This is a genomic window from Flavobacterium sp. N1736, assembly GCF_025947065.1.
Taxonomy (GTDB): Bacteria; Bacteroidota; Bacteroidia; order Flavobacteriales; family Flavobacteriaceae; genus Flavobacterium.
Window position 1 is genome coordinate 1,557,126 of the sequence record NZ_CP109994.1, and the last position, 115,343, is coordinate 1,672,468.

Here is a 115,343-nt window from a genome sequence, read left to right on the forward strand (position 1 = left end):
GGATTGTAAACCGGAGCAAAACCACCGTTATTAATGACTGCATTAAATTCTAAAGATCCGTTTAATGCCGCTTCTTTTTTAACGCTCGAAGTTGCCAGCGCAAGTCTGTAACCCAACTTTCTTTCAAAATCTGTAAAACAATTATTGTTTCTCCATTCCTGCAAAACCGGACCGTAATAATCAAGATTTAAATACGTCCATTTTAGCATCGTCATTTCTTTTTCGGCAATACTGCAGCTTGCAACCGGAACATCTGTTGGCGGACATGTTTCTCCTCCTGTTGGGACAAAAAGGGCTTCATTGCTTATATATGTTTTATCGGCAGTTACATTTATATACGTTCCATAATCGTCAACACTTGCCATAAAACAATCGTTATGAAAACCCAAACGGGCTGTATTGGTGGTTCCGTAACCAACTGTGGCATCCATAGCGGTTGTAGTCGCAACAAAATCTTGTTTGATTTTTGGTGTTCTTACCTGAATTTTAACTTCTTTTGGAAAAGTTTCTAAAAGTTTATCTAAAATCAATTTTTTATTCGCTGGCGTAGTAAGTTGATTTGTTGTGTAATACCATTCTCCCCAAGCGCCAACAAAACCAGCCTGAACAAAAGCAATAACATCTTTATTTTCTTCCAATATTGGTTTTAACTGATCTAAATGTCCTGAAATAACCGCAACAGAAGCATCTGTACCATCCTGAGCGTCGGTATACGCAAAACGCAAAACACATTTTAAGCCCGATTCTCTTAGACGCGTAAAATCGGTTTTAATCAAATCTAATTGCGTTTGGCTTAAAGCCGTCGTTTTAAATTTTTCCAAATAATACAGACGCAAAATTAGGCTTACATTTTCTTTCTTTAAATTGGCTAAAGATGCGGCAGTCATTGCAGCGCCTTCAGAATTTACCTGCCAGCTGTGCATAAAACCACGCTCGGGATTGGTAAAAACTTCATTGGAAGCTGTGTAAGTAACTTTTTCAAGTCCGTTTGCTTCCTCTTTATTTTCACCGCCTCCATCGCTTTGACAACCGGAAGCAAGATTTAGAAAAAGGCAAAATATCATTACTATATTTTTCATGTTTTTTTAATTAAATTATCTGATTAATCATTTTAAAATCCTTCTGAAAAAGAAATTAATTATATTCCGGATTTTGGATAAACTTCCCTTTACCTTCACTGATTCTTTCTAATGAAAAAGGAAACAATGCTTTATATGGCGCGCTTTGACTTGCAGATCCGTTTAAGGCAATTGCGTGTTCCGTAAATTTTCCGTGACGGATTAAATCAGAACGGTATTGTCCGTTTTCACACCAATATTCATGTGATCTTTCTAACAGAATCATATCATTAAAACTGGCAAGCGTATTATAATCTGCAAGTTCAATTTTGCTTATTTTCGCTCTTTTTCTAACTACATTAACCAAATCAATCGCTTCTTGTGTAGGCGTTCCGGTTTTATTTACCAAGGCTTCTGCTTTTGATAATAATACATCAGGATAACGATATACAATAATATCTACGGTTGTTAAAGCAGTTGTTCTCGCTGCATCCGGATCAATTTTTAACGGAATTGGTCCTAATTGCATGTAATTTGCAGGATTTGCCCTGTTGTACGTAACGCCGTCTGTTCCTGTAAATTCAGCAATTAAGGCATCTTTACGAATATCAGTTGCTTCAAAAGAATCATAAAAAGTCCAGGAACTCTGAATCGTTCCGTAACCGCCGCGTCCCGGATAATTAGCAGGCAAAACCATTAATTGCCATTGGTTTTCGCTTGTTCCCGCATAATCTGCCGGAACTGCCCAAATCACTTCTTTACTGCTTACAGGCGCTTTTACATCCCATAAACCAACATAATTATCTTCTAATGCATAATAATTCATACCTATAATAGCGTTGGCTTGTTCTTCAACCTCTGCCCATCTTTTTTCATGAAGATATAAACGTATTAAAACCATTCTTGCCATACCGTTGCTAAATCTTCCGTATGGTGTTTCGGCAGGAGATTTTAAATCTGCGGCAGCATCTTTAAGGTCATTTTCGATAAAACTTACCATAGCAGCATTTGAAAGTCTTGCCAAAGGTTCTTCTTTCAATGGATTTTGAAGTACATCGAGCGGCGCAACCACAAGAGGTCCGTACATATCAAAAAGTTCATAAGCCAATAATCCGCGTGCGCATTTAATTTCGGCAATAGCCTGCTTTTTCACAAACTCGTTTACTTTTGATTTTTCGATTCGGTCAATACTCAAAGTCATACCGCTAATCTTATTGTAAAACACATCGTAAAAGCGTGTAAAAGCTGTAGATGTTGCTTTGTAACTATGATATGATGCTTCTTGCTGTACGCCGTAAGGTCCTTGCAGGATTTCGGTTGTCGCGTCAAGCATAAACATTAATCCGTTCTCTGAAGTAGAATGAATTCCGTTTCCGTAAGAACCTCTCAGCGGATAATAAGCCGAAGCGACTATCGCCTGAATATCAGCCTCTGAGCTAGGAAAAATACTTGGATTAATCTCGTCGTAATTAACAGATTCTAAATCTTCATTACATCCTGAGAAAACGAGTAATAGTAAAACTATTGTATAATTTTTTAAATTTTTCATGTCTTTTTTATTAAAACTTTAGATCAACTCCTACTGTGTATGTTTTTACATTTGGATACGCTGCTGCATAACCATCTGTTTCAGGATCGATACCATCATATTTTGTAATGGTAAAAAGGTTTTGTCCGTCTAATCTAATGGCGGCACCCTGCATGAATTTACCAAACCATTTTTTTGGAAAATTATACGTTAGCGATACACTTTGCAAACGAACAAACGAAGCTTCCTGCAAAAAGAAATCACCGGATCCGTATTGTGTGTAGCCAAAGTTTGAACCCGGACGTGTATTTGTTGGGTTATCCGGCGTCCATCTGTTATAGATATTTGTCGTGGCATTTCTTCCGTTTTGTGCTACACCAACGGCAGTAACGCCATAAGCAAAATCAGTTCTGTCGATGATTTCCCTACCAAACATTCCGTTAAACATAAAGTTCAATTGAAAGTTTTTCCAGATAATCGTATTGCTTAAACCGGCAACAAAATCAGGATCCTGTGATCCAAGTAAAACAGTATCTGCGTCATCAATTTTACCATCGGCAGCGCCTGTTCTTAAAAATACACCATTTGCATCCGTAACCGGATTTCCTGCATTATCTCTCACAAAACCATTAACATCTTTAATTTTTATTTGCCCCGGATATAAATCCGGCTGTGCAGGAACCACTTCTCCAATTTGCATAACTCCATCAGAAATTTGGTAGTAATTGGCACGAACAGGATCGTTGTAACCTTCATAAACTCTTGGTTTCCAGTCTGGAGCTCTTTTCTTCCAATTGGTTTTAAATTGAGAATATGTAAAAGTAGATCTCCATTTAAAATCCGGATGATCAATATTTACTGTGCTTACCGTAACTTCCACACCCCGGCTTCGTGTACTTCCCACGTTTGCCCAAACCTCATTTATTTCATTATAACTATTAATTGGTTTAAGCATTAACAGATCTGAAATTACTCTCTCGTAAACTTCAACTGATCCTGAAACTCTTCTGTTTAATATTTCAAAATCAAGACCTAAATTTTTCTCAGTTGTAGTTTCCCATTTCAAATCCGGATTTTCTAATCTCGTCGGGAAAACTCCTGTCCAAATTGATTCATCAGGATTTAAATAAGCCGGCTGCGCATAATAAGCCGCAAAAGCATTTCCGCCTGAATTACCTACCGCACCGTATCCAAATCTTAATTTAAATTGAGAAATATAATCAGAAATAGAAGTCATAAATTTTTCCTGAGATACATCCCATCCCGCAGAAATAGATGGAAATAAGGCGTATTTATTGTTTTTTGCATACATACTTGCTCCATCTCGACGTATCGTAGACGTTAGCATGTATTTATCTTTATAAGAATAGTTTAATCTTGAAAAATACGAGCGATACCCAAATTCACTGTTTGTAGAACCAACCACTTTTGTTCCCGCTCCCGCATTCATATTATTCCATAAAAAAGCATCGGTAATAAAATTACTGTTTCCTAATGTTGATCTTTCAGTTCTAAATGTTTGTTGTGAATATCCCACCATAAAAGTGAAGTTATTAACATCTCTGATTTTTGTATTATAAGTTAAAATCACATCCAGCAAATCATCATTCTTTTTTTCCGTATTGATAGATGCCTTACCATTTTCTAATGCTCCGTATAAAGTTGTTCTTGGCAAATAAGTGCTTCTGCTTGAATTTCCCTGATCAAAACCTGCCTGAACTCTTGCTGTAAAACCTCTAAACGGTTTTGCTTCAGCATAAAAATTCATAAGCGATCTGTCTACAACGCCTTCATCAGAAATAGTAAGCATCGAATATGGATTAGGTTCTAAGGCATTATCAGGATTTATTGGATAATTGCCCATCGCATCAATTGCCAAAACATCAGGACTTTGCTGTATTGCAGATCTGATAATTCCCGAATTTTCAAATTGAGATAATTCCTGACCTGTTACAGGATCAAATTTTCCACCTAATTGTGAGTTTTGATTGTTGACTCTACTTTTTGTCATGTTCATACCAACGGTTACAAAATCAACTAATTTTTGGTCGATACTAAAATGAACCGTACTTCTTTTTATCCCAGAATTTTTCACAATTCCCTGTTGGTCAAATAAATTTCCGGATAAAAAGTATTTAGTAGATTGCGTTCCGCCTCGTAATGACAAGTTATTTTGCTGCACTATTCCGTCTCTCGTAACCAATGATAACCAATCAGTTCCTGCGCCTGCGTTTCTTATTTGTTCATCAGAATATAATCTTTTGTACGGAATCCCGTTAACCGGAGCAGCATTTGCCTCGTCTAAAGTTTTTGGAGAATATGGATATACTTTATTGATAAACTCCCAGTTTTCTCTAGAAGCATCATTTCGTAATTGCATCCATTGTTTCAAATCCAGCACATCATAACCGTCATTGTATTTTTGATACGAATAAGAACCTGAATAATCAACCCGAACTTCGCCGTCTTTTCCTTTTTTAGTCGTAATCATGATGACACCATTTGCAGCTCTTGCACCATAAATGGCAGAAGCACTCGCATCTTTTAAAACATCAATAGATTCAATGTCATTTGGATTAAAAGAATTTAAAACACCTTGCGTTCCTCCATCATAACGATTTCCTGAACCCGGCTGTTCTAAATTGGTAATAGGAAATCCGTCAACCACAATTAAAGGATCATTACTTGCATTAATCGAACCCGCACCACGAATCTGGATATTAAATCCACCGCCCGGCTGAGCACTATTTTGCGTAATTTGTAAACCTGCAACTTTACCCTGAAGTGCTGTTAAAACAGATGGTGCAGACGATAAAGTCAAAGATTCTCCTTTTACGGAAGACATCGCACCCAGTACATTTTTCTTTTTCTGAGTTCCGTAACCTACAATAACTACCTCATTCAGGCTTTTTGATACCGGAACCATTGAAACTTTAAGATTAGTCTGGTTTGCAATCGCAACTTCTTTTGAGTCATATCCAACATACGAAAACAATAAAGCTTCTGTAGCAGAAGGAACGACAATCGTAAAAGTTCCGTCAAAATCTGTAGTTGTACCTCGTGATGAACCTTTTGGTACAATTGTAACGCCAATCATGGGCTGACCTAATTCGTCTAAAACAACTCCTTTGATGATAATATCAGCTTCTGAACTTTTGTTTACAATTTCTAATTTATTGCTGCCCGTGGAGGTGGCCGCGTTTACTTTAAAAACAGATACTATCAAAATTAAAACAGTAATTATAGTCTTTAAATTAAATTTTAATTCGTGATAGTTACTGTGTAGTAACTTGTTACTTTTTTTCATATTATTCTGGTTAGTTTAATGGTTAATGGAAAAAGCATGCTTTGCGTGAATAAAAAATGGTTAGGGATTTTAATAAACACAAAGCGAAAGGGTCATGTTATGTTTCTTTTGGTTTCATAATTTTTTCGGTTTTGTTTTTTGTCTTGTTTTTGTTTGGTTATTTTTTAATCTGTATGTTGGGTTTATGTCTCGCCTGATTTTTAACAGCTTAATTACCTTTTCGAAATGGTAATTTTAAAATTTAAACTTCTCTTTTTCGCCTGATTTTCAACTTAAAACGTTGCCGAAAAAAAGCTCTTTTTGCACTTACTTTTGGCTAAACTAAATAATATTTTTTAATAAACAATGGTAAAATCAAAAAAATGTGTTCGTGCACATAAAAAAAGTGTTTTCGAGCACATTTTTTAGAAAAAGTATTATTAAATTCTTACCGATTTTAAATTTTGACTGTGTAAGAATCTAAATAATTATCAAAAAAAATTAATTTACTTCTAAAAAAAACTGTTTTTTATTTGATATTCATTTAATTAAAAAACGTAGACAAAATTGACATTTGATGATATAAATCAGCGGTTTAATATTCTTTTGAAATAATATTCGTATTTGAAAAAGTACATTTCACAACGTTGATAATTATAGAAGGCTCTTGATTTCTCCGATGAATTTTTCTGCCAGTTCATCTGCTTTTTTTTGCGAAATACTTTCCGTATAAATTCGAATAATAGCTTCAGTATTTGACTTTCTTAAATGAACCCATTCTGTCGCGAAATCAATTTTAACACCATCGATGCAATTTGGTTTTTCACTACTGAATTTTTGAGCTATTTTTTCTAAAATTCCATCAACATCAATTTGCGGTGTTAATTCAATTTTACTCTTGCTCATATAATAATCGGGATAACTTTCTCTAAGGCTTTTGCAGGAAATTTTAGCATGTGCCAAATGCGATAAAAACAAAGCAACACCCACAAGAGAATCTCTGCCGTAATGCGCCTCCGGATAAATAATTCCTCCGTTGCCTTCTCCTCCAATAATCGCATTTGTGGTTTTCATTAATTCGACCACATTTACTTCGCCAACCGCGCTTGCCTGATATTTTCCGCCATGTTTTAAAGTAATATCCCGTAATGCCCTTGAAGAAGATAAATTAGAAACCGTATCTCCTTTTGTTCTTCCTAAAACATAATCGGCGCAGGCGACCAAAGTATATTCTTCGCCAAACATCGAACCGTCTTCGCAAATAATTGCCAATCGGTCGACATCAGGATCTACTACAATTCCAAAATCTGCTTTTTCCTGAACAACCAAAGCCGAAATATCTGTCAGATGTTCCTTTAATGGCTCAGGATTATGAGGAAAATGACCATTTGGTTCGCAATACAACTTGATGCATTGAACACCAAGTTTTTCCAATAAATCCGGAATCGCGATTCCTCCCGTAGAATTAACAGCATCAACTACCACTTTAAAATTGGCACCTTTAATGGCTTCAACATCGACTAAATTCAGTTTTAAAACTTCTTCAATATGTCGGTTTATATAGCCTTCCTTCTTTTCATATTTTCCCAAATCGTCTACTTCCGCAAATAAAAAAGATTCTTCCTCTGCTATTATCAGGATTTTTTCTCCTTCGACAGCGTTTAAAAACTCTCCTTTTTCATTTAATAATTTTAAGGCATTCCACTCTTTCGGGTTATGACTTGCCGTAATAATAATTCCGCCATCGGCATTATCCAGCATTACGGCAACTTCAACAGTTGGCGTTGTCGATAAACCAATATCGATTACATTAATTCCTAAACCCGTAAGCGTATTGGCAACCAGATTACTAATCATTTCTCCCGAAATTCTCGCATCCCGACCTAAAATAATACGTAGTGATCTATCCAAATTTTGTCCTTTTAGCCACATACCATAAGCCGCAGCAAATTTCACAGCATTCACCGGAGTCAAATTTTCATTTATAACACCCCCAATTGTACCTCGTATTCCTGAAATTGATTTTATTAAAGTCATTTTTTTAGTTTTTAGTTTACAGTCGCAGTAAAAACAGTCAAAACAGTCACAGTAAACAGTCACAGTAAAAACAGTCGCAGTAAACAGTGAGTTGTAAACTGCGACTGCGACTGAAAACTGTGACTGCAAACTGCGACTGAAAACTGTAAACTGTAAACTGTAAACTGCGACTTAAAAGTGCCATCTCACAAAAGCCTCCATAGCCGCGTAACTCGCTAATCCCATTTGTTGATAAACAACTGCCGTTTCTGCATTTCGGTCTTCGGCTCTTTGCCAAAATTCCCTTGCATCAATTCCCTGAAAAACAACGCCGTCTTTTTGAGATTGGTGTTTGAAGATTCCGTGGCGTTTTGCCAAAACCTGATCCGGACTCATTGGTACCGCCATTTCAACCTCGTCAATTCCCCATTCCTGCCATGCACCACGATACAGCCAAAGCCAGCAGTCATCCATAAAAGGCTTTGATTTTAATGCTTTTACAGCTTCAAAAATAGCGTCCAGACAAACTTTGTGTGTTCCGTGCGGATCTGCCAAATCTCCTGCAGCATAGATTTGATGTGGTTTTATTTTTTCTATTAAATCCATCGTCAGTTGAATATCTTCCTGCCCGATTGGTTTTTTCTCGATGGTTCCGGTTTCATAAAAAGGCAGTTCCATAAAATGAATCTGATCATCACTCAATCCGACAAAATGACTCGTTGCCCTCGCCTCGCCTTTTCTGATTAAGCCCTTGATGTAACGCACTTCGGGAATATCAATTTCACTGTTCTTTTTATTCTCTAAAAACGTTTGTGCTTTTTGGTAAATGTTATCCGCTTCTTCACTTTTTATTCCGAATTTCTCGTTGTAATCAATTACAAATCTTGCGAATCTTAGTGCTTCATCATCCGCAACAGCGATGTTTCCGGAGGTTTGATACGCAACATGAACTTCGTGTCCCTGTTCCTGCAAACGCATAAAAGTGCCGCCCATACTGATAATATCATCATCAGGATGCGGACTAAAAATCAATACACGTTTCTTGGCAGGTTCAGCTCTTTCGGGTCTGTTGGAATCCTCTGCATTTGGTTTTCCGCCCGGCCAGCCCGTAATAGTGTTTTGCAGTTTATTGAATATTTTGATGTTAATGTCGTACGCCGGGCCTGAATCTGCCAGTAAATCGCTCATTCCGTGTTCGATATAATCGGCATCTGTCAGCATTAAAATTGGTTTTTTAAGCTGAAGCGCCAATCCTAAAACCGCTTTACGGCTTAGTTTGTCTGTCCAGATTACTTTTTCTACCAGCCACGGTTTATTGATTCTCGTTAGTTTTGAAGATGCTTCTTTATCCAAAATAAAAACAGCATTATTGTGTTCCTGTAAAAACGAAGCGGGCACGCGATTGGTGACTTCATCTTCTACCGATTTTTTTACAATATTGGCTTTTCCTTCTCCCCAAGCGAGTAAAATAACCTGTTTGGCTTCCATGATTTTTTTTACTCCAAGGGTGATTGCGGTTCTTGGTGTATTGCTCAGTCCAAAGAAATCTTTGCTTGCTGCCACTCTTGTAATATGATCTAAAGCGACCAATCGTGTTTTTGAGTTTTGCAGCGAGCCCGATTCATTAAAACCGATATGTCCGTTTCCTCCAATTCCCAGAATCTGCAGATCGATTCCGCCCAAAGCTTCGATTTTTGTTTCATAATCATGGCAATAATCCGCGATTTGTTCTTTGGTTAAAAGTCCGTCGGGAACATGCGCATTTTCAGGTAAAATATCAACGTGATCAAACAAAAGTTCCTTCATAAAACGAACATAACTGTTGATCGAGTTGGGCTGCATTGGATAATATTCATCCAGATTAAAACTGATTACGTTTTTAAAACTCAACCCTTCTTCCTTATGCAGACGCACCAATTCGGCATACAAACCTTTTGGCGAAGAACCCGTTGCCAAACCTAAAACACAAGGTTTGTTCTCTTTTTGTTTTAACTGAATTAAAGCGGCAATTTCCTGAGCAACAGCTTTTGAAGCGTCAGACGAATTTTCAAAAACAACCGTATTGATGTTTTCGAATCGCTTCTCGAATCCCGTTGCTTTGTCTATATTACTTTTTATCATTTTGAAATATATTTTATTATGTTTTTCATTAATTTTAATACTGATGTGTGTCTTGATGTAATTAATTTTAACACATAGAAACATAGATTTTGTTATCTGAAAAAAGGCGTTTCACTTATTTAAACAAACATAACTCTGTGTGGAAACTTGTTTCTTTGGTATTCTTTTTATATACATTTAAACCTATGTTTCTATGTGTTAAAATACTTAGTTAAACTTCATTTTACTGATTTATTTTTTTTTATAAAAAGCATAAGTTGAGCCTGAACACTTTCAAATACGGGATTTGAGTGCTTAATTGTGATGTTAAATAAAATATTATATTTAGCCCAGTTTTGCCATCCTGACGGAGGAAGGATCACACGCGTAACTCCGCAAACAAAATCGCCAATCTTTGTAGAGTTTCTAGTGTGATTTCTCCTTTCAGTCGAAATGACAAACTTTGGGTTTACAACTTGAAACTTCAACTAAAGTTGCTAAAACCTGAAACTTGAAACTTAAAACCTGAAACCTTACCAACTCCTATATTTATGCCCTTTAAAAGCAAAAAAGAGAATCATAAAATAAGCCGGCAATAGTATCGAATAGGCTAATTGATTTCCGCTTTTTGATGTTGCTGCGGTTCCGGCTGCAATGTTTGCGGTATTGATATTGTCTGCCAAAAAACCATAAAATAGCGGAAAAACGGCACCGCCAATAATTCCCATAATCAGGATTGCGCCTCCAATTTTTGTAAATCCGCCTAAATCCTGAAGTGCCATTGGCCAAATCGCCGGCCAGCAAAGCGCATTTGCCAATCCTAAAAGGGCGACTAAAAGAACAATCAAAGGCAATTGTGGGATTCCAGGCAACTGAATCATAATTTTTGGAGAAAGCAATACGATTAATGAAACCAAAATAACGCCTAAAAAACCGGACGCTTTTAATGCAAAAACCTGCGAAACATATTTAGGAATAAGTGTGATTCCTAAAATATAACCCACAACCATTGCGGTCATTGTAAACGAAGTTAGTTTTAGATAAAACGATCCATTTTCTCCATAAACGCCCAATTGTTTTCCGAAACCTCCAATAGAATCTCCCGCCAAAACTTCGGCAGCGATGTAAACCATTAAAGTAATGACGCCGAAAACCAATTGCGGATGCTTGAAAGCTTCGTTTATTTGTTTGAAAATGCTTAAATGTTCTACTTGTCCTTCATTGTCTAAATTGATTTCCGGAAGCGGAGAAAATTTTACCAAAACCGCCAATACCAACATAATTCCCGCCATGTATATGTATGGCGTTTGTAATTGCAATGCCAATAAATCGAGTGCATTTTCTTTTTGAGCAGAAGTCATTACAGCAATTTTATCTGCAGAATAATCTCCAATATTTGACAATACTAATGACGTTAAAAGTAACGGCGCGAGAAATCCTGCCAGTTTATTGGCGATTCCTAAAACGCTGATTCTTGCTGCGGCGCTTTCGCGCGGACCAATTACAACAACATACGGATTTGCAGCGGTTTGCAAAACTGCCAAACCTGTTCCCATTACAAATAAAGCAATCAGGAAAAGCACAAAAGTTCGTGCTTCGGCAGCGGGATAAAACAATAAAGCGCCAACCGCAATAATCAATAATCCCAATGAAATTCCGTTTTTGTAGCCTACTTTTTCTATTAAAAATGAAGACGGAATTGCCATTACGAAATAAGCAATATAAAACGCAAATGTCACAAAATATGATTGTGATTCGGTTAGTTCACAAGCTAATTTAAAAAACGGAATTAGTGGTCCGTTTAGCCAGGTTACGAATCCAAAAATAAAAAATAAGGACGTTAAAATAACCATTGGAATCAAAGTACTGCTTTGTTCTTTCTTTAAAGTAATATCGATTTCTGACATGTTTTTTTTGGTTTGGATTAATTATTGGGTTTGGTTTAATTTATTTTTTAACACATAGAAACATAGATTTTTTTAGCTTAAAAAAGGCGTTTCACTTATTTAAACAATCATAGCTATCTGTGAGAAACCGGATTGTCTGGCTGAACGAAGTCGAAACCTTTCTATGTGTTAAATATTTTTTCACGCAGATTTAGCAGATTTGGCAGATTTTTTTCTAATCATTTTAATCTTTTAATCTGTGGCGTTGTTTTTTTCAACACATAGAAACATAGCTCTTGCAAATTAAAAAAAGGCGTTTCACTTGTTTAAACAAATCCCGACGCTTCGGGACTATGTGTGAGAAACTTGTTTCTTTTTATATTCTTTTTACAATCTATAAATCCTATGTTTCTATGTGTTAAATATTTTTTCACGCAGATTTAGCAGATTTGGCAGATTTTTTTCTAATCATTTTTAATCTTTTAATCTGTGGCGTTGTTTTTTTCAACACATAGAAACATAGCTCTTGCAACTTCAAAAAAGGCGTTTCACTTGTTTAAACAAATCCCGACGCTTCGGGACTATGTGTGAGAAACTTACTTCACTAATTCCTGATCGTAAAAAACGATAGTTTCTTCTAAGGCTTTATCTATTGTGTATTCCGGTTTGAAACCTAATTGGTTGAATTTTTCAGGATTGGCTTTCGAATGTTTGATATCGCCGGGTCTTTCTTCGAGGAATTTTATCTGTGATTTTGAGTTGGTAATTTTTATGATTTTTTCAGCCAGTTCTAAAACCGAAGTGCTGTGTCCCAGCGCCACATTATACGTTTCAGTTCCTTTTTGAGAAGCCAGAATATTCGCTTTCACGACATCTTTTACATAAATAAAATCTCTGGTTTGCAATCCGTCTCCATAAATTGTAATGGGTTCATTTTGAAGTGCTTTATTGATAAAAATAGGCACAGCCGCCGCATAAGCAGATTCCGGATTTTGGCGTGGACCAAAGACATTAAAATAACGCAAAGAAGCTGTAGGAACCTGATATTGATCGAGATACATTTTTAAATAATATTCTCCGTCAAGTTTTGTAATCGCATACGGCGTCATTGGTTCCGGAAACATCGTTTCTACTTTTGGCAAAACAGGATTATTTCCATAATTTGCTGCAGATGTTGAAAGTACCACTTTACAATTTGAATTGTTTTTTGCGGCTTCAAGAATATTTATGGTTCCAATGGTATTGATTTCAATGCATTCCCTGATTTTCAAAAGCGATTCGGGAACGCTTACCAAAGCTGCGAGATGAAAAATTCCTGCTGCTCCGCTTACTAATTCGTTAACTAAATCTTCGTCACGAATATCGCCTTTTACAAAATCAACATTCAGTCCGTTTAAGTTGTGCTCAAATCCCGTTCTAAGGCTATCAAGTATCGTAACTTTATGTCCTTCTTTTGATAAATGTTCGGCAATGTGGCTTCCTATAAAACCTGCACCGCCGGTAATTACATATTTTTTCATTCTTTTTATTTTAGTGACCCAATGAAATTCAAATTATAGTCCTGCATTTCATCAAATTGTTCTGAAAGGCTTTCAATTAACTTAAACTGATTTTTAGAACGATCCAGATTATGTTCCGGATATTCTGTTTTGTAATACACATCGTCGTTTAAAAAATCGGTCAAAAAACGTAATGCCATAATAAATACCATTGTTTTTGCGCCAAGCGGAAGGTATTTTATCTCTAATAATGAAAGTGATGAATTGGTTTTTTCGAGAAAACCTTTTACATACGCTTTATAATACTGAAGATTGAAATTTACAAGCTCTAGGTTTTTTTCATCTTCTGCCGCTGTATTGCAAATGGTTCGAATGGCGTCTCCAAAATCATAGTGAACAATTCCGGGCATAACAGTGTCAGTATCAATCACGCAAAGTCCTTTTTTATTAGCGTCAAAAAGTGCGTTGGAAATTTTGGTATCGTTATGCGTTACTCTTAGTTTTATTTTTTGGGCATCTTTTAAATTTTGTAAAACATGCATTTCTTCTTTAAGTTCATGAACCAGATCAATGCATTTTTTTGCCTGTTCAATTCGCTGTTCCGAAGCTTCTTTTAAAGCCCTGTCAAACTGTGCGTAACGAAAAATCATATTATGAAAATTCGGAATTACTTCTGTTAGTTTTCTGGCGTCAAAATCACTGGTAAGATTTAGAAATTCACCAAATAATTTTCCGCCTTCATACGCAATTTCCTCATTATTAACGGTTTCAAAAGTCAGGCTTCCTTCAATATAAACCATCATATTCCAGAAATTTCCTTCTTTATCATGATAATAAAAAATTCCTTTTTTGGTTCCGATAAAAGTTAAAACCCTTCGTTTGAGTTCTTCTTCAGATAAATGTTTTAATTTTTTAAGCAAATGTTTGCTTACACTTACTTTATTGGCAATAAGCCCCGGAACGTCTTTAAAAACGCCATCATTAATGCGCTGTAAAATAAACTGTTTACGGCTATCAGTTGTTATTAAATAGGTGTCGTTGATATGACCTGACGCCAATTCTTCAAAATTTTTAAAAACTTCTATATGGTCGAACTGGTCGAATATAAATTTTAAATGTTCTGCTACCATATTACCAGAGATTAGTTGGATAAACTTTTTGGGCTCTTAATTTTTCAATTTCTTTTTTTACAATTTCTTTGTCTTCTTTGTAGGTAACGCCAAACCATTTTGCATTTGACTGAAGTACTTCGAGCGATGCGTTTTCTGATTTCAGGATTTCGTTTACAACGGATGTAATAAAAAATTCGGCTTTTAAATCGTGTTCGTTTTCTTTGAGGAATTCTTCAAAAAGTGCGCCTCCAAACTCAAAACATTTTGGTGTAAATCCCCAAAAATTCATAGAAACGATCGTATTTTCATCTATCGGAATAAAATCACCGTTATCGTCTTTACGCATTAATTTGCCGTTTATTTTTTCGATATGCGTACGTTCGGTTACATCTGTAAGATAATTATTGGCGTCAACCTGACATTCTCCTCTTGATACAAAACCATGATCTGAGACGGTGTTTTTAAGCAAATATGCCATCATATTAAAATGATACGATTCTTTATCCATATCTGTCAAGGCTTTTGCCATGATTTCAAAAGCTTCTTTTCCGTAAAAATCATCGGCATTTATAATGGCAAAATTTTCGGTTACTTCATCTTTCGCCATCAATAAAGCATGTCCGGTTCCCCAGGGTTTTTTTCTCTCCGGATTTTGATATTTTACAGGAACATTATCTATTTCCTGAAAAACATAGCCAACTTCGGCTTTTCCTTCCAGTTTTTTATTGAAAATTTCTTTACACTCGTCCTCAATATTTTTGCTTATAATAAATACAAATTTTCCAAAGCCTGCCTGCAATGCATCATATATAGAAAAATCCATAATTGTATCTCCTTCGGGAGTAAATGTATCTAACTGTTTTAATCCTCCATATCGACTTCCAATACCTGCCGCCAAAATCACGAGAGTAGGTTTACTTTTGCTCATTTAAATAGTATATTAATTGGTTTATTATTTTTAAATTTTTGGTCATTTTTTTGTCTTTCAATTTTTCGAAATATGAAGTAAATTAAAAACCGATCAGATATTAACAACTTCTCTTATAAATTGAAAAATAAATATTAATCTGACAATATTTACGTTAATATCATAAAGTATATGATTAATATTCGGCTAAAATATATATTAATATTTTATAAAAAAAGAAAATAGTGTTAAAATGTGCTCGAACACAATTAAAATGTTTTCGAACACATTAAATTTAATATTTTTAGATATTTGAATTTTATATATATTTGTTATTATATGGAGAAAATTTACACAATTAAGGATATTGCAGAACTTGCAGGTGTTTCTAAAGGCACTGTAGATCGTGTTTTGCATAAAAGAGGAAAAGTCTCTCAGGATGCTCTTGACAGGGTAAATGAGGTTTTGGATAAGATTGATTATCAGCCTAATTTAATGGCAAGAAGTTTAAAGAAAACGCAAATTTATTCGATATGTGTTTTGCTGCCGGATTCTAAAAATGATCCGTATTGGCAGCCTTGCATTGATGGAATAAATGAAGCCAAAAAAGAGTTTAAATCTTTTAATGTTAAAGTAGAAATTTTCTTGTTTGATGCCACAAGCACGGCATCGTTTGTAGAAACCAACAAAGCTGTTTTAAAAGCGTCGCCGGATGCTGTTTTATTGGTTCCGTTGTTTCATAAAGAAGCGATTGATGCTATCGAAACCTACAATTCTAAAGGTATTATCTCCAGTATCTTTAACAATCAGCTTAAATCGAGCGTTATAAAAAGTTTTGTAGGTCAGGATTTATTTCAAAGCGGAAGAATTGCAGCTCGATTATTAGAATTGTTGATTCAAAAAGGAACAATCGCCATCGTTCATATCGATGAAGATTACGAGAATGCGATTCACATGCAGGAAAAAGAAAAAGGTTTCAGGGATTATTTTGATACTTTAGAAAACGGAAAATTTGAGATTAAAACCTTCAAAGTAAAACATCCGCAATTTAAAACGACGCTTAAAGAATTTTTAGAATCAAATCCTCAAATTCAGGGACTTTTTGTTACGACTTCAAAAGCGTATCAGGTGGCTAAAATTATTGCCAAAAATCCTGAACGAAAAATTGCGCTCGTAGGCTACGATTTACTCGAAGATAATCTTGAATATCTGAACAATAAAACCATTGATTTTTTAATTCATCAAAATCCAAAAAGGCAAGCTTATTTAGGAACTACAAGTTTAATTGAGCATTTTATTTTCGAAAAAGAAATTAGTGCGCAAAAGCTTTTGCCTATCGATATTATCAATACTGAAAACGCTAAGGATTATTTTTTGTAAACTTTCGGCTTAGATTTTAAACACATAGAAAGGCTTCCGATTTATATGTTTATTTTTTCTCGCAGATTTTGCAGATTGAGCAGATTTTATTATAATCATTTTAATCGCTCCATATAGTTTGTCATTTCGAGCGAAGGGAGAAATCGCACGCGTAACTCGACAAAGATTGACGATTTTGATTGCGGAGTTTCTTGTGCGATTTCTCCCTTCGGTCGAAATGACAAAAAGCGCGCAAAAAAAAATCTGCTCAATCTGCAAAATCTGCGAGAAAAAACATCACCACATGCATAAAAAACATGTTTCCACACATAACTATGTTTGTTTAAATAAGTGAAACGTCTTTTTAAGCGTACAGAATCTATGTTTCTATGTGTTTAAATTAAATCCCCAAAGTCAAAATACCAAACGAACTCGAAATATGAAAATTAGGTTTTTCGGTATCGGGATCAACCCATGAAATCCAAGTTGGTTCGAATAAATTATTGTCTTGTTTTTTATATTTTGCCCTGAAAAGTCCGGCTTCGATTGTATTGTTTTTAATCAGATTGAAGTTTCGTAAAGACTGAATACTGATGGCTATTTCTACAATAAAATGATCTTCTTTGATATGCGATTTTACCGTCAGATCATTTTTAGGCCAATTCCAGTCGTAGTCAAATTTTTTATTGGGATAAGCAATAAAATCCATTATTCGTGGTGTTGGATCAATTTCCAGACAATAATAAGGATTGAGAGTTTCATCTGTTCGAAAGAAAATTTCAACACGATCCGACTCTGCAATACTGTCTACAGAATCATCTTTTCTGTCAATATGAATATTGGTATCATAAACGGTATAAGAAAAATAGATATTTTCAAGATCCCATAAAGCCTTAAATTCAATTTTTTCAGGTTCTGCATAATCCCACGGAGAAATGAAATCGGTTAATATTTCTGCTTTCTTCCAAAACGGATTATCTCCCAAACCATTTATTTGCAAAATGTTTTTCTCAATGCGATGTACAGTATAATTTTTCATTCTAAAAAGGTACGCAATTTAAAAAAAAGAAAAAAGGGAGCAAAAAATAAAAATATCTTTTGCTCCCAAAAATTAAATATTATTTCAAATATACTTTATTGTTCGTAATTTCATTATCTGCATTTATCTGAAGAATAACCAATTGCGACGTTGTTTTTAAATCTGAAACATTAATTTTTACGGTATCAACCGTATTAAATTCTTTTTTAAGAAGCACTCTTCCACTCAAATCTAATATAGAAATACTGGCTGCATTCACATTTTTTCCAAAATTAATATTGATTTCTTCTGCTGCAGGATTAGGAAAAACAGCAAAGCTTGGGGCAATTTCTTCGGCTACATCAACTGTAGGCGCTTTTTTAGCTGTCGATCCTGTTTGCAATTCAGAACATCCAATATCGATTCGTCCGTTTCTTTTTCGAATATCATCATCAAAATCTAATGTTCCTGAATAGGTCGAATTGTAAGTTGGATCTCCTTTGTCTGTTGCAAAAGCACCTGTCGCCAGAGTAAAATCAAAAGTTGCTGCATTTACAAATCCCGGTGAACCTACAACGGAGTTTACATCTTGTCCGGTTGCGGTTGCAAACTGCGCCGGATTATAAGATCCTGTTGTAGAACTGCCGTTAAAACTAACTCCGGTTAAATCGATGATATAATCTGTTGTGCCCTCTCTGTAAAATAAATTATAGTTGGATACAAAACTCGAAACCGTATATCCGTAAGATGCCAAAAGCGCTTTTTTGCCATTTGTAGCATACAGAATATTATTTTTAAAGGTAATTCCTGAACTGTTTTGAAGATGAACTTCTCCCCCATAAATGTCAGCAACAGTTCCTACGGCAACTCCGGCAATAGTTGTAACGCCATTGATAACTGCTCCGGTTCTGTTTTTGTAGAAAGTATTATTGAAAATTTTGGTATTTCCAACGCTTGTTGTATAACCGCTTCCTATAACACCGCCAAAAATTGCTCCGGTAACCACGTTGTTGTAAACTGAATTGTTATTTACAATATGTCCCGTAGACTGACCTCCGTTTCCGGTTGCTGTATTTTGCTCAGATCCTACGGCAATTCCAACACCGCAATTATAAACTTCATTTCTTTCTACGGTACAATTCAAAGCGCCATCAACATAAATACCGGCACTATTGGCAACGGCACTCATACAATCAAAAACTTCGTTTGAGGCAATTACACCATTTCTCGCCTGATTATTACTCGCAGCTCCGGTTGATGTATAATTTCCTGCGGCAACAATTCCGATATTCGCAATATCATAAACGGTATTTCCTGAAACCGAAAAACCATTTACATTTCCGGTAACCGTTACAGCTTCTCCCCAGCCTGTGGCACAGTTGTTTACCTCGTTATTATCAATTTTTACGTTGGTAATAGCGTACGTTCCGTTTCCTCCGTCGACTTTGATAGCGTTGGCAACAATACCGCTATTTGCAGGAATTGACGACAGATTATTACTGATCCATCCAATGTTTTTAACAATACAATTTTTGACTGTAATGTTGTTTAAATTGGCCGTTGCACCGGAATTGGCTAAAATCCAGATTCCTTTACTTCCATTTCCAATCTTGTTAGAAATTGTCAAACCGTCGATCGTAACGCTGCTTGTATTTACGATTCCTAATACATAAGTATCTGTACTTGTCCAGCCGGATGCGTTGACAATTACTGCTCCCGAACCACTTTTTTGAATGGTAAGCGGTTTGCCAACAAAAATAGGTCCCGTTACCGGATATGTTCCTGACAAAACCAAAACAGTTCCGCCTGACGGTGCAGCCTGAACGCCTTTTACAATAGTTTTAAATGGTAAAGCCGCTGTACCTGTACCGGTTACATCATTTCCTGTGGTGGAAACATACGTCTGGGAAAATCCCTGGACAAAGCAAAATAAAATAATAAATGTAATTTTTTTGATTTTCATAATTTTGAGATTTTGGGTTAACAATTAAAAAAAATTTATGATTAAATATTGCAATATTTCGGAATGAGGAATAAGCTGAGATTGCGATTTTACACTTCTAAATCAAAATAAAACATTATGCTATTTAATGTTAAATTGTTGATTTAAAAACTAATACTATTGTGAAAAAACAAAATATAAAGTAGCTTATTTCAGACGAATGTAAATAATGTATTTTAATTAACAATAGAAAAACCAAAAAAATGTGTTCGAACACAAAAAATATTGCGTTTCTTAAAAAATTATAATATTATTCTTATATAAAAAACAGCGAAATATAGATAATCACAAATGTGCTTGAACACATATAAGTAAAGTAGTATAAAAACACCACGTAAATTTTAAGCTCTAAGAAAATAAAAAAAGTATTATGTAACTCGAAATATTAGAACTTTTTTCACTTTATATATAATTGTATCTGAGATTTTATCGCTAATTTGGTTACATGCAAACAAAACCTGATGTACTAATTATTGGAGGTGGTCTTGCCGGTTTGACGGCAGCAATACATCTTTCAAAAAAAGGAATGAAGGTAATCCTTATAGAAAAATCCGAATATCCGCGTCATAAAGTGTGTGGTGAATATATTTCGAATGAAATTCTGCCTTACCTACTCTGGCTTGGCGCAGATGTTTTGCAATTACAACCCACCAATATTTCTAAATTTGAGTTTTCGACACAAAATGGTAAAACGGCAAAAACAAAACTTCCATTGGGCGGTTTTGGCATAAGCCGATATACTCTTGATCATTTTTTATATCAAAAAGCAGTTGCGAACGGCTGTACAATTCTAAATGAAACGGTTAATGATGTTGCTTTCAGCAATGATGAATTTACGGTTACAACTCCCAATCAAATTTTATCAGCAAAAATTGTTTTAGGCGCATTTGGCAAACGCTCTAATATAGATCAGGTTTTATCCCGAAATTTTATCACTAAAAAATCACCCTGGCTGGCTGTAAAAGCACATTATACGGGAGATTTTCCTGATGATGTTGTGGCTTTGCATAATTTTAATGGCGGTTATTGCGGCGTATCTAAAGTAGAAAGCAATATTATAAACATTTGCTATCTGGCTGATTATGCAACATTTAAAAAATACAAGAACATAGAAGAATATCAGCAAAATGTTCTTTATAAAAACAAGCATCTAAAAACAGTTTTTGAAAATAATAAACCTGTTTTTGATAAACCGATCACGATTAGCCAAATCTCTTTTGATAAAAAACAGCCTGTCGAAAATCATATTTTAATGATTGGCGATACGGCAGGACTTATTCACCCCATGTGCGGCAATGGAATGGCGATGGCCATACACAGCGCAAAAATTGCATCAGAATTGATATTGGATTATCATAACGGTACAATCGAATCACGCGAATTCCTAGAGAAAAAATACACCAAAGAATGGCAGCATAATTTTGGAAAACGATTGTTAATGGGAAGAATTCTGGCCAGAACCTTAACAAATAAAACCATTACAAACACTTTCACAGGCATTGTAGCGTCGCTGCCTGCCCTGCTTTCCGGAATTATTAAACAAACTCACGGCAATCCAATTGCTATAAAAAAATGACTATAAACACTAAATACAGAACCCAGGAAGCGGAGATAATGGACGATTTTTTGCTTCAGAGCGACGAATTACTCGCAGCGCTTGATCAAATTGCACGTATTAATCAATTGCTTGGAGGCAATAATCTAACGCTTAACGGAACAAAAAGGTTATTAAAAAAAGCAGCAGTTTCTAAAACAATAATCATTGCGGATATTGGTTGTGGCAACGGAGACATGTTGCGTATGTTATCAGATTACGGTGAAAAAAACAATATCAATTTTAAATTAATTGGCGTTGATGCAAATGCTTTTACGATAAATTACGCCAAAAAATTATCGAGTGAATATTCTAATATCGAATATATATGTGTTGATATTTTTAGTGAAAATTTTGCTGACTTAAAATACGATATTCTTTTGTGTACACTGACGCTTCATCATTTTTCGAATGAGCAAATATTAAATATAATTACTACCTTTAATAACAATGCAGCTATTGGCATTGTCGTGAATGATTTGCACCGAAGCAAATTGGCTTACAGGCTTTTTCAATTAATTTGTGTTGTATTTGGCTTAAAAAAAATGTCGCGTGAAGATGGTTTGATTTCTATTTTAAGAGGTTTTAAAAGAAATGAACTGGAGGAATTCTCCCAAAAACTACATTTAAAAAACTATTCCATAAACTGGAAATGGGCTTTTAGATACCAATGGATAATAAGCAAAATATGAGTGTAAAAATAGTAACTGTTGCAAAACAACTACCGCAATATTCCAGAACAACAGCCGATATACTTCCGTTTTTAGATGTATGGCTTGACGGACAGGACGAACGTTTTATAAAAAAGGTAAAAAAGATTTTTGAAGGTGCAGCTGTAGACAAACGGTATTCGATAATGGATCCGGTTGAAGTTTTTACCGCATCATCTTTTGAAGAGAAAAATGATATTTACAGCCGTGAAGTTATTATTTTAGGCGAACAGGTTTTGGAAAAAGCATTGGCAAAAGCCGGCTGGGAACCGCAAACACTTGATTATATTATTACGGTAAGCTGCACCGGAATTATGATTCCGTCGCTGGATGCGTATCTTATTAATAAAATGAAATTAAAACAGGATATCGTACGTTTGCCTGTTACAGAAATGGGTTGCGCTGCGGGTATTTCGGGGATTATTTATGCCAAGAATTTCCTGAAAGCGAATCCCAATAAACGTGCTGCTGTAATTGCGGTCGAATCGCCAACTGCAACATTTCAGCTTGATGATTTTTCGATGCCAAATATTGTGAGTGCAGCGATTTTTGGTGACGGAGCCGCGTGTTGTCTATTATCATCGTACAATGACGATTATGGTCCTGAAATAGTAAATGAAGAAATGTATCACTTTTATGATGCAGAACATATGATGGGTTTTAAACTTACGAATGGCGGTTTGCAAATGGTTTTGGATATTGAAGTTCCGGATACTATTGCTTCGCATTTTGGCGATATTATTCATCCGTTTCTTAAAAAGAATAATCTGGAAATTAAAGATCTCGATCACATGATATTTCATCCCGGCGGCAAAAAAATAGTGACAACCGTAGAATCGCTTTTTGCAGGATTAGGAAAAAATATTGACGATACTAAAGAAGTGCTCAAACAATACGGTAATATGTCGAGTGCAACAGTATTGTATGTTTTAGAGCGTATTATGGATGCGAAACCGAAGGCCGGAGAAAAAGGTCTAATGCTTAGTTTTGGTCCCGGATTTTCGGCACAGCGCGTTTTATTGCAATGGTAAATATTAGAAAATCTATGTTTCTATGTGTTAAAATAATATACACAACGTGTTATAAAAAAACAAATTATGGAATTGAACGAAATTATAGCGCAGCTGCCTTACAGCGTACCGTTTTTATTTGTAGACGAATTGCTTCATGTTGATGAAAATGGTGCAAGAGGAACGTATACTTTTAGGGAAGATTTAGATTTTTATAAAGGTCATTTTAAAGATAATCCTGTAACGCCGGGTGTAATTTTAACCGAAACCATGGCTCAGATTGGTATGGTTTGCCTTGGCATTTTTTTGCTAAAGGATGACGTAAAGAAAGATACTGTAGTTGCTTTTACATCAGCCGATATTCAGTTTTTAAAACCTGTTTATCCAAATGAAAAAGTAACCGTAACTTCTCAAAAAACATTTTTCAGGTTTGGTAAACTAAAATGTGATGTTGTAATGAAAAACGAAGCCGGACAAGAGGTCTGCAAAGGAATTGTTGCCGGAATGATTACTACAAAATTATGAATAAACGTGTTGTGATAACAGGATTGGGTGTTGCTGCTCCAAACGGAGTTGGGATTCCTGCGTTTACTAATGCCTTAAAAAACGGATTATCGGGCATAAAACATGATACTCAATTGCAGGAATTACAATTTTCATGTCAAATAGCAGGAAAACCGGAAATATCCGAAGAACTTAAATCACAGTATTTTACAGATCTTGAATTACGCGGTTTTAATAGTACGGGTATTTTGTACGGTGTTATTGCCGGTATCGAAGCCTGGAAAAACGCCGGATTACCAATAGAAAACAATAACGAACCGGATTGGGATAACGGAACTATTTTTGGTTCGGGAACTTCGGGAATTGATAAATTTCGCGAAAGCATTTATAAAATAGACGAATTACAGGTTCGAAGATTGGGCAGTACCGTGGTGGCTCAAACCATGAACAGCGGTGTTAGTGCTTTTCTTTGCGGTAAATTGGGTCTTGGAAATCAGGTTACAACCAATTCATCGGCTTGTTCTACGGGTACAGAAGCTATTATAATGGCGTATGATCGTATTCAGTCCGGACAGGCAAAAAGAATTCTGGCAGGAAGTACCGGCGACAGCGGTCCATATATTTGGGGCGGTTTTGATGCTTTGCGCGTATGCAGTTCTAATTATAATGATAATCCGGAGCAAGGTTCGCGCCCAATGAGTGCTACTGCCGCAGGTTTTGTACCCGGAAGCGGCGCCGGAGCATTGGTTATTGAAGATTTAGAAAGTGCTCTGGAACGCGGTGCAACTATTTATGCCGAAATTTTAGGCGGTAACGTCAACTCTGGCGGACAGCGTGGCAGCGGAAGTATGACGGCACCAAACAGCGATGCTGTACAGCGATGTATTACTGCTGCAATTGCAAATGCAGGTATTTCGGCAAATGATATTGATGCTATAAACGGACATCTTACGGCTACAACAAAGGATGGTCTGGAAATCGAAAACTGGACAAAAGCGCTAAACAGAAACGGAAATAATTTTCCATACATCAATTCTCTAAAAAGTATGACGGGACATTGTCTGAGCGCTGCGGGAAGTATCGAAAGTGTCGCTTCGGTTTTACAGCTTCATGAAGGTTTTTTGTTTGGAAACACAAATTGCGAAGATCTTCATCCTGAAATTACCGCACTAATTGATACTTCAAAAGTGCCATTAAAAACCCTATATACAAATCCTAAAATAATCGCGAAGGCAAGTTTTGGTTTTGGTGATGTAAACGCTTGTATAGTATTTAAAAAATATGAAAACTAACCAATTAAAATATGAATAAAGAAGAACTTATTGCGAAACTAAAGGAAATTATAAAACCTTATACAACAAATACAGAGGCTTACGATAATCTTACGGAAGAAACTGATTTTATTAATGATCTTAGTATTAATTCAGCCAATTTGGTTGACATTGTGCTTGATATTGAAGAAGCTTTTGATGTGGTAATTGACAACACGGATATGGAACGTATGCTTGATGTAAAAACTGCGGTGGAAATTATAGAAACCAAACTCGCCGCAAAATGATAGGCAATGATGTGATCGATATTCTACAATCACGTCATGAAAGTAATTGGCAGCGAAAAGGTTTTATAGAAAAACTGTTTACAATTGATGAACAGTTACTTATAACAAATAGTGCTGAACCTGAAATGATGGTTTGGACGCTCTGGAGCATGAAAGAAGCTGCTTATAAAGTGCATAACAGGCAGACAAAAATCAGGGAATATATTCCTAAAAAACTGGTTTGCAATATAACTTCGCAATTCAGTAATTCTATTTCAGGTCAGGTAATTTGTGGTGAAAATGTCTATTTCACAAAAACAGTTATTTCTAAAGAAACAATTCATACGATTGCTGTTTGTAGTTTATCTGATTTACAGCATGTGATTGAAATTGAAAACAAAGGAATTATCAAAGACAAAAATGGTATTCCTTATTTATCGAATATGGTTTCAAACACCTTTCAGGATGTTTCGGTAAGTCATCACGGAAGATTTGAAAAAGTTGTTACGCTCCAATAAAGAGAGAATTAAGTATTATTTGTAAATATAAAAAGCCCATTCCTTTCGGTTTGGGCTTTATTTGTCTTACAACCTGATTTATTTTGTTTTTAATTACTTAGAACAGCTTTTAGTTCAATATACTTATCCAGATTTTTAAAATCATGTCCTTTTTCCTTCATCGATTTAATAAAGGCCGGCGTCGCTCCGGTTGCTTTTGCTCCAACAACATCATCGAGATTCAAATCATTAAAACCCAAATCTTTATATTGCTGAACTAAATCTGCCGTGATATTCTGTGATTTCATCGCCACCAAATCGTTTGCTTTTATATCCTTATATCCTGCTTTTATAAAATTGTTTACATATTCAGGTGTTACATTTAAGGATTTCATAGCAATCAAATCGTCTGTTTTGATATTTTTAAATCCTGCTTTTTGAAAATCTTCTATATATTCAGGAGTAACATTTAGAGATTTCATCGCGATCAAATCACTGTTTGAAATATTTGTATACCCTAATTTTTTAAAGGAATCAATAAATGCCTGATCAATATTCAAAGATTTAAACGCCATGATATCATCATCTGAATCATCATTTTTGGAGCCATCAGCATTAGTAGAATTTCGGACATCGGCGATATATTTTCCATCAATGCCCTGAGATTTTAATGCAATAATATTGTCCGGACTAACATTTTTATATCCTGACTTGCGAATTTCTTCAATAAAAGCGGCGTCAATTCCCAATGATCGAAAAGGAACCAAATTCTCTAAATCAATATCTTGCATAGCCTTTTTGATCGAAGTAATATAAGCTTCATTTACATCTAAAGCTGCAAGCGGAATAAGCTGGTCTTTGTCTAACTTATTGTAACCGTTTTTCTTGAGCATTTGTACATACGATTGTTTCAGGTTCACCATAAAGAAAACCATAACATCTGTATCTGTAATATCAACTCCTTCTTTGCGCATTGCGGCGCTGTAAGCTGTATTGCCGATAAATTTATAAGTTCCCATTCCTTTGTTGCCTTCAAATTTTCCGGTAAAATGTATTGTTCCGGCTTCGCGGGTTAACGTAAATGTTCCTTCCTTATCTTTTGGAAGATCACTAAAATCGCTCAGCTTAAAAGTGTTTGAAGAAACATTATCTTCATTGCTTTGAAATTGCATATTCACCGTATTGTCTTTGACTGTGGCAAACCAATTCCCTTCAGTTTTCATTCCATCCTGAATGTTTTGGTGTGTTTCCGATTTCTTTTCGGAAGTAAGATTCTGACTTTGCGCTGCCGGTTGATTAAAAAGGCAGGCAAATAACACCATTAGCGGTAATAGGAAAAAATATTTCCACGTGGTGTGAATGTTTGATTTTTTTGAGTTCATCATAACGATTCGTTTTTTTAATAATGATTGATTATAGTTAGTTGTAAGACTCAAAGGAAATTGTGGCGCTGCTACTTTAAGCAGGCTAAATTGGTAACTTTCTTTTTCAACAGTGTCGCGTTTCAGCATTTGATCATCCGTTAAAAATTCAAGATTAATTTCTAATGCTTTACGCCATTGCCAGGCAAAAGGATTAAACCACTGAAAAATAAGCACAATCTCTGCCAGCAAAAGATCAATAGTGTGTTTTTGCTCAATATGAATTTTTTCGTGCAGCAAAATCTGATTGTAGGTTTCCCATTCATATTTTTCAGGATTAATGAAAATATTATTTGCAAAAGAACAAGGCGCTTTATCGTCTGTTATTTCAACAATTCGGAATTTTCCATCCTGAATAACTGATTTTGAATACGCTCTGTAAAACAACAGTAACGCCTGCATTAAAAAGTTAAGTCCAAAAACAATTACGCCAAACCAATATAAATAAATCAGCCACTGTACAACTAATTCGATATTAATGGTTTGTTTAGTTTCTTCAACAAGCGTTGGTTTAGCAGGCTGTTCTTTTAGCAGCGTAGTTTCTATCTTTTCAACCGGAATTTTTACTACCGCAGTATGTTTTTCTGTTGAAACTTTTCTAAACGATAATTGCTGAGGAACCGGAACTAAGGGCAATGCAAAAGCCAATACCATACAAATCAACAATACATATCTGTTTAAATAGAAAAAAGTTTCTTTTTGCAACAGCAGTTTATAAAACACAAAACATGCTGAAAGAATAAGGGCTGTGTATAGAATATAAGGTATCATACTTTTCCTTTTTTAATGATGTCTACTATTTCATCCAAATCATTTTCTGTAAGCTTTTGTTCTTTTGCAAAAAAAGCAAGCATTCGGGGATACGAATTATCAAAATACTGGCTAACGATATCTTTTAATGCAAATTTCTGGTATTGTTCTCTACTGATAACCGGAAAAAAACAATGCATATTTCCGGCAGTTTCATGACTCAAAAATCCTTTTTCTTCTAATATCTTGACTATTGTTGCAACACTGTTATAGTGCGGTTTAGGATCTGGCAACAATGGAATTATATCCCTAATAAAGGCTTTGTTCAAATCCCAAAACACCTGCATGATCTGTTCTTCTCGTTTAGCTAATTTTATCATACTTAAAAATTTTGATGCAAGTTACTACTAATTTATTAGTAGACAAACTAATTCGTTAGTTAATTAACTAATTTCTTAGTAGGCGCGCATTTTTAGTGGGATTTCAAAAGAAAAAAACTTTTTAAAAACAGGTATTTTCACTCGTAACCAATTGATTGTAAATATATAATTTTGATTTAATGCTATAAAAGTGCTTCGCTTTAAAAAAGTAATCAGCACACATTGCAAGTGAATGACATCGTTTGTAAACTAATATAATTGTTAAATTTAAACATGTCCCCTTATGACAAAGCCTATACCAAAATTAACGTATCGTTATCTTCGGGGTTACACTTTAGATCCCGGATTTTCAAGTCAGCTTGATACAATGAATATCAATCAGACTACTTATCGCATTCCTTGGGAAAATCTTGAAAAACCACTTGATCCGGAAATTCCACCTTATATTAATGGTGAATATTTTGAAGTAATTGATATCGATCCATCCAGCAATTGCTATTATGAACATGTCGATTTGAACAGTGTCGAAGTATTGTCGCAAAATGGGTTGCAGCCCAGCGAAGGAAATCCTAAGTTTCATCAGCAGTTTGTGTATACAATTGCTATGAAAACCCTCGACAGTTTTGAAAAAGCGCTGGGAAGAAAAGTGATATGGAGTCCGCGAGTATTAGATCAGCAAAGAATATATGTACCAAAAATTAAAATATACCCACACGGAACTCGTGATGCAAATGCTTATTATGATCCTGATAAAAAAATATTAGTTTTTGGATATTTTAGGGCTTCACAAAAATTGAATGGAAAAAACTTTCCCGGCGGTTCTGTATTTACCTGTCTTTCACCGGATATTATTACCCATGAAGTAACACATGCTTTACTCGACAGCATACACCCACGATTTCTTGAAAGCACGAATCCTGATGTTGCGGCATTTCATGAAGCATTCTCTGATATAATTGCCCTTTTACATCGTTTTACCATGACCGAATTGGTAGAAAGCCAACTTAGAAACTCTAAGGGCGATCTAAACGAATTTAATATATTGGGTGATTTGGCTACTCAGTTTGGAAATTCCCTGCCACATGGCCACGGCGCTTTGAGAACTGCTATTGGTTCATTTAATGAAAAAGGTAAATGGGTGCGAAAAATACCTGATCCTTCACTTTATAAAAGTGTTTCTACGCCTCATGAACGCGGATCAATTTTGGTCGCCGCTTTTTTTGATGCTTTAATTAAGGTATATAGTTTTAAAACACAAGATCTTATACGAATTGCGTCAAATGGTACAGGACTTTTACCTTCTGGTCAGCTTTCTAATGATTTAACAAAACGACTTGCTCAGGAATTGTGTCAGATTTCGGGAAATTTACTGAACATAGCCATTCGGGCTTTAGATTATTGCCCTCCGGTCGATATCACTTTTGGAGATTATTTCAGGGCATTAATTACAGCCGATATCGATGCTGCTCCTGCTGATGATAATAATTACAGAGTGGCATTTATAGAATCGTTTCGTAATTGGGGAATTTTTCCGGAACGCATAAATACGCTTTCAGAAGAAAGCCTTAGATGGTCTTTACCAGAGGATTTAAATTTTAGTAAAGATGAACAAAGGGCGCTTGCCTTTATTGGTGCTAATGTAAAAAAAGATGTGCTCGAAATTTTATCGATGAGTATTAGAGAAGATATATTTAATAAATATAGTGATAGTCAGGGTAGTTTGCACGGTCTTCTTATGAGAAAACAAGAATTTCTTGGTCCGGATAAGTGGGACAAATTCATAGAAAAATTGGGGCTTTCAACTCAACATTCAACTTATACAGATGATACAGGTAAAGAAATGAAACCTAATAATAAATTAAATATTGAGGTACATAAAATACGCCCGGCTTATAGAATGGGAAGAGAAGGTAATATTTTGGAGCAGGTAATTGTTACGCTAACCCAAAAGGCGGAAATAGATTTAAACGAGACAAATAAAATCAAATTTAGAGGCGGCTGTACTTTAATTTTTAACCTCGCCAATAATTTTCATTTAGACTATATTATAACAAAAAAAATTAGCAGTAACCGAAGATTTCTCGAGCAGTTAAAGTTTCAACAAGGTCCCGGTATCGAGGAATCTCTTGGATTTAATGACTCCATGTATAAGGACGGTTGCAGTTGTAATCGTATCGATTTTGCAAAATTACATTTTAACGATAATCTATAAGTAAAATGAGTGATATAAACGTAACTGTCAGAATGTACCGCGTGGGTGAATTAGGCGATTGTTTTTTATTAAAATTTAAAGATGGAGAACAAAAAATCAGTTCTGTGTTAATTGATTGCGGTTCTTTTAGAAATGGTAAGGAATCGATTAATAGAATGAAAAAAATAGCCCAACATATTGCTAGTGACCAAAATGGAGAATCGTTAGATGTTGTTATAGGAACACATCAGCATAATGATCACCTTTCTGGATTTAAGCATGCCAAAGACATATTCCTGAAATTAAAAGCAAAAGAAAGCTGGCTTTCGTGGCTTGATGATCCTGAAGACGAGAGTGCGGAAAGAATTGGCAGAGAGGAAAAAGACTTAACTCAAACACTCCAAAATATCAAAAAAGCATTGGTAAAAAACAACAAGGAGCTGAAAAAAAACGAAAAAATCAAACTTTCTTTAGATGAGACTACAGATAGAATAAAAGATGTATTAGGTTTTTATCTTGATCAGGCAGATGCTCCCTCTATACCGGCAGAAGGGCTGGAAGTTTTAAGAAAAATGAGCGATAATAATGTCAAATATCTTGAACCCGGAAATCAATTTAACTTGCCGGGAATTGATGGCGGAAAAGTCAAAGTATATGCTCTTGGACCTCCACGCAATACAAAACTATTGTTTGATATTCATGCCGGAAAAGGTGATTCGTATGATCCTAAACTTAATATTGTAAATGAAGAAGCAAAAAGTTTTTTGCAAGCCTTAACCAATTTTGATGAAAAACGCCATACTAATCCTGATCCTGATGAAGAATGTTTTCCTTTTGGAAAAGGATATCAAAAGGAATTAAATGATCCGGCATTTTTGAAAAGCAGTTACAATGATAAAAAAAATGATTGGCAAAAAATTGATTCAGACTGGTTAAATCAAGCTGAAAGAATGGCGTTATATTTAGATACTTACACCAACAACACCAGTTTGGTTTTGGCATTTGAACTGGTCGAATCAGGCAAGGTTCTTTTATTTGTTGGCGATGCACAAACAGGAAACTGGCTTTCATGGAAAGATATTGAATGGAAAGGTCTTTCGAATAATTTTAACGCCGATAGTTTACTTTCAAAAACCGTTCTTTATAAAGTAGGACATCACTGCAGTCACAATGCAACGCTTAAAGCAGGCCTTGAAGCGATGAATCATAATGAATTGGTAGCAATGATTCCTGTAGATAAGTCAGATCCTAATATCACCAAAGCAAAAGGCTGGAAAATGCCTGCGGCAAATCTGTATCTTCGTTTAAAAGAAAAGACAAAAAACCGAATACTTTTAATGGATGATGTATATGATAAAGATTGTAATCCTTCGAATAAACCTGAAATTAAAAAATCATGGAACGAACTTTCGGGCAAAGTCGAAGCGAATGAGCTATATATTGAGTATACCGTATATGACTCAAATAAAAAAAGCACCTGACATAAAAAATTACGCCAGATGCCATTACAAATCAATATTAAAACTCTTTATTTAACCACATAAGAAACTTTATCAGCCTCACAAAGTCTGAAATAACCAAACGCATAATTATTAGCGTCGCTTGTATTTACAATATTTCCCCTGATATTTCCGGGAGGAATCGAAAACGGGCTTCCGCCATATACCTCTAAAAGTAAATTCATATAATTATAGAAGTTTTTAGAAATACCGCGGTTTGTAATATCAACAATAACTCCCGCTGTATTTTATCTTCATCAGAAAATCGCGTGTTTATTTCATTTCCGTTATATAATTCATCCTTTGTAAGTTCATATTCAGGAAAAATCAAAAAGTCACTTTTATAATCCGTAAGATAATAATTGGTTTCATCAACCGGATCTTTATAATAAAAAGTAAGTTCGATCACATCTTCACCTCCAAAATCAGGAACAACCTTTTGCTCTACTCTATCAATTGGCGTTACCGAAGTCAGTTTTTCTACAGCCGTAAAACTTTGTCCTTCTGCAGTTACAAACAGTTTATAATCCATGTTTATGACCGGAACAAAATTGGTACAAACATAAGAACCCGGTTCTGTTTCATTAAAAGTAAAAACATCGCCATTACTATTTTCAATTCTTACCTGCGCTCCCGAAACTTTTGGCGTTGTATTATTGTAATAAGGAGCTGTTTTACTAATTTTTATAGTCTGTACCTCGCCTGTTGTTCCTTTTTGCCAGATAATTTCAGCATCAACCACTAATCTGGTTTCTCCGGTTTCTAAATCAAGCGTTACGACATCTTCACAAGACGAAAAAAACAATACCAAAAGAAGGCTAAATAAAGTCAGCGCTTTATGTTTAAAATTATATTTTACAAACCTTTGCATATTCATTAAAATTTAAAATTATAAGAAATACCAGGAACTATTCCAAAAATAGAAAGTCTTCTGGTTTCATTTGCTCCCGTATCTTCGTTTGTTGCAAACGTCATAGAAGCGGCATTTTTTCTGTTGTAGATATTATAAATGCTAAATACCCAATAGCTTTGCCAGCCTTTCTTTTTGTCTGGTTTTGGCGTATAAGTTGCCGCCACATCCAGGTGATGAAAAAGCGGTAATCTGTTTTCATTTCTCAGGGAAAAATTAGGAATATTGATTCCTCCAAACTCATAATAACTATTTGCGTACGTTACCGGCTGACCTGACTGTAATGAAAAATTAGCATTAAAAGACCATTTTGGATTGTATACATAACTTCCCACAATATTTAAATTGTGCAATTTATCATATCCCGACAAATACCAGTCACCATTTGCAACTCCCGGTTCTTCGGGCGTTCTTCCGGGCGTTTTTTGTTCAGCTCTCGAAAGCGTATAAGAAACCCAACCTGTAAAATTGCCAGTATTTTTTCTGAATAATAACTCCAAACCATACGATCTGGCTTTACCGTTTAAAATAACTTTCTCAATATTATTATTGGCCAAAATATCTGCACCGTCTATATAATCAATTCGGTTTTTGATATTCTTATAAAACATTTCACCTTCAAAAGAATAATCACCATCTTTAAAATTCTTAAAATATCCGACCGCATATTGATCCAGAAGCTGTGGTTTTGTAAAAGGACCGCTTGGTGTCCAGATACTCATTGGCAATGGCGACTGCGTATTCGATAAAATATGAATATATTGCGCCATTCTGTTATAACTTGCCTTTACAGATGTGTCATCATTAAAAGCATACGACAATGCGGCACGCGGCTCCAGATTATTAAATTTACTGATCGTTTCGCCGCTTTTATACGATATCGTTCCTGTTGCCGTTCCTTCTTCATAAATATCATACAACGGATTGTATACCACAGCCTGTCCGTTTTCGTAAGTACTAATTTCCTCGCCTCCTAAACGATAAAACATACTATAACGAAGTCCGTAACGAAGATTTAGTTTCTCTGTAATCTGATGTTCAAAATCAAGATAAGCAGACGTTTCAAAAGCATGTTTTTTATCTAACTGTTTGTAATTAAACTGCGAATCTGAACTTGTTGGCTGTACCGTTCCCGGATTAAAATCATAATACTGACCGTCGATTCCGTAGTTTAGTTTTAGCTTTTCAGATACCGTGTGATTCCATCCATATTTAAAACCATAACTTTTTATCGTATTATTCCACTCGAAACTTTCTGCAGAAATGCCAAGATTAAATTTATAATCACTGTAGAAAACCGCTAAATTCGTATTTACCTTACCAGAAAATGCATGTTTCCAGTTTAAAATTCCCATAGTATTTCCGTACGTACTCGAAAAACGATCGTTTATATCAAAAACATCATTTCCTAAATAACCCGAAAAAGTAAGTGTATTATTGGCATTGAAACGATAATTCAGTTTGGTATTAATATCATAAAACATAGCCGAATTACTATTGTCTGCCAGTTTTAAAAATAAATGCGCATAAGAAGTCCGCCCCGCAATAAGAAACGAACCTTTTCCTTTCTCAAACGGTCCCTGCACTAATAAACGACTGGATATTAAGCCAATACCACCGTTTACTTTATAATTTTCAAAGTCTCCCGTTTGCTGGCTAACGTCAAGAACAGAAGAAACTCTCCCGCCAAATTTAGAAGGAATACCACCTTTATATAAATCCAGCCCGTTAATCACATCAGCATTAAAAACAGAGAAAAAACCAAACATATGAGAATCTCCATAAACCGGCGCTCCGTCTAAAAGAATCAAATTCTGATCTGCAGCACCACCACGAACATTAAAACCAGAAGAAAGTTCTCCCGCATTTGTAACTCCCGGCAAAGTCAAAATCGATTTTAAAGGATCCGGCTCTCCCATTGCCGACGGAATTTTTTTAATTTCTTCCATCGTAAGTTTATTAACGCTCATTTGCGTATTTCTTACATCGACTGCTTTCGTGTTTGTTACAATAACCTGCTCTAATTGCTGGCTATCGGCATCCATGTTAAAATTTATCCTTTCATCATCAGAAACCGTAATTTGTTTTTCTTTGTTTTTATAACCAACATAACTCGTTACAACCGTATACGTTCCCTTGTCTACTTCTATCAAAAACATTCCGTTTCTGTCAGTCGTAGCGCCCGTTTGTAGTTCTTTAATAAAAACATTGGCACCAATAACAGGCTCTTTATTTTCATCAAGAACCTGTCCGGTTAACTTACTTTTTTTTTTAGTCGCAGCAGCTTTAGACGCTTTTTGCTTTACGAAAATATTATTGCCAACAATCGAAAACTGAATCGCCGTATTCTTATTAAGTTCATTAATAAGTGCTGTGATTTCGATATTTTTATACGTATTGGTTTGAGAAAAATACTTTTGACCTGTATTAATCTGATCTGTAAAAGCAAATTTAAAATCAGATTGATTTTCTATTTGTTTAAAGAATTCTTTTAGGGTTACCGTTTTATCTACAGTTACAGTGACGTTTTGAGAAAACATACACCAACTGAATAAAAAAAAGCATGCCGAAATTATCTGCTTCATGAAATTTTGTATTTTTGAATAATTATTAAATGGAATAGTTTTCTACTATTCTGACTATGAGGAGGATGTTTAGTTTCGCGGCTAGTGCATCCTTTTCTTTTCTATTGAAAAGTAACTTCTTTTAATTCATCGTTTATTTCAAAGTTTAGGTTATACATTTCTGATATTAATTGTACAATAGTTTTTAAATCTTCTTTTTTATTGATTCGAACCGTAATTCGCTGATTAATATATTCCTGCGGAATTGTCATTTTGTAACCGTAATTCGTCTCAATGTAGTCGCTAAAATTGGTTAGTTTCTCGTTATCAAAATCAATAAACCTGTTAAAATCAGCAACTAAAGCAGTATTATGGCCATACGTGAATTTTTCTCCGGGTTCAGTATCCATTTTTTCTGTTGATCTTTTACACTCATCTGAACACTTCCTTCAAAAAGTTCAACAATCACCCCTTTTTTAGTAAATTCTTTCACCGTAAAAGAAGTTCCTAAAACCGTTGTTGTCGTTTCATTGCAAAAAACCTGAAAAGGATGTTTTTTATCTTTTTTTACTTTGAAATAGGCTTCTCCATAAACTTGAATTTTTCGGTTACTTTCAAAATTATTGGCATATACAATTTTAGAATTCGGACTTAATTCTACCTTAGAACTATCCGGCAGAAAAACAGTTTTTATCTTTAAAGTCGTATTTTCAATTACATTTGAAGCCAGATAAATACTATCCTGCAACGGACTTCTGTTTAAATAAATTCCAGTTCCAACAAGTGCAGAAATTAGTACGGCGGCAGCTGCTGCATAACGCCAGACTTTAAAATTTTTCTTTTTTGGAACAAAGGCTTTAGATTGAAAATCTTCCCATGAAGCCTCTTTTGTACTATCAGAATGTGAAACAGGAGTTTCGTCCCATATTTTTTTCAATTCTTCTTCTATCTTTTTCTCATTCATGTTTTGGAGCGTTAAAGTATCTGACAATAAAATCCCTGCTTATTAAAAACACCATACACCATTTCTTTAATGTCTCTGTTGGTTTCGATTCGTAAAACACGATTTGAATCTTCTAAATCAAAATTCATGATACAATCAGAAATAACAAATTGAAGAAGCGCCACAATAAACCTTGCATCTTCCTTAGTTGTAACATCTGTTTTATAAGCTTCAATATTCATTTCTGTGTTTCCGTTTTATAGATAACAAACGAAAACAGAAAAGTTCCTAATGATCTTCTATTTTTTTTCGAATAAATTTACTGGCAAGATAAATATGATTGGCAATTGTTTTTTCAGAAAGGTCTGTCATTGCTGCAATCTCCTTATAGCTAAGGTTTTCCAGTTTATGTAAAGTAAATATTTTTTGCTGCTGCTCAGGAAGCTGATTTATGAAATTATATAATTTTTGACTTCTTTCTTCAAAAATTCCCGTATCTGTTTCCTCCTCCTCCATTACAACATGCGAAGAATCAAGCTGTATTATTTTATTTTCGCGGTTAACGTGATTAATGATGATATTCTTGCAGATCACAAACAATTGTTTATCAAACAAAACATCCTCATTAAGCAATTCTCTTTTATTATATAATCTTAAAAACGTTTCCTGCACAAAGTCCTGCGGAGTGAGAACTGAAAAATTAAATCGTTTGGCAATGTTTATCAGTTTATCATAGTAATTTAGATACGCTTCCTTGAAAGTAGCCTCATTACCTTTCTTTAAACTCAATATAAACTTTTTGTTGTCCATAACGTAAATATGATAATTAATCTAAACTCAATCTTCAAAATAATATTGCATTTTAAAGTTGATAGTTTAAGACCGCCTTAATCATTTCTTAAATAAATATTAAGCTGCAAAGAACAGGATTTTTTCTTCTAAAATTAATTTCATGACAAGAAAAAACCGTTCTGTGACATATTTTCTTTTTAAAAGTAATTGATTCTGTAATTTTAAAACACCTTAAAAAACAATACAACCACGACAAGAAATATTGCCCGCAAAAATGTTCGAGAAAAAAACTATATTGATTGGATGTGATAATACTATGGCACTTACCAGCGTACTAAATTCCTTGTCTGCCATTTCTGATTTTACGTTTTCGACCGTATCCGTTACAAGGGCAATTGATCTTAACAGAGCCATAAACTCGTTAAAGCCGGATTTAATCATACTTTGCTTTAAAAAAAACCAGCCCATTATAAATGATAATCCATTCAATTCAAACAGAATAGACATTCCTATCTTATGTTTAACTCAAAGTTATGAATGCGAATCATTATGCTGGTCGAAAAACTGTATTGTTTTTACGTATCCTTTCAATCAAATCAGTAATGCCGATTTTTTACTGTCCCGAATTCGTTCTATTTTTCTTCTCAAAAAAACAGAATCAAAACCTGCCGTTCCCTCTTTTGCAGAAGCTGCTTATCAAAAAAATGATCTCAGTTATACCAAACAGCTAAGTCATTATGTGATGGAACTTGATCAAAAGGTTGAAGTACTTCGAAAAGTAAAAGAACGCATTTCTTACCTGTATCCAAACGTTGATGATTCGATTAGAAGAGAATTAATGTCGATCGCAAATTCTATAAAAGCAGTTGCAAATGACAAGAAACTCTGGGACGATTTTAAAATTTATTTTGAGCAGTCAAATCCTGACTTTTTATTGTCACTCGCAAAAAAACACCCTTCGCTAAGCTCCAAAGACCTGAAATATTGCTGTTATATCAAAATGAATATGAGCAATAACGATATTACCAATCTTTTGGGAATCAATCAGGAAAGCGTTCGAACTCACAAATACCGCCTAAAAAAGAAACTAACGCTGGAGAAAGAACAAGATATTATCTCGTATTTAAGAACTGTATCTTAAATAGTTCGCCTACTCATCCTGTTAAACCCGACAGGTTTTAAAAACCTGTCGGGTTTCTGAATTTTACTAATTTTCACTAATTATTTTTTTGCCACAGATGGCACAGATTAAATTGATTTTTTTTCTAATCTTTTTAATCCTTTAATCTGTGGCAAAAAACATTCCTACTATACGTCTTATTAAACCCGACAGGTTTTAAAAACCTGTCGGGTTTCTAGACACAAGCAAAATGAGAAAAATCTGCTCAATCTGCTGAATCTGCGAGAAACAAAAATCTTTTTAATCATTTAATCTGTGGCAAAAAAACCTTTCTCATATTAATATACAAATTAAAAAACTCCATTTTAAGTCGTGTACGAAATTGTATACATTTTGTCTACAAAAAATAAAACATTTCAAACTAATGTATACGAAAAGTACATACACAAATTCTTACACAAACTGATTTCTAAAGTAATTTTACCATCGCAGTAAAACTAAACTTTCACTGGTTAGTTTGAACAAATAAGAATTAGGTAAAATGATACACAAGTCTTTACAATTTACGAATAAACTGCTTGAACAGTTTTTAAAGAACCGTTTTGGGCTCGACGAAGACAAAACTGTCCTGAACTATCTTATTGATACCAACGGAAATTTCCCAAAAGTAAACCAGAATAAAGTCGTATTATCCTTAATTAATGTCGAAAAAGATACCAATCAGCCTTTTTATGTACAAAACAAAAGACTTGAAAACGGAAATTATTCCAGTTTTAATCCTGCCGAAAGATATAATATAGATTTGCTGATCAGCAGCAATTTTGACGATTATAACGAATCCCTAAAATTTCTGGATGCCGTTGTTTACTTTTTTCAGATAAACAACTATCTTGATGCTTCCACATCTTCCTCAATTCCGGATGGTTTAACCAGACTCGAATTTGAATATGAAAAAATTTCCTATCACCAAATGCATAGTTTATGGACCGCAATGGGAGCAAAATATCAGCCTTCGATCATGTACAAAATGAAACTCGTAAAAGCCCAGGCTCACGAAACTACAGAGATTATTGCAGGAATTACCAAAATCACTAACGATGTAACGATATGATACACAGTAATTTCATAAAGACATTTAGTGTTATGGTGTATCATTCTTATTTTGATAACCACAAATGCAATTGTATACACCTTATTCCCACCAATAAAACACAGCAATTACTGGATAAATTTGGCTTCAAAATAAATAAAGTTTCAAACGGATTCGATTTATTCTGCAATACAACTTCCTCAATAACAACATTATTAGATTATATTTCAAAAACAGCTTCACAGGATTATTTTGAGTTTGATATAAAAACGTCCAATTCAAATTTTATATTTTTTACTGCATTACCTATTAATTGGCTCGGACAAATTATGTATTCAAGTCAAAATTCTAAAAACCAAAATAGCAAAGGCACAATAACACTCAGCCAAACCCTCGAAACAAATACAAGACCTGTTTTCTTAGGAAATTTGAAAGTGTATCTTGAAGACATTAAACAGAATCTCAGCAATAACACTTCCCTCCTTTTCGAAATAAATTTTGAAGCCAGAGCAACCCAATGGCAATATTATATCATTAATAAAAATTCAGTTCCGCTAAATAACCCAACAATTTCAGGCAAAGAATCCATAGAATTTAACGGTCCCAAAAATGTAACATTGCCAACAGGCGAAAAGTCCCTTTTGTTTACTTCGGGCGAAACCAATATTCTGCTAAGCGAAAAACCCAAATACAAATTCGATTTACTGAATAAAAGTGCGTCATCAGCAACAAAGCAAAAAAATTCAAATGGCAAAATACTGATTAAAGGACTTCCCGTTCCGGATGTTTCCCGAATAGGAATAATCGAAAATAACCAACAAAATCAAGTTACATCACCAATGTATATCTATTTATAAAAAGAATTAAAAATGAACATTAAAAACTAAGAATCAATGAATTTATCTACCATCCAAACACCTGGTGTGTATATTCAGGAATTAAATGCTTTTCCAAATTCGGTTGTGGCAGTTGCTACAGCGGTACCGGCATTTATTGGATACACACCACAAGCCTCCTACGAGGGAAAATCGTACACGAACGTACCGGTACGAATCACATCGTTCTCTGATTTTCAGGCATTCTTTTGTTTACCGGATCCTCCAGCACCTGCGAGCCCAAGTAAACAATATACGCCTGAATATTATTTAGTACAGCAAAAAAGTCAGCCCCTAAAAGGCGATTATATGCTGATCAACGGATCATTTTACTCGATTGTGCCAGATCCAAACACCGTTTATTATTTGTACAATAGTGTGAGGCTTTTTTACGAAAATGGCGGCGGCGACGCTTACATTGTATCTGTTGGAAGTTATGGTGCCGCATCAAAAAAACCAATGACACCGGGAACTCCGCTTGTAAATCCAAACGTGCAGTTAAACGACTTATCGAATGGTCTTAGTTTATTGCTAAATGAGCCGGAACCAACCATGTACATCTGTCCTGAAGCTACTTTGCTAAGCTTAGAAAACAACGGAACACTTATGCAGGAAATGCTGTTACAGTCAACAAAAATGCAAACAGCAATGTGTTTATTTGATATTATTGGCGGCGACGATCCTGACCCAATTTTGTATACACAGGATATTGCCAACTTTAGAATGAACACAGGTTCTGTTGGATTAAACTACGGAATGGCGTATTATCCATTTATTGGAACTACGATCATGCAAAATTCGGATATCGATTATACGAACCTGTTTGGCGGAGACATCAAACAATTAGAACCAATCATTAATCCGCCAAGTGCACCAAATGCAGCTGTTGCCTCGATACTTGCCAGTATTCAAAATCCTGACAGTACTTTGACCGTAACGCAAAATAACAACGCTTTAATGATTGCAAGTCCAATTTACGGGCTCATTTTAAAACATATATTGAGCGACGCTAATATTTTGCCTCCAAGCGGTGCAATGGCGGGAGTTATTACCACTGTCGATAACGCTGTAGGACCTTGGCAAGCGCCGGCAAATACCTCTATTGTTGGAGCAGGTTCATTGCCAATTAGTATTTCTGAAAGCCAGCAGGCTAATTTAAATGTCGATGCCGTTTCGGGTAAATCCATAAACGCAATTCGATTATTTAACGGACTTGGAATTTTAATCTGGGGATCAAGAACTCTGGACGGAAACAGTCAGGACTGGAGATATATTCCGGTAAGAAGAACCATGATTTTTCTGGAACAATCTTGTAAACTGGCAGCTCAGGCTTATGTTTTTCAACCAAATGACAAAAATACGTGGGAAGCCGTAATTGCCATGATCAGCAGTTTTCTTACTTCGATCTGGAAACAAGGCGGTTTACAGGGAGCAAGTGCTTCAGACGCTTTTTCTGTAGCCTGCGGATTGGGTTCGACCATGACGGGAGACGATATTTTGAATGGTTTTATGAATGTTACCGTAAAAGTAGCCGTTGTACATCCTGCCGAATTTATCGTACTGACATTTCAACAGCAAATGGCAACTTCTAGTTAGTCAAATAAATACTCTAGTAAATCAAGTAAATTTTTAATTTAAAATAAAATATTATGCCACCACCAGATGACGGAAGCGCACAAGGCGCAACATGGCCGATGCCAAAGTTTAGGTTCGAAGTAGACCTTGGAACAGAATTGACAAAAGTAGCTTTTCAGGAAGTTACAGGAATGGATGTCGAAAATCAAATTATAGAATATCGTAAAAGTAACAGCCCGCTTTTTTCTGTAGAAAAAATGCCCGGTATTACCAAATACGGAAATATTACTATGAAACGAGGGATTTTTGTAAATGATAATACTTTTTGGGACTGGCATCAGCAAGTCGTAATGAATACGATTAAAAGAAGAACAGTTATTATCAAATTATTAGACGAAAAAGGCGGCGTTACCATGCAATGGACACTTAATAATGCATGGCCAACTAAAATTACCAGTACCGATTTAAAATCAGATGGAAATGAAGTTGCGGTCGATACCATAGAAATTGCACACGAACAACTCATCATAAAAAATGGTGGCAAATAGTGATTATCCGGTTAGCTTTTATTTTACACTTTCGTTTGCAGGTGTAGATGCGGCTTTCAAAGAGGTATCTGGAATTTCTAAAGAATTAAGTATAGAAGAAATTGTTTGTGGAGGCGAAAACAGGTTTAAATACCGCCTCCCAACTGTTTCTAACAGCCAGAACTTAGTACTAAAAAGAGCCATTGTACCCGTTGGATCGTTGTTGATAAACTGGTGTTCGAGTTGTATCGATCAGGGATTATCAAACGCAATTCAGCCGCATAATGTCATACTAAAACTGCTTAACGCAAATGGTATTGTATGTATGCAATGGACTTTTAATAATGCTTATCCGGTAAAATATGCCGTTTCTGACTTAAACTCTCAGGAAAGCAATATTGCAATTGAAACGATTGAACTTGCTTACACGTATTTTGATATTTCGTCAAAAACAGATTTTGATAAACTTTTTATTTAAAAATAATTATGCCAATAGAAATACGAGAATTAATTATTAAAACAGAAATCGTAACAACAAATACGAAGAATTCTTCTGTGGTGAAAGAAAAAGAATTATCGCTTTTAAGAAAACAGGTTCTGGAAGAATGCAAAAGATTAATCGCCGAAAAAAATCAAATAAATAGCTATAAACGTTAGCAACAAAAAAAATCAGTTTTTATCCGCGTTTCACTTTAGTGATCCGTCTCATCAGCGTAATTAATTACCCCATTAATAAAAAATAAAAAAAAATGGCAAGTCTGGAACCAATGAAAATAACAGGATACACAGATGAGGATTTTCAAAATAAATTCTCAGGAGATCCGTATGCCTTCATGATAAACCCTGACACCATCAAAATGCAAAAAAGCATTGAATACAATGAACAGCAGGCTCCAGCAACAAGCTCGGCATCACAAAAATATAAAAGTACCCCAAGTGATAAACTAACTTTTGAAATGGTTATTGACTGTACCGGCGTCGTAGATTCGAAACGTATCGATATGAACAAAGAAATAACCGCTTTAGAAACGATTATTTACACATATAACGGTAAAATTCACCGTCCGAATTTTGTAAAAATACAATGGGGACAGAATATTACATTTAATGGAGTTCTGGAATCTATCGATGTCTCTTACACCCTGTTTAAACCAGACGGAAGCCCTTTACGAGCCAAAATATCATTGTCATTCAGCCAGTATATTTCTCCAAAAACAGTGACCATGCAAGACGCTCCGGAATCGCCGGATCTTACGCATATTGTCACTGTTTCTGAAGGAATGTCCCTGCCTCAGCTTTGCTTACAAACCTGGAACGACGATTCTCTATACATACAAGTGGCAGAATTTAACGGCTTAAACAAATTCAGAAACCTAAACGGTATCAGCAAACTAATATTTCCTCCTGTAAATACAGCAAATTAATGAGCACTTCAACCGAAATAAAAAGTGGCGGAGTTGTCACCTATTCAATCCTCGTTGATGGAAATGCGATAGAAGATACCTATCCTGTTTACTCTATTCATGTCGAAAAAAAAGTAAACCGAATTTCGATTGCAAAAATTATAATTCTCGACGGAGAAGCCAATACAGGCAAGTTTGTTGCAAGTTCCTCGGCTACTTTTGTTCCCGGCGCCACCGTAAATATAAAAGCAGGTTATGATGCTGTAAACGTGACTATTTTTCAGGGAATTATTATGAGTCAGGAAATTAGAATTGACTCCATATTAGGCTCTGCCTTAGAAATTGAATGCCGTGATGCAGCCGTAAAAATGATTGTAGGACGCAAAAGCCTTACATATTCCAATAAAAAAGACAGCGATATTATTACATCAATTATAGGAACGTATTCCGGATTAACATCAGATGTTGCCGCAACAACAACACAATGGCCGGAACAAGTACAATATTATGTAACCGATTGGGATTATATTTTGTCTCTTGCCGAAGCAAACGGCTTAATCGTAACCACCATAAACGGAAAAGTTACCGTACAAGCGCCCGATAAAAGCACAACTTCTGTACTTACCGTATTATACGGCGATAATCTGCTTGAATTTAATGCCAGACTTAATGCCACAACGCAATTAGGCAACGTAACATCAAATACCTGGGATTATAAAACGCAGGCTTTGGTCAATAGTTCTGCAACGCCAAATGTAGCCGGAGCAGGAAATTTATCATCTAAAAAACTTTCTGATGTAATCGGGCTTTCGGCATTTGAGTTACAAACTTCGGCACCTTTAGAAACCGCCGATTTAACCAATTGGTCAAAAGCACAAATCATTAAAAGTGAATATTCTAAAATTACAGGCGAAGCAAAATTTCAGGGAACAAGCTTAGTCGATCCTGGAAAATACATGACATTTAATGGTGTTGGCGATCGCTTTAACGGAGATTATTTAATAGGCGGAGTTGTGCACGATTTATCGCTGGGAAACTGGGTTTCAGAAGTGACATTAGGACTTTCGCCTTTTTGGTTTACCGAAGAACCCGATGTGATGTCGCCGCCCGCTTCAGGATTAATTCCCGGGGCAAGAGGACTTTTTAACGGAACTGTAAAACAAATGTACAACGATCCTGATTCGCAATACCGAATTCTGGTCGAAGTTCCTTTATTTGATGCCAATGGCGCAGGAATCTGGGCAAGACTTTCTAATTTTTATTCGACCAGCGGAGCAGGTTGCTTTTTTTTACCCGAAGTTGGAGACGAAGTTATTTTGGGATTTCTAAATGAAGATCCGCGTTTTCCGGTAATACTTGGAAGTTTGTACAGCTCATCAAAAATAAAACCATTTACAGGATTAGATCCAAACGAAAAAAATACCATAAAAGCGATCGTTTCAAAATCCGGAATCTCCGTTCAGTTTGATGATGAAAATAAAATCTGGACCGTTGCAACGCCAGGTAAAAACACCATCATTATAAGCGATAAAGACAAACAAATTACCATAAAAGATGAAAATCAAAATAGTATCGTCATGTCACAAAGCGGAATTGATATGTCAAGCCAAAAAAGTATCACGATTTCGGCACAGGAAACAGTCACAATAAAAGGAACACAAGGCGTTTCGATTGAGGCAAGCGCCGGCGATGTCGGAATAAAAGGAATGAACATCAAAGAAAATGCAGATATGCAATATTCTGCACAAGGCGGACAAATGGCGCAAGTTTCCGGCGGAATGGAATTAACGCTGAAAGGCGCAATGGTAATGATTAATTAAAAATTAAAAAATATGCCTCCAGCAGCAAGACTAACAGATTTTCACGAATGTCCAATGGTAACTCCCGCAGTACCGCCCATTCCGCATGTTGGCGGACCAATAGTGGGTGCCGGAGAACCAACGGTTATAATAGCAGGATTACCGGCAGCCAGAGTTGGCGATATGCTGGTTTGTGTAGGCCCGCCGGATTCTATAATAAAAGGATCGGCAACGGTTATGATAGGCGGAGTTCCCGCCGCAAGAATGGGAGATCAAACCGCTCACGGAGGCTCAATACTTCTGGGAGCATTTAATGTTATGATAGGTGGATAAAAAAGCAAACAATAAAGAAAACGCCTTTTTAGGTTCAGGATGGTCATTTCCTGTGTCATTTTCTGCGGGAAATTCACAGCTTAATATGTCGGCAAATGCGAGTAATATAAACGAATCCATACATATTATTCTCAATACCCGCAAAGGCGAACGTACACTTGAATCCAATTTTGGTTCTGGTTTACAACAGTTTATGTTTAAAAAAATTGACAATACACTAAAAGGCGAAATTATAGAAACCATTAAGTTCTCGCTCTTACGCTACGAACCCAGAATACTGGTTCAGGATGTAAAAGTGATAGCAACAGATACGCAAAACGGCGTAATACAAATCATGATTTCTTATATCTATTCGCAAACAAACACAAGACATAATTATGTATATCCTTTTCATTTAAAAGAAGGAACCAATTTACCCCGAAAATAATGATTGTAATTGATCAAAATAGTGCCATAAACTCACTCAACGAGTCACTCGTTCCTTCTGCTCATTTAATTGACGGAAGAAAAGAGCTCGACTGGCTGTACTTTTTGACGGAGTTTAGCAAACTGATCAATTTTTACAACGATAAAAATACTATTGAAGGAAACTGGAATCCGTTTTTGCTAAAAGATCCCGTTTTTTTAATGGCTTCCATATCCAAAACAAATTATAAAAACCTGCACGCCACTTATAAAACCAGCTGTGCCGAAATTCAAAAACTTTCGCAACAGCCGGACACCGCAAACCTAAGTGCCAATGCCTTAGATAAATTGTTTGATCACCTTACTGCTATCTATAAAATTATAGAACGCTGGACGCATTATATGCAGATTGACAACGAAATGTATGATCTTAAAAATTATATCATTCACGAAGTAAAAACAAAATTAAGCATCGATTTCTGGGCGATTCAGGCGTTTCGACAATACTTATACAATTTGTCAGCAAAAGGATTATTTATGGCAGGCATTTCGTATCATGAAATTCTTTCTTTTGATAATCTTCTTTGGAGCATTAATAAAGACAAAAGACCTTTTTGGCAAATTTTTGGTTTCGAAACCGAACAGGATATTTTTACTGCAATAAACAAATCAACCACTGTTTGTCTAAATATTTTAACCACAATTGGCGATCGATTGTTTAATTTTTTAGAAATAATAATTCACCACGCCGTAAATGAGTTTAAAAAACTAAGTCATAAAAAAAGTAAATTTCCGGATACAACGCTTTTGCGCTCCTTTGTTCATGCGCTAAAAGCACAGCAAGAACAGTTAAACGGTATTTCGCAAAAACACCTTGATTTTTATTATACCGAAATCTTAAAACAAACAGAATTACCTGCCTTTGCAGACACTGTTTTTCTGTGCTCGACACTGGCAAAAAATGATACCGTCTTCACTTTGCCCCAAGGCACCTTATTTAATGCCGGGGTCGATGCACAAAAAAATCCAATATTATTTGCATCTCAGCAAAACGTCAATTTAAATCCGGCGGTTATTAAAAGCGTGCAAACACTTTCCTATCAAAATCAGTTTAATACGCCGTCATTTAGTCTGCAAACAATTGCAAAACCAACCACGATTCAAAAAGATCCTAATAATAAAATAATGGGCTGGTCTACTTTTGGAGAATTAAATCCTGATGTAAATCTTCCTGTAAATCCAGAAAAAAATGTTACCCAAATCGGGATTTCGTTTGCATCGCCAATTTTGCTGCTGCGCGAAGGAAAACGTACTATTACCTTACGTCTTGAATTTAATACTACGGTAGATATAAGCCTGTTACAAAGCGCAACTTATTATTTAAGTACACAAAAAAGCTGGCTTAATCTCCAGCCAAATCAGTTAAAAATTCAGACAAATAATTCTTCGGCGAATACAACTGCAACGATTACAATTACTCTTGCGCCAACTGATATTGCGATCGAGCCTTTTTTGATTAATCCGGATGGATTAAAATGTGATTTTCCAATGTTTAAAATTATGTTTCAAACCATTGCAAATCCTGTTAATCCGCCTAAAATAACATCGATAACCATTGACGTAAAAGTATTAGATGTCAAAACTTTTCAGTTGTATAATGATTTTGGAGAACTTAATACCAAGAATCCCTTTCCTCCTTTTGGACCAATTCCGTTAGTAAATTCCAATTTTATAATCGGAAACAATGAAATATTCAGTAAACCGCTCGACAGTTTTTGTGTAGAAATTAACTGGGATAAACGCCCTTCAGATTTTGAAACATATTATGCCGCATACAACGCGTATTTAAAAATTCTAAATACGCCAACAGATACCAAACAACGAAAAAGTCTGGCGAGATTGCTTAGCAGTATAAGACATAAAAAACCAGATTTACCAGATTCGAAAGTACCGTTTAGCAATGCGAGTTTTACCATTAATTTTAATTTGCTTCAAAATAAAAAATGGCAGGATTTAAAAATGTGCAAAACAGAAATCGAATTATCAGAGATTGTTTTTGTTCCGAAAGAAGACAATTGCAATCCGATATTTTTATTTGATCCCGAAAAAGGAGATCCAAAAGTGCCTTTTACAAGCACAAGTGTGAGCTCGTATATTTCCATTTCAAATCTTAAAATTGCAGATGACGCAACCACGCCCGGACCAATTCCGGGAATGCAACCAGATCCAAATATTCAGAATCAGCCTTTAAAATTTACCGATACCAGTTCATCTGGTTTTGTAAAAATGAGTTTGACAGGTCCTGAATACGGTTTTGGTTCAGAATTATATCCTAATATTGTGGCAGATATTGCGCTGCAAAACGGAAACCTTATTAGTATGGCAAAAGGTGGAAAAGTAGACAAATTTGTAGCCGCTGCCAATTTGCCTTTTGCACCCAAAATCAAAACTTTTACAGCAGATTATGACGCAAGTGTAACCTATAAACTCGATAACTCGGCTACCGATTATCCGTTTCAATATTTTATTTATTCGCCCTTTATAACCTATAAAACATTTGACAGCAGCGAACTCAGTCAAACAACATTAAACTCTGCAATTACCGGATTTTCTAAAGAAAATGCCAGCGGAGGTTTCTTGCTTTATCCGTCTTTTGACTATTCAGGAGCCTTGTTTATCGAACTCGATTCATTGATTTGCAATAGTATATTAAGCCTTTATTTTCAGCTTGCAAGAAATTCGACAGCCATAACAGACGGCGAAAGTGTTACTTATTTTTATCTCAACAATAACGGCTGGAACAAAATTGAACCTTTATCAGACGGGACAAATCAATTTAAATGTTCGGGAATTATCGAACTTCCTATTCCGACAGATTACAGTAACAATAAAAATTTCATGCCCGGAGAAAGCAACTGGATTTCTATTGCAGTTTCCGGCGATCCTGAATCGTATTCGAAAACCACTTTTTTACAAACCAACGGCTTTACGGCTCAGCGAACCGGAATTTCCTTTTTAGCAAGCACACAAAGTCCGCAAATTGATGGTAATGTTATTAGCAAACCACAAATTACGATACCGCAGATAGCGTCAATTATACAGCCATTTCCATCTTTTGGAGGGAAAGCTGCAGAAAACGAAACCAATAGAAACCAGCGTGTCAGCAACACCATAAAAACAAAAAACAGATCAGTTACACCCGAGGATTATTACAAACTAATACTCGAAAATTTTAATGAAATCTATTATTTAAAAATCGTAAACAAACAATATCAAAATACCTGCAATGTGTATTTGACAAAAAAAGTTCCGGCAGAAAGCGAAACAGATGCTTTTAATCCGTTGGTTACCAATTGTCTTGAAAATGAAATCCAACTTTTTTTACAGCAAAATGCATCGCCTTTTACCACCATAAATGTTTCCAATTTTAATTTGGAATATGTCATTGTGACGGCTCAGATCGAAATTGAAAGCGGTTATCAGGAAGAACTTATCCGAAAAAATGTAAATCAGGCTTTAAAAATTCATTTATCGCCCTGGATTAGCAGTTCATCGCCTCAAATTGAAATCGATCAGCCCTTAACTGATGCCAAAATAAGCACTTTTTTACAAACTATTGAAGGCGTAAGTGCAGTGAATAATGTATCGTTTTCGACCTATTTTTTTAATTCAGTAAGCAAATTGCAAACCGATTGCAAAACCAATAAAACAATGCTTAAAGCATACGGACAAGCAACACTTTTGGTAACAGCACCAAATCATAACATCAATTTCTAGCGTTTAAAATGGATACAATCAATCAAATAACAAAAAAGCAACTTCCTTTACATCAGGATTTTACTTCCCTAAAAACGGAAGCGATTGCTTATATCCAAAAACATATAGGAAGCGAATGGACAAACTTTAACCCAAGTGATCCCGGAATGACCATTCTGGATCAGTTTTGTTATGCGCTTACAGAATTGGGTTATTGTACTGATTTTAGTATTCCTGACATTTTAACCAATATTGATGGAGAAATTGAAATTGAAAATCAGTTTTATCTGCCAAATGAAATCCTGACTACTTCGCCATATACGATCAACGATTATAAAAAATATGTAATCGACGGAATAGAAAATATAAACAATGTTGTTATTGTGCCGCAAGCCAGCAATATTTTTCCTTTTAATAAAATATATCAGGTTTATGTATACATAAATCCAAATATTGAGGATACACTTGATCGCATAAACATTTGTAAATCGGCATTTTATTATTTAAATAAAAGCCGAAATATTGGTGAAACTTTTAATGTTCCGATAGCGCTTGCAACCATAAACTGCACAATAAGCGGTAAAATAGAAATTGAAAAAGAAACCAATCAATACGCTGTTTTATTAGCCTTGCAAGACAGTATTCGCAATTTTGTATTTCCGAAAATAACACAAAAAGGGTTCGAAAACTTACAACAATCGGGATATTCTGCTGCTGAAATTTTTGATGGTCCGGCGTTGAAAAACGGCTGGATTTTGACCGAAGATTTAATCGATAAAAACGACGCTGTACAAACCATAGATTTAATTCCCGTAATCGAATCTGTAAACAATGTTGTTTCTATAACCGGATTACAGCTTTTTCAGGAACAAAAAAATGTTTCAGTTCTTACGGCAGCGCCAGATCAGATGTTGTTTATCGATATTCTGACATCATACAAAAATAAAACGCTGATATTGAGCTGTAACGGCAAAGATGTGCCATTTGATGCTTTTGGTCCGTTAAATATCAACACTGATAATTTTGAAGAAACGACTGCGGTTTTAAACAAAAAAGACAATTCGAAACTCCCAAAAAGCAAATTCAGGGATATAAATACGTATTTCTCGATTCAAAACACATTTCCGCAGCAATACGGAATTGGTTTTGATACGTTAGAAGATCACTCAAAACCCGTACAAGTTGGGCAATCACGACAATTAAAAGGTTATTTAACCTTGTTTGATCAAATATTAGCCAATCAGTTTTCGCAATTGGCTAATATTTCTAAACTATTTTCTTTTAAAAATTCGCTTTGCGGTGCTCCTTCAGATGAGGAAACTTTTTTTGCTTTAAAAGATAAATACGAGCAAACGCATTTAGAATATCCCGTTCCGTACAAAATGTTTGCGCCAAGTTATTTTTATCAGTCCTTATATACTGTGCCGCATATTCAGCCATTATTAAAAAACAGTACGACATTCGATTATACGTATGGCAACGAATCTGCGGCAGAATTAAAAGAAAAAAGCTGGCAGGAATATCAGCAAGATCCGTACAATCCGTACATATTTGGTTTGATGAAACTCATGGATGAGGAAAATACAAACCTGAAACGACGAAATAAAATACTCAATCATTTGCTTGCCAGACACGGCGAATCGCCAAATGTGGTCGATGCGCTTATTGACGACACGGTTTATACGGGCGATAAACGAAAAGATCAGATTATATTAAAAAGTTTGTATTTGCAAAATCTGGGCTTGTTGTCGTACAACAGACAAAAAGGATATAATTTTTTAAGCGCCTCAAAAATGACTGCCGATGGAAATTGGGATTTACCGGAAATAAAAGAAAAACATTATCTGGAAATCAACGAAAATACCACCGATTTTATATTCAAATCAGAAAAAATAAACAAGAAAGAAAAACTAAGAAAAAAGGATTTTAATGATTTTTCAGGCTTTGAACTAAAACTGAATTTGATTTTTGGGTTACGCAATTTATACACCAATTTTATAAGTGAACAGTTAGATTCGATCAAAGATAATCCTCAGGATTTGTCAAATGCAGCAACGTATAAAACCATTCAAAAAGCATTATGGTTTAAAGAAAAAAGAAACGGTATTGTTTTTCTGGAAACGGTTTTATTGCTCAATCAGCTCAAATTTGAATTGGAAATAATAAAAGAAAATCAGGTAAATCACGCTGTATACAGCATTCAAAACATAAGTTTTCAGGCGGTATCCAATATAAATTACACCTTAAATACGGTTGACGAAACCACATTAGACGCACAATTACAGCAAGGATTTTTGCAGGTTTCAGACATTAAATATGTTTTTAAAACAGAAACTGTTCCTATAGAAAATCAAAACAATTATGTAAAAACAGCTCATTCTAATTATGCGTTTAAAATCACAATTCCGTCAGAAAATCAGGCAACAACCATAAACGATTTGGTTTTTACAAAAAGTGTTTTGCTCTTATTTCCGGACTTTATTCCGGTTTTTAAAACACCTGAATTTAAAAAACGTTTAAAACAGTTTCTTAAAATCAGTATTCCGGCAAATGTAAGTTACGAATGCCTGTTTTTAAGCAGTGACGAATTAGATACTTTCATTCCAAATTTTATGCAATGGCATGAAAGTCTGCGATATAAAGACGTAACAAATAACACGGCTGAAACCGATTTTAAAATAAATCCGGTTCAGTCAGCGATGAATCTCATTAGTAATTTAACCACAATTTTAGCCACAAAAAATGGAAGAAATAAATAGCCATATTGTATCGCGCCTAAAGTGGAATACTACTTTTGACCAGAAAAACGAGGCTTACAGACTTCAGGAACGCCTGAGTTCGTGGAGCAAAATTTCGTTGCCCGGAGAAGTCGCTTCGATATTTAATGAGCTTTGCCCGACGGAACAAAGCTGGAGAATTCAGTCTTTAGAATTAGATCTGGGTTTGTGTGATTACAACGATCTTGAATTTGATCTGAGTGCCAAGATTCGCCATTTACTGCGCGAAAAAATCGCCGAACTTATTATTTATCAAAACAGTCAGAAACAAAATCTGATTACGGTTTATAACAAAGAAAAATCGACTCTGGAAAACCTGACCGTTTTTTTACTGAAAGGTTATTTCCCTTGGAATTATCAAAATAAAGAGGTCTCTGTAAATCAAATTATGTCTGAATTACTCCAAAATAATGTGGCTGAAATTCTTGCCGTTATTAAAAAAGAAGGAATTGCACATCAGGAAGTTCGCAAGAGAATTTCGTGGCAGTTTGACGAAAAAAATATCACGAAAATAATTGCAGCTCTTGAACCCAATAACAGCGCTTCGATCATTGAATTTAGTTCGATTATGGTGAATTTGCAGGTTAAAGAAACAATTATTCAAACGAGTGCATCGAGTTTCAAAAAGAATCTATGGTTTTTTATTCTGAACTTTTTGCTTTTAGAACGCGGCACGCTTTTCAATAAACTTGCTTTTATGAAAAGCAGTATTCTGCAAATGGCAAATCACTATAACATTGCTTATTTTGATTTGATTTTGCTGATCGAAAATACGATTGTAAAGCTGTCTGATAAAACAACTCAGAATAATAATTTTATTGAGTCGCTAAAAATACTGACGCACGAATACGAAGCGCAGAAAAAGCAAAATTTTAAAACGGAATCAAAACCGGATTACTGGACTGTTTTTGAGGAATTATTGACAAACGCAAAAGAGAGAAAATCTAAAATTGCAAAAGACAATTTAAACGAATTGATTATTGCGCTGAATAATGAGAATAAAACCAAGTTTAATCGCATTGTAAACCGCATTTTAACATCAGAAAATGCGTGTATTTCCCTGATTCAGGATTTAGATGAAACGGCTATAAAAATCCTTTTTTCTAAGCTGGACAAAACGTCTTCTTCGCTGAATATGGAAACGATTACGTACCTGAATAAGCTGAGCAGTTCGTTTAAACTAAGAACAAATAACAAGGTTTTATGGGAAATTGGGATTACTTTTTTAATCAGAAATAAAAATGCGGATAATGCCGCGCTGCTTTTGTTTTGTATCAAAGAATTAAGCAAAAGAAACAACTTAAATCCTGAATATTTATTGGAATTGTTTACGAGTGCCAAAATTCCGGCGTCGATAAAAAACAATAATTCGATTGTGGTTTATACGAATTTGAATGCAGTTTACCGAAGTGAAATAAACCGAAACAGTTCAAATTATCCTGCCGTTCACTTTAAAAATCTGGTTGTAAAACTAGAAACCGAATTGCAAAAAAATGGGGCGAAAAGTGTCTTTTTTGTCGATTTGCAAAGATCGCTAATCAAAAATATTTACCAGCATCCTAAAATGGCTTTTGAAGTGATGCTTTCGTATGGAAATAAGGAATTTTTAAAGAAAATGATTCCGCTTGTTCTAAATCGCGAATTGCTGCAATTGCTTATAAAAACAACGAATTACAAGAAAACAAAACTGGTTGAAACGATTCAGATTGTGTATGAAATTTTAAATGCAAAGGAGAAATTTGATTTGCCGGATGAACTTCTTACGGATGATTTATTGCTGTTTGGAATTGAGGAAATTCTGCTGCATCCAAAACACAATTCGTCGTTGTTTCTTGAAACTGTAATTCTTCGTTTATCGGGAAAAGTAACGAATACAAAACGCAGCGATTATTTTCATTTTATAACAAAATTATTGCAGTCGAAAAAGATCAAATCATTTGGAGTTTCGGTTAAAAAGAATTTTCTCGTTCAGCTTAAAAATAACAATTCTATTGATATTGTTGAGCTCGCTTTATTGATTGAAAGTACGTCGCAGCAAGCGCAAACCGAATTATCATATTTATTGGTCAACAATTTTAATGATTCGAGATTTATTGCGCTTCGAAAAGAAGACAAAAAACAAAGCGAAATCATTTTGCATTATTTTTTGAAGAATGGAATTACGATCAAAAATAATTGGATTAAAAAACAAATAAGCAGTATTGAAAAACAATTTAAATCAATTTCAAAAACCAAAATAACAACTGATTTAAATGTAATTTTCTGGAAAACAATTTTAAACTACAACGCTTATAAAGGAAACGAAATACTGCTTGAGAAACTGATTGAAAAAGCGTTTTCTGTTTATCTAAAAAACAATTATAACATTCAAAATCAAAGCAATATCAACGAAAAATATTTTAATGCTATGGAATATAATTCTGAAATTAAAACTGATTTTGATGATGAAGACGCAAACGATTTTGAAATTGAAGATGAAATAATTCTCGAAAAAAGTGTAGAAACAAGTCAGATTGAGCTGCTGTTTTCGGGACAAAATTTATCTGAACAGGAAAAATACGATTGGTGTTTGCGCATTGTATGCCAGAAACAAATTCCGACTGGTTTTGCGGTTTCGGGAGCTTTTGAAATTGAAGTTCTGGTGAATGAAATCATCATAAAATTTCCGGAAATGTTCTCTGAAATTATCCGAAAAGAATTTATTCCCGAAGCACAAATAGACTGGTTAAGCCGCAATATCAGGTTTAATAATTTGTGCGCGGCAATTGGTCATTTGGATAAAAACAGGGAATCGTATTTAAAAATCCTGGAGCGTTTTCATCATACACTCGGATTGATTTCGATACGCGGAATTGCTCCAAAAGATATGCAGAGTCTGTTATTACGAAAATTGCTCAGAGCGGCAATAAATGATAATTGGAGACTTATTTCGATTGATAAAATCTGGAATGAACTGATTTGGGAAGTGGTGACGAAAAAAGGGGTTCTGAAAAAGAATTTCATCGCAGATATTGAGAAATATATGTATCAGCTTCCGCCCTCTTTACAGCTTAGTTTTAAGGAAGTCCTGAATAGTGAAAAGCAAATTATTCAAAAGACGATAGAAACGGAACTGATTTCGAAAATTGAATTGATTAAAACAAATTCAACTTCTAAAAAGCCTCTTACAGAAGGAATTGCAGTGCGAAATGCCGGAATCGTGATTTTAAACAGTTACGTAGTTATGCTTTTTGAGCGGTTAAATTTAGTGGTGGAAAATGAATTTAAAACTATTGAAAACCAAATTAGCGCTGCTCAATATCTGCAATATGTTGTAACCGGATTAACAAAAACGGAAGAGCATTTTTTGCCTCTGAATAAAGTTTTATGCGGTTTGTCGCTTATGCATACCATTCCTGATGAAATAGAAATTTCGGCAGAAAATAAGATCCTGATAAACGGTTTGATACAGGCGGCTATTTCGTTTTGGACAGATATTGGCGATTGTTCTGTTGATGGTTTTAGAGGTAACTGGCTCGTTAGAGACGGTTTACTGGTAGAACTGGAAGATCGCTGGGAATTAACGGTCGACAAAAAAGCGTATGATGTTTTGATTAACAGATCGCCTTTTGCTTTCTCGATCATCAAATATCCGTGGATGGAGAAACCGTTGCACGTAAACTGGCCTTATTAAAGTTTTAAATATCAAAAATCAATGTCAAAATTCAATAGCAAAATTCAATAGCAAAATTCAATAGTAAAAATCAATATCAGTATCAATGGCAATATCAATCATAAAAAAAATCTGCTTAATCTGCGAGAAAAAACATTTAACACAACAATAAAATACTAAGTCTTTAAAATAAAAATTAATCAATAAAAAGAACCATTATGAACAGCTACAGTGAAAATTTACATTCCAGTGTATTGGCTTCATTAGAAAGCCAGGAAATGAGTAAGAAAAAATTGGATTCCCAATTAAATTCTTCCATGTTTACACTTTATTATGCCGAAGGCGCAGAGATTATTGCCAACGACAAACTTGCTTCTGCAACAAAAAAATACAACAAATCGCAGAAGGTTAAAGAACAGGCGGTTAAAACTAAAAATATTTCGACCAATATTGTGATGTCGTCTACACAGCAAAATAGTTATACCTCACAATCGGTATCAAATCTTGCTGTTAGTGCGTCAAATATTCAAATTGCTACAAACGCGATCGTAAGATTGGCGAGCGATATGGGAAGTATTTTTAGTATTATTAATGCTGCCGATTACGGAACTCAAATTTATCAGCAAAGTATTGAGGCTTATAATTTGATGAACAGAACTGCTTATCTTGCCGAAGTAGCTTCGCAACACGCGATGGAAGCTTCTGCCTGTATTGCCGAAGTAGCCTCGTCTACGGTTGAGGATAAAGCAAAAGCAACTGATACTTCTATCGATAACCTGCTTAAAATTGCGAACACTGATTTTACCAATATGTCGGCAGTTGTAGCTACAGAAAATGATGCCAAAGCTGCTGCAAGCGTAAATACAAAGGCTGCACAAGGTGTAATTGAATCGAATAAGGTTGAACTTGAAGCTGCAAAAGTGGCTTATAATCTTAATAATAAAAGGCTTAATTACAATTTAAGAGTCAGGGTTCCTAAAAACGTGACGAGTTCTTATGATGTTGCTTTTGATTATTACAAAGCTCCTTTTGGTACTGATGAAAAAGGTACTAATACACCGGAACTTGGTTTGCAGAATCCGGTAAAAAGCTACAATCTGTTTTTGGTAAAGGATAGTAAAAAGTCTATCTTTTCGACTTCTGCAGCTGAGGATTTGATGGGCAATGTGCTTCAGCATGTGCAGATTATTGCGCCGGCAAACAGTTCATCTCAACCTGATTTGTCTTCGGGCAATGACATTGCTTCTAATTACAATACGTATTTTGAAGCTGTTGCCGCCGAAAAATTATCTAAAGAAAAACTGGCTTTGGCCAAAGAAAATCTTCGTCAGGTAAATGCGGCGCTTTCATTGGCTACAAAAGAAAAAAACGATGCCGATGAGCATATTGTGAGCATTAAAAGTGAGATCACAAAATTAACAAAAGAAGTTGCTTCGGCTAAAGAAAAAGCAACGGCAGCAACAGAAGCTTTTAAAAAAGAGCCAAAAAATAAAGAACTTGAAAAAGCGGAAGCTGAAGCTAAAGACCTTCAAAAATCATTAGAGCAGGAACTTGAAAGTGCGAAACAGAATGAGACAAAAGCAATAGATTCTGCAAAAGTAGCGGCAGACAGTTTGAAAATTGCAACTACAAATGTTAGCAATGCAAAAACTGAGGTTACAAGTGCCGAAACTAAACTGGCAACTGATACTAAAGCTGTTGAAGATGCAACTGCAGCATCTGATAAATTAAAAAGAGAAGGTTTTGCCTCTATTGGCCTTTTAGATTTAATGGATTCTGATAATGAAATGGTTGTTTTGGGAGAAAAATATGTGATTTTTCTTTTTACTGTTTTTACAGATGAATACAAAAAAGGAATTAATACGTATGATGATTATTTATCGGCTCCGTCAGAAACTTTCAGCCTTCAAAAAACATTAAAAGCGGTTAAGGATATTACTGTTCAGGAAGATCCTGAAAGAAGAGATCATGTTAATCCTGATTTGCCAACTTTAAAACCGTTTTCAATTTCTTTTCCTGTTGACGAAGACGATGCTGCAATTACAGAATACAGATGTATGTTTCTTTCTCACAGCGAAGATACATTTACCAACAATCAGCTTGAGAATCTTGAAGAAAGCATAGAAGTTTCGGTTGTACAAAAAGAAATGCAGACTATAAAAAATGAAATTATTCAGTATACAAATGAATTAGTTTCTATAAATGAGAAAACTGCTCAGCTGAAAAAAGCTTTTAATGAGGAAATAGGCAAACTTGATCCTGTAAAAGATAAAGATAAAATTGCTGCTGAAACTTCCAGATTCAAAAATGTTGAAAACAATTATAATGCAGTTATCAATGAAACTGATTTGCGTTTGAATATTGCAAAAAACAAAGAGGGTCAATTAAATATGGCTTTGGAAAGAATATTGGCTAAAAAAGTGCCTGAAATTAAAAACAAACATGCGTTTTTCTTCAACTTAAAACTGGCAGAAAATATTCCTTCAGGCAATTATAGCGTTGCTGTTCCGTCTACAAGAGATGGTTTGGTTTATGAGGTAAAAATTGATCCTACAACTACTGATAATTTTGGTAATGCGCTGATCGATTCTAAACCTTATATCCCGGTTGTTGTGTCTATTTATAAAGGTGCTGAAACGAATAAAAAGCAGTATATCAGCAATATCTCAGATTGGGAAAACGAAGATCATTTCACTTTTTCAATAATTAATAACAAATAATGCTAACGAGCTAAATCGCAAAATATGGAAACTACATTATTAAATTCAAGTCCAAAGAGATACGGAATTACAGAAAAGAAAAAATCAGATATTGATTTGTTAACTTCTTTAGTTGCTGATGCGCAAGCCGTTGTGCAGCAGCAAACGACGGTTGTTTCGTCGCTGAGTCAGAAATCATTAAAATATCAGGGTTATTTGCTTGATGCTGAAAACAGCAAAACGCAATCGTTGAGCAACAAACAATTGATCGATCAGGTTGTTCAGAATGCACTTGATTTAAGTGCAAATTCTGAAATTGCTTTTTCGAAAATGACATTAGCAAACGAAAATACCGAAGAAGTTGCCAAAGAAGTAACGATTTTGATCAACAAGCTTATTTATTCGGTAGAAATCATCAATAAATTATCCAATCTTGTTATTCGTACCAAATCATTAAATCCGCTTATTTCAGATGATTTGATTACGAAAATAAATGCTGCGGGAACTGATGCAAACAATGCTATTGCGCTTACTCTGATCGCTTTAAAATCGATTTTTGCATCGCAATCGCTTTGTTTAGAATCTGAGGCTGCAACGGCTTTGGAGCAAAAACAGGCTTTAAATCTTTATTTGTCGCTAACCGGAAAAAGCAATTCGCAGGAACCTTTGGTTTTAGAAGATAATGATTCGGCGCAAGCTTTAATTTACAAAGCCGATATTGAAGCAAAAGCGGCTTATCAGGAAGCAAATAAAGCTAATGATGAAACAACGAGACAATTAAATCTGGCAACTGTTAATTTAAACAGAGCCCAGATCGAACTTAAATCATTGCAGGCTGCGCTGGCTGCGGCAAATGCTGCTGCGTTGGCTTCGTAAGCTGTATTAGATTATTAAAATATTGAACAAAAGTTCTTTACACTATTATCCTGCAAGGTTTTTTTCAAACCTTGCAGGTATAATATATGTTCAAAGTATAAAAATAATATGTTCAAAGTCTACAAGTAATATGTTCAAACCTACAAGGTTTGAAAAAAACCTTGCAGGATTACGGGATTAAGAATCTAAAATCTAATATCAGAAATCTAAAATTAATTTTTAAGTTTATGAATCGTATTTATAAAAATTTTTACAGGCAATTTTACTTAAAAACAGGAGGTTTTATACCCAGTAAACCCTTAAATCACGCGATGTTTCCGGGTGATTATTTTCAGATAAAAAACGGGGAAATTATTCTGTTGGGAAACTTATTTCGCAATGCAATTATTAATGAATATGACGCAGATGTAAGTGGCGTTTTGGCGCAAAATGCAGCAAACTGGAGTTTTAGCGACGGAATTTCAAAACCTTATTCCGGTCGCGGGCACGGTCATGGCGCAATTGACGGCGAATTTGAATTTAGCAAACAAGTATTGGCTTTTGCCCATAAAGGCAGTTTTATTTTTAAAGCTGAAGAACCTGAAACGGTAAAAATTAAGAACTGGAACGATATTCAGCAGCAATTAATTCTGAAATTAACCCAGACATTGTTCACATTCAGAGAGCTTTATGTGGTTACAGAAAGTGCAACGGCGGCAAATACAACGCTGGCAATTTCCGGTGAAGCAAATGCAGAGCTGGAACTGGTAAGTGATGTAGAAAATTTTGGTTTGGTCGATATTTTCGGACATGACAGTACAAAAACAATTCAGTCTAAAGACATCGATTATTACCATCGCGAAACAAAACGAAAACCCTCTTATTTTAAGGCTAAGAAATTGGCTGTGCAAGATGAAAAACTGTCGTATTTTATAAGTGATTTTGTCAATAAAAGCAATAATTCGAGCGAATGGACGGATAGCTTTTTTGGTTCGAATTTTCATTCTGATACAGATTATAGTCCGCAAATGATATTTCAAAATGCACAGGGACATTTTCTGGATATGTTACAATCGAGTGAGTTAAACCCAAATACGGCTTTGCTTTATTTTAAATGGGTCGACGCCAATTTGGATGATATTGAAAAACTGTTTACAAATTATGGAAACTAACTCAAACATAACGGCTTTAAATCAGGAAATGGACTGGCTGCAAAAGGTAATCGATCAGGTTATTTGCAGTTATCTGCTTCAGGAAGGTCATGAAAATCGATGGCAGGATGTTTCGTTACCGGAAAGTGATTCAGATTTAGAATTAGAAAAAAGTTCGTATCATCAAAAACTAAATGAATGGGATTTAAATCTCTATGAAAGGCTTTGTCTCGCGCTAATCATCGCGCCACAGATAAAACCGGAGATTCTTGATATTTTTTTTAGCAGAAATGCGATGTACGATCGTGGTTTTACGGAATTTGGCGGTGTTATAAATAAAATTCACAGTGGTTTTTTGCCAACGGGTCAAACGCTTTCTTTTTTGGTTACGGCTGTAAATCCTGAATTAAGACTTGAAATGCTGAATGTTTTGCATCCTTCCAATATTTTATCGAAAGAACAGGTTTTGCTTCTGGAAGCTACGGAATCTAATATTCCTGTTTTAAATCATACAATTTCAATTAACGAAAGATGGCTGCAATATTTTTTAACGGGTACATTGCCAAGTTTGGAACATAGTGTTTCGTTTCCCGCTCAGCAAATTGCAACCAAAATGAATTGGTCTGATCTTGTTCTTGAAGAAAATGTTATGGATCAGGTTATGGAAATTGATGCGTGGCTAAAATACGGATCGACTTTGATGAATGAATGGGGATTGGAAAATAAAATAAAACCGGGCTACCGAACACTTTTTTATGGTCCGCCGGGAACCGGGAAAACATTAACGGCAACTTTATTGGGAAAAAGTACGGACAGAGAAGTTTACAGGGTTGATCTTTCGATGATTGTGTCAAAATATATTGGGGAAACAGAAAAAAATCTTTCGAAAATATTTGATGTCGCGCAGCACAAAGACTGGATTTTGTTTTTTGATGAAGCCGACGCGCTTTTTGGAAAAAGAACGAATGCTTCGTCTTCCAATGACAGGCATACAAACCAGCAAACGGGTTATTTATTGCAACGAATTGAGGATTTTCCGGGCGTTGTGATATTGGCTTCCAATTTAAAAGAAAATATGGATGAGGCTTTTTCAAGACGTTTTCAGTCTATGATTCATTTTACAATGCCAAGTCCGGATGAACGCTTTTTGTTGTGGGAAAATGCTTTTTCGGGAAAATGTAAACTTGATCCTGATATTGATTTAGAAGAAATCGCTGAACAATATGAACTCGCGGGCGGAGCGATTATAAATGTTTTGCGCTATTGTGCCTTGATTGCCATTCAGAAAAATGAAACTGTTGTAGGATATCAGGATTTAATGGAGGGAATACGACGCGAATTTAAAAAGGAAAACAGAACATTGGCTGTGACGCAAATGAATTGAGTCTGGTTTGTCATTTCAAGCGAAAGGATTAAAATGATAAAAAAAAATCTGCTAAATCTGCGTGAAAAAAAAATAACACATAGAAACATAGATTTTGTATGCTTAAAAAAAGCGTTTCACTTATTAAAACAAACATAGTTGAGTACGTACAAAGATTGGAACCTCGTGGCGGAGTTACTTGCGAAGATCCTTCCTTCGTCAGGATGACAAAAATGAGAATAAAATCTGCGCGATCTGCTAAATCTGCGTGAAAAAATATTTAACACATAGAAACCTAACAGGTTTTTCGTTCAAGTTAATATTAAATAAAAAAGGCTGTTATGAAAAAAATCGAAGACAAACCCGTACAATTAATTGCGAGAAAACACTTTTATAATCATAAGGCAGAACTTCGATTAGGAAACTGGAAAACTCATTTTGATTTGGATTATATCAATACCATAATAGCGATAACTTTAAATCATTTTATAAAAGATAAAGAACTTATTGTCAACGGTTATTTGATTACTGCCAAAAGTGTTTATTTAATTTTTAAATCGGATAAAAAAGTGATTGATGAGCTTTTAAATAAAATTGAATCTTATGTGATTTTTTTATTAAAAAGGCATCATCAGGAAGTAAAAACGACTATTTATAAGAACAATTTTATCATCAATGAGGAGAATATTTTTTATATCATTCGTGAGCCGTTATTTACTTATAATCCAATAAAAAATGATTATTTAATACAACTCCTTACAGGAAAAAAAGTCGAATTGCCGTATCGAGATCGGGAACTTGAATATTTAAAATCTCTTATTAAAAATAATCCGTTTTGTTCTGCAATTGATTATTCGGGAGCTTTAAGCCCCGTAGATGTGACTTTATTACTGCCTGAATAAAACAAGAAATACTAAAAAAATTAAATCAACAATAATCTTTAACTAAACAAAAGCCTAAGAATGACTACAACTGCAACAAATAATTTTTCTGTATTTGGTATTGATATTTCGAGATATCAGGGTAATGAAATCAATTTTCTAAACAAGCAGGTTGACACATTATCTTTTTATAAGTTTAATGATTATGATCTTTGTAATAGTGATGAAAATGCTTTTGCAAATTTTATTCAGACGAGGTAATTAATGCAATATTATGATAAATCAATAGAAAATAAGCAACAGTCAATTTCTGTTAATTTATCATCTGCTTCCTATTCAAATAAATCTGTCAACTATTTGAAAGATAACCGGAGTGGTTCTGTTATACAAAAGAAAGATGGATATTTAGTTGATAACCGACCGGGATCTGTTCATCAAAGAAAGATTTCTAAATCGCCAAAATTCAGCAGTTTAGATAATTCAAAAGCAACTATTCAAAGAAAAATATTTAGATATGTAAAGCCTGAATGGGAACCTGTAATGAATGAATATCAGGATGTTATTGGTAAATATTCTCCTCCTGATGAAGGAGATTTTGAACAAAACACCCTCTTTAATACCGCTAATGGATTTTATGGAGAAAATTTGGAAGCGATAGTTGATCACCAATTTGTAAAGGATGCAATTAATAATGTAAAATCCAGTATTGAGAAATTGAATGAAGATCAATGTGGTGACGCCGCAAGATCAATCTATAAAGCTATTGGTGAAACGGGGCCTGACGAAGAAACTGAATTTGAAGGCAAAGGGGTTGATAATCTTGCAGGTAACATGAACAAAGCCAAAAGTCATAACGGGGTAGAAATAGCCGTAATATTTTATGTAGACACTGAAATAATGGGACATTTTTTTACAATACTTCAAAAAGGAAATTTTGCCACAATAATGCAGGGCTATGTAAATAAAATGACAATTGAGCAAAATATGGAAGGACACAGACATATCTGGACTGTTGATGCTCTTATAAGCAGTCTGAAGGAATTAATGACAATACGAGACCGATGGGCTAAAGCAGAACAGCCGGATGAAGAAATTATTCTAATAAAAAAAATATGGAAAAAATTATTCAGTATAGATCTCACAGACAAGGATATGCATATGCTAAGAATAAACATTTTTGCAAAGAGAGAGGACGATTTAAACTGGAAGGGGAAATTAACAAAAGAAAATAGTAATCCGGAAGCTATTGCTGAAAGTAGCAGCATTGCAGCAAGTTCTGTTGCAGCAAGTTCTCATTCTTCGAGCGGTAGTGAAAGCAAAACTAATGCTGTAAAACATTCCAGGGTTTAAAAAATAAATAATGAAATTTTAGAAACATGGAACAATCAAATTATCAAATAAAAGAGGGTGAAACGCAATCCATTGCTGGTTTGAATGACAAAAGCATTCAAAATAAAGCAAAAGTTCTACAAGATAATCGCAATTCTTCTATTTCTGTTTTGCAAAAAAAAACAAATAATACCGGTTTGCCCGATACTTTAAAATCCGGAATCGAAAATCTTTCGGGTCATGCTATGGATGATGTAAAAGTGCATTATAACTCTGATAAACCGGCGCAGCTCAACGCCCACGCTTATGCTCAGGGAACGGATATTCATGTGGCATCCGGTCAGGAAAAACATTTGGCACACGAAGCCTGGCACGTAGTTCAGCAAAAGCAAGGACGCGTAAAACCTACTTTGCAAATGAAAGGAAAGGTGAACGTAAATGATGATAAAGGGTTAGAGAAAGAAGCTGATGTCATGGGTGCAAAAGCATTGCAAATGCAATCAAATTCTCATAATAACACTATTATATTATCCGGTGCAAAAGGTGCAGCAACCAATTTGCCTATTCAGCGTTATTCGATTAAAAAAGCTCCCGAAAACAATAAAATTTATTCCCAATCAGATAATAAAGTGATGCTCACGGGAATGGGAAGTCCTAATCATGATTTTTTTGTTGAGCACTCGCAAGCTTTTCCTATTATGAATAACATGATTAAGAATTCGCCTTTAGAAATTTTTCCTCGTACAACAGAAAAATTATTTGATAAAAATATGCTAAAAGCGGGGCTTCGTTATAAAACGGATCGTTTAGTTGATGAAGGGAGAAAGGAAAAAATTAAACGAAAAGATGTAAAAGAAGATTTCTTTGAATCGAAAAAAACAGAAAATGTTCAAAAGGAATATGAGCTGCATGTGTTACCTCACATTAAGGCTTACAGGGAATTGATTTTAAATTCGGCCAAACATAAAATTGAGAATATTGGTCTTTCAAAAGGAGTTGTTTCTGCAATTAGAGGTTCTTTGTACGAATTGATAACGTCACTTAATCTCTTTAAAAAAGTTTTTAACGGAGAAATTGCAAACAAAGGGGAATTTGATGAAGACTCTAAAAATCTTGCCCATGTTGGTTTAGAATTAATTAGAACAGTCGAAAATCCGCTTTATGAAACTGATTTAACAAAGGCCAAATTAATTGCAGCCAAACAAACGTTACTTGAAACCTGGTTTGATGAGGAGGATCGTGACAACCCAAATTTATTAAGTCAGATTGTTTACTCTATTCGGGATAACCTAAGTGCATTAATTAGTGTTTTTCCTAATCAGCCAGTAGATATGATGCCTTTTCACCAGTATAATTTTAATCTGGAAATTATCCAGAATTTATTTTCTCCTGATAATCTGGTGCTTTTCAGAGCCTGTGATGTACAGGCTTCTACTTTGCTTGGCAACAAACTTACACATGAAAATAAAGATCAGTTAAAAAATTATAATGCCGGACAGGAAGGTGCATTTCATTATGCTACAAAAATACTGGGGGCAGGTTCTGACTGGGTAACGCTGGAACATTTTGCAGCATCTGTAAAAGAACGGGAAATAAGCGGTATAGGAAGATCAAAATTTAAAAACCTTGACCATACATGGCAATTTATTATGCAGGGACAAAGTCATAGTACAACTCCGGGCGTGTCTAATGAGGATAAATATTTTGAAATTTATACTAAAGTCAGATACTATTTAAAAGGAATAACCAAACATGAAACGGGAGCTTTTGATACCGCGAGACGAGACAGAATCAGCGATCCTACAAAGGCAGAAAGTGACTGGTATGTACAACTGGGAGATTCTAGTCAATTGTCTAATATTATGGGCTGGAGGGCATTTTATAAAAAAATTGCGACTGAAGGTGAAGAGAATGAACTTATAAATTTTTTAGAAAGAATGGACTTGCCTAGAACTGAAGGAATGGATCCGCTGGTGCACTCTAAATTGAGTTGGGATCATTTGAGAAAATAAGGATAGAAAATAAACGTAAACGGTTTTTAAAATCATGGAATATTCTCAAAATAATAAAGAAAAACAATGTTCTGCCAGTAATGCCACGGATAAAACAATTCAAAATAAAGCCGTAGCACTACAAGATAATCGCCCTGCCTCTATTTTACAAAGAAAAGAGAATAATACGGGTTTGCCCGATAATTTAAAATCAGGAATCGAAAATCTTTCCGGTCATGCTATGGATGATGTAAAAGTGCATTATAACTCTGATAAACCGGCGCAGCTCAATGCCCACGCTTATGCTCAGGGAACAGATATTCATGTTGCATCGGGTCAGGAAAAACATTTGGCACACGAAGCCTGGCATGTTGTACAGCAAAAACAAGGTCGTGTAAAACCTACTTTGCAAATGAAGGGAAAGGTGAATGTAAACGATGATAAAGGTTTAGAGAATGAAGCTGATGTTATGGGTGCAAAGGCATTGCAGTTAAAGCAAACTATGCCATCTGAAAAAAAGATTAAAAAAGGATTACGAAAATCAAATACCACTATACAAAAGAAGATTAAAAATGTTTCGGGAGTTTCAGAGAAAACTCCTGTTGGGGCAATTACTGACGTTCTAAAAGTAGCAGGCAAAGAATTGAACTTGCCGGGTGTACAACCTGTTGGAAATCAATTTAAGGCTGTAGAGGCGCAAGCCGAAGTCAAAAAAAATACATTGAGGGCTACAGAACGCAAAAAAAATGGCAATTTATCCAAAATAACAAGTATGGCACGTGCTGAACAGTTATTATTGCAAGGCGCCGATATTAAAAAGTTCTATGATGCCGGACATTTGGTGGCAGACCAATTGGTGGGCGGAAAGGATGATTCTTTTGAGATGTGGAATTTAGCTCCGCAAATAGCTGAATTTAACGCTCCCGCTTATGCCCAAACTATGGAGGAGGAGACTAAAAAAGTTGCTCAGGCAGGAGGAACTGTAACGGTTAATGTAAAAGTTGGTTATGACAGTCCAACTTATCCCGTAACCGTTAAACATATTTTAGACCAGGAAATAATTTCCGGTACACCTATAGGCACTACACATATAAAAATAGGTTCTAAGATACATCTTATAGCAATTTTAAATGAAGTTATAAATATTCCGAGACGAATACCGGTAACATGGAATATGAAAGCGACGTCACAAGGAGGCGCAGGTTTTCCTAAAGCGACTATTCCGTCAGGTCCGGGAGAAGCAGCAAATAGAGTTATTGATCCAGCTACAATAGATACTATAACTCCAAATATTGGTAATAAGTTCGCTTTTGGTATTTCAGACTCTTCAAATGACACCAAAAATTTAACCTTAAATCCAAACAAGGAGAGAACTTTAGTTGCCAAACAATGGGCTCCTTCATTGCATGGAATTCAAACGGAAGATGTTGTCTCCTGGATATCTTCAACATTTCCTGAGCTGGGTAATGCCGATGCTATAATAGTGGCATTAAGCGAGGATAAAAGTATTCTTCAATTACTGCAAGCAGCTCATCATACCGTTGAAAAGAAATTGACAATAACAATAGAGAAGCTTCAAAAAGTGTTAGACCCTAGTTTATTAGACGATTTAATTGTATCTAAATTAAACATAATTAAACCATTGCTGGAAAAAGCAAATGACCTTGCAAGAGCAAAAAATTTACGGGAAGCTGTCCAAAAATTGGTAAATGCAGATTCTGCAGTTGATGATTTAAATGCAGGAATCGAAGATGCTATTGCAGAACAAGGCGGCATGTTTTTATTTCCGTTGCATGTGTTGCTTAAAATGCAGCAAGACGCAGAAGAATTCAATACCGCCAAAGAAATTGCACCTGAATTAAGAAGTTTAGTGAATGCGAAAAAGTTTTTTACAGGACAACAATATGGGATTAAAGGAAAAAATGATAAAGGCGGTGCTTTTGAATTTTTTTATTTTGGAGCACCTTGTATGATTGAAGAACCTATAAATGTTGGTCCTCCTATGGAAAATATAAGTACGGTTGTTATTGCTTCTAATGTGATAATGGTTAGACCGGGTGTTTGGGAAATAACATATCGTTATCCCGGAGCATAGAAAATCTTTTTAATCTTTTAATCTGTGGCATTAAACTTTAAACTATCTAATCAAAAATCATCGTGCATTCAAAATAATTATAATTAAAACATGGAAATTATATAACAAAAACAAAAAATTATGTAAATTGGTATAAAACCATCAGATTATTTTTATAAATATTAGGATAGATATAGTTGTTTTTGCAGAATTAAATCTCTGACATTAATATATTTATGTCCAATTGCATAGCAAAAGCATTGCAGGGATAAACTTATCCGAAATTTGAAAGTAATAAATTAGACTTTCTGATTCTTTGAAAATATTGTCAGATAAATGTGGAAACTTGTTATTAGACAAGTTTTTTTATCATTAGTTTTTCGAAAAAATAGTTATAATCCTACAGTAAAAATTATTGTAGTTTATTTTTTCATAAGAAAATTTATAGAATAAAAGCTATTTAAATAGCGAAGCAATTAAACCAAATACCAGACTAATGAAATATAAAACTATTTTACAAATTGATGACGATTTTGATGATTGCGAGTTTTTCCAGCAGGCTCTTGAAGGGGTTTCAAATGCCGTATATATGGCTTTGCATAATCCTATAGAAGCTTTACAAAAATTAACCAGTAGGGAAATAAAACCTGATCTGATTTTTTTAGATATCAATATGCCAATTATGACTGGCCTTGAGCTTCTGGCGGAGATTAAAAAAAACGACATTATCAAAAATATACCTGTAATATTATTTTCGACGGGTCCCGCACCTATTGTGCATCATAAAACAATGGGAGCTGAAAATTATCTGACTAAACCTAACAATTTTAACGAACTCAAAAATCTTTTAAAAGATATTCTGTAAACCAATTTAATTAGTAAACCAACTAAAAATGACGCTTCAGGCGTCATTTTTTTTATGTCAATTTATGGATGAATTCTAAAACCTGTGGAGAGAGAAAAAAATTAAGTCCATAAATTTTTATCTATGTGATATATCAATTATATTTACATCACTAAAATTAAAACATTATGGCAAAACCACAGCAGACTATTTTTTACAGCATAGAAGAATCTATTAAATCATACCGACAATTTGCTCAAAAAAACATTACAAACAATGGTTTTGATATCACTATAGATCAGGGATTAATACTAAGTATTATTGAAGAAAATGAGGATATATCACAAAAAATGATTTCAGAAATGGCTTTTAAAGATCACGCTTCTGTAACCCGAATTATTGAGCTGTTGGTTAAAAGAAATTTTCTTCAACGCAATTTTAATGCTTCAGACAGGCGAAGGTTTAGTCTTAGTTTAACCGAAGATGGAAAAAATATTTTGAAACAAATGGAACCTATTGTCAATTTAAACAGAAAATCGGCATTAGAAGGAGTTTCTGTTGAAGAACTGGAAATATTAAAAAACATATTGGGCAAAATAACAGCGAATTGTAAAAAATAAAAAGCATACTTCAATCAAAATAATCATCAATCAAAATAATCATCAATCAAAATAATCATCAATCAAAATAATCATCAATCAAAATCAATCAAAAATGAAAATCAAAACCTTCTTTAAAAATTGCCTTTTGGGCGTTTTAGTGACATTGTCAACGTCTATTATTTATAGTCAAAAAACGGATAGTATAAATAAAGACCGATATCAAAAATATTTAAAATTTCACACGTTTATTCAGGGAATGAGAATTGTGCCGCATTGGTATACGGATAGTGACCGTTTTTGGTTTGCCGAAGGAACTCAGGATAATACCGTAATTTATCTGGTTGATCCTAAACAAAATACAAAAACTCCTTTTTTTGATACGGAACGGCTTCGAAGTGCTTTAAAACCTTTTCTAAAGCAGGAACCTATAAATAAAGGAATTCCTTTTACTGATTTTACTTTCGTTAACGGAAATGATTCCATTCAGTTTGAAGTCGAAAAGAAAAAATTCAAATTAAGTTTAAAAGATTATAAAATTGTTCCTTTAAACGCCACTCCCGAAAATCCTAAAGCAGCCGCCGCTCCCCTATTTTCGCCGGATAAAAAGTGGATTTTTGATGTAAAAGAAAATAATTTATGGCTGACGAATGTTGAAAACCAAAAATCAGAGCAATTTACTTTTGATGGTGCCGAATTTTATGCGTGGGATATTGTGCCAAATGCATGGTCGCCAGATAATAAAAGATTTATCGGAAAAAGAACTGACGCACGAAATGTACATCATTTGCCTGTAATTGACTATTCGAAACCACTTGAAGAAGTAAATTATTATGTGTATGCAAAAACGGGTGAAACTATAGAAATACCGGAACTTTTTGTATTTGATACTGAATCAAAAAAACAAATAAAAATAGACACGGGCGCAGATTCTCAACAATATATTTTTCCGCTGGAATGGACAACAGACGGATCTGAGTTTCTTTTTATGCGTCTTAGCCGACTTGGAAATAAATTAGAATTGCTGGCTGCAAATCCAAATACGGGTGCAAGTCGAATTATAATTACCGAAGAACAAAAAACGTTTGTAGCCGGATTGGATTTTATTATTGATACCTGGCAAAAGCAATTTACTTTACTCAAAAACAGCAAAAATTTTATCTGGATTTCAGAAAGAGACGGCTGGAAACATTTTTATCTGTATGGATTAGACGGAAAATTAATTCGCCGTTTAACTTCCGGCAATTTTCCTGTAAAAGGAGTTGTTAAGGTCGATGAAAAAGAAGGCTGGATTTATTTTAACGCGAATGCCGAAACGGATCTTTATGCAACTAATCTTTACAGAGTTAATTTTAAAGGGAAAAATTTCAGGAAACTAACCGAAGCAAAAGGATATCATCATGCCTTTTTGTTTGCTCCATCTGCACATTATTTTATAGATGCTTATTCGAGTCTCGATAAGCCGTTTAAATTTGAGTTACGAACCAACGATGGTAAATTTCTACAATTATTAAATACGGCAGATATTAGTAAAATCAAGGCTATTGGCTTTAATCCACCTGAAAGTTTTGTTGTTAAGGCTGATGACGGCGTTACGGATATTTACGGAATCATGTACAAACCTTTTGATTTTGATCCTGCCAAAAAATATCCTGTAATAGAGTCTGTTTATGCAGGTCCTTTCATGACGATTGTTCCGCATGGATTTATTCCCACAACGGGCGCATCATTAAAAGCGCAGGCATTTGCGCAATTGGGTTACATTACAATTTTACTTGATACACGCGGAACGACTGAAAGAAGCAAAAAATTTCAGGATGCCGTTTACAAAAATATTGGTAAATATGAAATTGCAGATCGTGTTGCGGCGTTTAAACAGCTTTCGCAAAAATATCCTTTTATGGATATGAAAAGGATCGGAATTTATGGACATTCGTGGGGTGGATATTTTGCAATTCGTGCTATGTTAATGGCGCCGGATTTATATCGCACCGGAATTGCTTCTGCTCCCGGCGAACTTACGGAAGGTGCCGAAATCAATGAACCGTATATGGGATTTCCAAGGGATAATAAATCCGGTTACGATTTTGGAACAAATACAAATCATGCCGATAAACTGAAAGGAAAATTGCTTTTTATTCACGGAACAAGCGATACAAACGCGCCATTTTCTACAACAGTAAGGATGATTGATGCTTTAATAAAAGCCGGAAAACCGTATGACCTTTTATTATTACCCGGCAGAACACATAATTTAGAAGGCGAAAAATATGCAAACGATGTTATATGCCGTTATTTTGAGGAGAATTTGAAGAATGTAAAAGAGTAATAATTCTAATAAGTTCGCAAAGCTTTGTCGAGTTACTTCTGTAATTTCTCGTTCCTCGAAATGACAAAACGGTGTGTTTTCACTGCGAAGAATGGAAAGTAAACCCGACAGGTTTTTAAAACCTGTCGGGTTTTGAGTTTGTGGAAGCAAATATTATAAATTACGTTAACGAAATTAAATGATCACAAGGAAAATAAATCGTTATTGCGGTACCTTCACCGGTTTCGCATCAGCACGGATAGTTCCTCCGCAGGTTTGCATTATTTTTTTACACAATGCCAAACCAACTCCTGAGCCGCCGTATTGTTCTTGTGTATGTAAACGCGTGAATATTTTAAAAATGGAGGTTGCATATTCCTGCTCAAAACCAATTCCGTTGTCTGTAAAAGTAACCCAGTGACAGTAGACATTATGCGAGAAATTATACGGTTCAGGTTCTTTTGAAGATGTTACTTTAATAATGGGCAATCTGTCTTCAGAGGCATATTTTAATGAATTTTGAAGAATATTAGAAAACAATTGTTTCATTAAAAAGTGAATTCCGTAAATTTCAGGCAGGTCTTCATATTCAATTACGGCGTTGCTTTCAGTAATTGTTTCTTTCATTTCATCAAGAGTTGCCTCCATAATGCTATTCAGATTAATTTTCTGAAGTGCTTCTTTGGTATATTTTATTCGGGTATATTTAAGAATATCCTGTAATAAAACCTGCATTCTGCTGGCTGAATTTGATACACGCTGTAAAGATTCAAAAATAGACTGAGCCGAAACATTCTCAATTTCCATAAGCAACTTAGAAATAATAAGTTGAATTTTTCGCAACGGTTCCTGCAAATCGTGCGTACTAATCCAGTTGATATTTTCTAATTCGGCGTTTGCTTCTTTCAAAACTTCGCTTTGACTGCGGTATTTTTCTTCTTCTTCACTCAGCATCAACAAAATAATCTGATTATGAAGTGCGTGCGCATAACTTGCCGCAGCACTTATTTCAGGATGGAGCCAAATAGTACTTTGGTTTTTAACAATTTCCTTCCATATATTAAATGAATTTCTCGGATGAAGTCCTTTGCTGTCTTTTATAATCGATTTTTCCGGATCGCCTCCCCATTTTATTTCGGATATTGTTTCTGGTTTGTACCAGATAATATTATTATCACTTCCAAGCGAATGGTAAATAATTCCGGCAACATTTGATGGATTATCATCAAATTCCGGTAAATAATCGGTTAGTTTATTGGTTGTAAATATTCCTTCTTTAGCGAGGTTCCTAAACTTTGCAATTATCACATTAATATCATCGTCAGATGGTGTTATGCCGTGTTTATATATTTCACCGCCAACTTTAATAGAAACTCCGCCGGCATTACAAAGATTCAATAACTCAGGATCTGTACTTATAGTTGCAAATGATAACGGATTTAAAGGCAAATCTAAACCAGTTAAATGTTCTAATGCCACTGATGTTTTGCGTGCTATCTGATATTCATCTGTAGATTGTCGCAAATCAATTTGCGAACTTATAAATTGTCCCTGCAGTTTTGCTGCAAGCCTGATTTCGGGCGAAATATTTTTGGCTGAATAATGGTGACATGCAATTAATCCCCATAATCTGTCATGATGAATTAAGGAAATGGTAAGCGTGGCTCCAACGCCCATATTTTTAAGATATTCAACATGAATTGGTGATGTACTTCTTAAAACAGAAAGGCTTAAATCGAGATTTTTATTTGCCGCATTATCAACAGTAAAAATCGGGACGGGTTCATAATTAATATCTGTTATTAATCGCAGCTGGTTTTTTATGTATAATTCTCGTGCCTGAGCCGGAATATCGGTATGCGGATAATGTAATCCTAAAAACGGTTCTAAATCTTCCCGACAATCTTCAGCATAAATTTCTCCGTTATAATCGGCATCAAAACGATAAATCATAACACGATCATAACCTGTTATATCACGTGTTCCTATTGCTACCAATGCACATAACTCCTGCAGCGTTCTTGTGCTGCTCATATTAGTGATAAACTCTATCGTTCTGGTGTACAATTCGACAATTCTTTCTTTGCCTTCAAAATGTGGTTCTGCTTCAAGCACATAAACATCACCGCTTTTGTGTACACTTAACTGAAATATTTTTCCTAAAAGTCCAATTTCAAGCGGAAGAATTAACCGCGTTTTATCATCGTTGATATAGTTCAAAACTTCTTTCTGTACCTCAATTCCGAAAATTTCACTAAAATCTTTTCCTATTATTTCTTTATAAATTAAATCAATAAATACTGAAACATTTTCGGTACAAAAATCTATTTTCCAATCCGGAGTAACGCCTATCAAAAAACCATGCGGCTGAATACTGCCCGGAATATGGATGGGTTCGTTTTCACAATTTGTTAATGTGACAATTTCCCGATTTACTATATCTTTAATTTTCATTTTTCTGGGTCTGCAGGAAATGGTTATGAATGCTGTCAAAAGCATAAATTGCACCTTCGATTATTTCGTTTTCGCAATTATTTTCTTGTTGATAAGCTGTTAATTCATTTAAAAAAGATTTCCACTGGCTTCCTGTTTTATTGCCATATCCTGTAAAATACGAAACGCCTTTTCCCTGATCAAGTCCGGAAATTGTTTCTATGTTTTTCAATATAAAACGGCCGCCTAAAGATGATCCTTCCACAACATATAGTATACCAAGCGCAAATGGTATTGTTAGGTTCTGTGTATTAAAAACGGAATTTGCTACGGGTTTATTGTACTTTAAAAATGCAAGATCTTCTTCGATTAAGTGCTTTTTTTCTCTGTTTTCTAAATCTTCAATACTACCGGAAAGTATCGGGAAAATATTTTCTTCAACGTTATGGTGAACGTCGTACATCAATTTTAAATAATGTGCATAATCGTCTATTTTCATTTCTTTTGAAAGAATGCACGAAGAAACCGGTAAACTTTCCAGTCTTTTATGCGCAACAGCAGTTTGGGTTTTAAGTGTATCTAAAAAGTCGAACGACACAGAAGAATCTTGATGTGGAGTCATTTTGTTTGTATTAATTTTCTTGGGTACACAAAGATACTGTTTGAGGTAATACAATCTCATTTAATTAAATGCCAGAAAATAAAATCATCATTATTATTGAATAGCTATAAATAGGTACAGTAAAAAACTTCTTTTGTAAATAAAAGTGTATATATCTCACTTATTGTTATAAAAACAAAAAAACGCTAAACCCGAAGATTTAGCGCTTTCCTTTTATTTGTACAATCTGGTTTTATATTACCATCCTTTTACAGCTCCGCCTTTAAATTCACGAATGGCTGCTTTTTCGACTTCTACAGATTGAAATGCTTTTAAAAATTGTTTTACTTTTTCCTGATTTTTATTGTCTTCTCTGCTCACGACAAGGTTTACATAAGGAGAATCTTTATCTTCAACAAACAAAGCATCGTTGGCTGGAACTAAACCGGCTTGCGAAGCAAATGTATTGTTGATAATGGCAATAGATACATTTTCATCATCTAATGCTCTTGGCAATTGCGGCGCTTCTAATTCTAATATTTTTAATTTCTTAGGATTTTCTGTAATGTCTGTTACTTTTGGAAGCAAACCTACGCCGTCACGAAGTTTTAATAAACCATTTTTTTGCAAAAGCAATAAAGAACGTCCGCCATTTGTTGGATCATTTGGAATAATAATCGTGCTTTCGTCTTTAAGTTCTGAAAGGTTTTTTATTTTTTTTGAATATCCTGCAATCGGATAAATAAATGTTTTACCAATTATTGCCAGTTTGTACCCTCTTTGTTTTGATTGTTCGTCAAGATATGGTTTATGCTGAAACGCATTGGCATCGATATCGCCCTGACTTAACGCTTCGTTTGGAATAACATAATCATTAAATGAAACCAATTCAACTTCAAGTCCGTATTTTTCTTTTGCTACTTTTTGTGCTGCTTGCGCTACGGCATATTCGGGTCCTGTTGCTACGCCAACTTTTATATAATGCGGGTCGTCATTTTTGGCTTTGCCACAATTTGTTATAATAAGTGACAGGGCTATAATTCCGGCTGTTTTTAAGATGTTATTTTTAGTAATCATATTTTTTATTTTTAATTATTGTTGTTTGTGTTTAAGGCAAAGTTTTTTTTTCTCTCGCAGATTGAGCAGATTTTTACTTTTTTTATTAGTGCGAAATTTGAACCTTTGAACCTATCTATGATCAAATCGTTTTGATAAAGCGTCTCCGGCAAACTGAATAACAAATACCAAAAGTACCAGTAATGCCAGAACCGAGTTCATTGTTACGGCATCATAACCAATATATCCGTATTGATAACCAACTTGTCCTAAACCGCCTGCGCCAACTGCTCCGCCCATTGCAGAATATCCAACTAATGTAATTAAGGTTATCGATGCTGCATTTATTATTGATGGCAACGCCTCAGGAAGCAATACTTTGTAAACGATTTGAAACGGTGTTGCGCCCAAAGCTCTTGCGGCTTCGATTAATCCTGAAGGCAAACCTAATAAACTATTTTCTACAAGTCTGGCAATAAATGGTGCTGCGCCAATACTTAACGGAACTAATGCTGCGCTTACGCCAATAGAAGTTCCTACAAGCGCTCTTGTAAACGGAATCATCCAGACAATTAATATAATGAATGGTATTGAACGGAAAATATTGACCAAAACAGATAACGATCTGTTTAAAACGGGCTGTTCTAATATTTGATTTTTTCGGGTTAGAAAAAGTAAAACTCCTGTTGGAAGTCCTAAAGCAAAACCAAAAAAGCCCGACACAAATGTCATTACTATAGTTTCCCAGGTTCCTTTTAATAATAATTCAAAAATGGATTCAGACATAACCTATGATTTCTGTTTTAATGTGTTTAGAGATAAAATATTGAATGGCGGCATCGTAATTTTCGCGTTTACCGGATAATTCGATCAGCATAACGCCAAAATTAACTTCGCCCGCCTGATCCATTTGGGCAGAGATAATTTTAAAATCGGTATCGAATAATCTCGAAACTTCTGAAATTACAGGCTCATTAACGGATTTTCCGGTCATTTCAAGTCTCAATAGCGGATTTAAAGTTCCGTTATCTTCTTTTTGAAGTTTATCCTGATATACAGACGGAATGTCAAGATGTAATGACGAAGCAATAAATTCTCTTGTTAATTCATGTTTTGGGTCGGCAAAAATTTCTCCTACACTTCCCTGCTCTATCAATTCTCCGTGACTAATTACGGCAACCTCATCGCAAATAGATTTTACGACTTCCATTTGGTGTGTAATCAATAAAATGGTGATGTTTAAACGACGATTGATGTCTTTCAATAATTCTAAAATAGATCTTGTCGTTGCGGGATCAAGCGCACTTGTAGCTTCATCGCATAAAAGCACTTTCGGATTATTGGCTAATGTTCTTGCAATGGCTACTCTTTGTTTTTGACCTCCGGAAAGGCTTGCGGGATAATCGTTTGCTTTTTCTTGTAAACCTACTAATTGCAGCAATTCGCGAACGCGTGTTTCTATTTCTGATTTTGATTTTCCGACTAATTCTAATGGAAATGCTACATTTTCGAAAACGGTGCGTGACGAAAGCAGATTAAAATGCTGAAAAATCATTCCAATTTGTCTTCTTTCAATCGCAAGCTGTGCGTTTGATAATTGCATTAATGACTTTCCGTCAACGATAATTTCTCCCGAAGTTGGTTTTTCCAAAAGATTCACACATCGAATTAATGTGCTTTTTCCTGCTCCCGAAGTACCAATTACACCAAATATTTTTCCTGGCGGAACTTTAAGTGAAACATCAGCTAAAGCAGTAACAACTCTGTTTTTTTGATGAAACGTTTTGGTAACATTTTTTAATTCAATCATTATTTTAATTCAATTTTTTAATTGTGCTTTGAACGCTGAAATTTTCTATTTAATAAAATTTAAAACAATAAAAGCCTTTCAAACATTATGAAAGGCTTTCGAATAAATGCTATTATTTTTTTATATAAGCCAGACATTATTGCATTACAACATAACAACACATCATGATGCTGCTGTTATAATACTTGATATTCTGGTTGTTGTTTTTCATTGCTGCGGCAAATTTAAAGAGATAATTTGAATTAAAAGGTATAAAAATGTAAAACTTTTTAAACCCTATCAATATAATAGACTAATTAAAAAATCAGGTGTGAATTACTAATTATTTAACAGAATAATTTTGAGGTTTCTATTTAATTTATTGTTTGCAGTTTAATTGCAATACATTGGCGTTTAAAGGCTGTGCCGGCATTATTTTTTTTACTGATAAACTCATAAATTCTAAATTTTAAAATAAAACCTGCAGTAACAAATACTGCAGGCTTTCCTTGAATCAATAATTAACATTTAAAAAGTAACTTGAATCAAAACATAGATTAAAAATCTAACCTATTTTCTTTACTATTTTTTACTACTTTGTGGTTGTCGCTGTTGAATCTTTTCTTAAAGTAATGGTGTCCGGAGAAACTGATGTACTATCAATTGTAGTATTCATACTGTCAACTGTAGTTGTTGTCGAATCATAAGTGGTTTCTGCCGGAACGGTTTCATTCTTTTTACAAGAAAATGAAAGTCCCGCTAAAAGAACAAGCAAAGCGATTTTGGATTTGATACGTGTTTTCATAATAATAGGGTTTTATTAATACTAATGATTTCAAAATTAAACTTTAGTGCGCTGATTCTATTACACAATTATTTTTACTTCTTACAGAATAAAACACATAAACAATTCATTACAAATTAATTACCAAAGTATATAACAATAAAAAAGGTGCATTGCTGCACCTTTTGGTCATGTTTAATAAATAAGGAAAGTAGTTAATGTTGAATTGATTATTTTTTATCAATTCTATAAAGTCTGCCCTGATCTGTAACGGCATATAAAGCGCCGTCTGTTCCTTGGGTAATATCTCTGAATCTTTGATTTTCGCTGGCAAGAAGTCTTTCTTCACCAATTACTTTATTGTCTCTTATAGCAAGTCGCACAATATGAGTTGCGCTTAATGAACCTATAAAAAGATTGTTTTCCCATTCCGGTACACGATTTCCGGTATAGAAAGTCATACCGCTTGGCGATACAACAGGATCCCAATAATAAACAGGCTGTTCCATTCCGTCTTGTTTTTGAATTCCTGCTCCAATTTTCTCTCCGCTATATTCAATTCCGTACGTAATTGTTGGCCATCCATAATTAGAACCTCCTTTAATACGATTAATTTCGTCGCCTCCGCGTGGTCCGTGTTCACTTTCCCAAACTTCGCCTGTAACCGGGTGAAGCGCCAAACCTTGTGGGTTTCTGTGTCCTATAGAATATAATTCCGGTAATGCACCACTTTGGCTAAATGCAGGATTTCCTGATGCCGGCTGACCATCTTTGGTTATTCTGACAACTTTACCCAAACCTGCGGTAACTGATTGTGCCAAAGGTCTGGTTTCGAGTACAGAACGTTCTCCGGTACTTACAATAAGATTTCCGGTTTTATCAAATAGAATTCTTCCGCCATAATGAAGTGTGCTTGCATTTGCAGGATTGGCGCGATAAATTACTGTTGCGCCTTCTATGGTTTTTTCATCATTAGATAATCTTCCTTTGGCAACTGATGTTTGATTTCCGCCTGTTGATGCTTCTGAGAAAACCCAGTAAATCATTCTGTTTGCAGAAAAATCAGGATCAAGAACCAAGCCTAATAATCCGCCTTGTCCGGCAGCATTTACGGCTGGAGCACCTGTAATAGCGGCACTTACTACTCCTGCTACAGTTACAATTCTAAAAGTTCCTGCTTTTTCAGTTACTAATAATCTGCCATCAGGAAGACTTTTTACGCCCCACGGAGCAGCCAAATTCGATGTTATTATTTTTCCTTCATAAGGTGTATTTGTCTGTACACCATTAATACGGGTTTGTCCTGTAAAAGCAGGTGTATAAGCTGTATTTGGTGTATTTGTTTCTACGGGATTTGTAATAGTACCCGATCTGTATCTGGTGTTTTGTCATCATTTGAACAACTTGTTAATGCCAATAATGCACCGGCCAGAATAGCAATGTAATGTAGTTTTTTCATGGTATTTGGGAGTTTAAATTAAAAATAAGGCAGTAATAAATAGGTTTAACAGAAAAAAACATAAGATTTTACTTCTTTTTTGTTTTAATTGAAACAAATTTCCTAAATTTATGAATATAAAATCTTACATAATTTAACGCAAAACTTATACAATTAATTGTTTTATTAGAAAAAAGTTTATAAAAATCTTTAATATGTTAGACTTTTTATTAATCTGCCCTAACATGAAAAGGTGGTTTCATGACATGAAAATCCCGCTTCGTGACATAATTTTCTGCTATTGCGTACCCGATGTATATTTTTGAATTAATAAGAGATTGAAAAATCAAATTTTGAAATGCATATTATTCAGCGTTAATATATTATGAATTGTGTGCTTCAAAATCAGGTATAAATACTTGTTTTTGAACTGGCTATATACAGTAATTTAGCATTGTACTAAAATACCTGCATGGTGCATTTTCTTTTATAAAAACAAAGTGACAAAATAAAATATCTAATCTATTAACTAACTAAACTATCAACTTATGGATGGCACAGTAGGAGAAATCCGTCTTTTTGCGGCTAATTTTGTACCAAGAAATTGGGCTTTTTGCAATGGCACGCTAATTCAAATAAGAAGTAATACAGCATTGTATTCTATTTTGGGAACCGTTTATGGCGGCGATGGTACAAATACTTTTGGTTTACCGGACCTTAGAGGTCGTGTTGTTGTAGGCGCTGGTCAGAGTGCGGGACTTTCTTTTTATGGTCTGGGACAAATGGGAGGTACAAATAGTGTAACCTTACTCGAAACAAATTTGCCACCACACACACATATTTCTTCTGGTTCAGTATCTATTCCTGCTTATTCTGATGGTGGAAATGCTAATACGCCAAGCGGAAATATTCTGGCGTCTGTATCAGCTATGTATAGTGATCAGGGTGGAGACAGTAAAATGAAACCAACTACTTATCCTGTAGCTGTTAGTTTTACCGGAAATGGTAATCCGTTGCCTTTAAATCAGCCTTCGCTGGGTATGAATTATATCGTTTGTATGTTCGGAGAGTTTCCACAACGCCCGTAATACATTAATAAACAAGCTATTTTTTAAACTTAAAATATTTTTTATGGAAGGAACTATAGGAGAAATTCGAGTATTCGCAGGCAACTTTGCTCCGGTAAATTGGGCAATTTGCAATGGCGCTTCATTATCAATTGCAGAATACGAGGCACTTTATACCTTAATTGGTACCACTTATGGAGGAGACGGACAAGTAACATTTAATGTTCCTAATCTATGCAGCCGTGTTCCGGTTGGCGCAGGTCAAGGGATTGGGCTTCCTAATATAATACTTGGTCAGATTGCCGGTTCAGAAAGTGCATCAATGTCATCAAATCAAATGCCGTCACATAATCATATTGGTACAGGTTCAATTTCAATTCCAACATTGAATGAAGCTGATACTTTAGGTTCTCCAACTGATGCAGAATTGGCAGGTTTACCGGCAGCATATTCAACAGAAGTTGCTGACTCTTTCCTTAAAGCAGAAACCTCAACGGTGACTCTTACTCCTACGGGACAGGGACAGCCTTTTAGCATTATGCAGCCTTATACGGCTTCAAATTATATTATTTGTACACTAGGTGTTTTCCCATCTAGAAATTAATCTTAAAAAAAACTATCATGGACGGAACAATGTCAGAAATTCGCTTATTTGCTCCAGATTTTGCCCCTAAAAACTGGGCGCTTTGTGCAGGACAACTATTAGCTGTAAGTACAAATCAGGCACTTTTTAGCCTTCTTGGTACTACATACGGAGGAAATGGTGTTCAAACCTTTGCTTTACCGGATTTTCGAGGACGTGTGCCTATGGGTACAGGACAAGGAAGTGTTAATCCATATGTTTTGGGACAGCGACAAGGAACGACTACTATAACGGCAACTCTTTTAAATTTACCAACACATACACATGGCGGATCGGGCAATTATGCCATTTCAGCTTATTCTGATGAAGGTAATAGCGGATCTCCGCAAGGAAATAGTCTTGCTTCTTTAGGAGGTCTTTATTCTACTAAAACGCCTAATTCATTTTTGCGCCCTGTTGTACCGGCAATCACCATAGGTCCTACCGGTAACAATCAGCCAATATCAGTACAGCAGCCTTATTTAGGAATGAATTATATAATATGTCTGAGAGGAATTTTTCCTTCAAGAAATTAATCCCATTTACCCATTAGAAAAACCTCTAATGGGTTAAAATTTTACTATTGCTTATGAAAATAGCTTTACTTCTAACCCGTTCTGTAATTTACCCTTCCATGGCTTTTGATATTATGGATGGTTTTAAATCTTCCTTAAAAAAATCAGGAATAGATGGAGAGCACGAAATAGTATCTGCCAACATTGGAGTTGGTGGTAAAAACGAAGAAATTTATGTTTGCTGCGAGCAGTTATTGCTCAGTAATACTGATATTGTTGTGGCTTACATAAATCCGCTTGCTGCTGAATTCATAAATCCGCTTTTTGAAAATTCAGGTAAATCATTAATTGTCATAGACAGTGGTTATCAATTTCCTCATTTTCAGGGAAAATTATCAAATACTCATTTTATTTCATTAGAAGGCAATTTATGTTCTCGTGTTATTGTAAATAAAGCTGTGGAAGAAGGCAAAAAGAATTTTGCTTTTACCTGTTCTTTTTATGATGCAGGATATCGTCCGCCATATACTTTTTCTACTTCGGCTGAAGATAAAGGCGCTTTGATTTGTTACAATCATGTAACTCCTTTAAAAAAATCAGATATTAATCTGGCTCCGCTTGCCGAATATCTTGAACAAAATACTGATGTTGCTTTACTAGCTTCCTTTTGTGGAGATATGGCTGAAGATTTTTTTAGAGAAGCAGCCAAATTTGATAGTATAACTTCCGGCAAAACGTATGGAAGCGGTTTTACAGCTGAAGAACTTTGGCTGAATAAAATACCTCATCCCGGTTATAATTGGAGTTGTGCTGTTCCGTGGTCTCTTCATCTTTCGAATAAAGAAAATCAGGAATTTGTAAGCACAATGGAAAGTATTCGCGCCAATAAAGCCAATCTGTTTTCGCTTTTAGGATGGGAAGCCGCTTTGTTTATAGCCGCTTCAAATAGAAAATCGTTAGATGAAATTACAATTCATTCTCCACGAGGAAATGTTTATATGAATGGTGAAACGGGATTTTCTGAAGCTCCTGTCTATTATGCAGAAGTTACCAAAAATGAAAAAACAGGAAACTGCATTTTAGAGGATATTAAAGAGGTTAACAATTTAGACGAAGAACGCATTCGTTTGCAGCATCATATTATTGCGATACAAAACGAATCATCTAATTCATGGTTTAATGCTTATGCTTGTCTAGAATCATGAGCAATACAAGAGACATAGCAGTTTTATGTAATAATCGTATGGCTTTTGCGGCGATACAAACACTGTTTAGTATCAACAGGTTACATACTATTGCAATTCCGGAAGGCAATGAAGATGTTCATGCTTTTTGCTCTGTTTTTACAACTCAGACAGGTATTGATTTTATTGTATTGAAGAAAGAAAAACTAAAGGATCAACTACAGAAACTGACCGAAAATACAGCTTTGAAATATATTTTTTCAATGACATTTCCATGGAAAATTCCTGTTGAAATTATAAAATCTGCTCCAGATTTATTTTATAATTTCCATTACGGACTTTTACCTGAAATGCGCGGTGCTGATCCTGTTTTTGAATCTATTCGACAACAAAAAAAAGAAACCGGAATTACTGTTCATGCTATCGAAGAAAAAATTGACACGGGAACTATTGTATTAAAAAAAACAATTCCATTAGATACCGAGTCAACACATGGAATGCTGTGCACTAATTTATCTTATCTGGGAGCACATCTTTTACCAGAATTGCTGGTTCTTTTACAAAACAAAAGCAAAGGTGCTGTTCAGGATGAAAGTATAACCAATTACTATAAAAAACCAACTGCCGGTGATGTATGTATTCGATGGGAACATCAGGATGCAAAATCGATACAGGCATTGGTAAGAGCTTGTAATCCCTGGAACAAAGGAGCTTACACGCAATGGAACGGATGGAATATTCGTATTCTCGAAGTGTCCGAAACTGATCGTATTAATGAACATTTGCAAATACCCGGAACCGTTTTAGAAGTAGATGAAGCAAAAGGTTTGGTGATACAATGTTATAACAATACACATCTTCGTATAAATACTGTTTATACAGATGAAGGCTTTATGAGCGGGCACAAATTGCTCGCTTTTGGTATGAAAAATGGCGAGCAATTTGCCTCTTTATAATCTAACTAACTTTATTATGAAACATTTTTACTCTCAAATTAAAAATTTTATAAATATCGCCTTATTTCTAGGGATATTTCTACAGAGTTACGTAGGTCACTCTCAAACCCTGGCAGCCGGTGATTTGGTTTTTACCGGATACGATTCGAATTTTACACCATCTGCAACTGTAAGTGATATTTTTTCGTTTGTATTATTAAAAAACGTCCCTGCCGGAACACAAATCAGTTTTACAGACAGAGGTTATTTTGGCGGAACCTGGCAAGCTGCTCTTGGCACTGAAGGGGCCGTAACCTGGACAACAGGAACTTCGATTGCTTTGGGAACCGAAATAATAATAAACGGTCTTACAGCATCTACCTACAATAATGCTACGAATGTCTCAACACCAAACGGTACTGTTGCCTTAACAGACGGAACAATGGTAAATGGATTGCATTTATCAAATGTAGGAGATCAGATAATAGCGTTTCAGGGCGGCGGCGGTTCTGTTACCGGTGCCGGAGTAACATTTATTTCCGGAATACATTATTTCTATTGCAACGCCGGTACCGGAACTTCACAAGCATCATGGGATGACCTGGCTTGTGCCGACGGTCCAAATTCTTCTGTTTTGCCGGTAGGTCTTACAGGCGGAACAGATTCTTTTTATACTGGTACGCTGGCAGGAAATATTTTAGCTAAATCGGCAAGATTTAACGGAAGCGGAACTCTTTTAACTGCTGCTCAAATTAGAACTGCTGTACTTAATCCTGCTAATTGGGAACTTTCTACAACAGGACTTACAATGCCGTCTGACGCACCTTTCTTGGGAGTGTTACCTACAGTAACAAATCCTCCAAACAGAACTGTTTGTCCGGGTACTAATACAACATTTCCTGTTACTGCAACTGATGCTACAAGTTATCAATGGCAAGTAAATACCGGAAGTGGTTTTACTGATCTTACCAATGTTGCGCCGTATTCAAACGTAACAACTGCAACTTTGACTATAACAGGAGCAACTGCTGCAATGAGCGGATATACGTATCGTATTGTTGCTACCGGAGCGGGATCTGCAACTTCAAATCCTGCAACGCTTTCGGTTCCTAATATGACGATTACGACAACTGCACAAACTAATCCAACTTGTAATGGAGGTACGAATGGTTCTGCAACACTAACTGTTAGCGGAGGCATACCGCCATATACGTATTCCTGGTCTCCTTCCGGAGGCACCGCAGCAACTGCAAGCAATCTTGCTGCCGGAACTTATACGGTAACTGTTACTGATAATATTGCCTGTTTTAAAACTCATACTGTTACTATAGTAGAACCAACTATAGGACAATCTTCGCCTGCTATAACGATGCAGCCTAGTACTTATGCATCTTGTGCAGGATCTAATGCTGCATTTAGTGTTACTGCATCGAATACTGCCAGCTATCAATGGCAGGTAAACAGTGGTTCAGGTTTTACTAATATTACTAATGGAGGAACAAGCCCAAACTATGCCGGTGCTACTACTGCAAACCTTGCTATTAATGCTGTTACACCAGCAATGAACGGGTATTTATACAGAGCCGTACTTACAAGTTCGTGTTCAAATACTACACCAACAAATGGATTAGCTCAGCTTATTGTAAATACTCTTCCAGTAGCTACAGCAACACCTGCATCTCAAACTATTTGCAGCGGTACATCTCCTAATATTGCTTTAACTTCTACGCCACCCGGTGCAACTTTTGCATGGACAGTGGCTACAGCAAGTGGTTCTGTTACCGGAGCTACTGCAAGTTCAGGAACATCTATAAATCAAGCTCTTACCGGAAATGGTACTGTTATTTATACCGTAACCCCAACTTTAAACAGTTGTCCGGGTACTCCAATTACTGTAGCTATTACTGTAAATCCATTACCTGTAGCTACCGCAACACCTTCTTCTCAAACTATTTGCAGCGGTTCTGCAACTAATATTGCGTTGACATCTACTCCAACTGGTGCAACTTTTGCATGGACAGCAACTTCAACCGGTACTGCCAGCGGAGCTTCTGCAAGTTCAGGAACATCAATCGCTCAAACTTTAACAGGAAGCGGTACTGTTACTTATACGGTAACGCCTACTATAAATGGTTGTCCCGGTACGCCTATTTCAGTTGTTATAACGGTGAATCCATTACCTGTAGCTGTAGCAACTCCGGCATCTAAAACAATTTGCAGCGGAACATCTCCTAATATTGCTTTAACATCAACACCAACCGGAGCAACTTTTGCATGGACAGCAGCTCTTACAAGTGGTACAGTTACTGGTTTTTCTGCTAGTTCAGGAACAACTTTGAACCAAACCCTTAGTGGCGATGGTGTTGTAACTTATACAGTAACCCCAACTTTAAACGGTTGTCCGGGTTCTCCTATTACAGTACCAATAACGGTAACTGGTTTAGCCTCCATAACTGCACAAGCTTCTAATAGCGCTATTTGTGCAGGAGGAAGTACCACTTTTAGCGTTGCAGCCATTAATGCTTCAAGTTATCAATGGCAGGTAGATACCGGAAGCGGTTATAGTAATATTACAAATAATGCTACATACGCTGGTGCGCAAACTGCGACACTTACTATATCTGCAGCTACAGGAACGATGAATAATTATTCATATCGTGCAATTGCAACTGGTACCTGTAATTCTGATACATCGCTTAGTCGTACTTTAACAGTAAATGCTGTTGTTGCTAATCCATCTCATACTAATGTAAGTTGTAATGGTGGTAGTAATGGTACAGCAACTGTAACTCCTTCAGGAGGAAATACTCCATATACTTATCTTTGGTCTAATGGAGCTACATCGCAATCAATAACAGGATTAGGTACAGGAAATTATAGTGTAACTATTAAAGATGCTAATCTTTGTGAAACGACTCAAAACTTTACAATAACAGAACCGGCAGTATTAACAGCATCAGCAGGAACGGTAAACAATACAAGTTGTAATGGCGGTTCTAATGGTTCTGCAACTGTTACAGTTACCGGAGGAACAGGAACTTATACTTACTTATGGGCACCATCTGGCGGTACGGGAGCAACAGCTTCAGGACTTGCCGCAGGTACTTATACTGTAACGGTAAAAGATGCCAACTTATGTCAGACAACACAAAGTTTTACAATAACAGAACCTACTCTGCTTACTGCAACAACATCTCAAACAGATATATTGTGTAACGGAGCTGCAACAGGATCTGCAACGGTAAACGTAACCGGAGGAACAGGAACTTATACCTATTTATGGTCACCTTCTGGAGGAACTGCTGCAACAGCATCAGGACTTACTGCGGGAACTTATACGGTAACAATAAAAGATGCCAACTTGTGTCAGATAACAGAAAGTTTCACAATCAATCAGCCAAGTGCATTAGTTGCCACACCAGTAGCACAAACGAATATAGGATGCCGTACTGACGCTACAGGATCTGCAACGGTAAGCGTAACCGGAGGAACAGGAACTTATACCTATTTATGGTCACCTTCTGGAGGAACTGCAGCAACAGCTTCAGGACTTACTGCGGGAACTTATACCGTAACAGTAAAAGATGCCAACTTATGTCAGACAACACAAAGTTTTACAATAACGCAGCCGGCAGCAATTTTGTCTGCAACAACGGCATCAGTTGGTGTTAGCTGTTTTGGAGGATCAAACGGAAGTGCTTCTGTAACCGCATCTGGCGGAACTCCAACATATACATATGCATGGGCACCTCTTGGTGGTACAGGATCATCTATTAGCGGAAGACCTGCAGGAGACTACACTTGTACAATTACAGACGCGAACGGATGTTCAATTGTAAAAAACATTACAATTTCGACTCCTGCAGCATTCTCTGCTACAACTTCTCAAACAAATGTATCTTGTAATGGCGGAAGTAACGGTTCTGCAACTGTAACAGCAAGCGGAGCTACGGCACCTTATACCTACGTATGGTCACCAACTGGCGGTACAGCTGCTACAGCATCAGGATTACAAGCAGGAACTTATACAGTTACCATTACAGACGCTAATACTTGCGTTTATACTGTAAATGTTACTATAAATCAACCTGACGCTTTAACAGTAACACCATCGCAAACCAACGTACTTTGTAACGGTGGAGCAACCGGATCTGCAACTGTTAGCGCAACAGGCGGAACCGGAACATACACCTATCTTTGGTCACCTTCTGGCGGAACTGCTGCAACTGCAACAGGATTAGCATCAGGAAATTATAATGTTTTAGTGACAGATGCTAATGGATGTTCTTTCACTCAAAGCTTCATTATCACGCAGCCTGCAATTTTAGCAGCTACAACATCTCAAATAAATGCAACTTGCAGTACTGGCGGACAGGCAGCTGTTACTCCATCAGGCGGAACAACACCTTACACCTATTCATGGTCTAACGGAGAAACAACGCAAATCGTAACAGGATTATTAGCAGGAAATTATTCTGTAATAATTACAGACGCAAATGGCTGTACACTTACTAAAAACTTTACAATCACTACTACAAATACATTAACAGCTACTACATCTCAAACGAATGTTTTATGTAATAGTAGCAATACAGGAACTGCAACTGTTGTACCATCAGGAGCGCCGGGACCTTTTACGTATGTTTGGTCGCCTTCTGGCGGAAATGCTGCAACAGCAACAGGACTTACAGCAGGTAATTATTCTGTAACAATAACTTCTGCAAACGGATGTTCTACTGTAAAAAACTTTACAATTACAGAACCTACTGCAATAGTAGTTACACCATCTCAAATAAATACTTCATGTAATGGAGGTGCTAACGGATCTGCATCGGTTGTCGTAACAGGCGGAACCGGAGCTTATACTTATCTTTGGTCACCAACTGGCGGAACTGCTGCTACAGCTTCAGGACTTTCAGCAGGAACTTACACTGTAACAATAAAAGATGCTAACTTATGCGAAGCAACTCAAAGTTTTACTATAACACAGCCAGCTGCTTTAGTGGTTGTACCATCTCAAAGTAATGTTTCTTGTAATGGAGGAACAAACGGATCTGCAACTGCCACAGTAACAGGCGGAACCGGAGCATACACTTATATTTGGTCACCAATTGGCGGAACTGCTGCAACTGCAACAGGATTAGCCGCAGGAACGTATAACGTAACTGTAACAGATGCCAACTTTTGTCAGACAACACAAACGTATACAATAACAGAACCTGCTGTACTTGCTGCAACAACATCACAAGTAAATGTATCTTGTAATGGACAAAGCGATGCATCGGCTACTGTAAATGTAACAGGCGGAACTGGTATTTATGCTTATTCATGGTCTCCATCTGGCGGAACTGCTGCAACAGCAACCGGATTAAGTGCAGGAAATTATACAGTAACTATTACTGATGCAAACAGTTGTGCTATAACAAAATCTGTAACTATAATAGTTACTCCGGATGTTACAGCGCCAGTACCTAATGTAACGAATCTTCCTGCTATTACGAACTATTGTTCAATTTTATCAGCCGAAATCGCTATACCAACAGCAACTGATAATTGTGCAGGAATAATAACAGCTACAACAACAGATCCTTTAAGCTATACAACCGTAGGTAATTATGTAATTACATGGTCGTATAATGATGGAAATGGAAACATTACGACACAACAGCAAAACCTTAGTGTACTTGCTTCACCGTTAAATCAGGTTACTTTTAGCAATGCCGAATTTACTTTTAACGGAAGTGTTCGTACCATACAAGTTGCAAATCTTCCTGCGGGAGCAAGCGTAGTTTATGCTACAACCCCAGCAACAGGAACATTAAACGGAGCTGTAAATGCAGGTCTTTATACTGTTACCGCAACAGTATCACCAGCGGTAAGTTCGCCAAATTGTTCACCAATTACGCTTACTGCTCAGCTTACTATCAAAAAAGCGGCACAACAAATTACATTTGGTGCATTACCGGCAAAAATTCTTGGAGCAAATAACAACTTCAATTTAGATGCCTTTTCAAATTCAGGTTTACCAATACGTTATTCATTTACATACACAGCTGCATTGCCACCGGCAAATGTTACAGCAAGTGGTTTAGTAAGTATGATACGATCAGGATCATTGTTAATTACAGCACATCAGGATGGTGACAGCAACTATTTGCCTGCTGCTGATGTTTCTCAAACACTGGTAATCAAAAACAATGACGTAACCGTTACAAGTATTACTATTGGCGGTCAGGTTTATAATAATCCTGCAACTAATATTACCTATGTAATGCAATGTGGACAAAGCAACGTAAACATCGCTATTTTAAATAATACAAATGCGACGATTACGCCATCTGCTAATTTTACAATTGCGCCTCCTAAACCTGGAATATACACGCAAAACGTAACCCTTACATCTGAAGATGGAAGTACTACAGCAAACTACACAATTAGAATAGAAAAACCATTTGGATTCTACGATATTGTGAAACAAAAATTCAACAATGTATTGCTTGTAAACAACAATCCACAAACAAATGGAGGTTATGAATTTGTTGCGTACCAATGGTTTAAAAACGGTCAGTTAATTGGAACAGGACAGTATTATACTGCCGGAAATGATACTAACAACGTATTAGATCCTACAGCAGTTTATAGTGTAAAAATGACAACCAAAGATGGGAAAATACTTCAAACTTGTGAGTCAGCCATTACACTTCAAAATACATTACTGGCAAAACTTTATCCTAATCCGGTTGAAGTTGGAAAAATACTTACCGTAGAAGCTGATTATCCTGCAGAAGATTTAGCAGACATGCAAATTTCATTGTACTCTGTTACAGGTCAACTGATTAAAACAGTTCAGTCATCTTCAGTAAAAACGGAAATACAATTACCGGCAGCGACTGAAGGCAATATGTATCTGGTAGTTCTTGAAGGAGCCAACATAAAAAAATCATTCAAAGTAATTGTAAAATAAATAAACCTGCCAGTATCAGATAAAAATGGTACTGGCTAATATAACTTTAAGATGAAAAAATATATAAGCAATCCTATAAAATCATTAGCAACTATTGCGGCAATTATAATAATATGCCTCAATAGTTATGCTCAGGATAAAAAACAGGAAATATCGATATCAGTTGGCGGTCCGTTTTCATTTATCAATTACAATTCAGTTGGCGAAGTACAGCCCGGAAATGGTTTTAATGCCGGAATCCGTTATTCTTATTACCTAAACGAAGGTTTAAGCGTTGGTGTTGGCGTTGAATATCAAACCTATAAATCTGATGGGAAATTTGGATATCTGGCAGGACAATATATGACGACAGATGCCGAAGATGAAAATTTTCAGTTTAGATACAGAGCCACAAACGTAAGAGAAGAACAAAAATTGGGTTACATAAATGTTCCAATCCAAATTCAGTTTGAAACACCAGGAACATCACAATTATATGTTGCCGGAGGTGTTAAAATAGGATTTGCAGCAAGCGGAACGTACGAAACCAAAATGCAAAATCTTACTACAAGCGGTTATTATCCACAATATAATGTTGAATTATTCAGCCCTGCGTTTGCCGGATTTGCAAGCACAGATAATATTAAAACAGACAAACAGGATATTGATACCGATGTATCGTATTCTGCGACATTTGAAACCGGTTTAAAACAAAAAATCGGAGACAGAAGTTCTCTTTATATTGGTGTGTATTTAGATTATGGATTAAATAATATCTATGATAAAAACAACGATAAAAATCTGGTTCAATACAATGCCGAATTGCCTGTGCAATTTAAATATAACAGCGTACTGGAAACTCCATTCGCAAACGATGTACGATTAATTTCGTATGGTCTTAAATTACGATTTGCCTTGCGTTAATTGTAATTTATTTTTCAATAAAGCCGGTTTCTGGGGGGAAACCGGCTTTATTTTTTTCTGTATTTTAAAGTTTATTTTCTAAAGACAAATCAGACTCAAAAGGCGAAGCCGGCAAATTTTCTTTATTGTATAAATTTGCATCAACCGGATTATCTGCCCAAGCATATCTTACTTTATAAGGATTTAAAACCGAATCGCTAAAAACAACAATTTTATCTCCTTCAATAACTGCATTTGCCCAAACAAATTTACCATCATTTCCTGCAATAGAAAATCCTTTTAACGGCGTATTATCTTTCGTTTTTAAACCTGAACCAATATCTGTAAAACTTAAAATGAGTTTGTTTTCCTTTAACTGCATTGCTTTAAAAAGTGGTCCCGAAGCAACCAAATTCTTTTCGCCATACACTATTTTTCTAGCCAATAACGAAAGTCGTTTTCCAACATCATATTTGTTTAAAGGATGAATATCATTCCATTCACCCAAATCGATCGTAACCGCCATTCCTGTATTTGGAACCGTCAAAGTGTTTTTTTGCTGCTGCCTTAGCGCCGCCCAATTACTTTCTGCAGGTTCTGTTTTGGGATCCATAAAATTAGTAAGCTGAACAAATAAAAACGGCAGATTATTATCTTGCCATTGCGATCTCCAATCTGATATTACGGTTTCCATCAAAGCCAGATATTCTGATGGTTTCTTGGTACTCGATTCTCCCTGATACCAAAGAATTCCCTTAACCGAATAATTTTTCAAAGGTGCAATCATGGCATTATATAATCCAACAGGTTTCCATCTTATAAAAGTTTGAGACGGCAACGGAAGCATTTTTGCTCCCAGTTTATACTTCCACAAACCCTGCAAATTAATAGTATCATTCCCTATAACCAATTCATACGGTTTATCAATAACAAAACCTCCCCTGCCCGAATTATTGATAACGCGAACAGCAATTTCATTTTTGCCTTCTTTCAAAATATTGGCATTAAACGAATACTTTCTTGGCGGATACATATACGAAGTCGTTCCCACAAATTGCCCGTTTACGTAAACAGAATCAGCATCTACAATTCGTCCTAAAATTAATTTTGCGTTCTTATCTTTTACCTTGTCCAAAACAAATTCTTTTCTAAACCAAACCACTCCGTTTATATTTCCCAATTCGCCATCAGCCCAATAACCCGGAATATTCATTTCTTTCCAATCAGCAACATTCAGATCTGCGTTTTTCCAATTACTTTTTAAACCTTCATCTGTTTTATTGACTAATTGATACCAATCGTTATTTACTTTTTTATCGTTTGTTTCGATTTCAGTAATAATATTTTTATTTCGAAATTTCTGGTATTCCAAATCATATTCAGGAAACTTTTTAATACTGGCAGCGCTTATCCACGATTCTGCCGGAGAACCGCCCAAAGCCGTGTTTATTAATCCAATCGGAATTTTATATTTCTCATAAATTTCATTCGCAAAAAAATAACCAACACCCGAAAATTGCAAGATATTTGTTGGCGTTACCGCAACCCATTCTCCCGAAGGCAAATCAACATTTTCCTTTTCAAAATCATATTGATCCGGTACTAAAAATTGCCTGATATTCGGATTCTCCGCTTTAGCGACAATATCTTTGTATTTATCCTTTAAGCGTTCCATTGGCAATTCCATATTCGATTGTCCGCCACAAATCCACACATCACCAAACAGAATATTTTTTAAAGTAACAGAATTACTTGCTTTAAAAGTCATTTCATAAGGTCCGCCCGCTTTTTGCGATGGCAAATTAATCGTCCATTTTCCGTCTTCGGAAGCTGTCGTTTTATATGTTTTACGATTAAAATCAAGCTGAATATTTTCTTTTGGCGAAGCCCAACCCCAAATTTTGACAGGAACATCGCGTTGCAAAATCATTCCGTCGCTTATTAAACGTGGTAATTTTATTTGGGAATTTACTCCGATGCTGAAAAGGAATATTATTAGCAATATTATTTTTTTCATTTGATATCTTTTATGTTTTTTCGTCACGAATGACATGAATTTTCTCTATTTTTTTTGCCACAGATTGTACAGATTTAATAGATTTTTTCTAATCATTTTAATCCTTTAATCTGTGGCAATATTATTATTTTTATTTTTTTTGCCACAGATTGCACAGATTTAATAGATTTTTTTTAATCTTTTTAATCCTTTAATCTGTGGCAATATTTTTATTTTTTTTGCCACAGATTGCACAGATTTAATAGATTTTTTTAATCTTTTTAATCCTTTAATCTGTGGCAAACATTTCATCTGGATTGTCAAACCAGACAGGTTTTAAAACCTGTCTGGTTTAATATAGCAGACGTTCTAATCTTTTTAATCCTTTAATCTGTGGCAAACTAAATTACTCATAACTATACAACTTCACTTTTTGAATCTCAAAATCATCAACCGCAATTCGAACATGTCTTCCCTGATGGGTTTGATCACCATTAAAATGCCTGAAAGTTTTCCAGACATTATTTTCAAAATTACCCTGATCGACTTTTAAAATTCCGGCATTTAAATTTTTATCTTTCAAAGATTTAAAAGTAACCACAATTCCTGAACCGGCGATATAAAACTCATCCGGTGTAATTTCAATAATTATCGCACTTGTCATTGGCCAGATTTCCTGTTTTGCACCATCGGACCAATTTAAGGTATAATCGTGTTTAAACGTAAATTCATAATTGCCTAATTTAATGATTTGCAACTGATTTTCTTTATCTAATAAAACGCCGTCAATTTTATGCAAACCTTTATTTGCTTCAATAACAGGCATTAATTGATTAATCAAATTATATATTTTGCCCAAAGTTTCTTTTTTTCCATCCGCAACAGATTCAATAGAAAAAGGCGAAAAACCTATAGCTTCATAATGTCCTATCGCATATAAACCTTTAAACGGAGCCGTAGCGTCAAATTTATGCTCCGGAATAAACAACGAATTTCCCTGACGAATAAATAAATCATTCCAGTGTTTAAAATTTGGATTATAAAAATCAGGCGAAAGAAAATCTACAGAAGTTGCCGCCGCCTGCCAAATATCCATTAAATGCGGTAACGGTCCGGCGCTTGGATATTGTCCCGGTTTCTTTTCGGGCGCATTTAAAGCTGCATTTACAAACATCGGAATGTTATAACTTTCTTTTCCCGCTTTAGCAACTTTATTGGTGAATTTCGCAAAAAACCAAGCCATGAAAATTTCATCTGTAGAAAGCCCTTTTCCAAAAACCTGTTCCCAGTTTCCGGATGTTTTAAAACCATTTTTTTTCCATAGTTCTAAAAATTCGGGAACTAAATTTTCTTTGTTTTTTTGCATGTATTTTAGCAATTCTGCTGGAACATCTTTCTTAAATTCTTCATTTGCCAACGGATTATAATCTCTTGCAGTTGGTAACATTCCAATTTCATTTTCGACCTGAATCATGATTACCGTCTGCTCATTTTTATCAAAATCCTTAATGTGCGACATCAGTTTTTGAAATGCATTTAAATCTGCCTGCACATTATTTTCGCTAAAAGGCGTCAGGATTTCATGACTTTTATTTTGATCATCTTTAACTCTTGGAAATTTTTTCTGGTTCAATTTTACCCATTCCGGCGCGTGACTTGACATACTGTTTTTCCAGGATCCAAACCAAAGAAAAACCAGTTTCAGGTTTTCTTTTCTCGCTCTCACAATTAAATTATCGACAAGCGAAAAATCAAATTTACCTTCCTCCTTCTCGATCAATTCCCAATAAATGGGTGTTAAAACCGTGTTGAGGTTCATATCTTTCAATTTCGTCCAGATCGGTTCCATGCTTTCCATACTCGTAGCCGAAGAATTTCCCAACTCTCCGCCCAGAATTATAAAAGGTTTTCCGTTTACGATCAATTGTGTTTTATCTCCTTTTTTTTGAAGATTGGGTGTTTTATTTTGGCTATAGCCGAATTGCATTACAAAGAACACAATTATAAAAACGATATTTTTTATGGAATTGATCATTATTAAAAGTTTTATTTTAATACCGACAAAGTTCAAAGCGTACTTATTTTAACACATAGAAACATAGACTTTTTTCTATTTAAAAGAATACAAAAAGAAACAAGTTTCTCACACATAGCTATGTGATTTTAAATAAGTGAAACGCCTTTTCACGGTTCTATTGGCTATGTTTCTATGTGTTTAAAATTAAAACGCCCAGACTAACTTAAACTTTAGTAACCAGGATTTTGATAATTTAATTTATCTGCCGCCGACATTTCCATTCCGTCTAATTGCGACGTTGGAATTGGGCGAAGATAATTGGCAACAGAAATAGTACGTGTAAATGTTTTTACAGAATGATCTTTCCAGTCGTTTGGGTTTGTTGCGCCCGCAATCGTAAAAGATGCACCATATTCTATCCAGTTTTGTGTGCGCGCCAAATCGTACCAGCGATACCCTTCACCAAAATATTCGCGTGAACGTTCTGCTAAAATATAATCAATATCAATAATTGCCGGAGTTGCTGCTGTCATTGCTACGCTGTTATCCTGCACTTTAGCAACATTTCCTTTGTTATAAAAACTCCATTTTCCGGCTCTCGCGCGAATTACATTAATCAAATCTCTGGCACTTTTACCACCCTGAATAGTAGCGCCTTTTACAGCAGCTTCGGCAGCAATAAAATACAATTCAGAAAATTTAGCAATCGGAAAAGGGCGTGTGCTGCTTCCGTTTGGAGATCCTAAACCGGTTCCGTTATCGGTACGATAAGGTCCAAGTTTCCAGTTACCCGGATAACAAATTCTTGAAATCACACTTGGCTCGATAACAAAATCTGATCTTCCCGGCAATACTCCCGCTCCAATTGTACTGTTAAATACGGCATTAGAGTAATCAACACCACCAACATCTGAATCAAGAAAAGTAAATACGGCATCTCCATTTGTAATTGGCAAATAATTTGCGTTATACAAAGTCTGATTTGCCATTCCGCCTTTCGCCCAATTTCCACGATAAGCAGTTGTAAAAGTTCCGTCGTAACGGGAATCGTTTGTTTTATCGGCAAAAGTCTTTTTAAATACTTCTATAGGCGGTGCAAGCATTGTCCACGGACGTCCTAAAGGCTGCGCAGCTTCACGCTGAACAGAACTTACCGCTGCCCAACTCGTATTACTTGTAGAACTTCTAACAATTGTATAATTAAACTGACCAAACCATCCCGCAAAATAATCGGTACTAAAACCTCCTCCGCTATAACTCAAATCGCCACCGTTATAAGTTGAACTCGATTGGGTGTGATCTGCATATAATAATATTTCTTTATTACGGTCTTTTGTTGCCACATTTACATCATAAAATGTAGGCTGTAAACCAAAAGATCCCGGATCGTTTATGGCTGTTACGGCAACATCATAAGCTTGTTGAAAATACCAAGCAGGATCGTGTCCGTCCAGATCTTTTCTGTCTGATGCAGGATAAGTTGGTATATTTTTAGGATTTTGAAGCCACCATCCATAAGTTAAATAGGCTTTTGCCAAATAAAATCTGGCAGTCGTTTTTGTCAATCCTCCGGTAACTCGTCCGGTAACAGGCAAATCTTCGATCGCTTTTATTAAATCAGGAAAAATGGCTTTGCTGTATACTTCAGGAACTGTATTTCGTGCAGAGAATCTGGATGTTGATGAATTAAATTTTAATTCTCCCGCACCAAGATCTAACGGAACACCCCCAAAAGTTTGCACAAGCATGAAATAATCGAAAGCACGAAAAAATCTTGCCTCTGCAATAAGTGCCGGCGAAATACTGCCTATCTTGGTTGCATTTTCTATAACGCCGCTTGCGGTATTAATATTAGGAAACGCATTATTCCAAAGTACTCCGGTATTACTTGTTGAAGGATCGATTACACCAACTCCTGAGAAATCCAGATTTTTGACATTTCCATCTGAACTCTGACCCCAGGTTGATTCATCTGTAGCAATTTGACCTACGTTTAAAAAATAACCGTTGCCATACATATAACGCAAGTGCCCGTACATTGAGGTTACTCCGCCCAATACACCTTCGGGAGTTGAAAAATAATCAGGTGTAAAAATAGCACGTGGTTTTTCATCCAATATATCATTAGAACAGCTTAAAAGCACTAATGAAAGTACGGCTGTAGCAATGTATTTATTAAGTTTTATATAATTTTTCATCTTTATCTGTTTTTAGAATGTTATGTTAAGACCTAAAATCATGTTAAAAGACTGCGGCGTATTGTATCCCACAGTAAGTAATCGGCTCAGGTTTGCAGCATAAGCCACAGCCATATTGGCACTGTCATTTGCATACGAATTGGTTTCAGGATCCATGCCTGATTGTTTGTGGTAAGGTGAATATATTACCCACGGATTCTGAACGGTACAATAAAGTCGAAGTCTTTCCATTCCGGCGGTTTTTATCCAGTCTTTTTGCAGATTATAACCAAGCGTAATTGTTTTTAATTTTACATACGAAGCATCAAAATAACCAAGTGTCGAACCGTATTTTGGGTTATTACTGTCTGTTGGTCCTCCCGGTAACGGAAATTGTGCATCTGTATTTGTTGGTGTCCAGTAATCTACATCAATTTGACCTCTGCGTCCGTCATTGATATTTAGATAACCGTTTGAACCATAAAGTGTACTGTTTAAAATACCGCCGCTTTGAAAAATTCCTACTATCGTAAGATCAAATCCTTTGTAGCCGACTCTGGTATTAAAACCACCCTGAAAATCAGGATCTGCGTTTAAAACCTGTCTGTCATCGGCACCAATTAATCGTGTTGGCGTTCCATCTGCGTTACGTGCTCCGGTATATTCAACTTTAACCATTCCGGCAACTCCCGCAGCTCCTTCGTATAATTTTGCTTCGGCATCTGTTTGATAGATTCCCACTTTTTTATAATCGTAAATGACGTTCAGCGGTTTACCAACAAACCACCAGTTCGTTTTATCTTCGGTTGTTCCTGAAGCTAATGAAACCAATTTGTTTTTATTGCTGTAAATATTCGCTCCAACATCCCAACTCCAGCCTTCATAATTGTCTAAAATCACTCCGTTTAACGAAAGTTCCCAACCTTTGTTTTGTGTCGAACCAACGTTACCGACATAACTGTTTACTCCGGAAGTTACCGGTAAATTCACGCTTAATAAAAGATCTTTTGTGTCTGTTGTATAATATTCTACGGTTCCCGATAAACGGTTTTTGAACATTGAGAAATCCAAACCATAATTTGTTGTAATAGAATATTCCCAGCCTAAATTAGGATTTGGCAACGTCGATACATAATATCCGGTGGCATTTGCAGCGCCAAAATTATAAGGTCTTGTACTTAGATTTCCGAGTGTGGCGTATGGCGCAACAGACTGATTTGAAGTTTGTCCGTAACCAACACGCAATTTTAAAGCATCAAGCCATGAAACATTTTTCATAAAAGATTCTTTCTGAATATTCCATCCCGCTGATATTGCCGGATAACTGTGCCATTGATTCGACGGCGCCAGTCTTGATGAAGCGTCAGAACGGTAAGTGGCACTTAACATATAACGATCTGCATACGAATACATTCCGCGAACCATATACGACATTAATCCGCTTTGTGTATAGGTTTGATTGTTGTTATCGATCGTAATATCATTATTATCACCTGTTGAAGTTTGTCCTAAATTAAAATATTGAAAACCGTCTCCGGCAATATTTCTTCTTGAAATTAAGGAACTATTGTAAGTCGTTTGTTCTGATGAATACATGGCAAGCGCGCTTACTTTATGTTTTTCGGCAAAAGTATGATCGTAGGTTAATAAACTTTCAATGGTCCAGCTGGTGCTTAACGAATTTCCTATCGAAGCCACATTAGGATTATTAACGTTTGAATTGAAAACGCCAATTCCGGTATAATTTCCTGAATTAGTCGTACGGATATTTCCTCCCATATTCACTCTGGCTTTTAATCCGTCAATGGCTGGAATTTTTAATTCGGCGTAAGCAGAATTATAAGATGCAAAAGCCTTGTTTCTGTCAACCCATTTATCGCCTAGATTTTTCATGGTTTCTCGTGTGTAAACCCAGTTTTCGTCTTGTGGCATTCTAACGGTTCTTTTTATAGAACCATCTGCGTTATACGGATTTGCAATTGGCGACATACTCAAAACGCCGTACATTCCTAAACTTGCACCATCAGTAATGCTGTAATTATTATTTGAGGCAAAGCCAATGCGCAGCAAACCCAATTCCTGATCAAGACCTGCACGAACCGAATAACGATTGTATTCTGAACCCGGAATTACCGCCTGATCTTTGTAATAGTTAACGCCAAAATTGTAATTTCCTCTTTCACTTCCACCCGTAACAGCCACATCATGGCTTGTTACAATTCCGGTTCTGTAAAATAAATCCTGCCAGTCTGTATTTACATCATTCGATTCATCTGCACCATTCACTAAATTTTTTCCCGCCAGTTTACGAAATTCAACATATTTTGGTCCGTTCATCATGGGATATTTTACGGCATCTTTAAAACCTGTGTAGGTATTATATGCAATTTGTGCTTTTTGCCCTTTTGTTCCTTTATTACTCGAAACCAGAATTACACCATTTGCACCTCTGGAACCATAAATGGCAGTTGCTGATGCATCTTTTAAAATATCAATACTTTTAATATCGTCCGGACTAATATCTGCCAATGTTCCTGAAAACGGAATTCCGTCCAAGACAATAAGCGGATCATTTCCTGCTGTTAAAGATCGCGTACCACGAATACGAACCTGCATGGTCGCGCCCGGTTTTGTAGATGTTTGTGTCATTTGCACGCCCGCCAAACGTCCCTGCAAAGCTTGCGTAACGTTTGCCGAAGGTACTTCGCGTATTACATCCCCTTTTATCGAGGCAACAGATCCTGTTACAGCTTCTTTGCGTTGTGCACCGTATCCAATAACTACAACTTCTTGTAATGCATTTGAATTTTCTTCTAATACGACATCAATTTTACTTTTTCCGTCTGCCAAAACTTCTTTGGTCGATAAACCCAGAAAACTAAAAACCAGCACTCCGTTTGAAGGAACATTGGTAATCGTATAATTTCCATCAAAACCGGTAACAACTCCGGTTTTTGTACCCTTAATGTTCACATTTGCACCCGGAATTGGTCCGTTTGCATCAGATACAATTCCTGTTACTGTTGTTTGTGCATTTGCGCTTATGGAAAACACAAACAGTAACGTTAAAAATCCTAAAAATCGTAGGAGTTTTAATTTGCTTTTAGTACTTAAAAAGTCAGTCATAAAATAATGGTTTAATAGTTAATAGTATGGTTTTGTTACTTTTCTTATTCAATTAAGATTTAGTTTATTATAACAACACAATCGGTTGTGTTTATTGTATGTAAAAATCCGTAGTATACATCCACTGCTTTGGACTTATACTACGGATTAATCAGGGTAATAAACTATGGTTTTAACTCTCCCGAGAAGTCTTTACTAACATCTTTTCCGGCAAGACCGTCGGCTGTTCCTTTATACGCATGTTTACGAACGTAATTTGCATCCCAAAGGTTTGGTGATTCATCAGGAAGCCAGTTTACATGTTCTTTCACACTGTCTGAAACGCCCCATAATGTAATGCCATATTGCTGTGCTGCCGGAATATATTTTTTATACATATCGACTACATATTGGTACATTTCGGCTTGTGAAGCTTGTTGTGCCACTGTTGGCGCATTGGTTCCTAATCGTACATCTAATTCTGAAATCTTGATTAATTTTCCGCTTGCGGCTAATTTTTGGAACATCTGAGCAATTTTGTCTTTATCGGTTGTTAAGCCAATATGCATTTGAGTTCCAATTCCGTCAACTGTTGCTCCTTTGCTTTCAATGTATTTTACGTAATCAATTAAACCGTCACATTTGTCTAATCTTGATTCCAGATTATAATCATTTATAAATAATTTATCTGTCGTATTACCGTTTTGGCGTGCGAGTTTAAATGCGGTTACGGCATAATCTTTTCCTAAATATTTTATCCATGAAAAATAATCTGTTGCCGTATCGCCTTCATTTCCGGTTCTTAAAGTTCCGTCTTCTTTCATTGGTTCATTGACAACATCCCAGGCAAAAACACTGGTTTTGTAATGTGTCATCATTTTCGATATCCAATCCTGCATCGCATTGCCAATAAGTGTTGCTTTCTCGGCATCTGTTTTTTCGATAGTAATTGGTGATGTTGCTCCTCCGCCAGATGTTGCTCCCGAAGTTACTACTACATTATCAATATAATACGTTCCTGCAGTTCCGCCCAGATCAAAATTTAAACCTGTTTCAGTACCATTTCCGGTAAATTTCCATTCTATCAATTTCCATGTTGTCGATGTGGTTTGGTCTCCCTGATAATGCGCATTTGTTGATGGCGTTGTGGAACATCTTACAGAACCTGCTGCCTCAGAACGGATCATATACGAAACTGTATATTCTTTTCCTGATGTTAAAGTCGAAGTAAAAAGAGAATTAATCTGCGTTTTCCATTGATTTGCTGCATCGCTCACGGTATTAACTACTTTCATGGCGCCGCTTCCTTCGTAAGTGTTTGGCGCACTTGCAAGACTTAATGCATTTGCATCTCCATTTGCTTTTGTCCAGCCTGTAATGCCTGAATTAAAAGTTCCGTTCGAAAGTGAATTTACAACACCGGCTGCCGCATCAAGATCTACAACCGCTAATGTATTTGCATCAATAAGATAAGCGACATTGGGCAAATAACCCAAATCGATATTAAACTGAAAACTGGTACTTGCTGCTGCAAAATCGCCCGGAGCAAGTTTAATTTTAACTTGCTGCCAGCTTGATGTTGTTATAAAAGCTTCTGTTGCTGAACCTGTATTTAGCCAGTCTTTGTACGGATATTGATTTGTTAATGACGCATTAAAAGAAATACGCCCTTTACCCGCCTGATCTGATTTGATATAAAAGGAAACTTCATAATTATGACCTGTTACAATGGGCACATTTGGCGTTGTTAACTGCAAATTATAAGCCGCAGATGATGTCGCGCTTGCTTCTAATTTAATGGCTTTTGTACCCGTTGCTAATCCGGCATTATCAATTACAGTAATTCCTTTTCCTGAATTGTATTTTGTCCAGCCTGTAAAAGTTCCGTTTTTTATTGGCGTTAAATCCAAAATATTAGTTCCGCTTGAACCCGGAATTACGGTTGGTGCAATTAGACCGTTTAAGTAACTCGCATTTTGATTGGAATGCCAAACCAAAGTATGCCCGAATACTTTTAAACCTGCTTCTTTTGTTTTGGCAATAAAAGCATCGATTGTTGTAAAATTTATTTCTCCTTTTGAATTGACCATTGCGCCGTGTTTCATGGCATACCCTGGCGTAACTTCATCAAAATTTTCGTTTACAATTTTTCTGTAAGCTTCGTCGCTCATATAGATATCAACGCCAATTCCGTTTCCTAATACAAAATCAGTATAGGTTTTTAAAGGTTCGTATCGGCTAATTTTTTCTACTAATTCTAACGGAAGTTCAGCTCCGGTAACGGCACCATGTTCAGGATCTTTTTCCCATTCCATTAAATTATCATCACATGAAGCAAAAGCCAGCAGCGATGAAACGATTATAGGGATTATATATTTATATTTCATTTTGATGTTTTTTTAGTTAGAGAAATCATTATAAACCGGTGTATCTAAGGATACAATTCGCCAGTTATCTGTATAAACTTTTACTGAAGTTGCTTTTGCAGGAAATTCGACTTCGCTTGTATTTCCTAAAACATCTTTTAGTTTTACAACTGAATTTTCGAAGTAAATACCAAAATTTTGAAATGCTGCCGCTTCACGAGCCGCAAGAACTGTTTCGAATGTAAATTCTTCTTTAGAGTACGCATACAATTTATTTAACGGAATTGTAATGGTTGTCCAGCCTGTAGTTTTAAATGCTACTGATTTTCCGTCAACAAGCCACGGAACATAGTTGTAACAAGTTCCTGTCCATTCTCCCCGTTAAAATTATTGATTAAACATATTTTCAGGAATCCTGAATCTTTCCATTCTTCGGGAACATAAATATCAAATTGAAGTGCCACTTTACTCAATGAAGTGCTTGCCGGAATATATGGCGTTAGTTGCGTTCTCCAGTTATCGACTCCGTTTCCTGCTGTCCAGACTTCGGTACAGCGGTTTTTTTCTGCTGCAAAAGCAGGAAGACGATCGGGATGATGCGGCACATATTTTCCTTGGGAAATATTTCCAATTCCTGATGCTATTGATAGTAAATCATCCGGACCAATCATACTTGGCATTGTTGTCGTATTCCAATAACCATGAGTTCCTTGTCCGTCAAAATTAAGAAGCAATCCTTTTTTAAAGTTAAAATATGCCGGAGAATAAGCGCCTCCATTTGAACTCTGCACAAATATAGATCCGCCGTTTTCTGAAACTCCGTTTGGAACCACAACGGTAAAAAATTCACCATCAGGATCTGAAACAATTCCGGTTGTCGTTTCAACATTTCCCGGAAAAACTACTTTGCTGATTTCTGTTAAACCTGTTCCTGTAACGGTAATGGTTTCACCTGCATTTGGCATTGTGTTCGAAATATTGGTAATTACCGGACTTGAAGATCGTATCGGGAATGAAAATACAACTTCGCTGTTATCATTTACAAAACGGATTGTGTTACGAAGTGCAGGATCTGCCTCAATTGTAGGCGTATCGCCCGAAACTGTAATCAGCATTGAAGTATCTGATACAAAAACAACATTAAAATACGTTGAATATCCGTTTATATACACTCTTTTTAAACCTGTAAATCCTGAACCTTCAATACGGATTGTTTGTCCTAACCGAACAAAAGAAACTTCTCTGTCCGGTACTGATGAATTTACATCTTCGAGAAATACTTTACTGATTGTTATTGTGCCGCCATTAGAATCACTGTTATCACAAGATGTAAACATCATCGTAAAAAACAATGCTCCAAGAAATGCGATTGGCGCCCAATATTTTTTATTTAAAATATGTTTCTTCATATTAATCAATCTTTTAAAATTATTATTTTTCATAATATTAGAATAAGTCTTTAATTCTTTCCTCTGTAAATTGATAAGGCACAGCACTTTCTCTTAACAAAGGATTTTGAACAAGTTCAGATTCCGGATAAGGGAGGGTAAAAATTGTCGCATCGATTACGCCAATTGAACGTGCATCGTTGCTTCTTGCCGGATCTACTGATACTGCATTTGTAGCCGAATCGTAAAGTATTGGCACTATTGTTCCTCTGTTTTGAGCTGTGATATAATTGATTACTTCCTGCTGTTTGTAATACGCTCTTCGAACTAAATCGTACCAATATTGTCCTTCCATACACAACTCTACGCGTCGTTCATGAATAATATCGGCATAAGTAAGTGTCGTTTTAGGCGTAAGTCCTGCACGAATACGCAGTTTATTAACTCCGTCTATCGCAAGGGCATCAGCAGTTGTGGCATTGTTTCCTAAAGCTGCTTCTGCATAATTTAAATACACTTCGCCTAAACGCAGCATGTAGGTATTTAAAGCCGAATTCATTCTTGAAATTTTAGGATTGTCTTTTGTAGAACCTACAACGCCTTTTTTTACATTCAAAAATTCGTTTGCATGATCTACTGTATAACCTCCGTTTGCTTTATTAATTTCTGGATAAAAATCGCCATCGCCCATCCAGGTTGCTTTACGGCGTACATCTTTAGATTCATACTCTTGTAAAACATTGTAAGAAGCTCTTGTCCAATATCCCCACGCGGCATCGTCGCCTGTAATATCAGAACCTAATGCAAAATATGCCTGATGCGAATTTATAACACCATAATCGCCATTTGGAACCCATTGCAGCGCAAACATCGATTCTGTATTATTGTTATTATCAACCATAAATAAATCAGCATAATTGGTCATCAAAGAATACGGTCCTGATGTAATTACTTTTTCTGCTGCTTTTTTGGCTAAATCAAGATATTCCTGACTTCTTGTGCCGCTGTTTGGATTATCGCTTATTCCTGAATAGGATAAATAAACACGGGAAAGCATTCCAAAAGCACTGTATTTTGTTAAACGTCCCGCCTGACCTGCCGTTTCCGGAAGATATTTTGCTGCGTATTCTAAATCACGCATCGCAAATTCATACACATCTTTTAATGGATTTTTACTCACAATTGGATTTTTTACCAATTCTCTCGGATCTGTAGAAATAATGACATCTCCCCATAACGAAGCCAGATACCAATAAGCAGTTCCTCTCATAAAACGGGCTTCGGCAATATATTTGCTTTTTACGCTTTCGCTGACTTTGCTGTCGCTGATTCCAATTATAACGTTATTAGATTGCTGTACAACATTATACAAAGATCCCCAGGCAGAAACCAATGGTCCTGTTAATCCTGTTTCTGATAAATCGGTGAACGGATAAACATAATCAGAATAAGGCGCGTACAAATTATCTGAACGTCCGTCGCCTAAACCGTAATAGAATTTGTCATTAAAATCAAACCAGACTTTATTGTATAAAGGGCTTGTAGCAGCTTGAAAATCAGCTTCAGACTGATAAAAATTTTCTTTTGTAATCTGATCTTCCGGTTCAACATCTAAAAGATCACTACAACTAGTCCAAACAAATGGTAATGCAATTATAAGAACCTTGTATATTATATTTTTTGTTTTCATAGTTCGTACTTTTTAGAAGTTAACATTTAATCCAAGTGTTGTAATAATTGGCGACGGGTAACGGCCATTATCAATACCTGTTAAAAGAGCGTCCTGATTAAGAGATCCTACCTCTGGATCGTAACCTTTATATTTGGTGAATGTTAAAATATTTTGGGTATTTGAATAAATCTTTATGTTTGAAATACCATATTTTGAGTATAATTTTTTTGGAAGATTATATCCAATCGAAATATTTTTTACGCGCACATAAGATCCGTCTTCTACAAAACGATTGCTAAAACGATAATTTGATGCAGATGATGCAGACGAAGCCGCAATTCTAGGCATATAAGGATCTCCGCCAACAATTTGAACATTACGATAATCATTTGGACCACTCGGATCTATTAAATCCAATTGTGCATATCCTAATGACGATTTTAATAAATTGGTATTTTCACGCGGATTTTCTAACCAGCGTCTTTGATAATTTACAACGTCATTTCCGTACGAACCGGTTAACAAAATATTGATATCAAAACCATAAAATGAAAAACTATTTCCAATTCCAAACGTAAAATCAGGCGCCGGATTACCAATATATTCGCTGTCTTTTTCGTTGATAACGCCATCTTTATTTACGTCGTCAAACATATAATCTCCAATCCAGACACCGTTTTCGCCAATTGCCATTCCTTCCGGTAAAGCCGTTGGTTTAATAGCTCCGTCTTTGTCTTTATAATAAAAATCTGTTGCTTTTTCAAAACGTCCAATTACTTTATATCCGTAAAATTGTCCAATTGGCTGACCAACTGCCGTACGCGTAACCACCGTAACATCAGATCCTTGCTGAATTGATTTATTCAAAATTCCGGTTTCTGTGTTAAGACCTAAAACTTTACTTCTGTTCATTGAGAAAACAATATTAGATTTCCATGTAAAATTGTTTCTCTGCATGTTTAAAGTATTCAGGGTAAACTCAACTCCTTTATTTTCAAGAGATCCAATGTTTACCCACGGTGCAGTTGTAGAACCCTGCCCTGTCGTTCCTACATAAGCCGGAAGCGGTAATGCCAATAATAAATTCTTTGTTTTTTTGTAATAAACATCAGCAACAAGTTCAACTCTGTTATTGAAAAGGCTAATGTCTAAACCTGCATTACTAGAATATGTAGTTTCCCATTGCAAGTCCTGATTTGCTGTATTTGCTGCCAATAAACCTGTACCCCAATTGGTTGCAGAAGCATTGTAAGTTGATGTATATGCATAGTTTGGTACATTTTGATTACCAACTGCTCCCCAGCCTAAACGCAATTTTAAGTTGTTGATAACCGCATTGTCTTTTAAGAAATTTTCATTAGAAATTTTCCAAGCCAAAGCCGCCGATGGAAACCATCCCCAACGATTATCTTCAGCAAATTTTGAAGAACCGTCTCTCCTTAAAGTGGCAGTCAGTAAATATTTATCATTGAACGAATAAAACAATCTTCCAAAATAAGAACTAATAGCGCTTGTGTTACTTGCGTTTGAGTTTCTTGCCGTTGTAGCATCTCCGGCATTTAAATCTGTTGCTCCGTTTGTTAAATATCCAGATCTGTATCCATAAAGATTTTCCCAGTTTGATTCCTGCATTTCTTCACCAAGCATAGCGTTAATAGTATGTTTGCCAAAGTTTTTATTGTACGTTAAAACATTATTCCAGTTCCAGTATTTACTGTTTGATTTTGTTCTTGTACCTTCTCTAACATCATTTACAAGTGCACCAAAAGTATAAGACGGGCTAAACGTGTAATTGTTTACAAAACCATAATCCAGCGAATATTGTGTTTTAAATTTAAGGTCTTTTGTAAAGCTAATTTCGGCATACGTATTGGCTCTCATGCCGTAATTTTCACTATGATTGTCTTTGATAGAAGCTAAACCAATCGGATTATTTTGAACGAATTCTGTCGTATCCGGTCCGTCAAAAGTACCGTCTGCATTACGAACAGCCACGTTTGGCGTTTGCTTTAAAGCCGTTAAAATTAAAGACTCATCCGTAACCGTTGTTTTTTGATTGGTTTGACTAAGCGCAAAATTTACTCCAACTTTCAAAAAACTTTTTACCTGCGAATCGACAACACCTCTAAGATTAAAACGATCAAATCCAGATCCTATCGCAATACCTTCCTGATCTAAATACCCAATTCCCATTGCATAAGTAGTGGTATCTGAACCTCCGGAAGCTGATAAATTATAACTCTGCATTAATGCCGTAGTAAATAATTCTTTTTGCCAATCAGTTCCTTCACCCAATAAATCAGGGCGAATAAACGTATTATCACGCTGTACGATTCCAAGATCAGAACGGGTGTTTTTTAATGTTCCGTATTCTCTAAGATTCAGCAAATCGAGGTGTTTAGGAATTTCCTGCCAACCCACATAACTGTCAAAATTTAAAGAAAGATCACCTTTTTTTCCACGTTTCGTTGTAATCATAATCACACCATTTGCGGCTCTTGAACCGTAAATAGCCGTTGCCGAAGCATCTTTTAAAACATCCATAGAAACAATATCGGCGGGATTAATATTTGCCAGCGGATTTGTGTTTACAGAACTTGTTGACCCGTCGATAATAACACCGTCGATTACAAAAATGGGCTCATTCGAACCGTTTAATGAACTGATACCACGAATACGAATTGACGAACTTGCACCCGGCGCACCGCTGTTTGACTGAATTTGCACTCCGGCAGCACGCCCTTGTAAAACCTGATCTATAGTGGTTGCCACAGATTGTGTTACCGCAGCACTTGTTACGGTAGAAACTGCACCTGTTAAATCTCCTCTTTTCATGGTGCCGTAACCTACTACAACAACTTCTTTTAAGTCGTTTAAGTCTTCTTCAAGAACAGCATCAACTTGTATTTTGCCGTTTATTGCAACTTCTTTGGTTTTGTAGCCAATAAAACTAAATACCAAAATCCCGTTTGCATTTGGAGATTTAATGGTAAATGTTCCGTCGAAATTGGTTGCAGTGGTGGTATTTGTTCCTTTTACAATAATATTTACTCCTGGTATCGGTCCGTTACTATCTGAAACTGTTCCTGAAACAGTTGTCTGGGCATGTACCGCAGCAGAAAATACCAGCATAAGGATCAGATAACCCAAATTTTTAAAGTATTTTGATTTGCTTTTAGTAATTAAAAAGTTAGTCATAAATAATTGGTTTAATAGTTAATAAGTATGGTTTAGTTAGTTTTTTTATTTAGTGAACAACAAGCTATTTTATAAAATAGAAAAATCAATTCGCGAGTTGTACTTTATTCAAACAAATATATATAAAAAACAATAACACACAATCGGTTGCGTTAATTTTTTTTTCGAATTATTAAAAAATAGTAATCAAAAAAAATGCAATATGTATTTATAAATATAAAAAACTAAAAATTTCGTAAAATAACGAATCTCGGTTACGAAAACGTTAGAGATAATAAATCATTTACTCCAAAAACTTAAAAAAAACATAAAAATTCAAAATCGATTTATTTTTAAAAATAAAGTCATTTTAATCAAAATTGAATTACAAAAAAACAATTCAAAAAACACGCAAAACATGAAGTAAAGGAAAAGAATAAGCGTTTTACCGTATTCAATAACAATATTTTAGGCTCAAAACTTATAACTCTTTAAAAAACAGTGCAAACAAGCAATCGGTTGCTGTAAAAAGCAAAAAACTCCCTTCAAATTCAATTGAAAGGAGTTTTTATAAAGGTTCATTTTTAATATTTAATTTCACATTAAAATATTAAAAAATCAATTTGCAGCCATTATGTAAATGTATAGTCCCTACGGGACATTTTTTTTATTATAAACTTTTTTTTCTACCAACATTAAACCTCTCCGAGGTATTTCTTTAGAAATTAAACGTTGGTATAAAAATTCAATATTAAACCTCTACGATATACTCCTTTAGGAGTTAAATATTGGTAGCAAAACCAATATTCCCCCTTACGGATTACTCCTTTAGGAGTTAAATATTGGTAGAAAGATATTGGTAGAAAATGTGTATAAAAATTAACAATCTCAAATCAATAATGCTACAAATTCATTTTCTTAGCATCTTCAACAAATTGTTTCAAACCAATATCCGTTAACGGATGTTTTAATAATCCTTTAATGGCAGATAGTGGTCCCGTCATAACATCAGATCCAACTTTTGCACAGTTTACGATATGCATTGTATGCCTTACCGAAGCAGAAAGTATCTGTGTTTGATAATCATAATTATCATAAATCTCCCTTATTTCGGCAATCAAATGCATACCATCTGTTGAAACATCATCAAGTCTTCCTAAAAACGGAGAAACATAAGTAGCACCTGCTTTTGCTGCCAAAAGTGCTTGTCCTGCAGAAAATACCAAAGTAACATTAGTTCTGATTCCTTTAGAAGAAAAATATTTGCAGGCTTTAATTCCGGCTTCAATCATTGGCAATTTCACCACAATTTGCGGATGCAAAGCTGCTAATTCATTTCCTTCCCTAATCATTCCGTCAAAGTCGGTTGAGATAACTTCTGCCGAAACATCGCCATCGACAATATTGCAAATGTCCAGATAATGCTGAAGAATATTCTGTTTTCCCGAAATCCCTTCTTTTGCCATTAAAGACGGATTCGTGGTTACGCCATCCAGAACACCCAGAGCCTGAGCTTCTTTAATGTCTTCTAAATTGGCGGTATCAATAAAAAATTTCATGTTTTTTTGGTTTTAAGGTTGGTGGTTTTTTGTGATTTAAAACTTCATAATAAAAAAAATAGCAACTAAACCTTCAATCTATTTTTTAAATTTAAGTCATAATCACAATATAAATATGATAACGTTATACGGCTATCACATTTCAATTATTAAATATACTGATTGATAATATTTTCAAACAATTCCTGTTTCCCGCTTTGAAGATTTAACTCACCATTTTCGTTTGCTATTGCATACAAATCTTTTAAGTTCAATTTTCCATCGGCGAAATCTTTCCCTTTTCCTGAATCGAAAGAACTGTATCTTTCTTTTCTTAATTTCTCATACGGAGAAGAAGTAATAATTTTATCAGCCGTCAATAAAGCTCTTGCAAAAGTATCCGCTCCGCCAATATGCGCCAGAAAAACATCTTCAAGATCAGTAGAATTTCTTCTAATTTTTGCGTCAAAGTTTACTCCGCCGCCTTGTAATCCGCCCGCTTTTAAAAACACAAGCATCGCTTCTGTCGTTTCCTGAATATTGTTTGGAAATTGGTCTGTATCCCAACCATTTTGATAATCGCCCCTATTGGCATCAATACTTCCTAACATTCCTGCTTTTGCAGCCACTTCAAGTTCATGCTGAAAAGTATGCTGAGCTAAAGTTGCATGGTTTACCTCAATATTAATTTTGAAATCTTTATCTAAACCATATTCACGTAAAAACCCAATTGCTGTTGCAGAATCAAAATCGTATTGGTGTTTTGATGGTTCCATTGGTTTTGGCTCGATAAAGAAAGTTCCTTTAAATCCCTGCGATCTTGCATAATCTCTCGACATCGTTAAAAACTGCGCCATGTGGTCTAATTCTCTGCCCATATCCGTATTTAACAAAGACATATAACCTTCACGACCACCCCAAAAAACATAGTTTTCACCATCTAAGGCAATTGTTGCGTCAAGCGCCAATTTTACTTGTCCGCCCGCTCTTGCCACAACATTAAAATCAGGATTTGTAGCCGCACCGTTCATGAATCTTGGGTTTGAAAAACAGTTAGAAGTTCCCCAAAGCAATTTAATTCCCGACTCTGCTTTTTTCTGTTTTAGATATTCAGTAATCGTAACCAGACGTTTTTCAGATTCTGCAAAAGTTGGTCCTTCGGCAATTAAATCATAATCATGAAAACAGAAATAATCAAAACCCATTTTACTGATAAATTCAAAAGCAGCATCCGCTTTATCTTTCGCCGCCTGAATTGGATCTGAAGACTGATCCCATGCAAATTTTTGTGTTCCCGGACCAAACGGATCACTTCCTTGTCCACAGAACGTGTGCCAGTATGCAATAGCAAATCTAAAATGTTCGCGCATTGTTTTTCCCGCCACAACCTGCTCCGGATTATAGTATTTAAAAGCCAGCGGATTATCCGATTCCTTTCCTTCAAATTTAATCTGACCTATGCCTTTATAGTATTCTTTATTTCCTAAAACTATCATTTTTCTATTATTTATGTGTTAATATTAATTCTAATTCCTGTTTCCATTTTTGATATGCCTTTTCGTATGGCGCCGCATTTTTAAGCGGTAAAAAAGTCATAACGTGATCGTTGGTAGTAATACTCGAACCAAATTTATTATAATCGCCATCTTTTAAACCAACAGCTCTCGCCGCTCCTACTGCGCCCGTTGTATTATAAATTTCGATTTCATGACCAATTAAAGTTGCCACCGTATTTGAGAAAATCTCCGAACGAAATAAATTATCATTTCCGGCTCTAATCACGTTAATCGTCGCATTATCATCCTTTAAACATTCCATTCCGTATACAAACGAAAAAGCAATTCCTTCTAATGAAGCTCGAAATAAATGCGAACTGTTATGAATATTTAAGTTGAGATTTAAAAAATGTGTTCCGATATTTTTATTGTTGAACATACGCTCTGCCCCATTCCCAAACGGAATCACAACAACACCTTCTGAGCCAACATCAATTTTTGAAGCCTTTCTATTCATCGATTCATACGTTTCATCGCCCATATTATTACGCAGCCAGCGATACTGAATTCCTGCGCCGTTTATATTTAAAAGTTTACCAACGCGTGGCAATTTTTCTTCATAATTAACATGTACAAAATTGTTTACTCGTGTACTTTTTCCCGAAGACATTTCGCTCACCGCATAAAATACGCCCGAAGTTCCGCCCGTTGCAGCCACTTCTCCCGGATTTAAAACATTTAAAGCCAACGCATTATTAGGCTGATCTCCGGCTCTGTAAACTACCGGAATCCCAACCGGAAGTCCCGATTCTTTCGCCCCTTTTTCGTTTAATATTCCCTGATTGGTAAAATTTTCGACAATAGTTGGCGTTAAAGATTGGTCGATTCCGTAGTAATCTAACAACCAATTGGCAACCTTGTTTTCTTTATAATCCCAAAGCATTCCTTCAGATAAGCCGTTTTTTGTTGTCGTAATATCTCCCGTCAATTTATACGCGATATAATCTCCCGGCAGCATGTATTTGTAAATCTGATTGTAAATTTCAGGTTCGTTTTCCTTCACCCATTTTAATTTTGAAGCCGTAAAATTTCCCGGAGAATTCAGTAAATGCTCCATACATTTTGCTTCACCAATTTCGGCGAAAGCTTTATTGCCAATTTCAACCGCACGACTGTCGCACCAAATAATCGAATTGCGCAGCGCATCGCCGTTTTTATCCACAATAACCAAACCGTGCATTTGGTACGAAATACCAATTCCCGCAATTTTTGAAGCTTCGATATTAGCTTCGCGAATCGCTCTTTTTGTAGCCGTACAAATGTGCTGCCACCAAATTTCAGGATCCTGTTCTGCCCAGTCAGAATGAAGCGCAACAATTTCCATTTCGTTTTGCGGTTCGTGCAAAACGATTATTTTTTTCCCTGTTTCCGCTTCGACCAAAGCCACTTTTACAGACGAACTTCCAATATCATATCCTATATAATACATAACTTATAATGATTCTCTTAAAATTAAATTTGTTGGCACATAACACTGAACTACTTCATCGTGCGTGATAAATGCTGCTGCTTTTGTTCCTAATTCTCTAAAATCAGTCGAAACGACCGAAATTCCTTTGTATATAAATTTCTTCATTGGCGTTTCGTTATACGACAAAAAAC

81 protein-coding genes and 2 pseudogenes (2 of these 83 cut by a window edge) are annotated in these 115,343 nt (G+C 35.6%); 43 read left to right on the forward strand and 40 right to left on the reverse strand.

The window, feature by feature from the left end; translation table 11 throughout:
* From OLM54_RS06795 to OLM54_RS06835, 9 genes are all read right to left on the reverse strand, one after another.
* Window positions 1-1,079: the 5' portion of a DUF4832 domain-containing protein gene (locus OLM54_RS06795; protein ID WP_264537834.1), read on the reverse strand. The gene continues 286 nt to the left of window position 1, outside the view; 1,079 of the gene's 1,365 nt are visible here — the first part of the coding sequence; it begins with the start codon at window positions 1,077-1,079; its stop codon lies off the left edge, out of view.
* Window positions 1,080-1,134: 55 nt separating this feature from the next.
* On the reverse strand, window positions 1,135-2,607 hold the full coding sequence (locus OLM54_RS06800; RefSeq protein ID WP_264537835.1) for a RagB/SusD family nutrient uptake outer membrane protein: 1,473 nt from the start codon (window positions 2,605-2,607) through the stop codon (window positions 1,135-1,137).
* Between the two features lie 10 nt (window positions 2,608-2,617).
* Window positions 2,618-5,893: a SusC/RagA family TonB-linked outer membrane protein gene (locus OLM54_RS06805; protein ID WP_264537836.1), complete on the reverse strand. Its 3,276-nt coding sequence runs from the start codon at window positions 5,891-5,893 to the stop codon at window positions 2,618-2,620.
* 633 nt (window positions 5,894-6,526) lie between these two features.
* A complete protein-coding gene (gene glmM, locus OLM54_RS06810; protein WP_264537837.1) occupies window positions 6,527-7,909 on the reverse strand; it encodes a phosphoglucosamine mutase in 1,383 nt (460 codons plus the stop codon).
* Window positions 7,910-8,080: 171 nt separating this feature from the next.
* The gene (gene nagB / locus OLM54_RS06815) at window positions 8,081-10,009 is read right to left on the reverse strand and encodes a glucosamine-6-phosphate deaminase (RefSeq protein ID WP_264537838.1); all 1,929 of its coding nucleotides are present in this window, start codon (window positions 10,007-10,009) and stop codon (window positions 8,081-8,083) included.
* A gap of 512 nt (window positions 10,010-10,521) precedes the next feature.
* Window positions 10,522-11,895, reverse strand: a complete 1,374-nt coding sequence (locus OLM54_RS06820) for a sugar MFS transporter (protein ID WP_264537839.1) — start codon at window positions 11,893-11,895, stop codon at window positions 10,522-10,524.
* Window positions 11,896-12,470: 575 nt separating this feature from the next.
* Entirely contained in the window at window positions 12,471-13,394 is a 924-nt protein-coding gene (locus OLM54_RS06825; RefSeq protein ID WP_264537840.1) for an SDR family NAD(P)-dependent oxidoreductase, read from the reverse strand.
* A 5-nt stretch (window positions 13,395-13,399) separates the two neighbouring features.
* Window positions 13,400-14,503, reverse strand: coding sequence for a phosphotransferase enzyme family protein (locus OLM54_RS06830; protein ID WP_264537841.1), 1,104 nt, complete (start codon window positions 14,501-14,503; stop codon window positions 13,400-13,402).
* 1 nt (window position 14,504) lies between these two features.
* A complete protein-coding gene (locus OLM54_RS06835; protein WP_264537842.1) occupies window positions 14,505-15,413 on the reverse strand; it encodes a sugar phosphate nucleotidyltransferase in 909 nt (302 codons plus the stop codon).
* A gap of 318 nt (window positions 15,414-15,731) precedes the next feature.
* On the opposite strand from OLM54_RS06835, the gene OLM54_RS06840 reads away from it, so the two are divergent.
* Window positions 15,732-16,772 carry a substrate-binding domain-containing protein gene (locus tag OLM54_RS06840; protein WP_264537843.1) on the forward strand — a complete coding sequence of 347 codons (1,041 nt, stop codon included), beginning with the start codon at window positions 15,732-15,734 and terminating at the stop codon, window positions 16,770-16,772.
* Between the two features lie 379 nt (window positions 16,773-17,151).
* On the opposite strand, the gene OLM54_RS06845 is transcribed toward OLM54_RS06840, so the two are convergent.
* Window positions 17,152-17,790, reverse strand: a complete 639-nt coding sequence (locus tag OLM54_RS06845) for a carbohydrate-binding family 9-like protein (protein ID WP_264537844.1) — start codon at window positions 17,788-17,790, stop codon at window positions 17,152-17,154.
* Window positions 17,791-17,869: 79 nt separating this feature from the next.
* Window positions 17,870-19,732: a T9SS type A sorting domain-containing protein gene (locus OLM54_RS06850; RefSeq protein WP_264537845.1), complete on the reverse strand. Its 1,863-nt coding sequence runs from the start codon at window positions 19,730-19,732 to the stop codon at window positions 17,870-17,872.
* A 484-nt stretch (window positions 19,733-20,216) separates the two neighbouring features.
* On the opposite strand from OLM54_RS06850, the gene OLM54_RS06855 reads away from it, so the two are divergent.
* The 7 genes from OLM54_RS06855 to OLM54_RS06885 all read left to right on the forward strand — a co-directional run bounded on the left by OLM54_RS06855 (window position 20,217) and on the right by OLM54_RS06885 (window position 25,644).
* Entirely contained in the window at window positions 20,217-21,347 is a 1,131-nt protein-coding gene (locus tag OLM54_RS06855; protein WP_264537846.1) for an NAD(P)/FAD-dependent oxidoreductase, read from the forward strand.
* Window positions 21,344-22,057 carry a methyltransferase domain-containing protein gene (locus tag OLM54_RS06860; protein ID WP_264537847.1) on the forward strand — a complete coding sequence of 238 codons (714 nt, stop codon included), beginning with the start codon at window positions 21,344-21,346 and terminating at the stop codon, window positions 22,055-22,057. Before OLM54_RS06855 ends, OLM54_RS06860 begins: the two co-directional genes overlap by 4 nt.
* Window positions 22,054-23,106 carry a type III polyketide synthase gene (locus OLM54_RS06865; protein ID WP_264537848.1) on the forward strand — a complete coding sequence of 351 codons (1,053 nt, stop codon included), beginning with the start codon at window positions 22,054-22,056 and terminating at the stop codon, window positions 23,104-23,106. The genes OLM54_RS06860 and OLM54_RS06865 overlap by 4 nt, the downstream gene beginning before the upstream one ends.
* 66 nt (window positions 23,107-23,172) lie before the next feature.
* Window positions 23,173-23,610: a 3-hydroxyacyl-ACP dehydratase FabZ family protein gene (locus OLM54_RS06870; RefSeq protein WP_264537849.1), complete on the forward strand. Its 438-nt coding sequence runs from the start codon at window positions 23,173-23,175 to the stop codon at window positions 23,608-23,610.
* Entirely contained in the window at window positions 23,607-24,881 is a 1,275-nt protein-coding gene (locus OLM54_RS06875; protein ID WP_264537850.1) for a beta-ketoacyl-[acyl-carrier-protein] synthase family protein, read from the forward strand. The genes OLM54_RS06870 and OLM54_RS06875 overlap by 4 nt, the downstream gene beginning before the upstream one ends.
* 11 nt (window positions 24,882-24,892) lie before the next feature.
* Complete coding sequence (locus OLM54_RS06880) at window positions 24,893-25,147, forward strand: acyl carrier protein (protein WP_264537851.1); 255 nt, start codon at window positions 24,893-24,895, stop codon at window positions 25,145-25,147.
* Entirely contained in the window at window positions 25,144-25,644 is a 501-nt protein-coding gene (locus OLM54_RS06885; protein WP_264537852.1) for a 4'-phosphopantetheinyl transferase superfamily protein, read from the forward strand. Before OLM54_RS06880 ends, OLM54_RS06885 begins: the two co-directional genes overlap by 4 nt.
* 89 nt (window positions 25,645-25,733) lie before the next feature.
* Here the strand turns inward: OLM54_RS06885 and OLM54_RS06890 are convergent, their stop codons facing one another.
* Both OLM54_RS06890 and OLM54_RS06895 read right to left on the reverse strand, forming a co-directional pair.
* Window positions 25,734-27,815, reverse strand: coding sequence for a M56 family metallopeptidase (locus OLM54_RS06890; protein ID WP_264537853.1), 2,082 nt, complete (start codon window positions 27,813-27,815; stop codon window positions 25,734-25,736).
* A complete protein-coding gene (locus OLM54_RS06895) occupies window positions 27,812-28,174 on the reverse strand; it encodes a BlaI/MecI/CopY family transcriptional regulator (protein WP_264537854.1) in 363 nt (120 codons plus the stop codon). The genes OLM54_RS06890 and OLM54_RS06895 overlap by 4 nt, the downstream gene beginning before the upstream one ends.
* Before the next feature lie 283 nt (window positions 28,175-28,457).
* Between OLM54_RS06895 and OLM54_RS06900 the strand changes: the two genes are divergently transcribed.
* Both OLM54_RS06900 and OLM54_RS06905 read left to right on the forward strand, forming a co-directional pair.
* Window positions 28,458-30,386 (forward strand): hypothetical protein, encoded by a 1,929-nt coding sequence (locus OLM54_RS06900; protein ID WP_264537855.1) that lies wholly within the window; start codon window positions 28,458-28,460, stop codon window positions 30,384-30,386.
* A 5-nt stretch (window positions 30,387-30,391) separates the two neighbouring features.
* Complete coding sequence (locus tag OLM54_RS06905) at window positions 30,392-31,846, forward strand: hypothetical protein (protein WP_264537856.1); 1,455 nt, start codon at window positions 30,392-30,394, stop codon at window positions 31,844-31,846.
* 47 nt (window positions 31,847-31,893) lie between these two features.
* Here OLM54_RS06905 and OLM54_RS06910 read toward each other — a convergent pair whose 3' ends face one another.
* The 7 genes from OLM54_RS06910 to OLM54_RS06940 form a co-directional block, all read right to left on the reverse strand.
* Window positions 31,894-32,049: a hypothetical protein gene (locus tag OLM54_RS06910; protein ID WP_264537857.1), complete on the reverse strand. Its 156-nt coding sequence runs from the start codon at window positions 32,047-32,049 to the stop codon at window positions 31,894-31,896.
* A complete protein-coding gene (locus OLM54_RS06915) occupies window positions 32,046-32,735 on the reverse strand; it encodes a DUF4249 domain-containing protein (RefSeq protein ID WP_264537858.1) in 690 nt (229 codons plus the stop codon). Before OLM54_RS06915 ends, OLM54_RS06910 begins: the two co-directional genes overlap by 4 nt.
* A 5-nt stretch (window positions 32,736-32,740) precedes the next feature.
* A complete protein-coding gene (locus OLM54_RS06920) occupies window positions 32,741-35,359 on the reverse strand; it encodes a TonB-dependent receptor (protein WP_264537859.1) in 2,619 nt (872 codons plus the stop codon).
* Window positions 35,360-35,460: 101 nt separating this feature from the next.
* Window positions 35,461-35,748, reverse strand: a complete 288-nt coding sequence (locus OLM54_RS06925; protein ID WP_264537860.1) for a DUF4974 domain-containing protein — start codon at window positions 35,746-35,748, stop codon at window positions 35,461-35,463.
* Entirely contained in the window at window positions 35,697-36,302 is a 606-nt protein-coding gene (locus tag OLM54_RS06930; protein WP_264537861.1) for a FecR family protein, read from the reverse strand. Before OLM54_RS06930 ends, OLM54_RS06925 begins: the two co-directional genes overlap by 52 nt.
* An 11-nt stretch (window positions 36,303-36,313) precedes the next feature.
* Window positions 36,314-36,523, reverse strand: a complete 210-nt coding sequence (locus tag OLM54_RS06935) for a hypothetical protein (RefSeq protein WP_264537862.1) — start codon at window positions 36,521-36,523, stop codon at window positions 36,314-36,316.
* A gap of 46 nt (window positions 36,524-36,569) precedes the next feature.
* The gene (locus OLM54_RS06940) at window positions 36,570-37,091 is read right to left on the reverse strand and encodes an RNA polymerase sigma factor (protein ID WP_264537863.1); all 522 of its coding nucleotides are present in this window, start codon (window positions 37,089-37,091) and stop codon (window positions 36,570-36,572) included.
* Window positions 37,092-37,347: 256 nt separating this feature from the next.
* Between OLM54_RS06940 and OLM54_RS06945 the strand changes: the two genes are divergently transcribed.
* From OLM54_RS06945 to OLM54_RS07070, 26 genes are all read left to right on the forward strand, one after another.
* Window positions 37,348-38,214: a helix-turn-helix transcriptional regulator gene (locus tag OLM54_RS06945; protein ID WP_264537864.1), complete on the forward strand. Its 867-nt coding sequence runs from the start codon at window positions 37,348-37,350 to the stop codon at window positions 38,212-38,214.
* A 520-nt stretch (window positions 38,215-38,734) separates the two neighbouring features.
* A complete protein-coding gene (locus OLM54_RS06950) occupies window positions 38,735-39,304 on the forward strand; it encodes a DUF4255 domain-containing protein (protein ID WP_264537865.1) in 570 nt (189 codons plus the stop codon).
* On the forward strand, window positions 39,301-40,140 hold the full coding sequence (locus tag OLM54_RS06955; RefSeq protein WP_264537866.1) for a hypothetical protein: 840 nt from the start codon (window positions 39,301-39,303) through the stop codon (window positions 40,138-40,140). The genes OLM54_RS06950 and OLM54_RS06955 overlap by 4 nt, the downstream gene beginning before the upstream one ends.
* Before the next feature lie 36 nt (window positions 40,141-40,176).
* Complete coding sequence (locus OLM54_RS06960; protein ID WP_264537867.1) at window positions 40,177-41,754, forward strand: phage tail sheath family protein; 1,578 nt, start codon at window positions 40,177-40,179, stop codon at window positions 41,752-41,754.
* Window positions 41,755-41,807: 53 nt separating this feature from the next.
* The gene (locus OLM54_RS06965; RefSeq protein ID WP_264537868.1) at window positions 41,808-42,281 is read left to right on the forward strand and encodes a phage tail protein; all 474 of its coding nucleotides are present in this window, start codon (window positions 41,808-41,810) and stop codon (window positions 42,279-42,281) included.
* A complete protein-coding gene (locus tag OLM54_RS06970; protein ID WP_264537869.1) occupies window positions 42,268-42,738 on the forward strand; it encodes a phage tail protein in 471 nt (156 codons plus the stop codon). The genes OLM54_RS06965 and OLM54_RS06970 overlap by 14 nt, the downstream gene beginning before the upstream one ends.
* An 8-nt stretch (window positions 42,739-42,746) precedes the next feature.
* Window positions 42,747-42,917, forward strand: a complete 171-nt coding sequence (locus OLM54_RS06975) for a DUF5908 family protein (protein ID WP_264537870.1) — start codon at window positions 42,747-42,749, stop codon at window positions 42,915-42,917.
* Window positions 42,918-43,009: 92 nt separating this feature from the next.
* Window positions 43,010-43,684 (forward strand): hypothetical protein, encoded by a 675-nt coding sequence (locus tag OLM54_RS06980; RefSeq protein WP_264537871.1) that lies wholly within the window; start codon window positions 43,010-43,012, stop codon window positions 43,682-43,684.
* Window positions 43,684-45,483 (forward strand): type VI secretion system tip protein VgrG, encoded by a 1,800-nt coding sequence (gene vgrG / locus OLM54_RS06985; protein WP_264537872.1) that lies wholly within the window; start codon window positions 43,684-43,686, stop codon window positions 45,481-45,483. Before OLM54_RS06980 ends, vgrG begins: the two co-directional genes overlap by 1 nt.
* A 12-nt stretch (window positions 45,484-45,495) precedes the next feature.
* The gene (locus tag OLM54_RS06990) at window positions 45,496-45,795 is read left to right on the forward strand and encodes a PAAR domain-containing protein (protein WP_264537873.1); all 300 of its coding nucleotides are present in this window, start codon (window positions 45,496-45,498) and stop codon (window positions 45,793-45,795) included.
* Entirely contained in the window at window positions 45,788-46,222 is a 435-nt protein-coding gene (locus OLM54_RS06995; protein WP_264537874.1) for a GPW/gp25 family protein, read from the forward strand. Before OLM54_RS06990 ends, OLM54_RS06995 begins: the two co-directional genes overlap by 8 nt.
* Window positions 46,222-49,977, forward strand: a complete 3,756-nt coding sequence (locus tag OLM54_RS07000; RefSeq protein WP_264537875.1) for a hypothetical protein — start codon at window positions 46,222-46,224, stop codon at window positions 49,975-49,977. Before OLM54_RS06995 ends, OLM54_RS07000 begins: the two co-directional genes overlap by 1 nt.
* A gap of 8 nt (window positions 49,978-49,985) precedes the next feature.
* Window positions 49,986-52,715: a hypothetical protein gene (locus OLM54_RS07005; protein WP_264537876.1), complete on the forward strand. Its 2,730-nt coding sequence runs from the start codon at window positions 49,986-49,988 to the stop codon at window positions 52,713-52,715.
* On the forward strand, window positions 52,699-56,406 hold the full coding sequence (locus OLM54_RS07010) for a contractile injection system tape measure protein (RefSeq protein ID WP_264537877.1): 3,708 nt from the start codon (window positions 52,699-52,701) through the stop codon (window positions 56,404-56,406). Before OLM54_RS07005 ends, OLM54_RS07010 begins: the two co-directional genes overlap by 17 nt.
* 197 nt (window positions 56,407-56,603) lie before the next feature.
* On the forward strand, window positions 56,604-59,105 hold the full coding sequence (locus OLM54_RS07015) for a hypothetical protein (protein ID WP_264537878.1): 2,502 nt from the start codon (window positions 56,604-56,606) through the stop codon (window positions 59,103-59,105).
* A 24-nt stretch (window positions 59,106-59,129) separates the two neighbouring features.
* On the forward strand, window positions 59,130-59,960 hold the full coding sequence (locus tag OLM54_RS07020) for a hypothetical protein (protein WP_264537879.1): 831 nt from the start codon (window positions 59,130-59,132) through the stop codon (window positions 59,958-59,960).
* A 227-nt stretch (window positions 59,961-60,187) separates the two neighbouring features.
* Entirely contained in the window at window positions 60,188-61,111 is a 924-nt protein-coding gene (locus tag OLM54_RS07025; protein ID WP_264537880.1) for a hypothetical protein, read from the forward strand.
* A complete protein-coding gene (locus OLM54_RS07030) occupies window positions 61,101-62,474 on the forward strand; it encodes an ATP-binding protein (protein ID WP_264537881.1) in 1,374 nt (457 codons plus the stop codon). Before OLM54_RS07025 ends, OLM54_RS07030 begins: the two co-directional genes overlap by 11 nt.
* A gap of 320 nt (window positions 62,475-62,794) precedes the next feature.
* On the forward strand, window positions 62,795-63,355 hold the full coding sequence (locus OLM54_RS07035) for a hypothetical protein (protein ID WP_264537882.1): 561 nt from the start codon (window positions 62,795-62,797) through the stop codon (window positions 63,353-63,355).
* Window positions 63,356-63,415: 60 nt separating this feature from the next.
* Window positions 63,416-63,595: a hypothetical protein gene (locus tag OLM54_RS07040; protein ID WP_264537883.1), complete on the forward strand. Its 180-nt coding sequence runs from the start codon at window positions 63,416-63,418 to the stop codon at window positions 63,593-63,595.
* A 96-nt stretch (window positions 63,596-63,691) separates the two neighbouring features.
* Window positions 63,692-64,684 (forward strand): hypothetical protein, encoded by a 993-nt coding sequence (locus tag OLM54_RS07045; RefSeq protein WP_264537884.1) that lies wholly within the window; start codon window positions 63,692-63,694, stop codon window positions 64,682-64,684.
* Between the two features lie 26 nt (window positions 64,685-64,710).
* A complete protein-coding gene (locus OLM54_RS07050; protein WP_264537885.1) occupies window positions 64,711-66,675 on the forward strand; it encodes a DUF4157 domain-containing protein in 1,965 nt (654 codons plus the stop codon).
* A 34-nt stretch (window positions 66,676-66,709) separates the two neighbouring features.
* Complete coding sequence (locus tag OLM54_RS07055; RefSeq protein WP_264537886.1) at window positions 66,710-68,749, forward strand: DUF4157 domain-containing protein; 2,040 nt, start codon at window positions 66,710-66,712, stop codon at window positions 68,747-68,749.
* 475 nt (window positions 68,750-69,224) lie between these two features.
* Window positions 69,225-69,593 (forward strand): response regulator, encoded by a 369-nt coding sequence (locus tag OLM54_RS07060; protein ID WP_264537887.1) that lies wholly within the window; start codon window positions 69,225-69,227, stop codon window positions 69,591-69,593.
* 167 nt (window positions 69,594-69,760) lie between these two features.
* On the forward strand, window positions 69,761-70,192 hold the full coding sequence (locus tag OLM54_RS07065) for a MarR family winged helix-turn-helix transcriptional regulator (RefSeq protein ID WP_264537888.1): 432 nt from the start codon (window positions 69,761-69,763) through the stop codon (window positions 70,190-70,192).
* A 94-nt stretch (window positions 70,193-70,286) separates the two neighbouring features.
* Window positions 70,287-72,500, forward strand: a complete 2,214-nt coding sequence (locus OLM54_RS07070; RefSeq protein ID WP_264537889.1) for a S9 family peptidase — start codon at window positions 70,287-70,289, stop codon at window positions 72,498-72,500.
* Between the two features lie 201 nt (window positions 72,501-72,701).
* Here the strand turns inward: OLM54_RS07070 and OLM54_RS07075 are convergent, their stop codons facing one another.
* From OLM54_RS07075 to OLM54_RS07105, 7 genes and pseudogenes are all read right to left on the reverse strand, one after another.
* Window positions 72,702-74,933, reverse strand: coding sequence for an ATP-binding protein (locus OLM54_RS07075; protein ID WP_264537890.1), 2,232 nt, complete (start codon window positions 74,931-74,933; stop codon window positions 72,702-72,704).
* Entirely contained in the window at window positions 74,923-75,534 is a 612-nt protein-coding gene (locus OLM54_RS07080; RefSeq protein ID WP_264537891.1) for a biliverdin-producing heme oxygenase, read from the reverse strand. The genes OLM54_RS07075 and OLM54_RS07080 overlap by 11 nt, the downstream gene beginning before the upstream one ends.
* Window positions 75,535-75,771: 237 nt before the next feature.
* A complete protein-coding gene (gene metQ, locus OLM54_RS07085) occupies window positions 75,772-76,590 on the reverse strand; it encodes a methionine ABC transporter substrate-binding lipoprotein MetQ (protein WP_264537892.1) in 819 nt (272 codons plus the stop codon).
* Window positions 76,591-76,701: 111 nt separating this feature from the next.
* Window positions 76,702-77,355, reverse strand: coding sequence for a methionine ABC transporter permease MetI (metI, locus tag OLM54_RS07090; protein ID WP_264537893.1), 654 nt, complete (start codon window positions 77,353-77,355; stop codon window positions 76,702-76,704).
* Window positions 77,348-78,379 (reverse strand): methionine ABC transporter ATP-binding protein MetN, encoded by a 1,032-nt coding sequence (metN, locus tag OLM54_RS07095; RefSeq protein ID WP_264537894.1) that lies wholly within the window; start codon window positions 78,377-78,379, stop codon window positions 77,348-77,350. Before metN ends, metI begins: the two co-directional genes overlap by 8 nt.
* Window positions 78,380-78,950: 571 nt before the next feature.
* Window positions 78,951-79,163, reverse strand: a complete 213-nt coding sequence (locus OLM54_RS07100) for a hypothetical protein (RefSeq protein WP_264537895.1) — start codon at window positions 79,161-79,163, stop codon at window positions 78,951-78,953.
* A 209-nt stretch (window positions 79,164-79,372) separates the two neighbouring features.
* Window positions 79,373-80,601: pseudogene (locus OLM54_RS07105) on the reverse strand (PQQ-dependent sugar dehydrogenase).
* 527 nt (window positions 80,602-81,128) lie between these two features.
* Between OLM54_RS07105 and OLM54_RS07110 the strand changes: the two are divergent.
* From OLM54_RS07110 to OLM54_RS07140, 7 genes are read left to right on the forward strand one after another with little or no spacing between them, the layout of a single operon-like run.
* Window positions 81,129-81,668 carry a phage tail protein gene (locus OLM54_RS07110; protein ID WP_264537896.1) on the forward strand — a complete coding sequence of 180 codons (540 nt, stop codon included), beginning with the start codon at window positions 81,129-81,131 and terminating at the stop codon, window positions 81,666-81,668.
* A gap of 43 nt (window positions 81,669-81,711) precedes the next feature.
* Window positions 81,712-82,251: a phage tail protein gene (locus OLM54_RS07115; protein ID WP_264537897.1), complete on the forward strand. Its 540-nt coding sequence runs from the start codon at window positions 81,712-81,714 to the stop codon at window positions 82,249-82,251.
* 17 nt (window positions 82,252-82,268) lie between these two features.
* Window positions 82,269-82,805 carry a phage tail protein gene (locus tag OLM54_RS07120; protein ID WP_264537898.1) on the forward strand — a complete coding sequence of 179 codons (537 nt, stop codon included), beginning with the start codon at window positions 82,269-82,271 and terminating at the stop codon, window positions 82,803-82,805.
* A gap of 53 nt (window positions 82,806-82,858) precedes the next feature.
* Window positions 82,859-83,989, forward strand: a complete 1,131-nt coding sequence (locus OLM54_RS07125; protein ID WP_264537899.1) for an ABC transporter substrate-binding protein — start codon at window positions 82,859-82,861, stop codon at window positions 83,987-83,989.
* Window positions 83,986-84,924 carry a formyltransferase family protein gene (locus tag OLM54_RS07130; protein WP_264537900.1) on the forward strand — a complete coding sequence of 313 codons (939 nt, stop codon included), beginning with the start codon at window positions 83,986-83,988 and terminating at the stop codon, window positions 84,922-84,924. Before OLM54_RS07125 ends, OLM54_RS07130 begins: the two co-directional genes overlap by 4 nt.
* A gap of 16 nt (window positions 84,925-84,940) precedes the next feature.
* Window positions 84,941-91,867 carry a T9SS type A sorting domain-containing protein gene (locus tag OLM54_RS07135; protein ID WP_264537901.1) on the forward strand — a complete coding sequence of 2,309 codons (6,927 nt, stop codon included), beginning with the start codon at window positions 84,941-84,943 and terminating at the stop codon, window positions 91,865-91,867.
* Between the two features lie 51 nt (window positions 91,868-91,918).
* Window positions 91,919-92,770, forward strand: a complete 852-nt coding sequence (locus OLM54_RS07140; RefSeq protein WP_264537902.1) for a PorT family protein — start codon at window positions 91,919-91,921, stop codon at window positions 92,768-92,770.
* 64 nt (window positions 92,771-92,834) lie between these two features.
* Here the strand turns inward: OLM54_RS07140 and OLM54_RS07145 are convergent, their stop codons facing one another.
* The 13 genes and pseudogenes from OLM54_RS07145 to OLM54_RS07205 form a co-directional block, all read right to left on the reverse strand.
* Window positions 92,835-94,766: a sialate O-acetylesterase gene (locus tag OLM54_RS07145; protein WP_264537903.1), complete on the reverse strand. Its 1,932-nt coding sequence runs from the start codon at window positions 94,764-94,766 to the stop codon at window positions 92,835-92,837.
* A gap of 385 nt (window positions 94,767-95,151) precedes the next feature.
* The gene (locus OLM54_RS07150; RefSeq protein ID WP_264537904.1) at window positions 95,152-96,780 is read right to left on the reverse strand and encodes a DUF5597 domain-containing protein; all 1,629 of its coding nucleotides are present in this window, start codon (window positions 96,778-96,780) and stop codon (window positions 95,152-95,154) included.
* 212 nt (window positions 96,781-96,992) lie between these two features.
* Entirely contained in the window at window positions 96,993-98,960 is a 1,968-nt protein-coding gene (locus OLM54_RS07155; protein WP_264537905.1) for a RagB/SusD family nutrient uptake outer membrane protein, read from the reverse strand.
* A 12-nt stretch (window positions 98,961-98,972) separates the two neighbouring features.
* The gene (locus OLM54_RS07160) at window positions 98,973-102,065 is read right to left on the reverse strand and encodes a SusC/RagA family TonB-linked outer membrane protein (protein ID WP_264537906.1); all 3,093 of its coding nucleotides are present in this window, start codon (window positions 102,063-102,065) and stop codon (window positions 98,973-98,975) included.
* Between the two features lie 164 nt (window positions 102,066-102,229).
* The gene (locus OLM54_RS07165; RefSeq protein WP_264537907.1) at window positions 102,230-104,431 is read right to left on the reverse strand and encodes an endo-1,4-beta-xylanase; all 2,202 of its coding nucleotides are present in this window, start codon (window positions 104,429-104,431) and stop codon (window positions 102,230-102,232) included.
* A 12-nt stretch (window positions 104,432-104,443) separates the two neighbouring features.
* Window positions 104,444-104,713: pseudogene (locus OLM54_RS21715) on the reverse strand (glycan-binding surface protein); the annotation flags it as partial.
* Window positions 104,714-104,727: 14 nt separating this feature from the next.
* Entirely contained in the window at window positions 104,728-105,819 is a 1,092-nt protein-coding gene (locus OLM54_RS07175; protein WP_264537908.1) for a glycan-binding surface protein, read from the reverse strand.
* 37 nt (window positions 105,820-105,856) lie between these two features.
* Window positions 105,857-107,488, reverse strand: a complete 1,632-nt coding sequence (locus OLM54_RS07180) for a RagB/SusD family nutrient uptake outer membrane protein (RefSeq protein ID WP_264537909.1) — start codon at window positions 107,486-107,488, stop codon at window positions 105,857-105,859.
* Between the two features lie 12 nt (window positions 107,489-107,500).
* On the reverse strand, window positions 107,501-110,668 hold the full coding sequence (locus tag OLM54_RS07185; RefSeq protein WP_264537910.1) for a SusC/RagA family TonB-linked outer membrane protein: 3,168 nt from the start codon (window positions 110,666-110,668) through the stop codon (window positions 107,501-107,503).
* A gap of 881 nt (window positions 110,669-111,549) precedes the next feature.
* Entirely contained in the window at window positions 111,550-112,206 is a 657-nt protein-coding gene (fsa, locus tag OLM54_RS07190; RefSeq protein ID WP_264537911.1) for a fructose-6-phosphate aldolase, read from the reverse strand.
* 149 nt (window positions 112,207-112,355) lie between these two features.
* Window positions 112,356-113,681 (reverse strand): xylose isomerase, encoded by a 1,326-nt coding sequence (gene xylA, locus OLM54_RS07195; RefSeq protein ID WP_264537912.1) that lies wholly within the window; start codon window positions 113,679-113,681, stop codon window positions 112,356-112,358.
* A 7-nt stretch (window positions 113,682-113,688) separates the two neighbouring features.
* The gene (locus OLM54_RS07200; protein ID WP_264537913.1) at window positions 113,689-115,170 is read right to left on the reverse strand and encodes a xylulokinase; all 1,482 of its coding nucleotides are present in this window, start codon (window positions 115,168-115,170) and stop codon (window positions 113,689-113,691) included.
* A 3-nt stretch (window positions 115,171-115,173) separates the two neighbouring features.
* Window positions 115,174-115,343: the 3' end of a GntR family transcriptional regulator gene (locus OLM54_RS07205; protein WP_264537914.1), read on the reverse strand. It continues 841 nt past the right edge of the window; only the last 170 of its 1,011 coding nucleotides appear in the window; the start codon falls outside the window, past its right edge; the stop codon is at window positions 115,174-115,176.

Excerpts from the sequence above, each read along its gene's own strand:
- OLM54_RS07165 (WP_264537907.1), bottom strand. The coding sequence starts at position 104,431 with ATGAAATATAAATATATAATCCCTATAATCGTTTCATCGCTGCTGGCT.
- OLM54_RS06870 (WP_264537849.1), top strand. The coding sequence starts at position 23,173 with ATGGAATTGAACGAAATTATAGCGCAGCTGCCTTACAGCGTACCGTTT.
- OLM54_RS06895 (WP_264537854.1), bottom strand. The coding sequence starts at position 28,174 with ATGATAAAATTAGCTAAACGAGAAGAACAGATCATGCAGGTGTTTTGG.
- OLM54_RS06835 (WP_264537842.1), bottom strand. The coding sequence starts at position 15,413 with ATGAGCAAAAGTAAACCTACTCTCGTGATTTTGGCGGCAGGTATTGGA.
- vgrG (WP_264537872.1), top strand. The coding sequence starts at position 43,684 with ATGAGCACTTCAACCGAAATAAAAAGTGGCGGAGTTGTCACCTATTCA.
- OLM54_RS06930 (WP_264537861.1), bottom strand. The coding sequence starts at position 36,302 with ATGAATGAGAAAAAGATAGAAGAAGAATTGAAAAAAATATGGGACGAA.
- OLM54_RS06975 (WP_264537870.1), top strand. The coding sequence starts at position 42,747 with ATGCCAATAGAAATACGAGAATTAATTATTAAAACAGAAATCGTAACA.
- OLM54_RS07070 (WP_264537889.1), top strand. The coding sequence starts at position 70,287 with ATGAAAATCAAAACCTTCTTTAAAAATTGCCTTTTGGGCGTTTTAGTG.
- OLM54_RS07180 (WP_264537909.1), bottom strand. The coding sequence starts at position 107,488 with ATGAAAACAAAAAATATAATATACAAGGTTCTTATAATTGCATTACCA.
- OLM54_RS07100 (WP_264537895.1), bottom strand. The coding sequence starts at position 79,163 with ATGAAAACACGTATCAAATCCAAAATCGCTTTGCTTGTTCTTTTAGCG.
- OLM54_RS07150 (WP_264537904.1), bottom strand. The coding sequence starts at position 96,780 with ATGATCAATTCCATAAAAAATATCGTTTTTATAATTGTGTTCTTTGTA.
- OLM54_RS06800 (WP_264537835.1), bottom strand. The coding sequence starts at position 2,607 with ATGAAAAATTTAAAAAATTATACAATAGTTTTACTATTACTCGTTTTC.
- OLM54_RS06935 (WP_264537862.1), bottom strand. The coding sequence starts at position 36,523 with ATGAATATTGAAGCTTATAAAACAGATGTTACAACTAAGGAAGATGCA.
- OLM54_RS07130 (WP_264537900.1), top strand. The coding sequence starts at position 83,986 with ATGAGCAATACAAGAGACATAGCAGTTTTATGTAATAATCGTATGGCT.
- metQ (WP_264537892.1), bottom strand. The coding sequence starts at position 76,590 with ATGATTACTAAAAATAACATCTTAAAAACAGCCGGAATTATAGCCCTG.
- metN (WP_264537894.1), bottom strand. The coding sequence starts at position 78,379 with ATGATTGAATTAAAAAATGTTACCAAAACGTTTCATCAAAAAAACAGA.
- OLM54_RS07155 (WP_264537905.1), bottom strand. The coding sequence starts at position 98,960 with ATGAAAAATTATATAAAACTTAATAAATACATTGCTACAGCCGTACTT.
- OLM54_RS06950 (WP_264537865.1), top strand. The coding sequence starts at position 38,735 with ATGATACACAAGTCTTTACAATTTACGAATAAACTGCTTGAACAGTTT.
- OLM54_RS06960 (WP_264537867.1), top strand. The coding sequence starts at position 40,177 with ATGAATTTATCTACCATCCAAACACCTGGTGTGTATATTCAGGAATTA.
- OLM54_RS07040 (WP_264537883.1), top strand. The coding sequence starts at position 63,416 with ATGACTACAACTGCAACAAATAATTTTTCTGTATTTGGTATTGATATT.
- OLM54_RS07200 (WP_264537913.1), bottom strand. The coding sequence starts at position 115,170 with ATGTATTATATAGGATATGATATTGGAAGTTCGTCTGTAAAAGTGGCT.
- OLM54_RS07145 (WP_264537903.1), bottom strand. The coding sequence starts at position 94,766 with ATGAAAAAAATAATATTGCTAATAATATTCCTTTTCAGCATCGGAGTA.
- OLM54_RS06850 (WP_264537845.1), bottom strand. The coding sequence starts at position 19,732 with ATGAAAATCAAAAAAATTACATTTATTATTTTATTTTGCTTTGTCCAG.
- OLM54_RS06980 (WP_264537871.1), top strand. The coding sequence starts at position 43,010 with ATGGCAAGTCTGGAACCAATGAAAATAACAGGATACACAGATGAGGAT.
- OLM54_RS06875 (WP_264537850.1), top strand. The coding sequence starts at position 23,607 with ATGAATAAACGTGTTGTGATAACAGGATTGGGTGTTGCTGCTCCAAAC.
- metI (WP_264537893.1), bottom strand. The coding sequence starts at position 77,355 with ATGTCTGAATCCATTTTTGAATTATTATTAAAAGGAACCTGGGAAACT.
- OLM54_RS06830 (WP_264537841.1), bottom strand. The coding sequence starts at position 14,503 with ATGGTAGCAGAACATTTAAAATTTATATTCGACCAGTTCGACCATATA.
- OLM54_RS07055 (WP_264537886.1), top strand. The coding sequence starts at position 66,710 with ATGGAATATTCTCAAAATAATAAAGAAAAACAATGTTCTGCCAGTAAT.
- OLM54_RS06905 (WP_264537856.1), top strand. The coding sequence starts at position 30,392 with ATGAGTGATATAAACGTAACTGTCAGAATGTACCGCGTGGGTGAATTA.
- OLM54_RS07020 (WP_264537879.1), top strand. The coding sequence starts at position 59,130 with ATGGAAACTACATTATTAAATTCAAGTCCAAAGAGATACGGAATTACA.
- OLM54_RS07185 (WP_264537910.1), bottom strand. The coding sequence starts at position 110,668 with ATGACTAACTTTTTAATTACTAAAAGCAAATCAAAATACTTTAAAAAT.
- fsa (WP_264537911.1), bottom strand. The coding sequence starts at position 112,206 with ATGAAATTTTTTATTGATACCGCCAATTTAGAAGACATTAAAGAAGCT.
- OLM54_RS07110 (WP_264537896.1), top strand. The coding sequence starts at position 81,129 with ATGGATGGCACAGTAGGAGAAATCCGTCTTTTTGCGGCTAATTTTGTA.
- OLM54_RS06955 (WP_264537866.1), top strand. The coding sequence starts at position 39,301 with ATGATACACAGTAATTTCATAAAGACATTTAGTGTTATGGTGTATCAT.
- OLM54_RS07050 (WP_264537885.1), top strand. The coding sequence starts at position 64,711 with ATGGAACAATCAAATTATCAAATAAAAGAGGGTGAAACGCAATCCATT.
- OLM54_RS06860 (WP_264537847.1), top strand. The coding sequence starts at position 21,344 with ATGACTATAAACACTAAATACAGAACCCAGGAAGCGGAGATAATGGAC.
- OLM54_RS06820 (WP_264537839.1), bottom strand. The coding sequence starts at position 11,895 with ATGTCAGAAATCGATATTACTTTAAAGAAAGAACAAAGCAGTACTTTG.
- OLM54_RS07060 (WP_264537887.1), top strand. The coding sequence starts at position 69,225 with ATGAAATATAAAACTATTTTACAAATTGATGACGATTTTGATGATTGC.
- OLM54_RS07025 (WP_264537880.1), top strand. The coding sequence starts at position 60,188 with ATGAATCGTATTTATAAAAATTTTTACAGGCAATTTTACTTAAAAACA.
- glmM (WP_264537837.1), bottom strand. The coding sequence starts at position 7,909 with ATGACTTTAATAAAATCAATTTCAGGAATACGAGGTACAATTGGGGGT.
- OLM54_RS07000 (WP_264537875.1), top strand. The coding sequence starts at position 46,222 with ATGATTGTAATTGATCAAAATAGTGCCATAAACTCACTCAACGAGTCA.
- OLM54_RS06915 (WP_264537858.1), bottom strand. The coding sequence starts at position 32,735 with ATGCAAAGGTTTGTAAAATATAATTTTAAACATAAAGCGCTGACTTTA.
- nagB (WP_264537838.1), bottom strand. The coding sequence starts at position 10,009 with ATGATAAAAAGTAATATAGACAAAGCAACGGGATTCGAGAAGCGATTC.
- OLM54_RS07015 (WP_264537878.1), top strand. The coding sequence starts at position 56,604 with ATGAACAGCTACAGTGAAAATTTACATTCCAGTGTATTGGCTTCATTA.
- OLM54_RS06825 (WP_264537840.1), bottom strand. The coding sequence starts at position 13,394 with ATGAAAAAATATGTAATTACCGGCGGTGCAGGTTTTATAGGAAGCCAC.
- OLM54_RS07030 (WP_264537881.1), top strand. The coding sequence starts at position 61,101 with ATGGAAACTAACTCAAACATAACGGCTTTAAATCAGGAAATGGACTGG.
- OLM54_RS06865 (WP_264537848.1), top strand. The coding sequence starts at position 22,054 with ATGAGTGTAAAAATAGTAACTGTTGCAAAACAACTACCGCAATATTCC.
- OLM54_RS07140 (WP_264537902.1), top strand. The coding sequence starts at position 91,919 with ATGAAAAAATATATAAGCAATCCTATAAAATCATTAGCAACTATTGCG.
- OLM54_RS07005 (WP_264537876.1), top strand. The coding sequence starts at position 49,986 with ATGGATACAATCAATCAAATAACAAAAAAGCAACTTCCTTTACATCAG.
- OLM54_RS07075 (WP_264537890.1), bottom strand. The coding sequence starts at position 74,933 with ATGAAAATTAAAGATATAGTAAATCGGGAAATTGTCACATTAACAAAT.
- OLM54_RS06855 (WP_264537846.1), top strand. The coding sequence starts at position 20,217 with ATGCAAACAAAACCTGATGTACTAATTATTGGAGGTGGTCTTGCCGGT.
- OLM54_RS07160 (WP_264537906.1), bottom strand. The coding sequence starts at position 102,065 with ATGACTGACTTTTTAAGTACTAAAAGCAAATTAAAACTCCTACGATTT.
- OLM54_RS07120 (WP_264537898.1), top strand. The coding sequence starts at position 82,269 with ATGGACGGAACAATGTCAGAAATTCGCTTATTTGCTCCAGATTTTGCC.
- xylA (WP_264537912.1), bottom strand. The coding sequence starts at position 113,681 with ATGATAGTTTTAGGAAATAAAGAATACTATAAAGGCATAGGTCAGATT.
- OLM54_RS06920 (WP_264537859.1), bottom strand. The coding sequence starts at position 35,359 with ATGAAGCAGATAATTTCGGCATGCTTTTTTTTATTCAGTTGGTGTATG.
- OLM54_RS06880 (WP_264537851.1), top strand. The coding sequence starts at position 24,893 with ATGAATAAAGAAGAACTTATTGCGAAACTAAAGGAAATTATAAAACCT.
- OLM54_RS06840 (WP_264537843.1), top strand. The coding sequence starts at position 15,732 with ATGGAGAAAATTTACACAATTAAGGATATTGCAGAACTTGCAGGTGTT.
- OLM54_RS07175 (WP_264537908.1), bottom strand. The coding sequence starts at position 105,819 with ATGAAGAAACATATTTTAAATAAAAAATATTGGGCGCCAATCGCATTT.
- OLM54_RS06940 (WP_264537863.1), bottom strand. The coding sequence starts at position 37,091 with ATGGACAACAAAAAGTTTATATTGAGTTTAAAGAAAGGTAATGAGGCT.
- OLM54_RS06910 (WP_264537857.1), bottom strand. The coding sequence starts at position 32,049 with ATGAATTTACTTTTAGAGGTATATGGCGGAAGCCCGTTTTCGATTCCT.
- OLM54_RS06890 (WP_264537853.1), bottom strand. The coding sequence starts at position 27,815 with ATGATACCTTATATTCTATACACAGCCCTTATTCTTTCAGCATGTTTT.
- OLM54_RS06945 (WP_264537864.1), top strand. The coding sequence starts at position 37,348 with ATGTTCGAGAAAAAAACTATATTGATTGGATGTGATAATACTATGGCA.
- OLM54_RS06965 (WP_264537868.1), top strand. The coding sequence starts at position 41,808 with ATGCCACCACCAGATGACGGAAGCGCACAAGGCGCAACATGGCCGATG.
- OLM54_RS07115 (WP_264537897.1), top strand. The coding sequence starts at position 81,712 with ATGGAAGGAACTATAGGAGAAATTCGAGTATTCGCAGGCAACTTTGCT.
- OLM54_RS07135 (WP_264537901.1), top strand. The coding sequence starts at position 84,941 with ATGAAACATTTTTACTCTCAAATTAAAAATTTTATAAATATCGCCTTA.
- OLM54_RS07125 (WP_264537899.1), top strand. The coding sequence starts at position 82,859 with ATGAAAATAGCTTTACTTCTAACCCGTTCTGTAATTTACCCTTCCATG.
- OLM54_RS06925 (WP_264537860.1), bottom strand. The coding sequence starts at position 35,748 with ATGGATACTGAACCCGGAGAAAAATTCACGTATGGCCATAATACTGCT.
- OLM54_RS06990 (WP_264537873.1), top strand. The coding sequence starts at position 45,496 with ATGCCTCCAGCAGCAAGACTAACAGATTTTCACGAATGTCCAATGGTA.
- OLM54_RS07035 (WP_264537882.1), top strand. The coding sequence starts at position 62,795 with ATGAAAAAAATCGAAGACAAACCCGTACAATTAATTGCGAGAAAACAC.
- OLM54_RS07065 (WP_264537888.1), top strand. The coding sequence starts at position 69,761 with ATGGCAAAACCACAGCAGACTATTTTTTACAGCATAGAAGAATCTATT.
- OLM54_RS06845 (WP_264537844.1), bottom strand. The coding sequence starts at position 17,790 with ATGAAAAATTATACTGTACATCGCATTGAGAAAAACATTTTGCAAATA.
- OLM54_RS06970 (WP_264537869.1), top strand. The coding sequence starts at position 42,268 with ATGGTGGCAAATAGTGATTATCCGGTTAGCTTTTATTTTACACTTTCG.
- OLM54_RS07080 (WP_264537891.1), bottom strand. The coding sequence starts at position 75,534 with ATGACTCCACATCAAGATTCTTCTGTGTCGTTCGACTTTTTAGATACA.
- OLM54_RS06885 (WP_264537852.1), top strand. The coding sequence starts at position 25,144 with ATGATAGGCAATGATGTGATCGATATTCTACAATCACGTCATGAAAGT.
- OLM54_RS06900 (WP_264537855.1), top strand. The coding sequence starts at position 28,458 with ATGACAAAGCCTATACCAAAATTAACGTATCGTTATCTTCGGGGTTAC.
- OLM54_RS06805 (WP_264537836.1), bottom strand. The coding sequence starts at position 5,893 with ATGAAAAAAAGTAACAAGTTACTACACAGTAACTATCACGAATTAAAA.
- OLM54_RS07010 (WP_264537877.1), top strand. The coding sequence starts at position 52,699 with ATGGAAGAAATAAATAGCCATATTGTATCGCGCCTAAAGTGGAATACT.